Here is a 114,566-nt window from a genome sequence, read left to right as displayed (position 1 = left end):
CCCTACCACTGCTTCGCCACCGGCACGGTGCGCGGCTGGAACGGGCCCTGCGGCAGCGGGCAGGTCAACAAGACCCCGCAGCAGTGGGGCGACCTGGTGCGGGGCACCGCGTACCCCGGCTACACCGGCCCGCGGCCGCGCATGCAGCTGTGGCACGGGACCAACGACACCACCGTGAACTACAACAACCTCGCCGAAGAGATCAAGCAGTGGACGAACGTCCTCGGGGTGAGCCAGAACCCGTCGTCCACCGACACCCCGGCGGCCAACTGGACCCGCACCCGGTACAACAACGGCGCCGGCACCACCCAGGTCGAGGCGTACAGCATCTCCGGTGCCGGCCACGAACTGCCCGTCAAGGGCACCGCGATGGCCGCCACGGCCATCCACTTCATGGGCCTGGACGGCACCCCCTCCGGCGGCGGCAACACCGGCGCGCTGCACGCGGTGGGTGCGGGCAAGTGCCTGGACGACCCGAACTCGACCACCACGCTGGGCACGCAGCAGCAGATCTACGGGTGCAACGGCGGTGCGAACCAGACCTGGACCCACACCTCGTCGAACCAGCTGACCGTGACCGTGGGCGGCAGCACGCTGTGCCTGGACGCCAACGCGCACGGCACCACTCCCGGCACCAAGGCGATCGTCTGGTCCTGCAACGGCCAGTCCAACCAGCAGTGGCAGCTGAACCCGAACGGCACCGTCACCGGGGTGCAGTCGGGGCTCTGCCTGGATGTGAGCGGTCTTGCCACCGCCGACGGCACCCCGGTCCAGCTGTGGACCTGCAGCGGCGGCACGAACCAGCAGTGGACGTTGAGGTGACACCACCGGCCCGCAGAGAGGTGCGCCTCTCTGCGGGCCGACCGGGGGTCACTTCCTCCCGGAGCCCGGGCCGCCGTGGTGCGGAGCCGGTCGGCCGGTCGTGCTGCCCGCCGCACCTGATGGTGCGGCGGGCAGCACGACGTTGTGGTGGTCAGGCGCAGTCGGCGTCGAGCCTTCCTTCGCGGGGCACCCAAAGGACGGCAGGGCGATCGCCCTGCCGTCCTTTGGGTGCCCCGCAGGTCTTCCTGCCCGAGAGCTGCCGGGAGAGCGGCGCCGCCCCGTGCCGCCCCGTGCGGCCACGCGTCAACGCTTCCAGCCCCGTGGGCCGGTCGGGACCGCCTCGGGCCGCGCCTTCACTTCGGCGGCCCTGCGCGAGCTGGCCGGGCCCTCGCCTCGTCCCGGCTTGCTCAGCGGCGAACCGGGACCCCGGCCGTAGGCCGCTTCCGCTCCCGGCGGGAGCGGCCTTTCCGGTGCTCGGTCAGCCGGTCCACACGCACGTGGAACCCCAGCCGACGGACGGCTGGGGTTCCATGCGATCGCGGTGGACCTGACGGGTCAGTGCTGGAGGGTGAGGACGCCCGGTCGCCAGGGGAGTTGGTCGTAGGGGCCGCCGGCGTTGGGGGACTTGCCCTGGTAGAGGAGCTGGAGGTTGCAGGGGTCGATGGTCATGGTCTGGTCGGGGTTGTTGCGGACCAGGTCGCCGTGGCTGATGTCGTTGGTCCAGGTGGCGCCGCTGTTGGCCTTGCCCGCGAAGGGGTTGTTCTCGCTGGCGGCCTGCGGGGTCCAGGAGCCGTTGAGGCTGGAGGCGGTGAAGGAGCGGAAGTAGCGGCCGCCGGAGCCCTGTGCCTCGACGATCATGAGGTACTGGTTCTGGTCCTTGACCTTGTAGACCTGCGGTGCCTCGAACAGGTTGTTCACCGAGTCGCTCATGACGGTGGTGTAGGAGGAGCCGAAGCTGCTGGGGAAGTTCCCGATCGGCATGCTGGCCCGGTAGATGCTGCCGTTGTCACCGGCGAAGAACAGGTACATGTTCTGGCCGTCGGCGATGAGGGTCTGGTCGATCGGGCCGGTGCCGGAGTTGGGGATGCTGCCGGTGAACAGCGGCTGCGGTGCGGACCAGCCGTTGGGGTTGGTGGGGTCGCTGGAGGTACGGTAGATGAAGGGCCACTGGCCCCACTGGTAGGCCAGTACCCAGATGTTCTTGGGCGCGAAGTAGAACAGGGTGGGGGCCACTGTGGCCTGGCCCATGCCGGTCTGGCCGGCCGAGGCCATGTCCGACCAGTTGGTGAAGGGGCTGAACATCATCGAGCCGTACGAGGATCCCGACACGTTCGAGGCGTAGACGAGGTGCTTGCCGTTGTACACGACGTCGGTGAAGTCCTTGAGCGAGACCCAGCCGTTCGCCGGTTGGGCGAGCGAGCCGGTCGAGGACCAGCGGTAGGTCGAGGGCAGGGAGCAGTTGCCGGGCGGGGTCGTCCCGGACAGGCCGGTCCATTGTTGGTTGCTGTGGCCGTTGCAGGTCCAGATCTCGACCGCTGTGCCGTTGGCGGTGGCGGCGCCGGTGACGTCGAGGCACAGTCCGGACTCGACTCCGACGATGGTGCCGTCGGAGTTCACCCGCCACTGCTGGTTCGCTCCGCCGGTGCAGCTCCAGATCTGTACCCGGGTGCCGGCGGTGGTGGCGTGGTTCGGGACGTCCAGGCACTTGTTGCCGTAGACGGTCAGCTGGTTGGCGGACGTCGACGTCCACTGCTGGTTCGTCCCGTTCGAGCAGTCGTAGATCTGCAGGGACGCGCCGTCGGTCTGGCTGGCGTTCTGCACGTCGAGACACCGACCGGAACCCGTGCCGCGCAAGGCGCCGGTGGTGGCTGCCTGAGCGGGGTTGGCGACGAGCAGTGCCGCCAACGCCGCCACGGCCGCGACGACGGCAGTGAGCACTGCGGACAGCTGCCTACGACTGGAAGTTCGTCTGCGCATGGGGACCTTCCTCTAGGTATGGATGGTGCTGTTGACGCGACGGTGTTAGCGCTGCCATTTCTTGGTGGCCGTGAGCGCCGCGTCGCGATGGTGGCCGGCGGCTCAGGTCAACGGAACGTCCAGTGCTGGTTGGCGCCGCTGTTGGAGTCCCAGATCTGGACGGGAGTGCCGTTGGCGGTCTGGCTGCCGGGGGTTTCCAGGGCTCGGCCGCTGGCGGCGTTGGTCAGGGTGTAGGAGCCGTCGCTGTTCTGGGCGGCCTTCCAGTGCTGGTTGGCGCCGCCGTTGGAGTCCCAGACCTGCATCCTGGTCCCGTTGCCCGTCTGGTTGCCCGGCTCGTCCAGGGCCCGGCCGCTGGCGACGTTGGTCAGGGTGTAGGAGCCGTCGCTGTTCTGGGTGGCCCGCCACTGCTGGTTGGTGGCGCCGTTGGCGTCCCACACCTGGAGCTGGGTGCCGTTGCCGTTCTGGCCCGCCGGCTCGTCGAGAACGCGCCCGGCGGCCACGTCGGAGAGCGTGTAGACGGCGCCGGAGGTGATGCCGCCCGGAGGATTGCCGCCGCTGCCGCCGCCCAGGGTGGTGAGCACCGAGTTGTAGGCGGGCTTCTTGTTGCCGTTGTTGTCGAACAGCAGCGGGTTCTCGCCGGTGCGCCAGGAGTCGCTGTCGCGGATGCCCCACACCGTGATGCCCGTGCAGCGGGCGACGTTGAGGCAGGCCTTGACGGTGTTGCCGTACGCGGTGGGGGATGCCTGCGCGATGTCGAGCTCGGTGATCTGGACGTCCACGCCGAGCGCGGCGAAGTTGGACAGGGTGGTCTGGAAGGAGGCCGGCGGCCCGCCGGCGCCGAAGTGGCTCTGGAAGCCGACGCAGTCGATGGGCACGCCACGGGACTTGAAGTCCTTGACCATGGCGTAGACGCCCTGGGTCTTGGCGTCGGACCAGTTCTCGATGCTGTAGTCGTTGTAGCAGAGCTTGGCCGAGGAATCGACGTCCCGAGCGGTGCGGAAGGCCTCCTCGATGAAGCCGTTGCCCAGCACGTTCTGGAACACCGAGCTGCGGTGCCGGCCGCTGCCGTCGTCGGCGAAGGCCTCGTTGACCACGTCCCAGGCGTAGATCTTGCCCTTGTAGTGGGTCATCTCCTGGGTGATGTGGTTGTCCATCACGCTGCGCAGGGTGTTGGCGTCGCCGATGGAGCCGACCCAGCCGGGCAGTTGGGAGTGCCAGACCAGGGTGTGGCCGCGCATGCGCTGGCCGTGTGCGGTGGCGTGGCTGACGATCGAGTCGGCGGGGGCGAAGTTGAACGACCCGCGGGAGGGTTCGGTGGTGTCCCACTTCATCTCGTTTTCCGGGGTGATCATGTTGAATTCCCGGTCGAGAATGGTGGAGTACGTCGAGTCCCCGAGCCTGCCCGAGGCCGCTGCCGTGCCGAAGTAGCGGCCGCTGCCGGCCGCCGCCGCGCCGAGCGTGGTCGCCCCGGCGGCATGGGCTGCGGGAATCGCGGTGACGGCCGTGGCCGAGCTGACGACCAGGCAGGCGGCGGCCGTGAGGGCCTTGCGGAGAGGGGGCTTCTTGGTGAACCAAGGCATGACGGATCGTCCTTCGTGGGTGGGGGATGCCTTTCGCTGTGCTGTCGCTTGACGCGCTGCTCACGCCACCGGACGGTTCGACCGATCGGGGACCGGCCTGGCTGTCCGCGAACTGACCGTTAGCGCTAACACCGTTGGGGGTGGCGACGAGGGTCCGGGCGTGGGGGTAGGACGTGTTGACGTTCCAGGTCGAGCCGATCCTCTCCGGGGAGGGGACCTGCACGGTCACCTTCCAGGAGTTCGACCCGGCGACCGAGACCTTCAGGTTGCAGCGGTCGCTCCACGAGGCGCCGGCGGAGAGCGTCGCGGTGTAGCCGCCGCCCGTGTGGCCGCCGCCCCCGCCGGTGGGGGAGCCCAGGGTGATGTTGGAGCCGCCGCGAGGGCCGGTGCGAGGGCCTGCGCGAGTACGCGCGTCCTGCCGGCGATCCGCCGGAGGCGGCCGGCCCTGCGGCTCTTGGGGTGGAGGGAGTTCACTGGGGTGATCCGTCCTGCCGATGGGTGGGGGTGTGCGCAGCCCCACGCCACCGGTGACCGTGGGGGTCGGCCGGACGGTGTCGCGCGGCGGTGCACGAATCGACGTGTCATCAACCTCGCTGCGTCCACAGCAGGTTGGCGAATGCGACCCGGATCCAAGGCCACTCGGACTTGTCGACGGCGCCAGTGTTGGCCTGCGCTCGACAGGCTGTCAACACTTTCGACCGGGTTGCCGATAGATTCGCAGGTCGTGGAGCTCGCCCCTGCTCAGGAAGGCGCTGGTCAGGTGGCTGACGCCCGATGCAAACCCAAGGTCCTGGCCGACACCTCGTCAAAAGGCTGAAACTTACAGCCAGTAACCCGTCGAAAGTTTTGCCGCCGCAGCGGCCTACTCGGCTCTCGGTGCCGGCCGGCGCTTCGTGAAGCGGTTGCCGAACCTCCCGGCCGGACGGCGCGCGCGCCGAAGGTGAGGCTGCCCGCCCGGTTGGTCAACGGGCCGGTGGTCGTCATCGGTTCACGCCCAGGGTTTGGGGGGAGGACCTATTCATCATGCCGAGCAACAAATTAGTGTTCCGGGGTGGGTGCGACAAGGGGTGGGTCGGCTGGTCGAAAGTTTCGGGAGCAGCGGGGGGTGAGATGCAGCCGTGCACACTGGTGGCGGATCACGCTTCCGTAACCCTCGGTGCCAGGGGTTGACCCGCAACATGCTCGCAACCTAGCGTCCGGCGAACAGGGATTTCGACAATCAGACCGAAACTTTCAGGGGAGTTCTGATGGAGAGACGCTCTTTCGCCGTTGCGCTCGGCTTGACCGTGGCCATCGTGGGGATGACCGCCTGCGGCAGCGGCGGCTCCTCTTCCGCCGGTGGGGACTCCGGCACGATCCACGTGCTGGTCTACGGAGACGCCAGCAACAAGGTCGAGAAGCAACTGGTCGAGACCTTCAACAAGACCTCGAAGGTCAAGGCCGTCCTGGACACGATTCCCGGCGCGGACTACCAGGCCAAGCTCAACACCGTCATCAGCACCCCCCAGGCGCCGGACGTCTTCTTCAACTGGGGTGGCGGCAGCATCCAGCCCTACGTGAAGTCCGACCTGCTGCTCCCGCTGGACGACATGATCGCCGCAGACCCGAAACTGAAGAGCGACTTCCTGCCCTCGGTGTTCAACACCGCGGTGATCGACGGCAAGTCCTACGGCATCCCGATGCGCGGCACCCAGCCCGTGCTGCTGTTCGACAACAAGAAGGTGCTCGCCGCCGCCGGCCTGAGCGTCCCGAAGACCTGGGACGACCTGCTGGGCGCCGTCCAGGCGCTCAAGGCCAAGGGCATCACCCCGTTCGCCCTCGGCGGCGGCGACCAGTGGCCGACCCTGATGTGGTACGAGTACGTCTTCGACCGCGTGGCGGGCCCCGAGCTGTTCCAGAAGGCGCTGGCCGGCGACAAGAGCGCCTGGGAGAGCGCGGACGCCAAGAAGGCCCTGGGCATGCTCAAGCAACTGGTTGACGCCGGCGCGTTCGGCTCGAACTTCGACTCCGTCAAGTTCACCGACGGCGGCTCCCCGGCCCTGCTGGCCAAGGGCAAGGCGGCCTTCGAGCTGATGGGCTCCTGGGAGTACGCCACCCAGCAGGACGCCAGCCCCGACTTCGCCAAGAACGACCTCGGGTACAGCAACTTCCCCGGTATCGCCGGCGGCAAGGGCGACCCGGCCGACGTGGTCGGCAACACCAACAACTTCTACTCGGTGCTGAAGAAGACCAAGCACCCCGATGCGGCGGCCGCCTTCTTGAAGCTCATGTACTCCGACGAGTTCGTGAAGGCGCAACTGGCGATCGGCAACCTGCCGACCACCACCAACACCGAGCAGTTCCTCGACACCGCGGCCAACCCCGACTACTCGAAGTACCAGTACAACCTGGTCAAGGCCGCCCCGTCGTTCCAGCTGTCCTGGGACCAGGCGTTCCCGCCGGCCGCCAACACGCCGATCCACACCGCCGTCCAGCAGTTCTTCAACGGCAAGCTCGACGTGGACGGCTTCATCAGGGCCATGCAGGCCCTGCCCGCCTCCTGAGACGAATCGCCATGAGGACTTCCTCCTTCGCGTCCGAGTACGGCCACCGCCTGCGGGCGGGAGGCCGGACCGGCGTCGGGGTGACCCGCCCGGGCCTTGCCTGGGCGGTGCCCGCGACGGTGTTCTTCCTGATGTTCGCGATCGTGCCGCTGGTGCTGGTGGGGGTGCTCTCCTTCACCAGCTGGAACGGTGTCGACGCGCCCCGGTTCAACGGCCTCGCGAATTGGACCAAACTGCTGCACGACCCGGTGATGACGCAGAGCGTCTGGCTGACCCTGGTGCTGACGGTGGCCGGCGTGGTCGTGCAGACCCCGGTGAGCATCCTGCTGGGCGTGTGGGCGGCCGGTCACCAGCGCAACCGCGCCGTGCTGTCCGCGATCTTCTTCATCCCGTTGCTGCTGTCCGCGACCGCGATCTCGGTGGTCTGGCGCGCCATCCTCGACCCCAACTTCGGTGTGCCCTCCCAGCTGGAGTGGCTGTTCGGCGACGGCAACCTGATGGGCAGCCAGAGCAGCGCCGTCGCGGTGCTGACCTTCGTCGGCCTGTGGCAGTGGACGCCCATGCACGCGCTGCTCTACCAGGGCGGTGCCCGGGCCATCCCGCAGGTGCTCTACCAGGCGGCGTCGATCGACGGCGCGGGCAGGGTACGGCAGTTCTTCCACATCACCCTGCCGCAGCTGCGCAACACCATGATCACCTCGGTCATCCTGATGCTGGTCGGCGGCCTCACCACCTTCGACACCGTCCTCATCCTCACCCAGGGCGGCCCCGGCACCGACACCACCAACAGCGCCTTCTACATGTACCAACAAGCGTTCAAGCGCTTCGACTTCGGAGCGGGCTCGGCCATCGCCCTGGTCCTCGTGGTGGTCGCCACCCTGATCTCGCTCGCCGTCGTGCGCCTGTCCGGCTACGACAAGATGCGCAGCACCACGGAGGGACTCTGATGCGACGGCGTCCCAACCACCTCGCCGGGCTCGGCTCGCTGGTCTGGCTGGCCCTGGTCGGCTTCCCGCTGTACGTCCTGCTGATCTCGACGTTCCGGACCCGGGCCAACTACTCCTCGCAGGGGCCGCTCACCTTCCCCTCGCAGCTGACCCTGCAGAACTACCTGGACGACTTCTCCAACGGCTTCGGCCAGGACTTCCTGAACACGCTGCTCGTCACCGTGAGCGTGGTCGCGATCGTGCTGCTCGTCGTGCCACCGCTCGCCTACGCGATCGTGCGCGCCCGGGGCAGGACCATCGGCACGGTGTTCCGGATCTTCCTGCTGGGGCTGGCGATTCCGGCGCAGGCCGTGATCGTGCCGATGTTCTACGTCATCAGCAAGGCCGGCCTCTACGACAACCTGCTCGGCGTCATCCTGCCCACCGCGGCGTTCTGCCTGCCGGTGTGCACGCTGGTCCTCACCGGCGCCATGCGCGACATCACCAGCGAGCTCTACGAGGCCATGGCCGTGGACGGCGCCACCCCGTGGCGAGTGTTCTGGCAGCTGGTGCTGCCGCTGTCCAAGGGCGGCCTCTCGTCCGTCGTGGTCTTCGCCGCACTGCAGGCGTGGAACGGCTTCCTGTTCCCCCTGATCCTCACCCAGTCGGAGAGCACCAAGGTCATCACCCTCGGCCTGTACAACTTCCAGACCGAGCACGGCGTCGACGTGCCCGGCCTGCTCAGCGCCGTCGTGCTGTCGATGCTCCCCATCTTCATCGTCTACCTGTTCGCCCGACGTGCCCTGGTCCAGGGCCTCATGGGCGTCGGGGGAAAGTGACCGGCAACATGAACCAGGTCGCCCCGTCCGCTGACCCGACTGCCCGTTGGCGCGACCGCGCGCTCAGCCCCGAGGAGCGCGCGGACTCGCTGATCGCCGAGATGACGCTGCCGGAGAAGCTGGCCCAGCTCGTCGGCGTCTGGGTCGGCGCCTCCGACGAAGGCGGCGACGTGGCCCCGCACCAGCACGACATGGAGGAGCCGCCCGATCTCGACGAGCTGCTCCCGTCCGGGCTGGGCCAGCTCACCCGGTCCTTCGGCACGGTGCCGGTCGACCCGGCGCTGGGCGCGCTCTCGCTGGCCCGCGGCCAGCAACGCATCGCCGCCGCCAACCGGTTCGGCATTCCCGCCCTCGCGCACGAGGAGTGCCTGGCCGGCTTCGCCGCCTGGGGCGCCACCGTCTACCCGGTGCCGCTCTCCTGGGGTGCCACCTTCGACCCGGGCCTGATCCGGCGGATGGCCGAGGCCATCGGCCGCGACATGCGCGCGGTCGGCGTCCACCAGGGCCTCGCACCGGTCCTCGACGTCGTCCGCGACGCCCGCTGGGGGCGGGTGGAGGAGACCATCGGCGAAGACCCCTACCTGGTCGGCACGGTGGCCACCGCCTACGTGCAGGGCCTGGAGTCCGCGGGCATCGTCGCCACGCTCAAGCACTTCGCCGGCTACTCCGCCTCGCGCGCCGGACGCAACCTGGCCCCCGTCGGCATGGGCGGGCGCGAGCGAGCCGACGTGATCCTGCCGCCCTTCGAAATGGCGGTCCGCGAAGGCCGGCCCCGTTCGGTCATGCACGCCTACACCGACACCGACGGCATCCCCTCGGCCGCCGACGAGGCCCTGCTGACCGGGCTGCTGCGCGACACCTGGGGCTTCGAGGGGACGGTGGTGGCCGACTACTTCGGCATCGCCTTCCTCAAGGTGCTGCACGGTGTCGCAGGCGACTGGGCCGAGGCCGCCGCCCTCGCCCTGGCCAGCGGCGTGGACGTGGAGCTGCCGACGGTCAAGACCTTCGGGGAGCCGCTGCTGCGCGCCGTCGAGGACGGGACCGTGCCCGAGGCGCTGGTGGACCGGGCGCTGCGCCGGGTCTTGGCGCAGAAGGCCCAGCTCGGCCTGCTGGACCCGGACTGGGACGCCGTCCCGGCGGCACTCGCCGGCCGCCGCCTCGACGACCCGCGCGAGCTGCGCGGATCGGTCGACCTGGACCCCCCGGAGAACCGCGCCCTGGCCCGGGAGATCGCCGATCAGGCCGTGGTGCTGCTGCGCAACGACGGCACCCTGCCGCTGCGCGGCCCCCGCCGGATCGCGCTGATCGGCCCCAACGCCGACACCCCGACCTCGGTGCTGGGCTGCTATGCCTTCCCCGTGCACGTCGGCAGCCAGCACCCCGAGGTACCGGTCGGCATCGAACTGCCCACCCTGCGCCAGGCGCTGGCGGCCGAGTTCCCCCACAGCGAGATCCGGACCGCCACCGGGGCGAGCGTCGACGGGCTCGACGCGTCCGGCTTCCCCGAGGCCGTCGAGGAGGCTCGGCAGGCCGACGTCGTGATCGTCGCCCTCGGCGACCGGGCCGGCCTGTTCGGGCGCGGTACCAGCGGCGAGGGCTGCGATGTCGAGTCCCTCGAACTGCCCGGCGTGCAGAGACAGTTGCTCGACGCCCTGCTGGACACCGGCAAGCCTGTCGTCCCGGTACTACTGGCCGGCCGGCCCTACGCCCTGGGGCGCGCGGTGACCGAGGCGGCGGCCCTCGTGCAGACCTTCTTCCCCGGCGAGGCCGGGACGGAGGCCGTCGTCGCCGTGCTCAGCGGCCGGACCAACCCCTCGGGCCGACTGCCCGTCAGCATCCCGGCCCGGCCGGGCGTGCAGCCCTCCACCTACCTCGCCGCCCGCCTGGCCGGCCCCAGCGAGGTGTCCAGCACCGACCCCACCCCGGCGTTCGGATTCGGGCACGGCATCGGTTACACGACCTTCGCCTGGACCGACCTGGCGATGGAGCGGGCCGACGCCACGACCGCCGGGGCGGTCGACCTCGCGTTCACCCTGCGCAACACCGGTGACCGCAGCGGCAGCGAGACCGTCCAGCTCTACCTGCACGACCCCGTCGCCAGCGTGGTCCAGCCGGTGCAGCGGCTGATCGGCTACCGGCGGATCACCCTCGACGCGGGCGAGGAGACCCGCGTCCGGGTCAGCGTCCCGGCCGACCTCGCGTCCTTCACCGGGCGCGACGGCCGACGCATCGTGGAGCCGGGGGAGCTGGAGCTGCGCCTCGCCGCCTCCAGCACCGACCTCCGGCTCACCGCCACCGTCCGGCTGGACGGGCCGGTCCGCGTTCTGGACCACACCCGGCGCCTGCACGCGGACTTCCACTCCGCCTGACGGCCGTCCCCGTAGGCCACCGGCTCGGCGCCCTGGAGCCGGGATTGCATCCTTTCGCACCGCCACGGGGTGGGCGGCCGGCGCCACACCACGCCGGGGGCGGCTCCCCGGCGACCGCACCGCTCCGCACTCGGCCGGGGAGCCCGGGGCTCCGTCAGTCCCTTCGCGGCGGGGCGGTGCTGCCGCGCTCGACCAGGGTGGTGGCGAGGTCCACTCGTACGGTCCCGGGCTGCACCCCGCGGGCCAGGTCGATCACCAGGCGGGTCGCCACCTCGGCCATCTCGGTCAGTGGCTGACGGACGGTGGTCAGGGGTGGGCCCACCCAGCGGGCCGGCGGGAGGTCGTCGAAGCCCACCACGCTGAGGTCCTCCGGAATGCGCAGCCCCAGCTCGCGGGCGGCCTCGTACAGCCCGAACGCCTGCAGGTCGTTCCCGGCGAACACGGCGGTCGGCCGGTCGGCCAAGCCCAGCAGCTCCAGACCGATCCGCCGTCCGGACTCGTGCTGGAAGTCGCCCTCCTTGACCAGTTCGCTCGCGTACGGGATGCCCGCCATGTCGAGCGCCGCGCGGTAGCCGTCGGCCCTGGCGCGGCTGCACATCATCCGGGCGGGGCCGCCGATCAGGCCGATTCGCCGGTGGCCGAGGTCGAGCAGGTGCCGGGTGGCGGCCAGACCGCCGTCCCAGTTGGTGGTGCCGACAGCCGGTATCCCCTGGCCCGGGTCGCCGGCCGGGTCCAGCACCACGAACGGGATGTTCCGGCTGGTCAGCTGCTCGCCCAGTGCGCGGTCCAGATCGGACAGCACCAGCACCACGCCGGTCGGGCGGCGGGCGAGCACGCCGTCCATCCAGGACTGACCGGGGCTGAGGCGTCCGGCGGATTCGGAGAGCACGATGCTCAACCCCTCCTCGCGCACCGCGTTCTCGACGCCGCGGATCACCTCCATCGCCCACGCGCTCTCCAGCTGGTGGAAGACCAGCTCCAGCAGCGGGCTCACCTGGCGGCCCCCGCGCCGCCGGTAGCCGTGGCGCTGGAGAAGCTCCTCCACCCGCTCGCGGGTGGCGGGAGCGACATCGGCGCGCCCGTTCGGGACTTTCGAAACAGTCGGCGCGGAAACCCCTGCCTCCTGCGCGATCTCGGCGAGTGTCGCCGCTCTGGTCACGAGGTCCTCCTGGAATGCCCCTGCTGGGCGTGGATGGCAGTACGGCAGGGATGCGACCGCACCGTACGGACTGGATGCTAGACCGCCGACGGGCCGGAGCAGATCCCGCCCGGGCTCCCGACGGGTGGCGAGGGTTGCCCTTCGATCTGTTGTAGTCGGAATGCTACTCGAAAGATTCGAAATGACGGGGAGCTCTGCTCGCCCAGCTTCGAGTCGTCGGACATTCGATGCCGATTCGATGAATTTCGACGGAACTCACATGCGGGGATTATGAGTTGACACGAGATCAGCATGGCTGGGAGATTTGACCAATGTTCGAGTCGAAGCGCTTCGACAATGCCGTTCGCTCGAGGGCGGATCACCTGACCCTGCTACTGCGCCCGCTGCTGGACGCGCGGCCACCGCTCCTGGCCGCCCTGGTCGGGCTCCTTCTCGTTCAGGCGGCGCTGCCGGCTGCCACCGCGCTGGCCACCGCGGCCCTGGTGGCCAGGGTGCAGAGCCATCCAGGTGCGGACCTGTCCGACGCCGCCTTCGCGCCCCTCGTCGCCTTCGGTTCCGTCCTGTTGCTCGGGCACGTGATCGAGGCGCTGACGGCCCCGCTGGGTCAGCTCGCCGCCCTCCGCATCGACGGGGCGCACCGGGCGAGGGTCCTGGGGTTCACCACGGCGAGCCCCACGATCGAAGCGCTCGAGACGCCGCAGGTGCAGCAGCTGATCCGCCGCGCCCGCGCCCAACCGGCCAACTGGACCGAGCGCACCCCGGCCGACGGCGCCCTGGGACGCCTGCGCCGCCTCGCCTCGCTCCTCGGCCTGGCCGGCGCCTGTGCGGTGCTGGCGCAGTACGTGTGGTGGGCTGTGCCGGTCCTGCTGGTGCCCGGAGCGGTCAACCAGTACCTGCGCAACCGGCAGGCGAACGTCTTCACGGCGGTGTGGCGCAAGGGCGTCGAGCACGGACTGCGCGCCGCGGCCTGGGAGGAGGCGCTCACCGCCGTCGGCCCCAGCATGGAGGTGCGGGTCTTCGGCTTCGGCGAGTGGATGGTCGAGCGCATCCAGCGGCACCTGCGGGCGATGTTCGAGCCCACCTGGGAGATGTCCCGCAGACTGCTGCGCAACGAGTGGAGCCAGTTCCTGCTGGTCGGCGCTCCGCTGGTGGTGGTGTACCTCGCGGTGACCCGGGAGGCGGCCCACGGGGCGGTCGGTGTGTCGGCCCTCACCGCGGTGCTGACCGCTTCCTGGTCGCTCGTGCAGTCGCTGGGCTACAGCGAGGACGTCCGCAACATCCGCGCCGCTACCGAAGGCATGCTGGCCTACCGTGAGCTGGCGGAGGTCCTCGGCCCGGAGGCCGGCGGCGCCCTCCCGGCGCCCCGTGGGCAGCGGCGGGCCGAGCCGCCGCTGGTCGCTTTCGAGGACGTGTCCTTCACCTACCCGGGCACCGAGCGCACCGTGCTGGACGGCCTGGACCTGGAGATCAGGCCCGGCGAACTACTGGCGGTGGTGGGGCTCAACGGCGCGGGCAAGTCCACCGTGATCAAACTGCTGTCGGGCCTCTACCGGCCCACTCGGGGCCGGATCACGGCCGACGGGACCGACATCGCCCAACTGGGCGCCGCCGGCTGGCGCGAGCACGTCTCGGTCGTCTTCCAGGACTTCGTCAAGTACCAGCTGTCGGCGGCCGACAACGTCGCGCTCGGACACGCCACCGTCCCCGTCGACCGGGCCGCCCTGGACGCCGCTGCGAAGGAGTCGGGCTTCGACGCGGTGTTGGAGCGGCTGCCGGACGGCTGGGACACCCCGCTCGCTCGCACCCGGACCGGCGGGGTCGACCTCTCCGGAGGCCAGTGGCAGCAGGCGGTGCTGGCCCGTGCCCTGTACGCGGTGCACACCGGCGCCGACCTGCTGGTCCTCGACGAACCCACCGCCCACCTGGACGTGCGCACCGAGTTCGACGTCTTCAACCGGCTCGCGGAGCACCGCGGCCGGGCCAGCGTGGTGCTGATCTCGCACCGGCTCTCCACCGTCCGGCAGGCCGACCGCATCGTGCTCCTCGACGGCGGGCGGATCACCGAGTCCGGCACCCACGACGAACTCATCGCCCTCGGCGGCCGGTACGCCGACCTCTTCGCCATCCAGGCCGAGCGCTTCCGGCTCGGCTACGACGATCGTACGGACGAAAGCGAACTCCTGTGACCCCGCCCCAGCAGCAGACCGAGTACCGAGCGACCGCACGGGACTACCTGGGGCTGGCCCGCGAACTGCTGGCCGTCTCCTACCACCGCTCACGGGCGCTGACGCTCGCCGTCCTGTTCACCCAGGCGCTGTCCCTGGTGACGGTCCCCGCCACCGCGCTGACCCTGCGCGCCGCCATCAACGGCGCGATCAGCGGCGATGCCGGTGCCGCCGTCGCCGGGGCGGTCGGAGCCGCCCTCGTCCACGCAGTCACCACCGTCCTCACCGATCTCGGCTTCAACCTCAAGGGCCAACTCGTGGACAAGGTCGCGGTGTTGGACCTACCGGCTGCGATCAACCGGGACATCGTGCTGCTGGACGGTCTGGAGCACGTGGAGCGCAGCGACTACCTGGACCGGGTGAACATCGTCCTCACCGCCCCCTGGGCCATCGTCAACGGCTTCTGGTCGGCGGTTACCGCCGCCTTCGGCGTGCTCCAACTGGGCGCCTCCCTCCTGCTGCTGGGCACGGTGAGCCCTTGGCTGCTGCTGCTGGTCCTGTTCGCCGCTGCCCCGCTCTGGTTCGACCGGCAGGGCCAGCGCCGCGTCAGCCGGGTCGAGACCGAGACGGCGGAGGCGGTCCGCCTCCAGAAGCACCTGTTCGACATCGCGGCGGAGGCGGCGGCCGCCAAGGAGATCCGGGTCGCCGGCGCCGGCGGCGAACTGGCCCGCCGCCAGGCCGCCGTGTGGGAGGAGGCCGCCGACCGCCGGTTCCGGGCCCAACTCCGCGCTGCCGCTTGGCGGGTGAGCGGATGGGCGCTCTTCACGGCCGGCTTCGTGGCCGCGCTGGCCGTGGTCATCCAGCGCACCGCGCGGGGACACGGCTCACCGGGCGACGTCGTCCTCGCCATCACCGTCGCGTCGACCATGCGCGGCTCGGTGGAGGCCGCCGTCGGCCGCACGACCGACTCCGTCGCCGCCCAGCGGTTCGTCGAGCCCTACCTGTGGCTGCGGCGGTTCGTGGCGCAACGGCGCACCCACGGCTCCGGCGAGCTCGCGACGCCGCCCCGGCTCACCGAGGGCATCGCCTTCGACCGGGTCAGCTACCGGTACCCCGGGACCGACCGGTTCGCGCTGGACGACGTGAGTTTCACCGTCCCGGCCGGGACGGTCCTCGCCGTGGTCGGCGAGTACGGCTCCGGCAAGACCACCCTGGTCAAGCTGCTCAACCGGTTCTACCAGCCGGACTCGGGGCGCATCACCGTCGACGGGGTGGACCTCGCCCGTTTCGACAGCGCCGGCTGGCACGCGCGCACCAGCGCCGCGTTCCAGGACTTCGGCCGCTACCACACCGTGTTCTCCGAGACCGTCGGCCTGGGCGACCTGCCGCACCTCGACGACCAGGAGCGCATCTACGAGGCACTGCGCGAGGCCGAGGCCGCCGGCTTCGTCGACCGGCTGCCCCAGGGGGTGAACACCTGGCTCGGCCGGGCCCTGGGCGGCGTGGAACTGTCCGAGGGGCAGTGGCAGAAGACCGCCCTGGCCCGGGCGACCATGCGCCGCGAGCCGCTGCTGTTCGTCCTGGACGAGCCCACGGCCTCCCTGGACGCCCCCAGCGAACAGGAGATCTTCCAGCGCCAGATGGCCCGTGCCCGCGAACTCGCGGCCCGCACCGGGGCGATCACGGTCATCGTCTCGCATCGGTTCTCGACCGTCACCGGCGCCGACCTGATCCTGGTGCTCGACCGGGGGCGGCTCGAGGAGATCGGTTCGCACCAGGAACTCCTGGCTCGACAGGGGCGCTACGCCGAGCTCTACGGCATCCAGGCGACGGCCTACGCCGGATCATGAGCAGCCGGCCGTACCCGGGCCGCCGGATTTCCGGCGCCCCGGGTACGGCCAGGGGTTTGCAGGTCGCAGCAGGTCGCAGCAGATCTCAGCAGGTCTCAGCTGGTGTCAGCTGGTCTGCAGCGCCGTGTCGTCCAGCACGAAGCTGGTCTGCAGCGAGGAGTCCTCGGTGCCGGTGAACTTCACCGTCACGCTCTGCCCGGCGTACCCGGACAGGTCGACGGTGTGCTGGGCGTAGCCGGTGGCCGCGTTGACGTTGGAGTAGCTCGCCACCGTGGTGCCGTTGGCCGTGACGGTGAGCTTGTCGTAGGCCGTGCTGCCGGTCTCCGCGGTGTCGATGTGCAGCCAGTAGCTCAGCGTGGCCTTGCAGCCGGTCGGGATGGTGACGGTCTGCGCGAGGCTGTCGGTGTGGCTGCTGCCGTAGCCGTCCATCCATGCCTTCCAGGACCCGGCGCGGGCCGACTCGCTGCTGGAGTTGTCGATCACGCCGCTGCTCGCCGTCCACGGGGAGGCGGTGCCGGTCTCGAAGCCCGGGTTGCCGAGCAGTTGGGCCGGGGTGCAGCCGGTGCCGACCGCGGTGACGGTCCAGTTGAAGGTGGCGGAGTTGCTGGCGCCGGTGGCGTCGGTGGCGGTCACCGCGACCGTGGAGGTGCCGGCCGCGGTCGGGGCGCCGGTGATCAGGCCGGCGGAGCTGACGGTGAGTCCGGCGGGCAGGCCGGTCGCGGACCAGGTGAGCGGGGCGGTGCCGCCGGTCGCGGTGAGCTGCAGGCGGGTGGCGCTGCCGACCACGGTGCTCTGCGCGCCGGGGTTCGTGACCGTGACGGCGCTGGTGCCACCCGGCTTGGTGAGCAGGCAGCCGCTGACGCCGAGGTCGATGGTGCGGTTGGCGGTCAGGCAGGTGGTGAACCAGTAGGTCTCCTCGCCGTAGCTCTGGCCCTTGGTCTCCGTGGTCGAGCCGTCGGCGGCCACCTCGCACGGGTTGTTCAGGGTGCACATCTGGCCGTCGTCGTTGCCGGTGTTGTTGATGCCGACCACCTGGCGGCTGGTGGCGTCGACGATGGGGGAGCCGGACGTGCCGTGCGTGGTGTTGCAGCCGAGGTTGTAGCGGATCGAGTCGTGCCAGCTCCACTGGTCCTCGCGCAGGGTGGGCACGAAGCCGTTGACCGAGCAGTTCCACACCTGCTGCCAGTAGCCGGACGGGACGAACATCGCCGAGCCGTCCACCGGGTGGCTGCTGCTGAGGGTCAGCGCGGTCGCCCCGTACTTGCTGGTGATCGAGGCGAAGGTGTCGGTCAGCTCGTAGAGCGTCACGTCGGTGCCGGTCATGGTCGCATACAGCACCTTGTCGGCGTTGACCGTGCCGAGCGAGGCGCCGCTGGAGCTCAGCAGGGTGCCGCTGCGGCTGGCGGGGGCGTTCTGGATCACGTCGCCGTAGTTGGGCATGGTGGGCAGACAGTGACCGTTGGTGAGCATCATCGCCCGGTCGGTGTTCTGCGACGTGGGGAAACGCACCAGTGAGGCCGAGCAGTCGTCCAGCGCGATCGTCGAGGTCAGGTCACCGGCGGCGGCCGCGTGGGCGGGGGCGGCCGTGACCGTCAACGTGCCCGCGACTATTGCCGCGGCGCCGAGCACGGCGGCAAGTCCCTTTAACATGGCTCTCCTTGTGGGGGATGGCCGGGCACACGACCTGGTGTGCGCACCCGGGCCGCTCGAAGCTGCCATGCCTACGTCAATCGCGTCAACGGTGCCGTCGGAATTGGTGCACCGGTTGCCGTGGGCATCCAGGGGCGGAAGCGGGCCGAACGAGTGCCCAGGTGTTCTCCCTGAACGCTGGCACCGCCCACGCCGTCGCGGAGTTCCTCCGCGCGGCGGGCGTCCAGGTCGTGGAGCTGCCCAGGCACGGCCTGCGCGCCGACCACGGTCTCGCGTGCTGATCTGCCCGGGAGGGTCGGACTGGAAGCCCTCGGGCGGGCTCGTGGATTGCACGAGATGAGCGCGGCGCCATAGTGGCGCGCCGTTCAGGTCAACCGATAGCATCGGAAACGGCCTGGTGCAGCCGGCCGCTCGCGCCTTTCAAGGTTGGGTGAATGCACCGTGGGTCGCCTCGCCTCGGCTCACTGAACGCGGCACCGGCCGACAACGCGAGCATCGGCAGGACGGGCCGCGTGGAAAGCCGGGCGCGATGACGTCCCCCACCACAGACCAGGCCAAGAAGCTGGCCAAACTGCTACGCGAGGACCTTGCCACAGCAGGGATCGAGATCCCGCACAGCCTCGCGCTCGAACTGATCGCCCACCAACTCGGCACCAGGGACTGGAACGTGCTCGCCGCTCTGGCCCGCCGGGCTGGGAGTCCTGGCGCGCCGGACATCAGCCCGGGCGTGCCGGTCCTGCGCGTCATGTCCGTCGCAGAGGCACTGCCGTTCTACCTTGACTACCTGGGCTTCGCCCTGGACTGGGAGCACCGGTTCGAGCCTGGGCTGCCACTGTACGTGCAGGTATCGCGCTCGTCAGCAGTGCTGCACCTCTCCGAGCACCACGGCGATGGCAGCCCCAACGGCGCGGTCTGGCTCCCGGTGCGCGACGTGGCCGCGCTGCACAAGGAACTGCTCGCCCGACCGAACGCGCCGGTACGTCCCGGAATCTCTCCGGACGCGCCCGGAGGCCCGACGCTTCAAGTCATCGACCCGTACGGCAACATCCTGAGATTCGCGCAGCCGCCATCCGCGCAGTAGCCGACCCCGGCGGAGCGCGCCGCAGCACGCGGCGCGCTCCGCCGAAAGTGCCGTGGCGCCGATACTCGAAATCCTGCCGCGCGGGTTCACCAGGGCGTACGGGATGCCCGGGATGGCGGCGCGAGCGGGCGGCGATCGCGGTCTTCTCATCGATCGAGAGCACGACCGCCCCCTCGGGCGGATCCAGGTAGAGCGCGCACACCTCGGCGACTCGCTGCCAGAAGTCGGGGGTGTCCCGGCGGGTCAGCCAGCCACGGACCTTGTGCGGCTTCAGATCCAGGCCGGCCAGGATCCGGCCGACCTGGGAAGCGGAGACCGATGTGAAGCACGTCCCGGCCACCCGCTGGGCGATCGCCCGGTGGGACCAGGTCGACTCCGGATACGGCGGCATGCTGGTCGCGGTAGCCACGATCGCCACGCGAACCTCGGGCCCGTAGGCCCTCGGCCGGCCCGAGCGTTCGGCATCCCGCAGGCCGCCCAGGCCCAAGGCGGCAAGCGGCAGCGCCTGAACCGCCGCGCCCGCGAACGTTGGCCGTACGTGGACGCCATCACGGTCTGCTTCCGCGCCGGATTCGCCTACGTGGCAGCCGAGTTGCCCGGCGGGCGGAGCCTGCCGCTGTGCCGCCTGCGCTTCACCGGCGTGCTGCACACCTGGGGCTTCGCCCTCTACCTCGCCAGCAACGACGGCTACAAGGACAACATCCGGCCCAGCGGACTGCCGGCCGGCCCCCCTGAAGAGGCCCTCGACTGCGCAGGGGACCTCTACCTCGCCGGACCGTTCTCTGACACGAGGTTGGTGCCGCCGAAGAAGTCGTAGCGCCCAGGCCGCGCTACTGGGGCCGGCAGGCGGCAATGCCCAGGAGTGATTGGTCGTCGAGCGGCAGACTGTCGGCGCTGGCCACGATGGCATCAGCCCCGGAACGGCGGGCGATCTCGACCTGGCGAGGGGAGATGTCCACTCCCAGGACCTGCCATCCCAGGGCAGTCAGAGCGGGGATATGGGCTCCCCCTCCGCAGCCAAGGTCGAGACACGTCTGCCCGTCCCCGACGCCGAGTACCTGAGCGATCAACTGGTCAGCGGCTTCAGCGAACGGACGACCCACTCCGCTCTCAACGTAGGCGTCGTACCAGTCGGCGAACTCGTCATAGCGAGGGCGAAGTGACATGGCAGCACCCGACCAAACAACAGGCTGCTTCGCCAACTGATTTCGGCCTACGCGCGGCTTTGCACCGGCTGCGGGGGGGCGGACTTCTGGGCTCAACGCAGGTACGGATCAACACCCCTCAGCGAACTTCTGCGGAGCAGCACTAGGGCCGGACGGGCCCTAGCCGCCCATGGCCGTCGCGAAGGTCGCCGGATCGGCATCGAAGCCGTGGACGCCGGCGCGGAATCCCCAGGCCCCTGAGCCGTCCCGGACGAATTCCGCGACCCTCGCAGCCGTTGCCCCGCCGAGGTCGGTGAAGTCCACCGCCGCGAGTTCGCTGTGCCCGTTGCTCACCCGTACCTCGGGGTGGGCTATGCCTGCGAAGGTCAGCCGGCCGTTCTGCTGCTGGATGGCGACGCCCACGAGCACCCTGACGTAGCGGTGCGCCAGGCGGTCGAGCTCCAGGATCAGGCGCTCGTCGACACCGAGGCCCTTGCCGTCGCGGCTGTCCCTGCTGAGCGTGATGGTGCCGTCGGGAGAGCGGCTGTCGAAATGCACCAGGTAGGCGGGGGCGCCGGACGGGGCGTCCTCGGTGTACGTCGCTGCAATGAGGTCCAGGTCGTGGGGCGCCGAACCTGCGGGACTCGGATCCCACATCAGGCTCACCTCGACGCGTTCCAGACCCTTGTTGAGACTGCTCACCGGACTCTCCGTTCGTCAGCGCACCGACCCTCCATGGTGCCACTGCAGGCCGGCCAACGGTGGGCAATGATCCGATATCTACGGGTAATTGACATGGCATCGGGAGGAGCGGCACCGGGTAGCAGGTGGCGGCTCGGCGGTCGGCGTCAGGGCGCCGTCAAGATCCATGGCGGTGGGCCGGCTGAGCCCGACCGACGCGGCCGACGGGTTGATCCGCTGGCAGCGTTTCCTCGATCAACGGCTGAACCGCCGACACGACGTCACACGAAGCTGGCCGGACTTCCCGCCTGCGGGAGTCGAGGCGATGCTGACCGTTGAGCTGCCTCAGAAGTGGACCCTGCTCGATGACTGAGCAGTCCCGCCGATCCTGCGCAGGGCCGGGGCTTCGGCCGTTGGACAGGCGTTCCCCAACCCGGCTGCTAGTGATGCGTCAAGATCGCCCCCCGTCGCGCGAAGAACGCGTCAGGAACGCTGAGGGCCGGTTTCCGCTCGCCTAGCGTCACTTCTCGAACGGCCCGAGAACGCTCCGTGGGGGAGTCCGATCGGTGCCGTTGACCGGTGGCGACATCTGCGAGCGACCACTGGCAGCCAGGTACGGGGAGCGCGGCAATGACAGAGCGGGGAACGGCCGGCACGGTCGAACCAGGGAAGACGAACCCGTCGGGGGAGACGGGCTCCGGTTCGACCGAGCCACTGTCGATATCCGTGCGGCGCGCCCGAGGTACCTCGGTTCGAAGGGGAGGCGTGCGGGGCCCGGCATGGCGGCCGGGCCCCGCACGCTGGTCGGCGCCGCTGGCCCGGGGCTGGTGGACCACTCCGCGCCTGGTGCGCGGGCTCACCGCGCTCTGCGTGGCCGCGCTGTTGACCGCGGCGGCCGTCACCGCCACCGTGCTGAGCGGTGCCCGGCAGGGCATCGACGACCCAGTACCGGCTTGACGTCCAGTACGGGGGTGCCGTTCAGGGCCTCGAGGGTGCTGACCCGGATCCGTAGGCCTTCGACGGCCAGGATGGTGACCCGGTGCAGGCCGATGGGGTTGGGGCGGTCCGGCGAGCGGGTGGCGAAAACACCGGTGTCCGGGCGGGAGAGGTCCCCACGGGGGTGGACGGCGAGCACCTCGCGGTCGGCGCGGTCGAGCCAGGTGAGCAGCAGCACGTCCTGTCCCACCGCCAGGTCCCGCAGGCCGCGGGCCACCGAGGGATCGAAGACCAGCCAGACGTCCGGTCCGCCCTCGTCGCCCTGCTTGGGTGCCTCCGCCCGCTCCAGCAGTGGTGACTCCACCCAGCCGATCGGCCGCACCTGGTACTGCTCGTCCGCCATTGCTCTCCCCTCGCCGAGGCCGAGTCTAGGGGGGAGTCCGTGGGTCCGGCGGGAGTCTGTGGATCGTGGCCGGGCCGCGCGGGGCGGCCCGGCGCCGCGACCGGTTCGGGCGCGAGGTGCTACCCGAAGGTGAACCAGTTGAGGTTGGTGAAGTCGGCGGGCTGGCCGCTGTCGAAGGTGAGGTAGACGTCGTGGGTGCCGGTGGTCCGGGTGATGTCGGCCGGAACGGTGCGCCAGCTCTGCCAGCCGCCGGTGGCGGCGATGGCGATGCTGCCGACCGGCGCGGCGGTGGGGCTGCCGAGCCGGACCTGCACCAGGCCGCTCACCCCGGCGGCCGCGCCGGACGCGACGCGGGCGCTGAAGCGGGTGGCCCCGGTGGTGCCGAAGTCGACGGCCGTGTACTTGAGCCAGTCGCCGTTGGACAGCCATCCCACGTCGGAGCCGCCGCCGGAGTCCGAACAGGCCTCGACCTGCGCTCCGGACTGGGCGTTGAACGTCTCGGCCTGGATGGTGCTGAAGGCGCTGACCCCGCCGCCGGTGGCGGTGGCGGTCGGAGTGGGACTGCCGCTGCCACCGGGCCCGGGGTCGCCCGCCAGGCCGCCGACGGTGATGGTGAACCGGACCGGGCTCCCCGACTGCACCTTTCCCTCGAAGTCCACCCCGGCCGGGTGCACGTCGTCGTAGGGGAAGGCGTACCCGAGCCGGTCCGGGGTGGTGCTGTGCAGGATACGGGCGTAGTGGTTGGTCCGGGCGCGGGTGTAGAAGGCGGAAGGGTTCTCCGCGTCCGGCTGGTCGGGGTTGTCCAGCAGGGTGGTCCGGTTGAAGGCGGCGGCCAGCCGCGCGCTCAGGTTCCCCATGACGTCGTTGCCCGTGGTGAAGGGCGCGTCACTGCAGGAGAAGACGGCGAGGGTCGAGGGCCTGGCGAAGCCGCCGATCCCGGGGAAGGTCAGTGTGTCGCCGTTCACCCGGCCGGTGACGGTGCCCCAGCTGAACTGGGTGTCGATGCGCAGGTCGGTGGTGCGGTACTTGGTCCACACCTGGTCGACGTAGCTGTCGAAGTAGCCGCTGAACAGCGAACTGTCGCCGCGGATCGCCAGGTTGGGGCTGAGCACGCGCAGGTCGCCGCCGCCCTCGGTGACGATCAGCCGGCTCCAGTCACCGCCGTCGGCGGCGGTCTGGGCCCGCAGCGCGCCGGCGACCCGGGACAGCCCGTCCGAGGGCAGCCCGCGCACCGTCTGGACGCCCTGCCCGGTCTCCAACTGGAAGGCGATCGGAAGGCACACCATGTCGACGAAGGTGATGTTGGCGTACAACTGGTCGTTGTTGTACGTGAACTCGCAAAAGTCGTGCCGGACGTTCGCGTTGGGATCGGTCGGGTTGCTCACCGACGGAAGAGCCAGGCCGCCGCCACGGTTCAGCAGGAAGGTGAGCTTCTCGCCGACGGAGAAGTAGATGCGCCCGCTGTCGAGGTGCGGCAGTGTCACCCTGCGCGGGCCGGCGCCGGACGCGTTGAGTGCGATGGCGCAGTCGGCTCCCAGCGGGGTCTGGTCGTTGGCCGGGGACGGGGGGTGGTAGAGGGTGGATCCGTCGGCCTGGACGAAGGCCCAGGTGCCGCCCGCGGCGGGGTCACGGCCGAGGACGTAGGCGTAAACGGTGGCGCTTCCAGTGGTGTTGACCAGGTCCAGCGGGAGCGTGGCGGTCGTCGAGGCGCGGGCGCTCGCCTCGAGCCAGGTCGCCACGGCGGGCACGGCCAGGGCGGCGCCCGCCGTCGCGAAGAGGAGCTTCCGGCGGGATATCGGTCGTTGGTGACGCGGCGTCATGGTGTGGGGGTCCGTTCTCCGCGAGGTCTGGTGGGGGAGGAGGGGAGGGAGAGCTGCCGGTGCGGCCGCCGGATCAGCCCACCGTCCACTTCTGGTTGGCGCCGCCGCAGGTCCAGATCTGGAGCCTGGTGCCGTCGGACGAGGAGTTGCCCTTGGCATCCAGGCACTTGTCCGCACCGGTGTTGGTGAGATCGTGGGCGGCGGTGTACGTCCACTTGGCGGGGTCGGGGGCGGCGCCGGCGGGTCCGTCGAAGTCGTCGGACCAGGTCTGGGCGGTGACGGCGGCGCCCGCTCGTTCGGCACCGGAGCCGGTCGTCGACATGATCACGGCTGCCACCAGGGCGGTTGTGAGGATGAGGACGAGGCCTCCGAAGGACCAACGGCTTCCGCGATGAGCAGCTGCCATGGGCATGCACCCTTGTCTGGGAGAAGGGACGGGTCTCCGAGCCGGGCGCGCCACTGTGGGGCGCTTCAGAGAGCGCTCTCAGATCTGACGCGGCGTCGCCCTTGGGCCTGGATACTACGGAGGGGCAGCCGTCATGGCAATGTCAACCAACGCTGCTTACACGGGTTTGACCTGCGAGTTTGTGTCCGGGCTCGCGGCTTTACCTTCCCTTAAGCCTGGCTTGATGTCTGGCGCAGGGTCAGTGACCGGGGGTCCCGTCGGCCGCCGGGCTGGGACGTTCCGGCGAGCCGTTGACGCTCGGCGGCGCGCACTGTGCTCCGCCCCTGCCGGCTTCCTCCGGACGCAGCGGCACGCCGTTGGCCCGCAGGACGTCGCGGACGTCCAGGATCAACGGGAACACCTCGTGGTTCCGGTCCTCGCCCTGTTCGTCCCACGCCCGCTGCTCGGCCTCGACCGCCATCCGGTCCTGGGCGAACACCCGCTCGGTGAAGCGCCGGATCAGCGGCCACGCCAGCTGGAGCATCCCGGGGACCGGCGGCTTCGCGATCATCAGCAGGCCGTAGGCGTGGTTGGTGCGCTGCTCGGCATCCTCCGGCACGTAGGCCGCCCAGAGCGAGAAGGCCGGAAGTTCGGCACCGTCGGGAACGTCCTGAAGGGTCTGGTACGGGTACTCGGTGCGGATGGTGACGACATCGGGCGTGTCCCGGCCGCCGAGCCCCTCGGCGGACAGCAGACCGGCACCGCGGTCCTTCCTGCCCCCGGCGGGGACGAACAGGTAGCGGGCCTCGACGAACCGCGGACCGCTCTCGTACCCCAGCAGCTCCGGCTGGATCCTGCCCAGGACACCCCGGTGCAGGAACTGGTGGTTCATGTCCAGCAGGTTCTCGTGCATGAACGAGTAGTGGCACCGCACGGTGCGGGAGAACGTCATGGTCCGGTGCGTGGCCGCGTGGAACTCGGGCAGCACCGGAAACGGCGCCGCTTCGGCCTTCGCCGGGTCGCCGGGGAAGACGAACACCAGGCCGTAGGCCTCGCGGACGGGGTACGACCGCACGCCGCGCGGTGGCCGCTCGCACCCCTTGGGCAGGTACGGGATCTGCGAGATGTGGCCGTTTCCGCGGTAGGCCCAGGCGTGGTAGCAGCAGCGCAGCGCCTCCCCCTCCACGACGCCCAGGCTCAGCGGCACCTGACGGTGCGCACACCGGTCCTCCAGGGCGTAGACCTTGCCGCTGCGGCCGCGGTACAGCACGATCCGCTCACCGGCGAAGACGGCGGCGAAGGTGCGTCCCCTGGGTACCTTTCGGGCCACGGCCACCGGGTACCAGAAGTCCGGGTCGATTCCGATGCGCCGCAGGTCGGTGACGGCTTCGTGGCGGTCGTTCTGCGGCCGTGGGGGTAACCCCGCCGGTCCGTCGGCGGGGTACCGGTCCATTCCGGGGCGGGCCTCGGTCATAGGTGCTGCTTCCTTGCGCTCGGGCCGGGAGGACGCGGCCACCGAATCGCCAGGTGGCCGCTGCTGGACTCCACTTCCCTACGGTGGCCCGGGGCAGGGCCAACGGCAACCGCAGCGCTGCGCAGCTCCTCGGACTCGGCGCAGCCGAATCAGCGCAGTCCGGCGAAGAGGTCGTCCTCGGGCAGGGCCGCCCCCGTGGTGTCCTGCACCCGGACGAAGGTCTCCACGCCCATCAGCTGCGTGAACCTCTCCTCACCCATCTTCAGGAAGAAGATGTTCTCGCTCTGGCTGGCGTGCGTGCCCAGCGCGTTGAACTTCTGGCCGCCGAACTCGCTGGTGTCCACCCAGGTGGTGATCTCCTCGTCGGGCAGCCCGATCTCGGGCATGGCGTCGGCCTCCGCCGGATCCGGCTCCTCCCAGTCCGCCCCGAACTCGCGCATGACCTCGCCGAAGCGCTGCATCATCGAACGCGGCGCCGTCGTCCAGTACACCTTCGGAGTCATCCCGGTCATCGCCAGCGCCGCCGTCGTGATCCGGTTCGCCTGGATGTGATCGGGGTGGCCGTAGAACCCGTTCTCGTCGTAGGTCACGACCACATCGGGCTGGTAGCGCACCAGCAGCTCGGCGAGGCGGGCGGCCGCCTGGTCCACCGGCGTGCGCCAGAACGACCCGGGCGCGTCGTTGGCCGGCCAGCCCATCATCCCGGAGTCGCCGTACTCGAGCAGCTCGAGGTGACCGACCTTCAGGACCTCACAGCTCGCCTCGAGTTCCCGACGACGCATCGCGGCGACGGCCGCCGGATCGTGCCCGGGCTCGCCCGGCTTGACGCCTCCCGGACCGTCACCGCAAGCGCCGTCGGTACAGGTGACGAGGACCGTGCGGATGCCCTCCGCCGCGTACCGCGCCAGTACACCCCCCGTTCCGGTGGCCTCGTCGTCGGGGTGGGCGTGCACCGCCATGAACGTCAAGGGCCGGTCAGCCATGGAAACCATCCTCCGTCTGTCGAGTGTTCGGCCCCCAGTCTGCGGTATGCGCACTGGTGGTCGCCTCCGTCAGAAGGCCTGGGCCTGACGGTCGATGGGCTTACGCCTGGCGGTCGATCTCGTCCTCCCGGACCAGCCAGAGCGCGAGGCCGGCGCCGACCAGACTGACCAGACCGCCGAGCAGCAGCACGAGGTTGAGGCCGTCGAGGAAGCCGGCTCGGGCGGCGGTCGAGGCGGCCGCGCGGGCCGGCTCGGGCAGGGCGGCGAGCGCCTGCGGCAGGCTGCCGGAGGAGGAGGCTTCGATCAGTTCGCGCGGACGGGCTCCCTCCGCGAGCGGTGTGCCCGCCGTCAGGTCGCGGAAGGTCTGGGAGCCCCGGCCGACGAAGATCGCCCCCCAGACGGCGATGCCGACCGCGATGCCGACCTGCCGGAAAGTGTCGTTGATGCCGGCCGCCATGCCGCTGTTCTCCTTCGGCACCACGCTCACCGCGACATCGGCGATCACCGGGTTGATCAGACCGACGCCCGCACCGCCGACCAGGAAACCGGCCAGCAGGCCGGTCCAGGTGTCCTCGGGCTGGATGCCGCCCATCAGCAGCATGCCCGCGCCGACCGCGACCAGGCCGACGCAGAGCATCAGCCGGGCCTGCACCCGGGAGAGCAGCACACCGGCCAGCGGCGCCACGACGAAGCTGAGCACGGTGATCGGCAGGTAGCGCACGCCCGCTGCGAACGGCGAGAGGCCGAGGTAGTTCTGCAGATACAGCGTCAGATAGAGGAACAGGGCGAACAGCGAGCTGGAGACCGCGAACGCGGCCAGCTGCACTCCGGTGAACGCGTGCCGGCGGAACAGACCCAGCGGCAGCATCGGCTCCGGGACGCGGCGTTCGACGAGGACGAAGACGGTGAGTAGCACGGCCGCGCCGGCGAACAGCGACACGATCAGCGCACTGCCCCAGCCCTCGGCGTTGCCCCGCACCAGCGCCAGGACGAGCAGGAACAGTCCGCTGCTGAAGGCCGCGACCCCGGCCCAGTCGATCCGGGTGGCGTTCGGGTCGCGGCTCTCGGCCAGCTTGAGGTAGGTGACGACCAGGGCCGCCGCGCCGATCGGCACATTGAGGTAGAAGATCCACTGCCAGCCGAGCGAGTCCGTGATCGCCCCGCCGATCAGTGGCCCGACCGCGACGGCCATCCCGATCGTCGCCCCGTAGATGCCCATCGCGGTGCCGCGCTCGCGGCCGGGCGGGAACTCCTGCGCGACCAGGGCCAGCGAGACCGCGAACATCAGCGCGCCGCCGACTCCCTGCACCGCGCGGGAGATGTTGAGGAAGACCGGGTTCGGCGCCAGCCCGCAGAGCAGCGAGGCGGCGGAGAAGATCACCAGCCCGGCGGCGAAGGCCCGGCGCCGCCCGAGCCGGTCGGCGAGCGAACCGGCCGTCAGCACCAGAGCGGCCAGTGAGAGGGTGTAGGCGTCGAACACCCACTGCAGGTCGGTGAAGGTCGCGCCCAGGTCCTTGCGGATGGACGGCAGGGCGACGTTGACCACCGTGATGTCGAGCAGCAGCATGAACGTCGCGACCGAAACGGCGGTCAGCGTCCACCACTTGCGTTGCACGGCTTCGGTCTCCTTCGACGAGGTTCGCCTGGTCCGCGGAACGGGGTTCGGCGACACCGTCGACCGTACGCAACGCCGCCGCGCGAACCCGGTCAGACACGGCCGGGCGCGCCGCGCGGGCCCTGTCCGGCCGATCGCCCCGCCGCGGCTGGTGGCCCTGCTGCTGGAGCAGGCGGCCGGCGTCGGGCGACGGCGGATTGCCGGCGTCAGCCATCCGGGTGAACTCGCTTCTCGGACCGGCCCGGACCCATCCGCCGCACTCCGCGCGGCGAACAAGGATTCGCCATGTTCTTGTGTTGCCGGGCCATCCCCTGTGGGTGGTAACCGGCCGCGTCGCCCGATCGCCCGACCGCCCGACCGACCAGCGGTACCGACCAGCCCCGAGGCTCGCCGATGACCATCTCCGTCGCCCTGTTCACCCAGGACCTCCGCCTGCACGACAACCCCGTCCTGCACGCCGCCCGTGCCACCGCCGACCAGGTTGTCCCGCTGTTCGTGGTGGATCCTGCGGTCGAGGCCGCCGGCTTCGCCGCCGCCAACCGGCGCGCCTTCCTCGCCGACTGCCTCGCCGACCTGGACGCATCGCTGCGCCGGATCGGCTCCCGGCTGGTGGTGCGCCACGGCGATGCCGTCGAGCAGACCGCCCGGATCGCGCAGGAGACCGGCGCGACGAGCGTGCACCTCGCCGCCGGCGTCAGCGCGTTCGCCCAGCGCCGCGAGGCCCGCCTGCGCGAGCTGCTCGGCGACCGACTGCACGTCCACGACGCCGTGCTGACCGTCGTACCGGCCGGCCAGGTCACCCCGGTCGGGAAGGACCACTACGCGGTCTTCACCCCGTACCACCGGGCCTGGCAGCGCGTCCCCCGCCGGGCCGTGTTGCCCGCGCCCCGCGCGCTGCACACCCCGCAGACCGCGCACGGCGAGGAGCTGCCCACCGCACAGGGGGTCTCGCCCGCGCTGCCGCTCGGGGGCGAGACGGCCGGGCGCGCGCGGTGGCGGCGGTGGGACCTCGCGGCCTACGCGGACCTGCACGACGCTCTCGCCGCCGACGGCACCTCCCGACTCTCCCCGTACCTGCACTTCGGCTGCCTGTCCGCCGGCGAGCTGGCGGCGCGCGCGGCGAAACGCGGCGGCGAGGGCGCGGAGGCCTTCGTCCGTCAGCTCGCCTGGCGGGACTTCCACCACCAGGTGCTGGCGGCCCGGCCCGACGCCGCGCACCGGGACTACCGCACCCGGCACGACCGCTGGCACCACGACGAGCGCGAGGCTGAGGCCTGGCGGCAGGGCCGCACCGGCTACCCGATCATCGACGCCGGAATGCGCCAACTCGCCCACGAGGGTTGGATGCACAACCGGGCCAGGCTACTGACGGCCTGTTTCCTCGCCAAGTCGCTCCACCTGGACTGGCGGATCGGGGCCCGCCACTTCCTGGCCCTGCTGGTGGACGGAGACCTGGCGAACAACCAGCTCAACTGGCAGTGGGTGGCCGGCACCGGCACCGACACCCGCCCGAACCGGGTCCTCAACCCGCTGATCCAGGCCGACCGTTACGACCCGGACGGCGCGTACGTGCGCCGCTGGGTGCCGGAGCTCGCCCAGGTGCCGGGCCGGGCCGTGCACCGGCCCTGGCTGCTCGCCGACCGCTACGACTACCCGGCCCCGATCATCGCCCCGGGGGCGCTCACCGATCGGCTGCGGCGGGCCCGGGGCCTGGACTGAGCCCCGGGCCGAGAGCCCCCCGCCTCCTGCCTCCTACGCCCTGCCTCCTGTCCGTTGCCTCCTGCCCCTTGCTCAGCTGCGGGCGACCCGCAGGGCCCAGGCGACCAGCGGAATCTGCAGCGGCAGTCGGGCCACGGCAGCGGCGCGCAGCGGCGCCGGCCGGTGCCGCCAGTCGTACGCCATCTTGACGTTCGCGGGGAAGACGGCCGCGAACAGCCCGGCCGCCGCCAGCGCGCCGGCCCGGCGGGTCCGCGGGTAGGCGATCGCGGCGCCGACGGCGAGTTCCGCCACTCCGCTGAGCCTGGTCCAGGTGCGGGGCTCGCCGGGCAGGCTGCGCGGCACGATGTCGTCGAACGGGCGCGGCACGGCGAAGTGCGCCACGCCCGCGACGAGCAGCAGGCCGCTCAGCAGGCGGGCGGATCGGGTCGGGCTGGGCATGGTGCTCCTCGGCATACAAGGCGGTCGCGGTCGCTGGCTCCTACCGCGGGCCGCAGGCAGGGGATCGGCAGCGGGTCCCGAACCGATCGGCGGGGGACCGTGGTTACTGGAGGGTAGCCACTCGGGCCGCAGCACGGAAGGCATCCGCCCGGTTGTCGGCCCCGAGCACCGTGCGAGATCCTGGGTCCACCGAGCACCCGGAAACCGAACAGTGCCCGGCGGCTTGCCGCCACCGGGCGGAGGAGCCGGTATGCACCACCAGCCTTCCACCCCGCTTCGCTGCCTGGTGACCGGCGCCACCGGCTACATCGGCGGCCGCCTGGTCCCCGAACTGCTCGCGGCGGGCTACCCGGTGCGCTGCCTGGTCCGCGACGCCGGCCGGCTGCGCGACCAGCCGTGGCGGGCGAAGGTCGAGACCGCCACCGGTGACGTCACCCGGCCCGACACGCTCCCCGGCGCCTTCGAGGGGGTGGACGTGGCGTACTACCTGGTCCACTCGCTCGGCACCGGGCCCGGCTTCGAGGAGACCGACCGTGCAGCCGCCCGCGCGTTCGGTGCGGCCGCCGCCGCGGCCGGCGTGGGCCGCATCGTCTACCTGGGCGGGCTGATCCCCGGCGGGGTACCCGAACAGCAGCTCTCCCCCCACCTGCGCTCGCGCGCCGAGGTCGGCCGCACGCTGCGGCGCAGCGGTGTGCCCACCGCCGAACTGCGCGCCGCGGTGATCATCGGGTCCGGCAGCGCCTCGTTCGAGATGCTGCGCTACCTCGCCGAGCGGCTGCCGGTGATGGTCACCCCGAGCTGGGTGGCGAGCCGGATCCAGCCGATCGCCGTACGGGACGTGCTGCGCTACCTGGTCGGCGCGGCCCAGCTGCCGGCCGAGCTCAACCGGACCTTTGACCTCGGTGGGCCCGAGGTCCTCACCTACCGGGGCATGATGCAGCGCTACGCCCGGGTCGCCGGGCTGCACCGACGCGTCATCGTCCCGGTGCCGGTGCTCACCCCGCGGCTGTCCAGCCACTGGGTGGGCCTGGTCACCCCGGTGCCGAACGTCATCGCCCGGCCGCTGGTCGAGTCGCTGCGCCACGAGGTGGTGTGCGGCGAGCACGACATCGCCCGCTGGGTGCCCGACCCGACGGGCGGACTGACCGGCTTCGACCGGGCGGTGGAGCTCGCGCTGCGCCGGATCCGTCAAGCCGAGGTGGCCACCCGCTGGTCCTCGGCCTCCCTGCCCGGCGCGCCCAGCGACCCGCTGCCCACCGACCCCGACTGGGCGGGCGGCAGCCTCTACCAGGACGTCCGGGAACGCGCCGTCAAGGCAGCCCCGTCCGCCGTCTGGCAGATCGTCGAGGGCATCGGGGGCGAGCACGGCTGGTACTCCTTCCCGCTCGCCTGGGCGCTGCGCGGCTGGCTGGACCGGCTGGTCGGCGGTGTCGGCCTGCGCCGCGGACGGCGTGACCCGGCGCGGCTGCGGGTCGGCGACTCGCTGGACTTCTGGCGGGTCGAGGAGATCGAGCCGGGACGGCTGCTGCGGCTGCGCGCCGAGATGCGGCTGCCCGGCCTGGCCTGGTTGGAGCTGTCGGTCACCCCGGACGGCGAGGGCGGCACGCACTACCGGCAGCGAGCGCTGTTCCACCCGCACGGACTGGCCGGCCACGCCTACTGGTGGTCGGTCGCACCCTTCCACGCGGTCGTCTTCGGCGGGATGGCCCGCAACATCACCGAGCAGGCCCGGGCAGCCTCCTGAGGCTCGCACCTGAAGCCCGAGGCGCGATCGGCACGGCGGGCTACGCCGTCTCGGTGACCAACGGCGACGCCTGACAGGAAACGGTTCACCGCCATGGATACTGTTTTTTGATCGCAGGGCGATCGCCGCTCGGTGGTCACAGCAGTCCAACCCTTCGTCAACTATCGGCATTCGCAGGGCGCTTTCGCGGCCAGGTCCGCACGTCGCGCGCCAACTCCAGTTTTTTCTCCATGGTGGGTGAAAAACCCACCAGTCCAGGCTCAGTGGGGCCGGGCAGCTTCTCCGTGTCGATCCACAACTATCTGACACTATTTCGTGGACACCTAGAAGCGCGTGGTTCATCCATATAGATCGCATGCAAACCAAGATCCCCGAGTAATCCTGAGCCGGTTCGCCTCGAAGGCGTGCGAAACGCCGTATTTCCCAACAGAAATAGGCTTCCATATGACATCGAACTTCTCCACTGCACCACCCTGGCGCACCCTTTCCACCTGGATCGTGGGGGTGGTGCTGATCGCCGCCTTCGCGGTGGTGCTGACGCCGATCCGGGCCCAGGCCATCGCCACCGCCGTCCCGCTCGGGACGGCGGACAGCTTCGCGGTGCTGGGCGGCCAGTCGATCACCAACACCGGACCTTCCGTGATCACGGGAGACATTGGTGTGAGTCCGGGCTCGGCCATCAGCGGGTTTCCGCCCGGCCTGGTGAACGGGACCATCCACCAGATGGACGCCGTCGCCCTGCAGGCGCAGAACGACCTGACCACGGCGTACAACGACGCCGCCCAGAGCCCGGATGCCACCATTTCCGCGGACCTCGGTGGTCAGCGACTGGTTCCGGGCGTCTACAGCGGCCCAACGCTGGAGCTGACGGGCACCCTCACGCTGGACGCCGGGGGCGATCCCAACGCCGTCTGGGTCTTCCAGGCCGCCTCGACCCTGAAGACGGCCACCGCCAGCCGCGTGCTCCTCATCAACGGTGCCGCGCCGTGCAACGTCTTCTGGCAGGTCGGAAGCTCCGCGACGCTCGGCACCAACACCACCTTCGTGGGCAACATCCTCGCGCTGACGTCGATCACCGTGACCACCGGTTCGAGCATCGACGGCCGGGCGCTGGCGCGGAACGGTTCCGTGACGCTGGACAGCAACGTGATCACTCGTGAGACCTGCGCCACCGGCACCACCGGTGGAACCACGGGCGGGACGACGGGCGGCACCACCGGCACCACCACGGCCGGTGCCACGGGCGGCACCACCGGCACCACTACGGCCGGCGTCACGGGCGGCCTGGTCGCGGGCGCCACGACCGGCGGTACCACGGTCGGTCTCGTCGGCGGTGGCACTGGCGGAGTCCTGGGCGGTCTCGTCGCGGGTAACACCGGCGGGCTCCTCGGTGGAGTGGTGGCCGGCGCGACCACGGGCGGCGCCACGACGGGCGGCGCCACCGGCGCGACCACGGCGGGAACCACCGGCGGCTACACGGCCGGCACGACTGGCGGCAACACGGGCGGCCAGACCGGTGGTTACAACGGCGGCAACACGGGCGGCGAGACCGGTGGTTACAACGGCGGCTCGACCGGTGGCGAAACCGGTGGCGGTCACGACTGCGGCCCCTGCGACCAGTGGGGTGAGTGCGGTGACCACGGTGACCACGGCGACCACGGTGATCACTGCGGTGACCACTGCGACTCCAACAAGTGCTGTGAGCCTGCCAGCTCGTAGCTGATTCGGGGGTCTGCCGAGTGCGGCGACACGTGACGGATCGTCAGGATCGGCCACGTGCCGCCGCGCCGCCAAATCGGGGGGAAATGACGGCACTCGGGAGTGTCGCCCGACGGGAGTCGGATGCGCGCAAGAAGCTCAGGGGAAGCAGATTCGAGGGGAGCACCCAGGATGGGACGGACCGGAAGCAGCCGCGTGGGCGGCGGCAGTGAGTCGACGGACGTGGCTGAATCGAGCCCGACGGTCGAGGGCACGATCAGCACCGCAGTCGCGTCGGCCGGGCAACCCTCGACCAGCGATTCCGGACCACCGGCAGGACCCCCAGGACGGTCGCGAGTACTGCGAGCAGTAACGCGTGGCGCAGTAGCCCTCTTCCTGGCCGTCTCCCTCGTCCACGTCGTTATGGTATTCCTGTACGTGGCTCCGTCGAACCAGATCTCGCAGCGCTACAGCCAGCAGATCAATGCGTGGATCTATCCGTTGTTCGAGCAGAACTGGCGGCTCTTCGCTCCAGATCCGGAGTCGGTCTCCCGGCAGGTCTCGGTAAGGACCGAGAGCATCGCTGCGGACGGCACGCGCCAGACGAGCGACTGGTTCGACCTGACGGCTGTCGATGACGCCGATGTGCAGCACAACGCCTTCCCCAGTCATACCGCTCAGAACATGCTGCGCCGAGCGTGGACCAGTTATCTGGAATCGCATGGAAACGACGATCAAGCGCACTCGGCGCGTGCTCTGATGTTCCAGGAGTACCTGCGAAACATCGCGGTGGAGCGGCTCACCGCTCATCAGCGCGGCACCTTCCAAGCCATTCAGTTGAGGGTGGTCACTCGGCCGATCGAGCCCCCCGCGCAGCCGAGCCACCCTCGCCCGATCGCCAAGACCTCTGTCGACACCAGGTACCTGCCGTGGTGGAAGGTGGCACCGAATGGCAACTGACCAGGCATCACTGGCGGCTCCGCCGGTGCAGCGCACCGTCATGGGGCCCGCTCGCCGAGGTGCGCTCTTCGCCGCCGTGACCGAGCGGCCGGTGTCCCGCTACGCCGCCGCGACGCTGCGCATCGGCTACGGACTGCTCTACCTCGTCTTCCTGCTGAGGGAGTTCCCGCACCGCGAGGAGATCTGGGGTCCCGGTTCCCCGTGGACGCCCGCGCTGGCGATCCAGCTGTTCGACCAGACCGGCTGGGCCAGCTTCCTCACCCTGTCCGACAGTCGGACGTACTTCGAGGTCTGCTACGCCCTGGCTCTCGTCACGGCCGCACTGTTCATGATCGGCTGGCGGACCAGGGCTGTGTCCCTGCTCTTCGTGGTCGTGGTGGCCTCGTTCCACGCGAGGGCCATCTTCATGACGGACGGAGGAGACAACGTCATCCTCCTCATGGCCGTCTACCTCTGCTTCACCGCGTGTGGCCGACGCTGGTCCCTGGACGCACGCAGAGCCCGTCTCCGGGCTTCCGCCGACAGCGCCGCGACCTCGTCACCACCAGCGGGAGCGGCCGGCCTCTGGCATCAGCTCGGGTCCTGCCGACGAATGCTGGTTACGGCGTTCCACAACTGCGGCATGTTCGTCATCGCGGCTCAGGTCTGCTTCCTCTACGGCTCAGCCGGGTTGTACAAGGTGCAGGGGGGCCTGTGGCGAGACGGGACCGCCCTCCACTACGTCCTGAACCTCGAGCTGTTCCGGCCGTGGCCCGCGCTGTCGCACCTGCTGGACGGTCACCAGATGGTGGTCGCCGCCGCCAGCTACCTGACCGTGCTGCTCCAAGTGGCTTTTCCGTTCGTCCTGTTCGGCCGGTACAAGTACCCCGTTCTGGCCGTGCTGCTCGGGATGCACGTGGGTATCGCGGTGGTCCTCGGGCTCCCGCTCTTCTCCGGCGCGATGGTCATCGCAGATGCCGTGTTCCTGCCCGACCGGTTCTTCACCTCCCTTGGACAGGCCCGGCGCCGCGCGTTCCGCGGCAAGGCCGGCGCCGGTGCGGGGGCCCTGGCGGGTGCAGATGCCTCACTGGTACCGCCGCAGTCCGGGGCGGTCGGTTGAGGCAGCGGGTCAAAGCCGAGGAGGAGCAGGTGGAATGGACACGGGAACGATGAGCGGCGCGGAGCCAGTCCTGGCGTACGACGGGGACTGCGGCTTCTGCCAGGCCGCGATCGACCGGATCGGCCGACTGGCCGGTCCCCGGATGAGCGCCCTGCCCTGGCAGGCACTCCCGGAGCAGCTCACCACCCCGCACCTCGCGCGGCTCGACCGGGAAGTGCTGATCTTCCAGGACGGCATGGTTCGCGCGGGTGGAGCAGAGGCGCTGGCCCGGTACACCGGATCATCGCCGGCCCGCCGGTACCGGCTGGTCGCCGCCGCAGTCAGCTTCCCGGGCGTGCGATTCTGTGCCCGCCGGGTGTACTCGTTGGTGGCGCGGAACAGGCACCGTCTTCGCATCGGTCCGGCCATCTGTTCCGTGGCCCACTCATGATTCCCCGAGCGATTCCCCGAGGCTGGACCTCGCCCCGCGCAGCTCCCGCAGGCGGGTCTCCAGGAAGTCGCGCTCGGCTGCGTTGTGGGTGCGGGTGAGCGCGGCTTCGTAGGCCGCCGCCGCGTTGGCGTCTCGGCCCAGGCGGTGCGGCAGGTCGGCGCGGACGGCGTGGTAGAGGTGGTAGCCGTCGAGGGCCTACACGAACGGCCCGGGCCGGAATCGACACGATCGATACGGCCGGCACGATCGACACGAGAGCTCGTGCGTCGGGTAGGCGGCCCGCCCGGTGGCAGGTAGCGGCGGTGAGCCCGGCGGAATGCCAGACTGGTGACGAGTGAGGGAGGCTGCCATGGGGTTCTACGCCGAGCAGGTCGTCCCGCGGATGATCAACACGGCCTGCGGGATGAAGGAGGCCCAACAGCTTCGGCGCCGCGTCTGCGCGGGTCTGGCGGGCGAGGTCGTCGAGATCGGATTCGGATCGGGGCTGAACGTCCCGTTCTACCCCGCCGCGGTGACCAGGGTGGACGCGGTCGACCCCTCCGACGTCGGTTGGAAGCTGGCCGCCAAGCGGCTGGCGGCGGCCACCGTCCCCGTGCAGCGCGCGGGTCTGGACGGCCAGACCCTGCCCTTCGCGGACCACAGCCACGACGCCGCCCTGTCCACCTGGACCCTGTGCACCATCCCGGACGCAGCCGGCGCGCTGCGCGAGGTGCGGCGGGTCCTCAAGCCCGGGGGGACGCTGCACTTCATCGAGCACGGGCTGGCCCCGGACGAGAACGTCCGTCGCTGGCAACGCCGGCTCGACCCGCTGCAGCAACGGCTGTTCGACGGATGCCACCTGACTCGACCGATCGTCGACCTGCTGACCGATGCCGGCTTCACCATCACCGAACTCGACGTCTTCTACGAGAAGGGCGCCCCCAAGACCCTGGGCGCCGACTCGCTCGGAACTGCGGTGTCCCCGTAGGGGAGTAGCGTGGGAACAGGCCGCACGGCACGGCGGGAGCGCGTGATGGGCAAACCGACGATCGAAGATCTGACGAACCGCGTCCACGGAGGGGTGATCACCCCGAGTGACGAAGGCTATGACGAGGCCCGCCGGGTCTACAACGGCATGGTCGACCGCCGACCGGCGGCCGTGGTGCGCTGTGTGAACGCGGGCGACGTCCTCGCGGCAGTCGGCTTCGCCCGGGAGAACGGGCTCGACCTGGCGGTGCGCGGCGGCGGGCACAGCGTCCCCGGCTACGGCACCTGCGAGGGCGGCGTGGTCGCCGACCTGTCCGGCATGCGCGGAGTCCGGGTCGACCCGACCAGCCGGACGGCCCGGGTCGAGGGCGGGGCGACGCTGTCCGACCTGGACGCGGCGACCCATGCCTTCGGGCTGGCGGTGACCGGCGGCATCGTCTCCACCACCGGGGTGGGCGGCCTGACCCTGGGCGGCGGCTTCGGCCACCTGGCCCGGAGCCTCGGCCTGACCTGCGACAACCTGCTCTCGGCCGATGTGGTGACGGCCGACGGCCGACTGCTGGTGGTGAGCGAACGCGAGCACCCCGACCTCTTCTGGGCGCTGCGCGGCGGCTCCGGGAACTTCGGCGCGGTCACCTCCTTCGAGTACCGGCTCAGCCCGCTCGAGAACGTCTATGTCGGGCTGTTCTTCTACGAGTTGGAGCATGTCGAGGCGGTGCTGCGGCATTACCGCGAGCACATCGCGACGGCCCCGGAACAGCTCGGAGCCTTTCCCGCCTTCCAGATCGCACCGCCGCTGCCGTTCATTCCGCAGGACCGGCACGGCGACACCTTCATCCTCGAAGTGGTCTGCTGGTCCGGTCCGTTGGAGGAAGGCGAGCAGGCCGTGCAGCCGTTCCGCGAAGCGGCGCCGGTGTCCTTCGAACTCGTCACCCCGATGCCGTACCCGGCCCTGCAGGGCTTGTTCGACGCGCTGCTGCCGCCGGGACTCCAGCACTACTGGAAGGCCGCCTTCGCGACCGAGCTCACCGACGGGGCGATCGCCGCGCACGCGGTGCACGGCCCGACGGTGCCCGTAGTCACCTCGACCTGCCACATCTACCCGGTCAACGGCGCCTGCCACCGGGTGGCCCCGGAAGCGACCGCCTTCTCCTACCGCGACGCGAGCTTCGCGACGGTGATCGCCGGCATGTGGCCGGACCCGGCCGACGACGCGGCGAACACCGCCTGGGTCCGCGACTACTACGCGGCGGTCGCCCCGCACTCCTCGGCCGGCGGCTACGTCAACTTCATGGGCCCCGACGACCAGGACCGGGTCACGGACAACTACCGCGACAACTACGCCCGCCTGGTCGACACCAAGCGGGCCTACGACCCGGAGAACCTGTTCCACGTCAACCACAACATCCGGCCCTGAGACCGGGCTTCGGCTCAGTCGTGCAGCTGGGCCAGGAGTTCCCGGCCGGCCGGCCAGTCACCCAGTCCGGACGCCGAGTTGAGGTGGCCGTACGCCCCCGCCTCCACCAGGCGGGCACCCCAGGCGGCCGCGAACTGCTGCGAGCGCTTCGGCATGCACCACGGGTCGTCCGAGCTGGCGACCACGATGCTCGGGAACGGCAGCGGCTTCAGCGGAATCGGGCAGAACCCCGCCAGCTCGGCCACGCCCGCGCGCTCGATGTCCGGGGGCGCCACCAGGAGTGCCCCGGCCACCGCCGACGCGGACCGCTGCGCCGCCCAGTGGGCCACCAGAACGCAGCCGAGGCTGTGCGCGACCAGCACCACGGGGCCCGGCTGGGCGGCCACCGCCTCGTCCAGCACGTCCAGCCAGTCACTCAGCACCGGACGGTCCCAGTCAGCCTGCTCCACGCGCCGGAACGCCGGGTCGGCCGCCTCCCAGCGGCTCTGCCAGTGCTCGGGGCCGGAGCCCTCGTAGCCGGGCAGGACAAGGAAAATCGGCTGGGTGGTCATGGTCGGCGGTCCCTCCCGAGGTCGGCGAATGCAGTGGATCTTAGCCGTTTTCCACTGTTGGGGGCCGGGCCTGCTACAGTCTGAATAGTTGCAGTAGTGGTTCCCAAGAACTTTGTGTGCGCCTGCTGATGTGCCGCAGGCGCATTTTTTGTTTTCCGACTCCCTTGAAGGAGATTATTTTTATGGCTAATGGCACCGTGAAGTGGTTCAACGCGGAAAAGGGCTTCGGCTTCATCGAGCAGGAGGGTGGCGGTCCGGACGTGTTCGCCCACTACTCGAACATCAACGCCAACGGCTTCCGTGAGCTGCTCGAGGGCCAGAAGGTCGAGTTCGACGTCACGCAGGGCCAGAAGGGCCCGCAGGCGGAGAACATTCGCCCGCTGTAGTTTTTTCTGCCACGGCAACCGCCTGGCAGCGAGGGGCCCGCACCGCGTACACGCCCGGTGCGGGCCCCTCGGCATTGGCCCGTTCGTTGTGATCTCTGCCGGTGCCTGGCGCTGTGGAGCCTTCCTCGTGCGTGCCGCCTTGAGGAAGGTTTTCGCATGAACCGTTCCACTCGCCCCGCGTACCAGAACGCACCGGGGCTGCCCGCCGTCGACTCCTTCGAGGAGCTGGACATGCCGCGGGCCCTGCTCACCACCCTGGTCCGGCACGGGGTCAGCTCGCCGTTCCCGATCCAGGCCGCGACGCTGCCGAACTCGCTCGCCGGGCGCGACGTCCTCGGGCGGGGCCGGACGGGCTCCGGCAAGACCCTCGCCTTCGGCCTCGCCGTCCTCGCGCGAACCGCCGGCCGGACGGCCGAACCCCGTCGGCCGCTGGCCCTGGTCCTGGTGCCCACCCGGGAGTTGGCCCAGCAGGTCACCGAGGCGCTCACCCCGTACGCGCACGCGGTGCGACTGCGGCTGGCGACGGTGGTCGGCGGGATGTCGATCGGCCGTCAGGCGCAGGCGCTGAACCGTGGCGCGGAGGTCGTCGTCGCCACCCCCGGCAGGCTCAAGGACCTGATCCAGCGCGGCGACTGCCGGCTCGACGAGGTCGCCGTCACGGTGCTCGACGAGGCCGACCAGATGGCCGACCTGGGCTTCCTGCCGCAGGTGACCGGGCTGCTCGAGCAGGTTGCCGCCGGCGGCCAGACGATGCTGTTCTCCGCGACCCTGGACCGCAACGTCGACCGCCTGGTGCGCCGCTTCCTGAAGGACCCGGTCACCCACTCCGTGGACCCCACCACCGCCACCGTCAGCACCATGGAGCACCACGTCCTGCACGTGCAGAACGGTGACAAGAACGCCACGATCGCGCGCATCGCCTCCCGCGAGGGCGGCGTGATCATGTTCATCGACACCAAGCACGGCGCCGACCGCCTGGTGCAGGACCTGCTGGCCAACGGGGTGAAGGCCGCCGCGCTGCACGGCGGCAAGTCCCAGCCCCAGCGCACCCGTACCCTCGAGCAGTTCCGCAACGGCCAGGTGACCGCGCTGGTCGCGACCAACGTCGCCGCGCGGGGCATCCACGTCGACGGCCTCGACCTGGTCGTCAACCTGGACCCGCCGGGCGACCACAAGGACTACCTGCACCGGGGCGGGCGCACCGCCCGGGCCGGGGAGTCCGGCACCGTCGTCACCCTGGTGCTGCCCAACCAGCGTCGCGAGACGGCCCGGATGCTGGCCACCGCCGGCATCACCCCCGAATCCACCCGGATCCACTCCGGCGACGAGGAGTTGGCCCGGATCACCGGCGCCCGAGTGCCCACCGGCATCCCCGTCGTGGTCGCCGCCCCGGTGGTCGAACGCCCCCGTCGCAGCGCCTCCGCCAACCGCGGTCGCCGCCGCCCCACCGCCGCGGACCGGCACTCGCGGGCCGGCACGTCCGGCGAGCGGAGCGGAGCCACCCGGCGCGTCGCCCGCGCCGGGTAGCCACCGTGCGAGCACCCGCACCGCACCTGCCCCGTTTGCCACCGCCGGCATGGCCGCCGGCGCGGCCGCTGCCACGATGCGCTCGCGCGGCCTGGACGCCTGGCCCGTGGTGGACGAGGACGGTCACGTGATCGGCCTGCTCAGCCTGCCGTAGCGGCGATACAGTGTGGCTGATGGGTCGGGCTGTTTCCGGGGGAGAGCAGGACGTCATGGGCACGGACATCGGGTCAACTGGTGTGGGGCAGGCCAGGATCGCCGCGCTGTACGAGCGCGACCGGACCTGTCGGACGCTGGGGATCACCCTGGACGAGGTGGCCGCCGGGCGGGCGGTGATGCGCATGAGGGTGACCGAGAGCATGGTGAACGGGCACGGCATGGCGCACGGCGGCTACCTGTTCCTGCTGGCCGACGCGGCGTTCTCGTACGCCTGCAACAGCTACGGGCCGGTCACTGTGGCGCAGGCCGCGCAGGTCACCTTCCTGGCTCCGGCGGCGGTGGACGACGAGCTGGTCGCCGAGGCGGTGGAGCGGGCGCGCGCCGGGCGCAGCGGCATCTACGATGTGACGGTCCGTCAGGCAGCCGGCCAGGTGGTCGCGGAGTTCCGCGGCCAGAGCGTGATGCTCGCCGGAAAACCGCAGCAGGCAGCCGAGTAGCGGGACCTGCCCGGCTGCCCGGCTGCCTGCCGCGAGTCGGGTCAGGCCGGCGGGCGCTCGTCCACCACCTGGCGCAGCTTGCCGGTGAGCGGGTTGGTCAACAGCTCGGACCGCGGCACCCACTCGATGGTCAGCGGGTGGATGGACCCCAGCCGCATCTCCTCCACGTAGAGCGGGCGGTAGGCGTAGACGGCCGCCACCAGGTGCTCGGTCAGCTCGGCGGGCGGCTGTTCGAGGCACCCGAGCCGCAGGATGAGGCCGTCGCGTCCGTCCCAGCGGCGCTGCACCATCTGGATGCCGGAGATGAACTGGTCCCGGTCGGCGGCGAGCAGCGCCTCGCGGACCTCCTCGGCCGGCATGGCGACCGCCCCGACCCGGGCGCCCTCGTTCGACCGGCCGACCAGCCGGAACCGCTGACGCTCGGGGTCGACCCACTCGGCGCGGTCACCGGCCGGGTAGCGGATGGTCGGCATCAGGGTGCGGAACAGGTTGGTGACGAGCAGCCGGCCGGGCACACCGGCGGTGGTGATCGGCTCACCGGTCGCGTCGTCCACGATCTCCACGATCACCCGGTTCGGGAACGCCTCGTGCACCCGCACGTCGTCCCCCGGCACCGGCGAGCCGACCAGCCCCGCGTCGTTCGACGCATAGCCGAGCGAGGAGACGGCCGCCTTCGGGAAGGCTCGGGACAGCAGGGGGCGCAGGTCGGCGAAGAGCAGGTCGCCGGCGAAGAGCAGCAGTTCCACCGAGTCCGCGCTCTCGCCGCGCTTGACGAAGCTCTCGGCCACCGTACTCAGCCGCATCGGCTCACCCGCCAACACGTGCACGCCCAGCGTGGTGACCAGGTCGGCGACGTAGTCGGCGGACACGACGGCGCCGATCGCGAGGCGGACGTTCTCCACCGGCGCGAAGTGCAGGGCGTTCTCGATGTACAGGAAGCCGCCGTACAGCTCGCCGGCGTGGAACAGGTTGGCCACCCGGTGCCCCGGCTTGAGACCGGCCTGCACCATGCCCGCACCGAAGGCGGTCACCGAGTCGGCGTGCTCGGTGCGGGTCCAGGGGGAGAGCTTCGGGACGCCGCTGGTGCCGCCGGTCCGGTAGACCCCGGCGTCGGTCAGCGGTCCGGTCAACACCCCGTTTCCCGGCCAGGCGTTGGCAGCCCAGAAGGCATCCTGGTCGATGATCGGGAGCTGGGTGAGGTGCGAGATCGTCTGCGGCACATCGCGGTACAGCTCGGCGTAGAACGGCGAGCGGGTCCGGGCCAGGTCGACCAGTTCTTGAAGCGATTTCGCGGGCACTGCTGCTCCTAGTCGTCGAAGCCGATCCAGGTCCGGGCGAGCGTCTGAACGCCCGCGCCGTCCCGGTCGGCGAGTTTCTGGTCCAGGTACTCGGCGGCCCACGGGCCGGAGGGCACCCGGAACGGCGGGCGGTCGGCGCACAGGGTCCGCACCACGACCTCGGCGACCTCCGCCGAGGGCTGTCCCGCGCCCTCCCACCCCTGGGTGCTAATCCAGTCGATGTAGTCGGCGAAGGTGCCCGCGTACGGGCCGGAGTCGGCCTGGATGGTCTTGCGGTTGATGTCCGGGAAGCGTCCGAACTCGGTGTCGGGCACGAAGCCCGGCACCACCACGGACACCCGCACCCCGTGCGCCGCTGCGACCGGGGCCAGGCTCTCCATGAAGCCCTCGACGGCGAACTTGGCCGCGCAGTAGGCCTCGTTGAACGGCTGGCCGATGATGCCGTGCACGCTGCCGATGGTGATCAGGCGTCCTCGGGCGGCCCGAAGCAGTGGCATCGCGAGTCGGCTCACCGCAACGACGCCGAAGAAGTTCACCTCCAGGTTGGTCCGCAGCGCCGCCATGGTCGACATCTCCATGGTGGGGTCGAAGTTGGAGATGCCGGCGTTGTTGACCAGGGCGTCCAGCCGCCCGTGGTCGCGCGCCACGCCCTCGATGCAGGCGGCGACCGAGTCGGCGTCGGTCACGTCGAGTTGGCGCACGTCCACGGTGACGCCGGCGAGCCGTGCGGCGGCCAGCAGTGCCTCGGCCCGGGCGGGATCGCGCATGGTGGCCAGCGTGGTGAAGCCGGCCTGGGCGGCCCGGACGGCGGTGGCCAGGCCGATACCCGAGGAGGTCCCGGTGATCAGCACCGTCTTCTGATCGGTCGTCATGATGTGGTGTCCGCCAATTCGGGTTCGGTTCCCGCCACTTGTTCCTTCTGCCGGTCGGCGGCGTCCAGCAGCGGCTGGATCCGGACCGCGGACACGAAGGAGAACGCCGCCAGCAGGGTGCCGCCGGCCATCGCCACTCGTGCCGCGTCCCGGATGCCCAGCGGCCCGGTCAGCAGCGCCACGGCGACGCCACCGACCAGGGCCGCCAGCGGGATCACGCCCCAGGTGACGGACCGGTAGGCCGCGTGCATCACGCCCTGGTTCTCGGCGGACATCCGCAACTGCCGGGTGGGTGCGCTGCACACGTTGATGCAGGACATGAAGAAGCCGTAGCAGCCCATGGTCACCGCGATCACCGGCCCGGCCGGCAGGGCGGGCGCGGCCAGCACGCCGAGCCCGACCAGGCAGTGCAGCAGCAGCGCCCAGGCGAAGGTCCGTCCCAGACCCAGGCGTTCACTGATCTTCGGGGCGACCACGGCGCCGAGCAGGGCACCCGCCGCCGCGACCGACATCGCCGCGCCGTAGGTGGCGACCGACACGCCGAGTCCCCGGTAGGCGAGCACCGGTAGCACGGTGACGAAGATCGGGCCGCCGGAGTTGAGCGTCACCGCGGCCAGCACCACCCGCCGCAGCACCGGGTCGTCCCAGTTCAGCCGGAAGCCCAGGGTCAGTCGCTCCCAGACCGAGCCCTGAGCGACCGTCTTCTCGCCCCAGGGCCGCATGAAGCGGAAGCAGGCCGCCGAGACCAGGTAGCTCGCCGCGTCCACCAGCAGCGCGGCCACACCGAACGCGTTGTACAGGCCGGCCGCGATGGAGGGCCCGGCCACCTCGGCGACCGAGTTGCTGCCCTCCAGCCGCGAGTAGGCGCGGATCAGGTGCGGCTTCTCCACCACGGCGGGGACCGCGACCAGGTAGCCGACGTTGAAGAAGATCGTCGCGCCGCTGACCACCGCCACGCAGCCGAAGAGCAGTGGTGTGGAGAGGAATCCCTGCCAGTACGCCACCGGGATGACCGTCACCGCCGCCAGCCGGACCAGGTCGCAGCTCAGCATCGTCCAGCGCTTGTCCCACCGGTCGACCAGCACGCCGGCGACCGGCCCGAGCAGCGGGATGCCCAGGTACTGGGCCATCGCCACGACGCCCACCTGCAGGGCGGAGGCGTGCAGCTTGAAGATCATCAGGGTCGGCACCACGAAGATCGTGACCCGGTCGCCGACCGTGCTGACCAGCTGGCCGCCCCAGAACAGGTTGAACCCGCGGCCCAGGCTCTCCGGCAGTCGCAGCCTCACGATTCCTCCCGGACCACGAAGTTCGCGGTCTTGCCGGTCCGGTCATTGCTGACCAGCGCGTCGACGCCGCACACCCGGACCGATTCCGGATCGTGCTGGAAGGCGGTGCTGAGCGTGAAGGTCGAGGACATCAGGTCCTTGCGCAGCCGCTCCACGTCCACCGCGGCGTCCTGGTCGGTCAGCAGCAGGATGTCCACGCCGCAGACCCGGCCGCGCTGCTCGGTGATCAGGATCTGGGCCCGGGAGACGCCCGGCTCCCGCTCCAGCCGCGCGATGATGTCGTCCACGTGCAGGCCCAGACCGCGCACCTGCACCACACTGTCCCGACGGCCCAGCACCCGCATCGCCCGGCCCGGTCGGCCGCACGGGCAGGCCACCAACTCGCCCGCGTCGCCGGTCTGGTAGCGCAGTACCGGGTTCAGCATCTCGGGATTGAGGGTGGTGAAGTCCAGCAGCTGGTCGGGCCCGACGTGCACCAGCTGCTCGGGCAGGGTGTGGAAGGTGTCGGCCGGGCAGTCGGGGGTGTTGGTGCCGACCACCCAGGTCTCGGTGCTGCCGAACATGCCCCAGCGGCGCGCCTGCGGCGCGACCTCGGCCATGTCCTCGGCCAGCTGCGGCTGCCAGGCCTCGCCCAGCCAGAGCACCTTGCGCAGCGCGGGCAGCTTCAGCCCGGCGGCCCGCGCGTGCGCGAACCAGAGCCGCAGCACGCTCGGAGTCCCGCCGATCGCGGTCACCTCGCGGGCGGCGAAGAAGCCGAGCCAGTCGTCGTACTCGTCCTTGGTGACCGAGCCGAGCGCGATGACCTGGCACTGCGCCAGATCGGCCAGCGCGGCGACCAGGAAGTGCGCGCCCCACATCCGGCCCGCACCCCAGGCGTTGACGAAGACGTCCGCGCGGTCCAGCGGCTGCCAGTGCGCGTGGACACCGGCCATGTAGAAGCCGGTGGGCGCGTAGCCGACCTTGGGCGCGCCGGTGCTGCCGCCGCTCTGGAAGAGCCAGGTGGCGCCGTGCTCGGCCTTGGGCTCCAGGCGGGCCAGGGCGACATTGAGGTCGTCCTTCACCAGTGCCGGCAGCGCGGCGAGCTCCGCGAGCGAGGCCGGCTCACCGTGGCCCTGGTAGCGCGGCGCCAACTCGGGTACGGTCCGCAGCAGTTCGAGCGAGCGTCGGACGACGTGCAGCTGCGGCTCGACCGCGTCCGGGGGCAGCGAGAAATCCGTCACGGCGACACCGCCGTTGCGACGAACCGCGCGTGCGCATCCCGGTAGGCGGTGAAGCGCGCGCGGGTGATGTCCCGTTGGATGGAGCGGTGCGGATCGGCGAAGTCCGGCAGGATCACCCCGTCCGGCTCCAGTTCGGAGAACCAGAACCGTTCCCCGTCGAAGAGGAAGTCGACGCAGAAGAACGGGATCGGCAGCCGCTCGGCGAAGTAGGCGGTGGCCTTGGCCAGTTCGTCCGGGATCGAGGGGAACTCCATGGTGGCGCCCCGGCTGGCGTTGGCCACCAGCGAGCCGGTTTCCGGGACCCGCTTGATCACGGCGTAGGGCTTGCCGTCGATGACGTACACCCGGTAGTCGACCGTGCCGTCGCCCAGGTAGGGCTGGACCACCAGCGTGGTGTCGCCGCCCTGCGCCAGGCTGGCCAGGCCCCGGATGTCCTCGGAGCTGCGGGCCAGGTTGATCCCGCCGCCACCGCACCACCCGGCCGGCTTGACGATCGCCGGGTAGGTCAGGTTCTGCAGCGCCACCTCGTAGACGTGCCTGCTGATGTCCCGGCCGGTGCCGATCCGCAGCGACGGGATCGTGGGCACCGGGGAGTCGTCGAAGTAGAGCAGGGTGGCCATCTTGTCGTTGCCGATCATCGACACCTGCGGCGGGAACGGCAGGTAGAACCCGGCCTGTTCGAGCACCGCGTACAGCGCGTACTGGTTGAAGATGTCCATCGACTGGTACGGCAGCGAGTACAGCGCGGTGATGAACAGCGTGTCCTGCGGGGTGACCAACTCGTCGTCCACGTAGACCCGCAGGTTCCCGGGAACGGTGGCGTCCACGGTCACCGCGTCCGGCGCGTGCCTGGTCCAGCTCATTCCCAGGTCCTCGGCCACCTCCGCGTAGAGGTCCCAGAAGAAGTCCTGCCAGAACGCGGTCGCCCGGGTCGACTCCCGGTCCGGAAAGATCCAACACATGCGGCGCAGAGGGGGTTTGGTCATGGCATTCCTCGAAGAGATGCGGTCGACTGCTCGGACCACCAGCGGCGGCCGGGCTCCGGGAGGGTGTCCACCGGGTCGTAGTACGGGTGGCGCCGGTCCAGCACGGCGTCGAGGTCGGCGTCAGTGGCCTCACGGACCTCGAGTTCGGTGCGGTAGTTCTTCGTCCAGTAGGACAGGCCGCGTTCGCGGTCGTAGGCCACCGCCTGGTGCACCCAGCGTTTGCCGACGTTCGGCACGTCGCAGACGATCCGCGGCGTGGCGTAGCCGGGCAGGTAGCCCATGATCGCGTCCTGCAGCCGTTGGGCCTCGTGCACCGAGGTCCGCCAGTGCTCGGCGTTGGGGATCATGTCGCACAGGTAGAAGTAGTAGGGCAGGATGTTCGCCTCGTCCTGCAGGGCGAAGCAGAGGTCCAGCAGGTCGTCGGGGGTGGCGTTGACGCCGCGCATCAGCACGCCCTGGTTGCGGACGTCGCGGACCCCCGCGTCCAGCAGCGCCCGGGCCGCCTCGGCGACCAACGGCGTCACCGACTGGACGTGGTTGGCGTGCGTGTGCACGGCGAGGTTGACCGACCGCCGGGCCGCGACCGCCGCCACCCGGGCCAGCCCCTCGACCACCTGCGGCTGCAGCCAGTGCTGCGGTAGGCCGACCACCGCCTTGCTGGCGAGCCGGATGTCGCGCACCGAGCTCAGCTCCAGCAATCGCAGCAGGAACGACTCCAGTTGCGGCCAGGGCACGTTGGCGAGATCGCCGCCGGAGACCACCACATCGCGCACGCTCGGGGTCCGCTTGAGGTAGTCGAGCATCTGCTCCCGCCGCTCGGCGGGGCGCAGTACCAGCTTGGCCTTGGTGACCTGGGGGGTGGAGTTGCCGACCAGGTCCATCCGGGTGCAGTGGCCGCAGTACTGCGGGCAGGTGGCGACCAACTCGGCCAGCACCTTCGTGGGATAGCGGTGGGTGAGGCCCTCCACCACCCACATCTGGGCCTCGTGCAGGGAGTCGCGCTCGGCCTTCGGGTGGCTCGGCCAGTGCGGATGCCGGTCGCTGCGCACCGGCAGCATGTAGCGGCGGACCGGGTCGGCGAAGAAGGCCTCGGTGAACGAGTGCGGATCGGTCCGGGCGTGCGGCGCCATGGTGTTCAGCATCTGCGGCGGCAGCAGCATCGACATGGTGGCGAACCCGGCCTGGTCGGCGGCGAGGTCCCGGTAGAAGTGGTCGCTGAGCAGCTCGCCGACGACGGCCCGCAGCTGCCGTGGGTTCTTGACGCAGTGCGTCCGCTGCCACTGGGCGTCCCGCCACTGGGCCGCGGTGACGTCGCGCCAGCCCGGCAGCCGACGCCAGTCCGGCTCGGCCAGAGGGGTCCGTGCGTACTGGTACGGCTGCCGGATCACCTGAGGGTCCATCAGGTGCTACTGGCCCGTGAAGAGGGTGGCGAAGCGGGTCCGCAGCTCGCGCTTGAGCACCTTGCCGGTGGGCCCGAGCGGGAAGTCCTGCGGCGTCCGGGCGATGCTCACCGCGGCGAGCGCGGCCAGGCCCGCCTCGGCCAGTGCCTTGTTGGCGGCCTGCTGGATCTCCTCGGCACTGCTGTCCCCGGCCTCGGCCTGCAATCGGACCACGGCGATCGGCCGTTGGCCCTCGCCGGCCGGCCCGGGCACGCCGACCACCGAGCAGTCCTGCACCAGGTCGGCGCAGTCCGCCAGCAGCACCTCCTCGATCGGCAGGCTGTAGACCGGGCCGCTCACGGTGTCGATCACGTCCACCGTGCGGTCCAGGTGGTAGAAGGAGCCCTCGGCGTCGCGGCGGGCCACGTCACCGGTCAGCCAGTAGCCGGCCAGCTCGAAGCTGCCGGTCAGCTTGGGGTCGTTCCAGTAGCCGGGCGTCCGGGACGGGGTGACCACACCGAGCAACCCGACCGTGCCGTCCGGGAGTTCCTCGCCGCTCTCGTCCAGTACCGCCGCCTTGAGCACCACTTCGAGCGGCTTGCCGACACAGCGGTCGTTGCGGGTGCTCTCCGGCGTGGTCACCTGGCCGAACAGTGCCATGCCCATCTCGGACGAACCCAGGCCGTCGATGAACTGCGAACCGGGCAGGGCCGGTTGCTCGGCCGCTTCGCTGGGCAGCAGCCAGGGCTTGATCAGCCCGGCCGGCCGCTCGCCGAGCTGCACCAGCCGCCGGATGTGCCCGTAGTGCGCGCTGTCGCCGGTGTTGAACCAGGAGTGCACCTTCGCCGCGCCCTGGACCGGGAGTTCGCCGGTGGCCAACTCGACGAAGGTGCGCGGGAAGGAGGCGATCATGGTGGGCTGGAAGGCCTCCATCACCGGCTCGACGACCGCGCGCCGCCAGTCGGACATCACCACGGTCGGCAGGCCGAGCAGGGCGGCGGTGAGGAAGTAACTCAGGCCGCCCGCATGGGTGTGCGGCATCAGCGACATCAGCCGGTCGTACGGCTCGGCGGGGAAGCGCACCATCCGCGGCTGCTTGCCGTCCCAGAACTGACGGTGCGCCAGCATGGTGGACTTCGGCGTGCCGGTGGTGCCCGAGGAGTGGATCAGTGCGACCACCTCGTCCGCGGCGTGCCGGTGCGGGTAGGCCTCGGGCAGTTGGGCCGACTCGGCGTCGAAGGCCTGGATCTCGGCTGCCATGGCGATGAAGCGCGGGCGGCGCTGCGGGTCCTCGCGGTAGGCGGAGGCGAGCCGGGTGGGGTCGTCCGCGACCACGCCGACCACGCCCACGTGGTTGAGGTACCGGACCATGACGTCGTGCCGCATGGCGTCGTTGATCAGGGCGGGGACGGCGCCCAGCGCGGTGAGCGCGAGGAAGTGCAGCAGCGGTTCCAGGCCCTCGCCGACCACGATGCCGACCGGGTCGCCGGGGCGCACGCCGTTCGCCCAGTACCACTTGGCGTAGCGGTCGCGCAGGTCGGCCAGGTCGAGCAGGCTGTGGCCGCGCAGCACCACGGCACCGCGGTGGTCGAGGTGGTGGCTGTACGCGAACGGGACCGCGCGGTTCGGGTTGACCGCGATGGCGTGGTCCAGGAAGTTGCCGGCGCCGAGAGTGGGCTCGGTCATCAGCTGCTGCCTGGCGGCGAGTGGGGCGATGGAACTCTGGTCGCTCATGGCGGTCTCCCTGGCGGATTGCCTGGCACCGGTTCTCGTGAAACCGGTGCCAGCTGAACTGAATTGAAGAGGAACCAGTGGGTTCGGAGTCGGCACCGGGCTGGTTGAGGGCCGGTGCCGGCTCAGGGTTGGAGCCGGTTGGGGTCGGTACCGGCCGAGAGTTGGTGGCGGTTGAGGGTTGGAGCCGGTTGGGGTCGGTACCGGCTGAGAGTCGGTGCTGGTCGAGGTCAGTGCCGGTCGAGGATCTGCTCGACCACACGGTGGCCGGAGCGGATGGCGCCCTCCATGAGCCCGAAGTACTCGGTGCTGGTCTCGGTGCCGGCCCAGTACACCCGCTGGTGCGGCGTGGTGAGGGTCGGGCCGTGCCGGAGCCAGTCGCCCGGCCCGAACAGGGCGGCGTAACAGCCTTGGCTGTACTGCTCGTTGACCCAGTCCGTGACGTGGAAGCCGATCGGTTCGGGGAGCATCGGGAACAGCCGGGCGGCCTGTTCGACCGCCGAGTCGCGTTGCCGCTGCGGGTCGAGCGCGGCGAAGCGGTGCGCCTCGGCGCCGGTGACGAAGCCGGTCAGCACGCCGACTTCGGCCTCGGCGGGTGAGTCGTCCACGGTGGAGAGCAGCGGGCCCTCTGCGTTGACCGACCAGCCCGACAGCCCGTGCTCGCGCCAGATCGGCGCGGGGTAGACCAGGTGGACCTTGACCGCGCAGCCGCGGGCGGTCGCCCCGCTCGCCCGGGGTACCGGCAGCCCCGGCCGGTAGTCGACGGCGTTGGCCAGCAGCGGCGGCAACGCCATCACCGCGACCTGGGCCCGGTACTCGCCGCCCGCAGAGTGGACGGTGACCGAGCCGCCGTCCTGGTGGACGGCTCGGACGGTCTCGCCGAGCAGCACCCGCGCACCGAGCCGCTGCGTCAGCCGCTCGGCCAGCCGCTCGCACACCTGGTGGGCGCCGCCGGCGATCCGGTCCTGCTGGGCGCCGCCCTCGAAGGCGTTCAGGTAGCGGATGCCGCCGCCCGAGCGCAGGTAGCAGGCCATGTGCAGGACGGACACGGCGGCCGGGTCGGCGGCCATCATCTCGCCCAGGAAGAGCGGGAAGAACAGTCGGGCGTCCGGATGGGTCAGCTGCTGCTCGGCCCATTCGGCGGCGGTCAGGGCGTCCAGCCGCTCGGCGTCCGGGGTGAGCCAGGGCGCCTCGGGCCGCACGGCGGCGGTGAGTTCGTCCAGCAGCTCGAACAGGTCGCCGAGTGCCACCGCGTTGAGCGGCGGGAACCGCCCGTTTCGGGTGGCGTCCGCCCGGGCGGAGTCGGCGGTGCCGAGCGCGAAGCGGCTGGCGCCGAGCATCGTGGTCGGGGTGGTCTTGAGGTCCAACTCCGCCATCAGGGCGAGCAGTTCGGTGTGTCGATCGCCCAGGTAGGCGGCGCCGGCGTCGACCCAGCCGGTGGGTGCGACCTGCCGGCCGTGGGTGCGGCCGCCGACCCGCTCGCGCGCCTCCAGCACCGTGACCTCGACCCCGCGGGCCGCCAGCGCGGTCGCGGCGGTGAGACCGGCCAACCCGGCCCCGACCACCACGGCTGAGGTGGGGTGGCTGCTCATCGGGCAGCCGCGATCTTCTCGGCGAGCCCCTCGGGGGTGGGCGCGAGCAGGAAGTCCTCGAAGGAGAGCTCCACCTGGTAACCGCGGGCGATCGCGCTGAGCACCCGAGTGGCGATCAGCGAGTCGCCGCCGAGCAGGAAGAAGTCGGAGTCCGGGGCGATGTCGGCGTTCTCCAGCACCCGACGGAAGATCGCCACCACGCCCCCGACGTCGGCACCGCCCTGGACGTCGGAGGCGGAGCTGGTGGTGTCAACGCTCATCGAAGATCTCCTTTTACCTGTCCGGATTCGATCTGCTCAGGTGTGGCCCGCTGAGCTGCGGCCTGCCCAGCCGTGCCCTTCGGTCGGGCCGCGTGTCGCTGGTGCGAGCCCGCCCGGTCGACCTTGCCGCTCGCGGTGAGCACGAGCTCGGGGACGACCGTGATCCGGCTGGGCACGAGATGACCGGGCACGCGCTCGCGCAGGTAGGACAGGAGCTCGGTGTCCAATGTCCCGACCGTCGCGCAGTTCCTCGGCACCACGTAGGCGACCAGGACGGACCGGCCGGCGATGGTGGTTCCGGCCACCGCCACTGCGGTCACCCCGGGGTGGCCGGCGATGTGGGCCTCCACCTCGGCGGGGTCCACCCGGATGCCGCGCACCTTGATCTCGTGGTCCAGTCGGCCCTGGTGGGTCAGGACGCCGTCCGGCGCGCTGCTCACCCGGTCGCCGGTACGGAAGCAGCGCTCGCCGTCGACCAGGGTGAACCTGGCCTCGGTGGCCTCCGGCAACCCCAGGTAGCCCAGGGCGACGGACGGCCCGCCGATCAGCAGCTCGCCCTGCTCGCTGATCCGTTGCACGACGTGCGGCAGGGCCCGGCCGATCGGCGCCCGGGTACTGCCGTCCCACTCCCAGCCGGGGGCGGGGGCTTGGGGACCGTGCAGGTCGACGGCGTGGGTGATCAGCGTGGTCTCGGTGCAGCCGTAGGTGTTGACCAGCCGGATCCGCCCGGTGTCCAGGCTGCTCCAGTCGGCCAGGCGGGCCGGGCTCGCCGCCTCGCCGCCGATCACCAGCAGCCGGAGGCAGGCGGGCAACGGCAGTTGGTCCTCGGCGAGGTGCAGCACCAGCTCGTGCCAGAACGCGGTGGGCAGGTCGAGGACGGTGATCCGCTCGCGCTCGACCATCCGCAGGAACCGGGGGAACGACCCCGAATGCGCCTCGGCGTCGAAGACCAGCGTGGCTCCCGTGGTGAGCGTCGGCAGGATCTCCTCGAAGCAGGTGTCCCAGTTCAGCGAGGCGAACTGCAGGGTCCGGTCCTCGGGCGTCAGGTCGAAGAGCGAGCGCAGCGAGTGCACGACGGCGGAGATCGCCCGGCGGGGAGTGACCACGGGTTTCGGCTGGCCGGTGGAGCCCGAGGTGAAGAGCGTGTAGGCCGGATGCTCGGGGTCGACCCGGTCCCGGTCGCCCCGGTCCCGGGCGGCGTCGGCGGCCGGTAACTGGTGTGCCGTCGGTAACGGGTGTGCTGTCGGCAGCGGGTGTGCTGCCGGTAACTCCACCTGCTCCAGGCCGAGTCGGGAGGCCTGGCCGGGCTCGGCGGCGACCAGGGTGCGACAGTCGACCGCTGCCACCATCGCCTGTCGGCGGTGTAGCGGTAATGCCGGATCGAGGGGGCAGTAGACGCCCCCGGCCGCGAGTACGCCGAGCAGTCCGACGACCGTTTCCGGCGTATGGCTCGCCTGCACGGCGACCACACCGGGATTGGCCCCCAGCCGTGCGGCCAGAGTGTTCGCCAACTCGTTCAGTCGGCGATAACTCACGGCGTGTCCATGATGAACAATCGCCGGGCGATCCGGATACCTGAGAACAATTTCAGTGAACGCGTCAAGAAGGTCGGAAGTGACCTCATTGGTGTCGAGGTTTGTTGACATGCCCGCCCCAAATAATGCTTGCGAGCGCCCCTCCGTGCTCGGTGATCCGGGACTCTACCGTCGAACATGTGTTGTTACAACGGTTGTTGAGGACGCTGATTTCGGGGTCGAGCAGGAGGTGTGGAGGGGTTGGGAGGACCGCTTCTGGCTGGTCCTCATCCCGCTGTCCGGCCGGTCTGACGCTCTGTGACATCCCGCTCCGTCGAGCCGAGTTCGCCTCAGATCGGCCGCAGCGGCCGACCTGGATATCCCCGTTTAGCAGGCCGGAGAAATTTCCTTCCGGATGTTCGTCCGGAAACTCTGGGGGATGTCGTCAGGGAATTCCGGTACCCCGGATCCATCCGTCCGCGCGCCGGGTTGAACCGCTGTCGTTCCTGTTTTGCCTGGTGACGGAACCGACCCGACGGTCCGGACACGCCGCCGGGCGGTTGACGGAGGACGGCATTTAGGAATGGGGGCGGCAGCGCTTTCTCCGGCGGTCGTACACGGAGATCATCGGGATTTTCGAAGTGAGTTCGGCTACCAGCGGGCCTGCTCGGCGGTGCGGTGGCCGAGGGCCAGTTGCCGGACCTCGTCACGCACCCGCCGCAACGCGTTGCCGGGAGCGCCGATGCCGTTGATGCGCAGGCGGGCGGCCTCGATCCGGGCGTTGTCGCGCTGGCAGGTGAAGGCGAACTTGAGCGATTCGTTGATCATCCACAGGTGGTACGCCAGCAGTCGCGAGGCCCGATCGTGCAGCTCCAGAAGGTCGTTGTCGACCACGAGCCCGTGCAGCCGGGCGGCCAGCCGGTTGAAGGTGGCGAGCTGCCGGCGGCCGTCCTGGGCCACCGAGCCCGGGACCGGACCCGGCTCCCCGCAGGCCGCGACCACCTGGTCGGCCAGGGGCTGGGCCGCGACCGCCTCGTCCAGGACCTGGAGCAGGGCCTGCAGCTGGTCCTGGCGGCTCGGGCGCGCCGGTGCCGGGTGCCGGCCGGTCCGCCAGTGCAGCAGCGCGTGGCGCAGGCGGCGGAGCGCAGCGGACGGGTGCGGGGCGGACGGGTGCGGGGCGGTGGTGGCGGGCATGGCTCCTCCCGGCTGGGTCTTCCAGTGTGCACCGGATGTGCGCTGGAGGCGGCCATGGGCGGGCGGAGCGGCGGTGGAGTGAGGGTGGGGCGGAGTGGGTGGGCGCGGGGCATGGGTGGGGCGCGGGGCATGGGTGGGGGCGGCCTCGGCCGGTCCGGCCGGGGCCGCCTCCGCAGCGTGTTCGGATCAGCCGTCGATCCGGTGCTGGGTCCAGAAGGAGCTGAGATCGGTGCTGGTGGCGGCCTGGGCTGCGGCCTTGAACTCGGCTGTGGTCGAGACGCCGTACCAGTGGGACTGGGCGTAGTCGTGCAGCAGCTTACTCATCGCGGTGTCGCCGAGCAGTCGCTGCAGGTCGTGCAGCGCGCACTTGCCGTAGCCGTAGACGACGGTGGAGTAGCGGTCGGGGTTCGCGTCCCAGTACGCCATCGAGTTGGTGATCTTCTCGGCGGAGGAGGCCCAGGAGACGCTGTTCCAGCATCCCGAGCCGGTCTTGCCGAGGGCGAGGTCGGTGGCGTAGTCGGTGAACGCCTCGTCCAGCCAGGGGCCGTTGTACTCGTCGTCGCCGACGATGCCGTAGAACCACTGGTGGCCGAGTTCGTGGGTGAGCGCGGTGGTGCTGACGATGTCGAGGACGAAGCCTGGGTACTCCATGCCGCCGAACCAGAAGTTGTTGTCCAGCACGGCGTCCACCTCACCGTACGGGTAGGCGCCGAAGCGCTGGGCGTGGGCGTCGACCGCCGACTTGGCGGTGCTGAGCATGGACTGGGCGTTCGAGGAGCTGATTCCGCTGGTCGAGTAGACGTTGACCTTGACCCCGGCGGGGGAGGTGCCGGAGATCCTGCTGAACGGACCGGCAGCCCAGGCGAAGTCGCGGACCTTGCCGGCGGTGGCCGTGGTGACGGTCCGCCCGGCGGCTCCCGGGGTGTCCACCGAGGTGCCGGTGGCGGGGACCAGCAGGCTGCTGGGGTGGTCCAGGGTGACGGTGAAGTCGGACACCAGCGAGTAGAAGGACTCGCCGTTGTTGGTGTACGGATCCAGGTGCCAGCCGGCGGCGTCCCGGATCGCCAGCACCGGCAGGGCGTTGCCGATGAAGCTGTACGCACCGTCGCGCCCGAACCGGTCGGCGCCGTCGGGCACGCTGATGCCCAGGTCGAAGCCGACGGTGGCGCTCTGGCCCTGGGTCAGTGCGGTGGGCAGGGCTATGCGCAGCGCGGTGCAGTCGACCGACAGCGCGTCCGGGGTGCCGCCGGTCAGGTTGCTCACCGTGATCGGGGTGCTCGGGCAACTGCCGTGGGCGTTGTCCCAGAGCCGCAGGTACACCTCGCTCAGCGGCGTCGCCGAGGAGTTGGTGAAGCCGACGCTCTCGTGGCCGGTCCAGTTGGCGCCCGAGGCGTCGCTGGTCAGGTTGACGGTGTAACCGTTCGGGGTGGGCGTGCGGGCGCTGTCCGGTGGCGGCGTGGTGCCGCCCGAGGTGGCGAGCGCGACGTCGTCGAGGACGAAGCTGGTCTGCAGGCTGCTGTCCTCGCTGCCGCTGAACGAGAGCGCCACCGTCTGGCCGATGAACGCCGATACGTCGACGGTCCGTTGGACATAGCCGGTGGCGGCGTCCAGGTTGGAGTAGGTCGCCAGGGTGGTCGAACCGAGCTTGGCCGTCAGCTTGTCGTAGGCGACCGAGCGGGTGGTCTCCGCGGTGTCGATGTGCAGCCAGAAGGTCAGGCTCGCCGTGCTGCAGCCGGTGGGGATGGTGACGGTCTGCGACAGGGTGTCCGTGTGCGTCGAGCCGTGCCCGTCCAGCCGGGCGAACGAACTGCCCGAGTGGGCGCTCTCGCCGGCTGCGCCGCCGATCACCCCGGTGGACCCGGTCCAGGGCGAACTTCCGGTCTCGAAGCCGCCGTTGGCCACCACCTGGGTCGGGGTGCAGTCGGCGGCCCGGGCAGTCGCGGGGGTGGCGAGCCCGGTGCTCACGGCGGCCGCCAGCAGGGTGGCGGCGGTCATGAAGGGAAGGAGTCTGCTTCTCATCGGGTCCTCTGCAGTGGGGATGCGGTGGGGGTGAGGAGGTGCGGGCCCAGAGGAAGCGTGACAGTAAAAAGTCGGTATTGAAAGAGTCATGACATAACTGTGATGGTCCCGAAGCCCACTCATCTCCCCTACGGCCCATGAAGATTGACGCCGCGTGCAGCGGTGCGGAGGGCACCGGTGCACGCGGCGTGCGGGCTCGGGTTCAGGGCGGGTTCGAGGTCAGGGCAGGCCCGACGTCGGGGCAGCTTCGACGTCGGGGCAGCTTGGACGTCAGGACTGGGAGGCTTCGCTACGGGTCAGTTGCCGGCGCCGCTCGTCGGCCCAGGTCCGCAGCTCCTGGAGCCTGCCCGGGTCGGCGGCCGCCTCGGCGTGCACCATCGCGCTGGCGCCGTTGCCGAGGTCCACGATGTGGTGGTCCATGCTGCCGGTGGACAGGATGCCGAGAACGGCGAGGAACTCGTCCTTCACCTCGGGCGTCACATGACGCTCGTCCTCGTCCGGGATGTCGATGGTGATCGAGTCGTGGGTGGAGGTGAGCAGCGGGAGGGAGCTCTTGAGGAGCTCGCCGAGGGCCCGGAACTGGGCGGGTTCCATCCGGGCGCGCAGGGTGTCGAGGTAGAGCCTGATCTGGTCGGCGCGGGTGATCACAACGTCGTCGTCCATGGGGGCCATCCTGCCCCGGCTTGAGTACGGGTACTCAGGTGGTCGGGCTACCGGCGGAGGAGGATGGCGGGCAACGCACCGCCGCCGGGTTCGAAGGACCGACCATGCTCAGTCGTATCGCCAGCACCGTCCTGCCCGTCCTCGGGGGCCTGACGCTCAGTACCGACCCCCACGCCGACCTCGCCCCCGGGAGCATCCTCGCGGCCAACCACACCTCGCTGGTGGACCCCGTCATCGTGCTGGCGGCCCTGCACCGGCTCGGTGTGCGGCCGGTGGTCATGGCCACGGCGGGGCTCTGGCGGGTCCCGGTGCTCCGCCGTGCGCTCGAACGCGAGGGGCACATCGCCGTCCACCGCGGCAGCAGCCGGGCGAGCGAGGCGCTGACCGGCGCGGCCGCCGCACTGGCCGCCGGCCGGCTGGTCCTGATCTACGGCGAGGGCGGGCTGCCGCGCCGCCGCGATGCGGGGGAGGCGGTCCCCGGCGCCTTCCGCAGCGGGCTGTCCCGACTGGCCCAGGAGACCGGCGCCCCGGTGGTGCCGCTCGGGCAGGCCGGCGCCCGCCGGCTCAGCTCGGGCAGTACGGCCAAGCAACTCGCCGGTCTGGCCACCGCCCCGCTGCGCCGCCCCGGCTGCCACGTCCACGTGGGCGCGCCGGTCCGGCTCACCGGCGACGTGGCGGCCGCCACCGCCACCGCCCACCAGGCCGTCACCGACGCCTGGCGGACCGCCGCCGAGCGGCTCGGGGAGCGGCTCGGGGAATGGCACTGACCAGGGGCGGGCCCTACGCTGGCAACTGATCGCAGACGGTGGACCTCCGAGGCCGGGAGACCAGCATGGGCGAGGCGTTCTCCGGCGCTGCGGCGATCGTGGTCGGGTCCGGGCCCAACGGGCTGGCCGCGGCGGTCGCGCTGGCGCAGCAGGGGGTCGCGGTCACCGTGCTGGAAGGCGCGGAGACCATCGGCGGCGGGACCCGGAGCAGTGAGCTCACCCTGCCCGGGCTGCTGCACGACCACTGCTCCGCCATCCACCCGATGGCCGTGAGCTCACCGTTCCTGCGCACCCTAGGCCTCGAGCGCCACGGCCTGGAGTGGCGCTGGGCGCAGGTCGAACTCGCCCATCCGTTGCCCGACGGTCCGGCCGCCGTGCTGTACCGCTCGCTGGACCGGACCGCGCAGGAGCTCGGCAGGGACGGCGCGGCCTGGCGACGGGTCTTCGCGCCGCTGGTGGAGGGCTACGACGCCCTGGTCGAGGACCTGTTCCGGCCGACCCTGCGACTGCCCTCCCACGCTGTGGAGTTGACCAGATTCGCGGCCCGGGCGCCGTGGCCTGCCGGATGGCTCGCCCGGTGCTGGCGAACGCCGGCGGCCCGCGCCCTGTTCGCCGGGACCGCCGCCCACGCGCTGCGCCCGCTCGGCAGCTTGGGCAGTTCCGCGATCGGGCTGATGCTCGTCGCCGCCGGCCACCGGCACGGCTGGCCGGTCGCCCGGGGCGGCTCACGGAGCATCACCGACGCGCTGGCCGCCCGACTGCGCGAGCTCGGAGGTGCTGTCGAAACGGGGGTGGATGTCTCCTCACTCGCCGAACTGGCGCCAGCGGACGTGGTGTTGCTGGACGTCGCACCCCGCGACGCGGTGTCCATCTGCGGGCCGCGGCTGCCGGCGCGGGTAGCCCACGCCTACCGCCGCTGGCAGTACGGGCCCGCCGCGTTCAAGCTGGACCTAGCCGTCGAGGGCGGCATCCCGTGGCGGGACGAGGCCTGCCGCCGGGCCGGTACCGTGCACCTCGGCGGGACGATCGAGGAGATCGCCCACGCCGAGCGGGAGGTGGCGGCCGGTCGGATGCCGACGCGTCCGTTCGTCCTGGTCGGGCAGCAGTACCTCGCCGATCCGGGCCGCTCGGCCGGCAGCAGCCACCCGGTCTGGGCCTACGCCCACGTCCCCAGCGGCTGGCCGGGCGACGCCACCGGGACGGTCCTCGACCAGCTCGAACGGTTCGCCCAGGGCACCCGCGAGCGGATCCGCGCGTGCCGAGCGACGGGGGTCGCCGAGTCGGCCGGCCGGAACCCCAACTACGTGGCGGGCGACATCCTCACCGGTGCCAACACCGCCCGCCAGCTGGTGCTCCGCCCCCGCCTAGCCCTCGACCCCTACCGCACCGGGATCCCCGGCGTCTTCCTCTGCTCCGCGGCCACCCCGCCCGGAGCCGGCGTCCACGGCATGTGCGGCCACGGCGCGGCCCGCTCCGCGCTGCGCCACCTGGGACGGCTGTGAGCACGCGGAGCCTCCTCAGCTCAGCGCGTCCAGCACCCGTCCCGGGTCCGTGCGCGCGGCTGCGCCGTCCAGTGCCACGGTGACCCGTCCCGCGCTCAGCACGGTGACCTGGTCGGCGAGGGCCAGCACCTCCGCCGGGCGTGGTGCGGCCAGTAGCACCGCCAGCCCGTCGGCGGCCAACTGGGCTGCCAGCTCCAGGACATCGGCCGCGATCGTGGGGGCGAGCCCCTCGGTGGGTTCGTCGAGCAGCAGTACCCGGGGGCCGGTGAGCAGGGCGCGGGCGATGGCGAGCATCTGCTGTTCGCCGCCGGAGAGGCGGTCGGCGCGCTGCTGCAGCCGTTCGGCGAGCCGGGGGAGCAGCGCCAGGACCCGGGCGGGCGTCCAGGCGGCGGTCCGTCGGCGGTGGGCCAGTTTGAGGTGCTCGGCCACGGTCAGCGAGGCGAAGACCCGGCGGCCCTGCGGGACCAGGCCGATGCCGGCGCGGGCCCGGCGGTGGGCCGGTCGGCGGGTGAGGTCGGTGCCGTCCAGGGCGATCCGGCCGGAGCGGACCGGGAGTTGGCCGGCCAGCGTGTGCAGCAGGGTGGTCTTGCCGGCGCCGTTGTGCCCGAGCACGGCGTGCACCGATCCTTGACTGACCGTCAGGTCGACTCCCTGCAGCACCGTGCCGCCGTGGTAGCCGGACCGCAGGGCGTGCGCTTCCAGCATCGGCGTCACCCGGCTCGGGGGCCGAGGTAGGCCTGCTGGACGGCGGGGTCGGCGCTGATCTGTTCGGGCGTGCCGTCGGCGATGGACCGGCCCTCGTGCAGCACGGTGACCCGGGTGGCCAGCGCGTTGACGAAGGCGAGGTCGTGCTCGACCAGCAGCACCGCGACCTCGGTGGACACCTGCCGCAGCACCGTCACCAGCCGGTCGGTGTCCTCCTCGGCCAGACCGGCGGCCGGCTCGTCCAGCAGCAGCAGTCGGGGCTGCGCGGCGAGGGCGGCCGCGATCTCCACCAATCGCTTCTGCCCGTGCGAGAGTTGGTCGGCGGTCCGGGCGGCCAGGTGTCCGATGCCGACCTGCTCGAGGTGCTCGTGGCTGCGCCGGCCCAGCTCCCGGTAGCGGCGCGGGCGCCAGAGTCCGCGCAGTTCGCTGTGTCGCCAGGCGGCCAGCGAGACGTTGTCCAGGGCAGTCAAACTGCCGAGCACCGCGGGCTGTTGGAACGTGCGGGCGATGCCGAGACGGGACCGGCGGGCCGGGTCGGTGCCGGTGATGTCCTGCCGGTCGAGCAGGATCCGGCCCTGTGACGGGGTGACCGTGCCCGCGATCAGGCCGAGCAGAGTGGTCTTGCCGGCGCCGTTGGGCCCGATCAGGGCGTGCCGGGCGCCGCGAGCGACCGTCAGGTCGAGCCGGTCGACGGCGACCAGTGCGCCGTAGCGTCGGGTCAGCTCGCTGAGGGAGAGCAGGGCGTTCACGGGCCGACCTCCGGGGGTGTGGGCTTGGGCCGTGTTGGGCCTGAGCGGCGCGCGAAGCGGTGGGGGAGTCGTGGCAGTCGCAGGCCGGTGACGCCGCGCGGCAGCAGGTAGACGGCGGCGATGAACAGCGCGCCGAGCAGCAGCGGGCCGTGGCCGGGCCAGCGGGCGGCGAGTTGGTCCCGGGTGACCAGGACCAGCGCGGTGCCGACCAGCGCGCCGAGCGGCGAGGCGACGCCGCCGAGCACGGCCGCGAGCAGGCAGAGCGAGGAGGTGGTGAAACCGACGTCGGCGGGGGAGACGTAGCGCTGCGTGGTCACCAGCAGGTGCCCGCCCACCCCGGCCACCGCGGCAGCCCAGACGTAGGCGCCGAGGAACAGCCGGGTGACCGGGTGGCCGCTGGCCCGCATCCGCGCCTCGTGGTCGCGGCAGCCGGCCAGCAGCAGTCCGAGCGGCGAGCGCAGCGCCAGCGCCGTCGCGGTGACCGCGCAGGCGGCGACGGCCACCGCGTACCGGTAGACGGCCTGATCGTCGGTCAGCGGCGCGAGGCCCCAGAGCGCGCGGACCGGCGGGATCCCGGGCAGGCCGTCGGTGCCGCCGGTCACCGAGCGCCAGCGGGCGGCGGCGGTGGCGGTCAGCTCGCCCAGTGCCAGGGTGATCATCAGCGCCGTGACGCCGCGGGCCCGGGCCACGATCGGGCCGGTCAGCAGGGCGAACAGCGCGGCGGCCAGGGCGGCCGCGGCGAGCTGCACCGGTCCGCTGTCCACGCCCGCGCGGGCGAGCAGCGCGCCGGTGTAGGCGCCGACGGCGTACGGGGCGGCCTGGCCGAGGGTGGGCAGGCCGGCCCGGCCGGTGAGGACGGTGACGCCGACCGCGACCAGGCCGAGCGCGGGGATCGGGGCGAGCAGGCCGAGCATCGACTCGTCGACCACCGCCGGCACGGCGAACAGCGCCAGCGCGGTCAACAGCGCAGCCGTCGCGAGCAGTCGGAGCCTGCTCATCCGCGCCCGCCCGCCGTGGCGCCGCGACGCAGCACCAGGGCGGCGGCCATCGCCGCGAACAGCAGGTAGGGAGCCAAGTCCGGTACCAGGTCGACGCCCAGGGTCTGCAGCTCGCCCACCGCCACCGCTGCCACCAGCGCGCCGAGCACCGAGCCCAGGCCGCCGAGCACCACCACGATCAGCGAGAGCAGCAGCACGGTGTCGGCAGTGCGCGGGCCGGGGCCGATGATCGGCGCGCCGAGCACACCGGCGAGTCCCGCGAGCGCTCCCGCACCGGCCAGCACGGCGGCGTGCACCAGCCGCGGATCGGTGCCCAGGCCCGCGACCATGCCCGGGTCGTCCACCGTGGCCCGCAGCAGCGCGCCGGCCCTGGTGTGCCGGAGGAGGAGCTGCCCGGTCGCGGCCAGTACCGCCGCCACCAGGATGAAGGTCAGCCGGTAGACCGGGTAGCGGTGCCCGCCGAGGGTGGCGCTGCCGTCGAGGGCGGCCGGCAGGGCGATCGGCAGTTCGTCGGGTCCGGCGGCCGTGCTGAGCAGGTCGCCGCCGACCAGCGCCACCCCGACGGTCAACAGCGCCTGGGCGAGGTGGCCGCGTCGGCGCAGCGGCGCGGTCAGGGTGGCGAGCAGGCCGCCGCCCGCGCCCGCCGCCGCGCTGCCGACGGCCAGGGCGAGCAGCAGCCCGCCCCAGGAGCCGTCCGACAGGGCGGCGGCGGTGTACGCGCCGACGGCGTAGAGCGTGCCGTGGGCCAGATTGAGCACGTCACCGGTGCCGAACGCCAGCGTCAGGCCGGCTGCCACCACGTACAGCAGCAGTCCGTAGGCGACGCCGTCCACGGCGGGCACCAGATGCGCGTCGATCAGGCCCATCGGCCACTCCTGTCTGACGGATCGTCAGCCGCCGATGGTGGCCAGGTCCTGGACCATCTGGTTGGACAAGGCGCGGCCGTCGCTCTTGACCTCGCGCAGGTACCACTTCTGCACCGGGGAGTGCGAGTTCCTGCCGAACTGCCAGGTACCGCGGGGGCTGTCGATCTGGCCGAGGCCGGCGATCGCGGTGTTCAGCGTCTCCGGGTCGAGCTTGTCGCCCGCAGCGGCGATCGCCTTGTCGAGCACGGCGGCGGCGTCGTAGGAGGCCATCGCGTAGGTGGTGGGGGTGGACTGGTGTTTGGCCTGCCAGGCCGAGACGAACGCCCGGTTGGCCGCGTTGTCCAGGTCCGGGGCGTAGTTGAGGGCCGAGTGGATCCCCTTGGCGGCGTCGCCCTGGGCGTTCAGCACGCCGCCCTCGGTGAGGAAGCCGGCTGCGTACAGCGGCGTTCCGGCCAGGTCGGACTGGGCGTACTGCTTGACGAAGTCGACCGCCGCGCCGCCGGCGTAGAAGCAGTACACCGCCTTGGCCTTGGAGTTCTTGATCTTGTTGAAGTAGGGCGTGAAGTCGGTGGTGGCGGGGAACGGCGTGAAGCTCGCCTTGCCGTCCGGGTTGGCCAGTTGGCCGCCCGCCTTGGTGAACGCGTCGGTGAAGCCGCGCAGTTCGTCCCAGCCGCCCTGGTAGTCGGGGCCGATCGCGTACACCGGGCCGGCCACCGTGTCGTGCACGTACTGGGCGATCGCGGCGCCCGGCTCGTCCGACATGAAGCTGGTGCTCCACTGCCGGCTGACATCCTTGATCACCGGGCGGCCGTTGGAGCTCACCAGTGGGATCCTGGCCTCGGTCAGCAGCGGCGAGATCGCGGCGACCGAACCCGCGCCGACCACGCCGGTGACGGCGAGCACCTTGTCCTGCTTGACCAGCTTGGTGGCGGCGGGCAACGCGGTCGGCGCGCCGTCGCCCTCGTCGGCGGTCACCAGGTCGACCGGGTGACCGCCGAGCTTGCCGTCGTGGGTGTCCAGGTACAGCTGGAAGCCGTCCTGCAGGTCGGTGCCAACGGCCTTGTAGGTCCCGGAGAGCGAGGCCAGCAGTCCGATCTTCACCGTGCTCTGGCCGGCCTTGGCCGAGTCGCCGGCGCTGTGGCCGCCGGTGCAGCCGGTGGCGAGCAGCAGGGCGGCCGTGAGGAGAAGCGGGACGCCGGTCGCGCGGCGTCCGTGGATCGCAGACATTGTGTGCTCCTGGGGAGAGAGTGACCGTGCCTAAGGCCGTGCCTGGGACCGTGCTGTGCTGTGAAGGGAACTGACGATTCGTCAGGAGGTGGCGTCGAGCAGCTTGGCGCGAGCCGCGGGGGTGAGCTGCGGGCCGACCTGATTGATCAACTCGGCCATCTCGAAGGAGACCTGGCCGATGTCGCAGGCCTTGGAGGCCAGCACCAGCAGCGAGGCTCCGCTGCTGACGGCCATCGAGAACAGGAAGCCGCCCTGCAGCTCGGTGAGGTTGCTGATCACCGGTTCGGCCGTCAACAGCCGTGCTGCGCCGGCCAGTAGGCTGACCAGCCCCGAGGCGATCGCGGCGAGCTGGTCCGCGTGCTCCGTGTCGACCTCGCGGGTGGCCGCGATCAGCAGTCCGTCGGCCGAGACCGCCACCGCGTGGGTGATCTCCGGTACCCGGGCCGCGAAGTCGTTCAGCAGCCAGTCGAGATCGTGCGTCGAGGGCGAGGTCATGCGTCTTCCTTCTGGTTCGGATCGGCGAGCAGGGGCTTGGGGGCGGCGCGCCCGGCGCGGCTGGCGCCGATGCCGCGGGCGTAGGCGGCCATCGAGGCCGAGATCTGGGCCGGGTCGCGGCGCTCCAGGCCGTGCGAGGCGGGGTGGCTGCCGGGCTCGGGGGAGTCCGGGGCGCTCGACGCCGGCGCGTGCACGGGTGCGGGCTCGGCGGTGGGCTGCGCCGGCCGCCGCCGCACCGGCAGGCCGGTCACGGTGGTGCCGGCGGTCGCCGGGACGGCCTCGGGCGCCGGTGCCGGGCTCGGCCCAGCGGGCGTAGGCGGCTCGGCGGGCGCCCGGTCCATGGCCGGATCGACTGCCCCGACTGCCTCGGCCACGCTGAACACCGAGGCGGGCAGGGTGACTTCGGCGATGGTGCCGCCGCCGGGACGTGGCCGCAGCTCGACCCGGATGTCGTACCAGGAGGCGAGGTGGCCCACCACGGTCAGTCCCATCGCGCGGACCGTGGCCAGCTCGGCCGGCGGCGGTGCGGCCAACTTGGCGTTGAGGGACTCCCATTGCCCGTCGGCCAGCCCGAGGCCCTGGTCGCAGACCTGTACCACCACCCGGTCGGTCAACAGCCGGGCCTCGGCGGTCACCCGGGTCTCGGGCTTGGAGTAGGCGGTCGCGTTGTCGAGCAACTCGGCGAACAGGTGCACCAGATGGTCCACGGCCCGGCCCTGGATCAGCACACCCTGGTCGGTGGCCCCGACCTCGACCCTGGTGTAGCGCTCGATCTGGCCGGCCGCCGCCCGCAGCACGTCCTCCATCGGCGCGTCGGTGGACCGCACCCGGGCTGTCGCCTCGCCGCCGAGGACCAGCAGGCTGTGGTTGTTGCGCCGCATCCGGCTGGCCAGGTGGTCGAGGGCGAACAGCCGGGCCAGCCGCTCGGGGTCGTGCTCGTCCCGCTCGGCCGCGTCAAGTGCCCCGACCAGCGCACCGGTCAGCCGCTCGGCCCGGCGGGCCAGGCCGACGAAGACGGTGCCGACCCGGTCGCGCATGGCCGCCTGCTCGGCGGCGATCCGCACTGCCTCCCGGCTGACGGTGTTGAAGGCGGTGCCGACCTCGGCGATCTCGTCCCGGCCCCGGACCTTGATCGGGTCGCCCGCCGCGGCCGCGAACTCCTCGGGCGTCGACCCGCCGAGCGCGCCGCCGGTGGACAGCGCGGCGACGGCGGCCGGCAGCCGCTCGTGGGCGACCGCGTGCGCGGCGTCGCGCAGCCTGCGCAACTCCCGGATCATCGGCCGACCGAGTCGCAGCGCCAGCACGATCACCGAAACCACCGCGAACAGCACCGCCAGGCTCTCGCCCAGGGCCCACCAGCGCTGGGTGTCCCGGTAGTGGGTCACACTCGCCAGCACCGAGTCGTCGACCTGCCGCTCGACGCGCTGCAGCCGGTCGGTCCGGTCGTCCATCACGGACGTCCAACTGGCTTCCAGCGGCAGCGGCTTGCCCACCGTGGCGCGGGCGACGGCGTCCTCGAGCCGGCCGGCCGCGATGACCTCCGGACCGGCCAGCGACCGGTCGAGCCAGGTCTGCCACTCGGGCGGTGCGGTCCGGGCGAACTCCAGGACCGCATCGGTGTATCCGGTCCGGGTGGCGGTGATCGCCTGCTGCGCGGCCGGGTTGAGCGTGCCGGAGGCCTGCGAGCGCAGCACCGCGACCTCCTGCTGGCTCACCGCCTCCTCGGCCCGCGCGAGTGCCACGGCGCTGTTGATCCGGTCGGCGAGGTCGGCGGCGGCGCGCCCGGCCTCGGCCACATCGCCCCGGTAGGCCAGCAGTTCGGCGACCAGGACCCGGTACTGGAAGGTGGTCGCGGACAGCGCGGCGCTCGGGCCCGACTGGACCTGCTTGCGCAGCGCGGGCAGGTCCGCCAGGCCCTGGTCCACCTGGGCGAGGAGTTCCCGGGTGTCGCCCACGGGCGTGTGCACCCGCACGCGCAGCCGCCGGTACTCCCCGAGGCTGGCGTCGGTGGCGCGAGTCTGCTGCAGGTAGGCGTTGGTCCGGTCGGGATTCGCCTCGCCCGCCAACAGGGCTGCGGCGCACGTGCGTTCGCGCTGAAGCTGGTACATCAGGTCGCCGGACTGTCCGCTCAGGGCCACCAGTGAGCGCAGCTGGGCGGCGCCGAAGGCCTGGCCGGCGGTGGTGCGCAGGGCGAGCGTCGCGAAGGCGAGGACCGCGATCAGCGGCACGGTGGCGAGCAGCGCGAGTTTGCGGGTGATTCTCACCGGGCCGGTCCTCCGGCGGTCTGCGGGAGGTGGATCAGGCCGTGCTGGTGAGCGGTCATGGTGCGCCTTGGGGGTCCGGGGAGGGGCGGGCGGAGGAGGTGGCGGTGTGCGTCAGCCGCTGCGGGAAGACCTCCATGGGGCGCGTACCTGACAGGATGTTCCGCCGAGCATAGTGGCGGCCATCGATCATGTCTTCGAAACCGGCGGAAGCCTAGCCAACTGACGGAACGTCAGAAAGCCCGAGGGGGCGGCTTCCGGCCGGCTTCGCGCCCGGCAACTCCCTGACCGGGAACGATTACTGTGTGCGCAGTGCCCGCAGCTGATCGGCCGTCATGCTGCCGGGGGCTCGCCGCTCGTACGCGAACCGGACGACGAGTCGCTGCAGCAGGTCGTTCAACGGTGTCGGCACCCCGTGCACGCGGCCCAGCAGGGCGATCTCGCCGTTCAACTGGTCGGCCTCGATCGAGCCGGTGGCCCGGGCCAGGCTCTGCCAGCTGGAGCCTCCCGCCCGCGCGACGCCGGCGATCGGCTGGACGTCCATCCGGTCGCGCTGCACGGCGGCCCGCTCGTCCTCGGTGCTGTACGCGATCCCGGCGGCCTCCAGGACCAGTTCGCCCTCGGCGCGCACCCCGCGCCAGAGGTCCTCGGCGGAGAGCAACTCCTCCCGGCCCAGCAGCGCATCGAGGGCGTTGGCCAGGTTGTTGAGGAGCTTGCCGTACTTCCAGCGCATCACGTCCTCGACCACCGGGGCGTCGAACAGGCTCTGCGACAGGTCCTCGCCGATCTGCTTCACCGTCAGGTCGCAGCCGCCCGGGTGGTAGCGCCCCAACGGGCCGCCCGGGTAGCGCCCCAAGGTCAGGATGCCGCTCAGCGGCGCGGTGTGCGCGACCACCCGGCCGGGCTCCAGATGGGTGGCCGGCAGCCAGACGCACATCCCGTACACGGTACGGAAGATGCGCTGCGCGACCCGCTCGTTCTCCACCCCGTTCTGCGCGCAGACCACCGGCAGCCGGTCCGCCGCCACGCCCCCGCCGGCCACCGGGCACAGCGCCCAGTCGCCCAGTACACCCGCGGTGTCCTGCGACTTCACGGCGAGCACCAGGACGTCGTCGGCCCGCAGTTCGCCGAGCTCCTCGGGACCGCCGACCACTGGAACGCCCAACGTGTACTCGCCCTGCGGGGTGGCGAGCCGCAGCCCGCCCGCGCACAGCGCCGCCAGATGCGCACCACGCGCGACCAGCACCACCTCGTGCCCGTGCTGGAAGAGCCGCCCACCAATCGTGCCGCCGACGGCACCCGCCCCAATGATGATGTAGCGCATGGACCGATCGTACGAGATGGGAATCCGTCCGCTACGCCCAGGTGAGTGTGGCCGGCGTCGGGCCGTCGGGGCGGACGGTGATGCTGTACGCGGCCTTGCCGGGAGTGGAACGGAAGGTGACGGTGTGGGTCGGCAGCAGGCATTCCAGCAGAATGCCCATCTCGCGCAGCGCGAACTGCAGGCCGAGGCAGGCGCGGGCACCGATTCCGAACGGCAGGTAGGCGCCCGGATGGTTGGGGCGCCCGCCCGGCGTGGTGAAGCGCCGCGGGTCGAAGCGCTCGGGGTCCGGCCACAGCTCGGCATCACGGTGCGTCAGGTACGGACAGACCAGCAGGTCGGTGTCCGCCTCGATCCGGTGGCCGAGCAGCGTGTCCACCTCGGCGGTCCAGCGGGGGAGCAGCCAGGCCGACGGGTACAGCCGCAGGGTCTCGCTGACCAGCGCCGCGATGGCCGCCGCGCGTTCCGATGAGCCCTCGCCACCGGCCGCGAGCGCCTGCGTGCGGGCCTCGGGATGGCGGTCGAGGAGCAGGTAGAGCCAGGTCAGGGTGGTCGCGGTGGTCTCGTGCCCGGCGACCAGCAGGGTGACCAGCTCGTCGCGGATCAGCCGGTCGGTGTACTCGGGGCGCTCGGCGGAGGCGTCGAGCAGGACGTGCAGCAGGCCGGGACCTTCGGGGCCGGCCGGTCCGCGCCGGGCGGCCTCGATGGCGTGCCGGGCCACGGCGTCGATCCTGGCGAGGTCGGCGGCGACGGCCCGCTCGGCGTCGACGGCGTCGGCGGGCAGGGTGGGCAGCGCGGCCACCACGGTGCCGACGGCGGTCAGCTCCTGCTCGGTGGCGGCGTCGAGCGGGTGGCCGGTGAGGGAACGCCAGATGGTGTCCAGCGCGAAGCGGCGCATCTCCTCGCCGAGGTCGAAGACCGCACCGCTGCGGGCGAAGCCGGCCCAGCGCTCGGCGGTGACCCGGGCGGCGGCGCCGATCCGCTGCTCGTACCGGCGCATCCCGGTGCCGGTGAACTGTGACTGCAGCAGTCGGCGCTGCCGCTTCCAGGCCTCGCCGGTGGCGGCTAGCACCCCGTCGCCGACCAGGATCCGGGCGCGGTGCGAGCGCTTCACGTACCGGTCCGGGTGCTGGGCCAGCACATGCTGGACCGCGCGCGGGTCGGTGACCAGGACGGTCGGGCGCGGCCCGAGGCGGAACGCGGCGATGCCGCCGAGACCGGCCCGCGCCTGGGCCAGCAGGTCGACCAGTTCGGCCGAGCTCGCGCGCCACCGCTCGACGGCGGCGGCATCCAGCTCGGGGACGGGGGCGGTGACGGGGGCGGTGACGGGGGCGGTGACGAGCTCGGGAGCGGGCTCGGGCTCCGGCTCGGGGGAGGGCTCGGGGACGAGGTGGGCTTCCGTGACCACGGGGATTCTCCTCTTCGCGACGACTGACACCCTCTCAGAGACTCCCCTCTGCTGTCCGCCCCTACCGCTCCCTACCGCTCCCTACCTCTCCCGCCCTACCGCTCCGCTGCCCACCCGCTTGGGCTCTCCCTGAGGCAGTGCGGCATTTGTGATGGTATGTCTGTTTTAGATGCTTGTTTGCCTGGACAAGCAGATCCGCGGGAGTGAACGGTGAACAATTACCCCCTGCTCAACCTCTTCTGGACCATGCTGGAGTTCTTCCTCTGGATCCTCTGGTTCTTCCTGCTCTTCAAGGTCCTGACCGACCTCTTCCGAGACCACAGCCTCAGCGGCTGGGCCAAGGCAGGCTGGATCGTCCTGGTCATCCTGCTGCCGCTGCTCGGCGTGCTGCTCTACGTGATCTTCCGTGGCAAGTCGATGGCCGAACGCGACCAGGAGCAGGTCAAGCAGGCCGACGCGGCCATGAAGCAGTACATCCGCGAGTCGGCCGGAACCACCGAGGGCGGCGGCGGCCAGGCCGAGGAACTCAAGAAGCTCAGCGAGCTCAAGGCCAGCGGCGCGCTGACCGAGGAGGAGTTCCAGCGGGCGAAGACCAAGCTGCTCGCCTGACCGTCCGCAAGGCCAGAACCCACCTCACCCAGGGAGGCCGTCATGTCCACCCCGACCCGATCGCGCAACACCGGCCTGGTCACCGGGCTGGTGCTGTTCGCCGGTGTGATGATGCTGATCAACGGGTTGCTCGATGTGTTCCAGGGCATCGTCGCAGTCGCCAAGGACCAGCTGATCGTCAGCACGCCGCGCTATGTCTTCCGCTTCTCCGTCACCAGCTGGGGCTGGATCCACATCGTGCTCGGCGCCTTGGTGGCGGTGGCCGGCTTCGGCGTGCTGACGGGCGCCGCCTGGGCGCGGATCGTGGGCATCCTGCTCACCGCGATCAGCGCGATCGGCGCCTTCCTCTGGCTGCCGTACTACCCGCTGTGGAACCTCGTGGTGATCGCACTGGACGTCTTCGTCATCTGGGCGCTCTGCGTCTACCGGGAGGACGAGGAGGCCTGAGCCCCCGGCACCAGTCCAGACGGCGCGGGGAGGTCGGCAACGGCCTCCCCGCGCCGCCTGACGTTGGCTCACTGTTTCCTGTCGCCACGCTGTGCAGACCGCCTACCAGTCGGTAACGTGCTCCCTCGGCCTGGCGTCGGCGGGGAGTCGGCGGGTCCGGCCACCGAGCCGGGCCAACTGGGTCCCTGCCGGAGCGTCAGGAGGGGATCCCCCATGTCTGTGAGTCGACGCGTCTTCCTCGGCGGTATGTCCGCCGGAGCCACTCTCTCGGTGCTGGGCGGCACCGCCTGGGCGACCCAGCGCGAGCTCGCCCTCGCCACCACCGCCGCCCGCGCGGTCAAGGTCACCGGCACCACGCTGGAGCAGGTCGCCACCCCCGCCGCCGGCACCGGGTACCGCCGACTGCTCTCCGGGCCCGGCTGGCCGCTGGTGGTGCGCGGCGAACTCGCCGCCGCCGACCCGGCCCGCGACGACCGCCGCACCGGGCTCGCCAGCTTCGTCCAGTTCACCGACCTGCACCTGTGCGACTCCGAGTCGCCGCTGCGCTTCGAGTACCTGGCCCGCTGGAACGACGCCGCCCACCGCCCGCAGGAGGCGCTCACCGCGCGCGGCGCCTCCGCGCTGGTGGAACGCGTCAACGCGCTGGCCGCCGGCCCGTACACCGGCCTGCCGTTCAGCCTGGTGATGGCCACCGGCGACAACACCGACAACCACGAGAAGCTCGAACTCGACTGGTACCTCACGGTGATGAGCGGCGGCCAGGTGACCCCGAACAGCGGTGACCCGAACCGCTACGAGGGCGTGCAGAACTCCGGCAGCACCGGCTACTGGAACCCCGAGAGCTCCTTCCGGGACACCTACAAGCAGGCCGGCTTCCCGCAGGTCCCCGGCTACCTCGCCGGCGCCGGCCGCACCTTCAGCGCCCCCGGCCTGAAGACGCCCTGGTACACCACGGTCGGCAACCACGACGACAGCATCGAGGGCACCCTGCCCGACCTCGGCCTGCTCAACTCCATCTACACCGGCGACCGCAAGCTCGAGGGCTGCAACGACGCGGACGCGGCCAAGCTGGCCGACCTGCTGAAGACCAACCCCGCTGCCGCCGTCCTCCAGCTCGGCCGACTGCTCGCCGACGGCAACGCGGTGCGCGAGATCACCCCCGACGGCCGCCGCCAGCCGTTCACCACCAAGGAGTTCGCGCAGGCCCACCTCAACCCCGCGCACACCGGCGCGGGCCCCTACGGCCACGGCTTCAGCTCCGACGCCGCGGCCAGCGGCAACCTCTACTACACCTTCCGGATCGCCGACGGCGTGCTCGGCATCAGCCTGGACACCACCAACGCGGCCGGCTTCGCCGACGGCTCGATCGGCACCGCCCAGCTGAGCTGGCTCGAGCAGCAGCTCAAGGCGCACAGCGGCCACTGGTACGACACCAACGGCCATGCCGTGCGCGGCGGTTCGGGCGGCGACCTGATCGTCATCTTCAGCCACCACACCAGCACCACCATGGGCAACCTGCTGCAGGACCCGCGCCACTTCTTCGAGCGCCGCCACGACGGCAACGAGCTGGTCGCCCTGCTACAGCGCTACCCGAACGTGGTCGCCTGGGTAAACGGGCACAGCCACGAGAACAAGATCACCGCACACGGCCACGCCGTCCCCGAGCGCGCCTTCTGGGAGATCAACACCGCCTCCCACATCGACTTCCCGCAGCACGCCCGGATCATCGAGCTCACCGACAACGGCGACGGCACGGTCTCCCTCTTCACCACCCTGATCGAGTCCGCAGCCCCCTACGCCACCGACTTCACCGACACCTCGGACGCCGGCCTCGCCTCCCTCTACCGCGAGCTCTCCTTCAACGACCCCTACGCCACCCCGGGCGCGAAGCTCGGCACACCGCTGGACCACAACACGGAGCTGCTGCTGGTGAAGCCGTCGCGCTGACGTGACGTCAGTTCCGCTGCTCCGGCCCCGCTGACCTCAGCCGGCTGCCTCGCCCGAGGCAGCCGGCGCGCTGTTTCCCGAGCTTACCGGCGCGCTGCTGCCCAGCGCGGTGAAGAGGAGGGTGCCGAGGTAGTCGGCTTCCGGAATCAGCGCGGCTTCGATCCATGCGCTCGGACGGGCTGGTCTCCGTGCCCGGCACCGAGGGCACCCGCGTCCTGGCCTGGGCGCAGTAGCGGCCCGGTGCAGGAGAGCGGGGCGGCGGCGGAATCGGCTGGGGATTAGGTGCGGCGTGCTACACCTGAGGTAACCAAAGGGGCACTTTGCACCAACTCAGGCTCGGAATCATGGCGCAGTCACGCAAGGAAAACGAGCACAGACTGCCGATCCATCCCGCGCACTTCGAGCGGATCGACCTCGACCTCCGCGGACGCATCCACCTTGAGCAGGGCTACGGAGAGCGCTTCGGTGTCTCCGACGAGCAACTCGCCCCCCTCGTAGCCGGGTTGCTCTCACGGGCGGAGCTCATTGCACAGTGCGACATCGTCCTGCTGGCCAAGCCAACGGCGGCGGACGTCGCCGAGTTGCGTGAGGAGCAGGTCCTGTGGGGCTGGCCGCACTGCGTCCAGGACGCGAGGGTCACCCAGACGGCCATCGACCGTCGGCTGACGCTGATCGCCTTCGAGGCGATGAACCACTGGACCAGCGACGGCTCGTTCAACCTGCACGTCTTCCACAAGAACAACGAACTGGCCGGGTACTCCTCGGTCCTGCACGCCATGCAACTGCGGGGATCGACCGGTGACTACGGCCGACGGTTGCGCGCGGTCGTGATCGGCTTCGGTGCAACCGCCCGAGGAGCCGTGACGGCACTGAACTCGCTGGGCGTGCACAACGTCGACGTGCTCACCGCGCGTGGCGTCACCGCAGTCAGCTCACCGATCCACTCCGCTCGGATCGTCCAGTTCGACCACGACGAGGTGGACGGTTCCGCCGACCCCCGCCGCAGCCACGCGCTCACCGAGGAAGGCCGGGTGCCGGTGGCGGAGTTCCTCTCCGGACACGACATCATCGTCAACTGCGTGCTGCAGGACACCGGGTCCCCGCTGACCTTCCTGATCGACGAGGACCTCGACACGCTGGCGCCGGGCACCCTCGTCATCGACGTGTCCTGCGACGAGGGCATGGGATTCAGTTGGGCACGGCCGACCACCTTCACCGAGCCGATGTTCACCGTCGGCGACAACGTGCACTACTACGGCGTGGACCACAGCCCCTCCTACCTGTGGAACTCCGCCACCTGGGAGAACAGCGAGGCGCTGATCCCGCACCTGCGCGCGGTCCTCGACGGCCCTCGCAGTTGGGAGTCCGACGAGACCATCCGGCGCGCCATCGAGATCCGCGAAGGCGTCATCCAGAACCCGGCCGTGCTGGCCTTCCAGCACCGGTCCCCGAGCTACCCCCACCCCACCGGGTAGCCGGTTCCGGTCGCCCTCGGTTCGTCACGGACGTACGCCCTGGGGCGTGCGGCCGAGACGTACTCTCGCTCACCGCGGCAGGCATAGCCCCGACCGACTTCGGCCGCGCCCACCAGTGCGCATTCTGGAGCGCCGGCCACTGAGGATTGCGGGGCCCCGGTTCGCAGGTCGTAGCGAACGGCCTCGGTCGGCCGGCCTGTTCACCGGCCGGCCTTGGCCTTCGAGGCGGCGACGTAGCGGATCGTGAACACCATCGGGACGGCGAACCCGGCGACCTGGACGAGCAGGGCGGACGTCGAGTGGGCGTTGCCGGCGTGGGCGATGACCGCGAGCACGGCGGCCGTCACCGCGAAGGCCGCGGTCCACACGGCGGTGATGACGACGTTGGCCCGGATGAACGGCTTGAGCCCCCAGAACTCGCGGGGCGTGCTGCGCTTGGCGATGCCCAGGGTGAACGGCTTGCCGATGAGGAGCGAGATCCCGGCGATGGCCGCCAGAGTGGCCGAGGCCAGGGCCGCCGAGTAGTCGTGCACGCCCGAGTGCGGGTCGGCGAAGGCGATCGCCGTCAGGGCCGCGAAGAAGACCGCAGAGCCCAGCTCGATGATCAACGCGTCGAAGCCGACCCCGGCCGCGCGCTGCTGGGCGGTCACCGCCAACGCCACCACCAGACCGGCCAGCGCGGCCCACTGCCACTGGCCGGACGGGAGCGCCGCGAAGACGATCCACGGGAGGAAGGTGCGCAGGTACGACATCGGAGCTCTCCGCTCGCTCGACATTCCTGTTCTGACATGTCGAAGCTAGAAGCTGCACTAGTGACATGTCAAGACTGGAAGGTAGAGTGTCGCCATGAGCCTTCGACACGCCCTCCTCGGACTCCTGACCGAACACCCGGCCAGCGGATACGACCTGCTCAAGAGCTTCGACACTTCGCTGGCCAACGTCTGGCCCGCCACGCAGAGCCAGATCTACACAGAACTGACCAAGCTCGCCGATTCCGGCATGATCAGCGTCACGGCCGAGGGCCCGCGCGGCCGCAAGGAGTACACCCTCACCGAAGCCGGGCTGGCCGAACTGCGGCACTGGCTGACCGAGACCAAGCCGCAGCGGAACACCCGCAGCGAGCTCCTGCTGAGGGTGTTCTTCCTCGGCGTGCTCACACCCGAGCAGGCGAGGGGATATCTCACCGAGCTGATCGAGATGTCCGCGCAGGAGTACGAAGGCCTGCGCCGACTGGACGAGTCCATCGACTGGAGCGACGACAACCTCTCCGCCTACGGCAGGATCACCCTGGAGTACGGCCTGCGGTTCAACGCGATGCGCCGGGAGTGGGCCGAGTGGGCGGTCGGCCAGATCCGGTAGCGGCTGCTCGCGGCGGAGCGTTCGTGAGTACGGCGCCGTCGTCCACGGAGAGGACGTCGGGAACCGCCCGGATGTCGGGGCCCTCGCGCCTGTCCCGGCCGAGCAGCAGCAGCTCAGATGCCGGTGCCCGCAGCCCTGGCGAGCGTTCGAGCGACTCGGCTCACGAGCGTTGCCGGCTTCAAGTCCCGCTCCACCCTGAGCAGGTAGCCGACGGGAGAGTCGGCGAGCTTGGCACTGCGCGCCTCGGTTGTGGCCTGACGCAGCGTCGCTCCAGCGACGGCGATGCTCCCCAGCGCGACGGGGACGTTGCCGGCCCAGCCGCTGGCCGCACCGACGAGAGCCGGAAGCTCGAACTTGTAGTTCACGGCGCTGTAGAAGGTCCTGAGGTTGAGCCCGCTCATTGCCTTGCGCAGGTCCTCCAGGGGGAGGGCGAGGCTCTCCTCGAACTTCAGTCGGAGGTATTGCTCGAACGCATGGCGGTCCTCGATGCCCGCGGTCTGCTCCCGCAGGTCTTCCGCGGCCCTCTCGGCGGCAGCGGTGAAGGCGTTGAACTCCGCATGGTAGTCCCGGCGCAGTCTGATGATCTTCTCTACCGGCACCGTGCGCAGGCCGTCAGGCAGGACGCACTGCACGGCCATGAGCCCGAGGCGCGCCGCCGAATCAGGCTCTGCCGGTCGAGGCGGCTGTCCCAGCAGGGCCGCGGTGATCCGATCGACGTCCCAGACCTCCGCAGCGGTGTGGGCGGCCACTTGGTCAGTGGTCGGCGTGAACCGGGTTCGGCGGGCGAGTTCCTCGGTGAGCGCGCACTTGTAGACCCAGGCCACGATGGGGTCGGTTGCGAACCACCGCACGAACGGCGAGCTCGACAGGTCCGAGGAAGGCGTTTCCACCGCAAGGCCCGCATCCATCAGCGCATCGCGCAACCGGGGGTCGACCTCGTGTCGGTGCAGTCCGACGAGCAGACGAAGATGGGGCGGCCGAGCGAGATGGTCTTCATCGTTGCTCGGCTCGCCGGCGGCCACCGGTACGTAACTGCCCGTCGTGGTGGGCGCATACGAGTTCAGCAGCTCGCGGGCGTACGACCTGGCCGGGAACCGCCGCTCCAGTTCGACCCCGTGGTCCTCGACGACCTTGAGGAACGCCGGCGCGACGGCTTCGGCCGCTTCGCGCGGATCGACGTCGACTACGAAGTCCAGCTCGCTGCGCAGCACTTTGATCAGGCGTGGATCGGAAATCGGGAAACCCGGGGGCACCACCCGGGCCAGGCGCGGCCAGTAGAGGGCGGCAGCCTTGATCCACTCCTCGTCGCGGAAGTGGACGTAGGGGTAGTAGAGCCCGATCCGCTGCACCACTGCCCCCTTGTGACAACCCGTCGGCTCCCGACATCCGAGAGTCGACAGGATGCTATGCCAACGACGACTGGCAGCAGCCGCGTGGTGCAGACCGTCAGCAGTCGTGGCGCCTCTTGGCATCTCGTGGCACTTCGTGGCACCAGCAACCCTGGGTAGGTGGTCAGTGCGGGCATGGCCGGGCCGGCTGCGGATGAATCTGGCTCCACTCATCGGGCCCCCTAGGAGTCAATCGTCTAGGCTGGCGCGGTGACTGATGAGCAGGAGCGGGTGCAGCCGTCGGGAGTGTGGGCCACGGCGGTGGGGGTGGCCAAGGTGCGGGCGCTGGAGACCGAGCGGGAGAACGCACTGTTCCACGACCCACTGGCCCGGGCCTTCGCCACCGCCGGCGGCCTGTGGCCCTCCTCGCCGCCGCTGCCCGAGGCCGAGGACGAGGAGGAGGCCGCGCGAGGCCGCCGGCTGGCCGTGTCGTTCTCCATCGTCATCAGGACGAAGTTCCTCGACGACCTGTTGCAGCAGGCCTGCGCGTCCGGGATCAGGCAGGTCGTGCTGCTCGGCGCCGGCATGGACAGCCGGGCCTTCCGGATGGACTGGCCCGAAGGCACCCGGCTGTTCGAGGTCGACACCACCGTGCCACTGGACTTCAAGGCCTCGGTGCTGCGCCAGGAGCGGGCCGTCGCACGCTGCGAGCGGATCACCGTCGCGGTGGATCTGCGTGAGGACTGGCCGGGCGCGCTGACCGCCGCAGGGCACGACCCGACGGTGCCGACCGTGTGGATCGCCGAAGGACTGCTGATCTATCTGCCCGAGGACGCGGTGGAGCTGCTGCTCGCCCGGATCAGCGCACGGTCGGCGGCAGGCAGTCGGATGGGGCTGACGTTGGGCTCGCGCGGCGTGATCGAGCGCTTCGGCGCCGACGCGGCGCCGGGATCGGCGGCGTCCATGTGGGTCTCGGAGATGCCCGACGACCCGGTGGGTTGGCTGGCCGGGCACGGCTGGGAGGCCGGCAGCCACACCCTGCGCGAGCGCGCTGCCGCCTACGGCCGCCCGATCAGCACCCCGCCGCAGCGCGAGGAGCGGCCCGGCGGACTGATCTCGGCGGTCCGCCGGTAGAACGCCTCCCGGTTCCCTGGATTCCAAGGGGTGGCGAGGAAATGGGTCGCCCCGGCGTGCAGAGGACCGTACCGTCGTTGGGATGAACCTGCTTTCCGTCAACATCGGCAAGCCTCGGCCCAACCCGTGGAAGGGCCTCCGCGCGACGGGCATCGACAAGCGGCCAGTTGACGGCCCGGTCGCCGTGACCGCTCCCGGTCCCAAGGGCACCGGCGCAGTCGGTCTCGCCGGCGACCGCGTCTACGACGTGCAGCACCACGGCGGATCCGACCAGGCCGTCTACGCCTACGCCCGCGAGGACCTCGACCGGTGGGAGCGCGAGCTGGGCCGGCCACTTGCCAACGGCGTCTTCGGGGAGAACCTCACGACCCTCGGCCTGGACGTCAACGGCGCCCTGATCGGCGAGCGTTGGCGCATCGGGCCGGACGTGGTTCTGGAGGTGTCGTGCTCGCGGATCCCGTGCGGGACGTTTCAGGGATGGCTCGGGCGGGAGGGCTGGATCAAGCGGTTCACCCAGGCCGCAGTGCCGGGTGCCTATCTGCGCGTGATCGCCCCAGGAGACATCCGTGCTGCCGACCCCGTCGAGATCGTGCACCGGCCGGACCACGACGTGACCGTAGCGCTGGTCTTCCGCGCGATGACACTCGAACCGGACCTGCTGCCACGACTGCTCGTCGCCGACGCACTGCCGCAGGAGGGCAGGGACCTGGCGCGCAGGCGCACGACCGGGTAGCTGGTCTCTCTTCAGGAGATCGCCTGCGCGGATCTGAGCCCCTTGGAATCGATCAGTTGGGGCTGCGCGAACCAGGTGACGTCCGGTACCAGCATGAGCGGCGGATGTGGCAGGGTGGGTGGCGTTGCTGAGGCTTCGGGCCGGTTCCTGGCGATCCAGGCGAGTGTGTCCTGGTCCATGACCTGATGGGCGGGAAGGCTCCGGTTCTCGGCGAGTTCTCTGAGCGACGCGGTGCTGTGATCCGGCGTTCGTGAGGTCATCTCTGGTTCCTCGAAGGGAAGAGGTTCGGTGGGCGTCAAGCTGGGCGTGGCGGTGCTGACCATGGGCACGCGGCCGAAGGAGCTGGCTGAGCTGCTGGCCTCGGTGGAGATGCAGACGGTCAAGGCCGCGAAGGTCGTGGTGGTCGGCAACGGGTGCGCGCTGCCGGAACTGCCCGCCTGGGCGGAGAGTGTCGAGCTGGCGGACAACCTCGGGGTGACCGGCGGGCGGAACGCCGCGCTGGAGCACCTGCGCGACGTGGACGTGGTGATCGACCTGGACGACGACGGCCTGCTGGTCGCGGACGACGTCCTCGCCCGGATCACCGCCCTGTACGAGGCCGACCCGCAGCTGGGCATCGTGAGCTTCCGGATCGCCGACGAGACCGGCCTCACCCAGCGGCGCCACGTCCCCAGGCTGCGGGCCGGCGACCCGATGCGCGGCGGTGAGGTGACCAGCTTCCTCGGCGGCGGCCACGCACTGTCCTCGAAGATGCTGGAGCAGGTCGGGGACTGGCCGGACGCCTTCTTCTTCGCGCACGAGGAGACCGACATGGCTTGGCGGGCGCTGGACGCCGGCTGGCGGGTGCTGTACGTCCCCGAGTTGCTGCTCCAACACCCGCGCACCAGCCCGACCCGGCACTCCTTCTTCTACCGGGTGAACGCCCGCAACCGGGTCTACCTGGCGCGCCGTCACCTCCCCGCGCTGCTGGTGCCGGTCTACCTCGGGGTGTGGATGGCGCTCACCGTCGCCCGGACCCGGGATGCGGCCGGGCTGAAGGCCTGGTTCGCGGGCTTCGCCGAGGGCTGGCGCACACCGTGCGGCCGGCGCAAGCCGATGCGCTGGCGCACCGTGTGGACCATGACCCGGCTGGGTCGGCCGCCGATCATCTAGGCCGCTGCCGCCTGGCGCATCCAGTCGGGGAGTCGGACCTAAGCCTGGCCGTTCCAGTCGGGGGAGCCGAGCGAGGTGACCTGCGCGGGCCCGGCGGTCGAGTGCTCGTCGGCCTCATGCAGTGGTGACAACGGGTCCCCCACCGTGGTCGCCGGCCGCACGCTTCGATCTGGTGTGCGACAGTCGTGGTGATGGTAGCGGAGACGTGGAGTCCCGAGGTTCCGAGGAGATTGACGAACAAGCCCAGAGCAGGCCGGCCCGGGCAGGTTGGACGGGAGCCCGTCAGGCCCGGGGACGGCCGGTCACGTTCCTGACGCCGCCAGGAACCTCAGCACCGCGAGGACGCGGCGGTGGTCCGCGTCGGCGGTGGGGAGGTCGAGTTTGGCGAAGATGTTGTTGATGTGCTTGGCCACCGCGCTCTCGCTGACCACCAGTGCCTGCGCGATGCCGGCGTTGGAGCGGCCTTCGGCCATGACGCCGAGGACGTCGCGTTCGCGCGGGGTGAGCCGTTTCAGTGGGTCGAGGTCGAGGTCGCGGCGCAGCAGGAGCTGTGAGACGACCTGCGGATCCAGTGCCGTGCCGCCTTCCGCCACCCGCCGCACCGCCGCCACGAACTCCGCGACATCGGCGACGCGTTGCTTGAGCAGGTAGCCGACGCCGCCGGTGTTGGTGGAGAGCAGCTCGGCCGCGTACCGCTCCTCCACGTACTGCGACAGCAGCACCACCGCCGTCCCCGGCCAGCGCCGACGGATCTCCACCGCGGCGCGCACCCCCTCGTCGGTGAACCCCGGCGGCATCCGGACGTCGACCAGCGCGAGTTCGGGCCGGTGCTCCGCCACCGCCGCCAACAGTGCCTCGCCGTCCCCGGCTTCGGTGGCGACCTGGAACCCGCCCATCTCCAGCACCTTGACCAGGCCGACCCGCAACAGCACCGAGTCCTCGGCGATCACCGCTCGCACGGCAACTCCGCCGTCACTGTGGTCGGTCCGCCGATGGGACTGCTGACCTGCAGGGTGCCGTCGATGGAGCCGACCCGCTTGGCCAGCCCGCTCAGTCCCGTGCCGGCGCAGGCGTCGGCCCCGCCCAGCCCGTCGTCGGTGATGTTCACCCGCAGCACCTTACCGACCCGCCGGACGGTCACTTCGGCACGCGTCGCGCGGGCGTGCTTGGTCACGTTGGTCAGCGCCTCCGAGACCACGAAGTACGCGACCGACTCCACGGCGGGCGCCGCCCGCTGCTCCAGGTCGACCCGCAGGCGCACCGGCAGGGGCGCCCGGGCGGCCAGGCCGGACAGCGCCGCGTCCAGGCCCCGGTCTTCGAGCACGGCCGGATGCAAGCCCCGTACCAGGTCGTTGAGTTCCTCGATCGCCTGCTTGGCCTCCAGGTGTGCCCCGGCGAGCGCTTCGCGGGCTCCGGCCGGCAGGTCGGGCTGGGTGGCCATCGCCAGGCCCAGGTTGACCGCGAGCGAGACCAACCGCTGCTGGGTGCCGTCGTGCAGATCGCGCTCGATGCGGCGACGCTCGGCGTCGACGGCTTCGATCAGGCCGGTGCGGCTCTGGTCCAACTCGTCGACCCGCTCGCGGAGTTGCTGGGCCGAGCTGGGCCCGAGCAGAGCCATCGCCGCACGCGACTCGCCGCGGGCCGCGGCCCCCGCCGCCCACGGTATGGCGCAGAGCAGGACGAGTCCGCCCAGCGTGTAGCACGGCAGTTGCGTCGTGTCGCCGAACCACTCCTCGCGCACCTCCACCGGCAGCTCCCACGCCCAGGCGGAGCAGGTGGCGCCCGCCAGGCCCACGGGCAGCGCCATGAGCACCAGCAGTTCCGACACCGCCAGGACCGGGCCCAGCAGGAGGTGGTAGCCGAGCTGCCCCCAGGTGCGCGGTGCGCGGAGCCAACGGGCGGCCGCTGCCCACGACCGCTGCTGCTCCGGCGCGGGCGTCGGCCGGGGGAGGACCACGCCGAGCAGCGCCCGGTGCCGGGCCCGCTGAACAGCCGTCAGCACCGGCACACCGAGCAGGATCACGGCGACCGAGGTGGGCAGCGCGAGCGGCCAGTTCCCGGTCCTGGCAGTGGTCGCCACGCCCCAGCTCCACACCGGGATCAGCCCCAGGTGCGGCAGGACACCGGCAGCCAGGAAACCGGCGTCCCGCCGCGTCCGAAGGACCGAGCGCCGCAGCCCGGGAGAAATCATCACGGCTCGAACCTAGAGCACCACGACCAGTGCGTGCCATGCGCCCAGGACCCGGTCCGATGGTGAAACCAGTACCACCAAGGAGCTGACTCACCGTCGCTTCAGGTCCTAGGTTCCGTCCGGTCGATCATGTGCGGAGCCAGATGGTGAGGGCTGCTGCGGTAGCGGTGCCGAGGTTCAGCTCGCCGCACTTGACGCTCCAGGACACCACTTCCACCTCCACGGGGATGCCGCCCTGGTCCCGCACCAGCGGGCCGCCGCTGTCGCCGTTGCACACGCCGGTGCCGTTCCCGCCCGCGCACACCATGGTCTTGGCGAGCGGGTTGATGTCCTTGTACTGGGCCTCACAGGTGGACCGGTCGACGACCGACAGGTCGACGTACTGCTGCTGTTGCGGAATCGACTCGCTCTGCCAGGCCGTCTTTCCTAGACCGGTCTAGTGGCGGTGGTGGTTGTCCGGTTGGGCCGGGTCGCCGGGGTGTTCCAGACCGGGGACGAGGGTGAGGCGGGTGGCGCGGGCGTGCTCCAGCCAGCGGGTGAAGGCCAGGCGGCGGGCGCAGGCGAGGAGGTGGGGGGTGGGGTCGGGGGTGGGGTCGGGGGTGGGGTGGTCGGGGAGGCGGGTGGCGGTCCAGCCGGCGATTGCGGTCGGGGTGGTGCGCAGGAGAGCGGCCAGGGCGGTGGGCAGGGTGTCCGGGGTCGCCTCGAACTCGCCGTCGGGGGTGGTGATGTGCCAGCGTTCGGTGGTGGTGGCAGTGGTGGCCGCCAGGTAGCTGGTGACTTCGTCGGGGGAGACGGTGACCTGGGCCGTGACGGCCTCGAAGACCGCGCGGACTGCTGCGCTGCCCTCGTAGGCGGCTGCCGTGATGGAGCCGAGCTCCACGGCCGCACGCTGGTCGAGGTGAGCCGTGGAGACAGCGTCGAGATCCAGTCCCCGGGCGGCGGCCTCGGCTGCGCACAGCTCCTCGGTGAGGAGGACTTGGGCCACCCAGCGGGTGAGTTGGCGGTCCTCGGGGCTGCCGGGGGCGGGTAGCGCCGAGGCGCGGGGGCCGGTTCGGAGGGCGGCGAGGCGGTGGTCCAGCGGGGCGCGGGAGAGGGGGCGTCCGTCGAGTAGGCCGAGCAGGGTCACGGCGCCATCACCCCCAGTTCGACCGTCGGCGCGTACTGGCAGCGGCCGAACCACATCACCTTGGCCACCGCCCACGCGGTGCCGGGTTCGGCGTCCGGCGGCGGGGTGACCTCGAAGCTGACGGTGAGGTGCTCGCCGGGAGCGATGACAACTCCGCGTACTGGTGTGTCGATCCACTCCCAGCTGCCCCACGGGGAGACGAGCTGTAGCTCGCCTCGGATCTCACCTCGGGTGCGGTTGTGGAGCAGGAGGGTGAGTTGAGAAGAAGCACCAGGGGTCAGGGAAAGGGAAGTTGAGGCGACGTCAACGGAGAGGCCGGTGTCCCGCCCGGTGTCCGCCCTGGTGCCCTGGGCCTGGGTCCAGCCCTCGGGGAGCTCGCCCGCAACGGGCAGTAGTGCGGGCAGCTCGCCCACCGCGATGGTCGCCACGTCCTCCACCCGCTGCCCGTCGTGCTCGGTGCGCACGGCGAGGAAGTACAGCCCGGGCGCCGCGTCGGGGGCGGGCGTGACGGTGACCGGGAAGCGCAGGTGGCCGCCCGGCTCCAGTCGGTACGGGCGGCGCCGCAGGCTCGCCTGCCAGCCCTCGGGTGGGAGCACCTCGGCGGTCCCCTCCACCGCCGCGTCCCGCAACTGCGAGGCGAGCACGGCGGACACCTCCACGGGCGCGCCGTCGGTGGTCAGCAGACCGGGGCTGACCCCGACCGACACCGGCAGGTAGCCCATTGGCGCGGGCCCCCGGTTGTGCAGCCAGTACCGCGCGTGTACGGGTTGCGCGAACTCGGCGACGGGGCCGAGCGGTTCGCGAGGTCCAAGCGCGTCGGCGACGGCCGTGTCCGGCGCGGCGGTCAGCGTGACGATCTCGCTGCCGCCCAGCGCAAGTGGCTCGCCCAGCGCCGTCCCGGGTCGTTCCAGCAGGTCGCTCGTGCACATCTGACTGAGCGTCAGAGCGCCCGAGAGCTGCGCCGTTCGGCCCAACCCGGTCGCCTCCACCAGCCGTACCGTCACGGAGCGCGCCGGGTCCGACTGCTCGGCCGAGCCGTGGGCGATCGGGTTGCCGGTCGGCTTCAGTGCGCTCAGCCGCACCTCCCGCTCCGGCTCGACGCGCAGCCACTCCTGCCTCGCGGGCAGCGTTCCGGCGCGCGCCTCGACCACCCTCGGGTAGAGCGGGTGATTGAACTCCTGCCCCTGGGAAGGGAGTTGCAGGTCCCGCCAGTCGCCCGCGCCGGACACCAGGGCGTAGCTGAACTCATGGGTCCAGTGCTGCAGTTGGAAGGAGGACCCGTCCGGGGCGGTCCGGCGCGGCGGGTCGATCCACACCCCGGAGGGCCACCCGGTGCAGGAACGCAGCAGCGACAGGTGCAGTGCGCCGGTCGGGTCGACGGCGAAGCCCGGCAGTCCGCAGGTGAGCAGCGCGGCCGTGTGGTCGGTGAGCAGTTCCGAGGCGGGCACGGCTCCCGGGCAGACGGCGGTGATCCGCGCGTCCGCGAGGTCTGCCGTCAAGTCCTCGACATCGCGCACCACCAGGACCGGGAGGGCGCGCAGGTCTCGCAGGTCGGCGTTCGGCTGCCAGACCTCGGTCAGCGGCTTCTCGGCCGGCACCCAGACCCGTCCGTGTGCCGCCAGTACGGTCGCGTATTCGGCGTCGGCTCGCTCCAGCACCTCGCGGGCGGCCTCGTTGGCCTCGGACCCGCCGAGGACCATGCGGAAGTCCGGCAGGTTGGAGTCCACGTCCAGCCAGCCGTACCGGGCCCGGTCGGCACTCGCGGTGGTGGCTGTCACGCCCACCCGGGCCAGTGCGACCACCAGTTGACGGGCGTCGGCGGCACGGTCCGGATCGGGCACGATCACCTCGGCGACGCCGAGCGCCCGCTCGCCGATCGCGGCACCGTCAGGGTCGGTGAGGGTGACCCGGGCCGTGGAGCCGAGCCCGAACCAGGTGTTCGCCGGGTTGTCGAGCGTCCACGGGGCCTCGGCGACGTCCACGTCGGGCAGTGCGAAGCCACGGCCCACCACGGCGTCGGCGACCTCGCTCACGGGCAGCGTGCCGGGCAGGTCGAGCGGGAAGCGGACCCGCACCAGGCGGTCGGCCGAGGTGTGGTCGACGATCCTGGTCCGGCAGTCCAGCCGGTCGACGTCGTGCCAGAGCGTCACGGTCTGCTGGTAGGCGATGCCGTCGACGGTGCCGCTGATGAGCAAGCGCTCACCCAGCGGGCCGGTCTCCCGGCGCACCGTGGCCTCGCTTTCAGCAGCGCCCGTGACCGGTCCCTTCGGGAGCAGGTGCCACGGGCCCTCGCCGAAGTCCGGGTGCTGGGGGTACTCCTGGTACACCCGCAGCTCGTTGCCGACCCGCCCGGCGCGGATCAACTCTCGTCCGTGCAGCTTGTCGTAGACGCTGACCAGCCCACCGCCCTGGCGCGGCGAGGCGGTCACCCGGTACCGCTGGTTCTCGGCCAGAAGGCCAACGGCATCGCACCACAGTGCCTCTGACGGGCCGTCAACCAGGCGCCAGGTACGCCACCCCAGCGCCGGCACGTCCGCCGCGTGGAAAAGCAGCACCCCGCGCTCCACCGCACAGGCCACCGGCGCCCCACTGTCGTCCAGCACCCGCACCTGCGCCGGACAGTCCTCGGGCAGCCGCACGGTCACCACTCCCGAGCGCGTGAAGGACAGCGTGTTGGTGATCACCACTGCGCACCCGGACCCACGGGTGTCGATCCGGCCCACCAGCGCGTCCAGCGAACGGTCCCGCACCTCGGCGGCCAGATCGTGCGCCTCCCGCCAGCCGCCCAGCAGGTCCAGGTAGACCTGGTCGGACTCCGAGCCGGTGATCGCGTCATGGTGGGCGCCGTAGGCGAGGTGGCGCCAGGCCTTGTCCAGGGCGGCCTGCGGGTACCGGCCGAGCCCCTGCAGCGCGGCCAGGGTGGCGAGCTTCTCCGCGTCCAACGCCGCTACCTCGCCTGCTCGTTGGGCCTGCTTGGTGTCGATGTAGGAGACGTCCTTGCCGGTGTAGACCGGGTTCATGTCCCGGGTCTGCGGGCTGGGCCGGCGACCGCTCGCGGTCAACTCCGCCCGCACCGCGTCGAGGAAGTCACGCGGGGTGCCGCAGACGAACCGCGGCCAGAGGTACTTCGCCGCCCAGGAGCGGTGGATCTCGGTCACCCACTTGTTGGGTGGGGTGTAGTCGGTGCCGACCGGCAGCAGCAGGTTCCTGGTGGCGCCGACCGGCTTGAGCTTGCGGTACAGCTCGTAGACGGCCTGTTCGGCGGCGGCCAGGTCGGGGGAGGAGTCCATCCACCAGCCGGCCGAGTAGTGGTGCGGCATGTAGTGGGTGAGCACGCCGCGTCCGGACGGCGAGAGCCACTCGAACTCGCTGGGGAACTGCATGACCGTGGCGTCCTCTTTGGCCGCCCGGAAGTTCTTCTGGATCGGGCCCCACTGGTGGAACGGGCCGCGGGCCCAGGCGCTGCCGGTCAGTCCGGCGGCGGCCAGGTGGCCGGGGAACTGCGGGTCGTGACCGAACACGTCGAGCTGCCAGGCGGTCTGCGGGTCGCCGCCGAGGATGTCGCGCTGGTAGCCGATGCCGTAGACCAGGTTGCGGATGGTGGTCTCGGCGCCGGTGAGGTTGGTGTTGGGCTCGTTGTAGGTGCCGCCGACCAGCTCCACCCGGCCCTCGGCGAGCAGTCGGCACAGGTCGGCGCGGCGTTCGGGGTGCTGGTCGAAGTACGGCTTCAGGTAGTCGATCTCCGCCAGCACGAAGGCGTAGTCGGGGTCGCGCAGGGCCAGGTCGAGGTGCGCGTCGACCAGCGCGAAGCCGTTGCGCTCCCACAGCGGCCGGGTGGTGGCGTCGCCGGAGAGCAGTTCCCAGGGGGAGGTGTAGGCGGCCTGGGTGTTCCACCAGACGGGGTCGTAGTGGAAGTGCGAGACCAGGTACATGGTCCAGCCGGGTTCGGCCACGACCAGGGTCCCGGCGGCTCGGCCGCTCCCGGCGGTGACGGTGACCGGGAGTGAAGTGCCGGGCTCGGCCGGGACGGTGAGAGCGAGCGGGACGTCGACCGCCCCCGTGCCGGTCGCCTCGCCGTGGACGCCGGGACCGGTGACGGTGATCCGGGACGGCGGACCGTCCAGGGTCACCCGGAGCACCTGGCGCGGAGCCTCCTCGGTGCCGACGAACAGGTCGGTGCTCTGCACGGCGGTGATGCTGACCGGCACGGGGTCGATCCTCTCTCTGGGTGAAGCCCGTCGAGGCTCGTCGAGCTGGAGGCGGTGGCCGCTCAGCCCATCGCCTTCTTGGCCGCGGCGTACCAGCTCGCCGGACCGGTGCCGTTCACGGGGACGGCGTTGAAGTACTCCCAACCCGCGACCCCGCCGAAACCGGGGTACTTCGCGGCCAGCGACCTGAGCGTCGAGCCCAGCCGGTTCGGGCGGACGTAGCCGGAGCAGTTGGCGGAGTTGGTCACGGTGCCGGCGACCACCCGGGACGGGGCGAAGCCGTTGGCCACCACGTCGTCGTAGTCGTAGCCGGCCGAGAGTGATCCCCAGCCGCAGTAGAACTGGGCGTTGTACCAGGAGATCCGGCTGCCCAGATCGGCTTCCAGCTGGGCGTAGTCGAACCCGCCGGAGAAGGTGGAGCCGCCGGACAGGTCGCTCGCCACGGGTGCCAGGTTGATCACGAAGCCGCTGCCGAAGTCGGTGCGCAACTGGGTGATCAGGTGCTCGGTGTCGGCGAGCGAGAAGGTCTCCTCGATGTCGAGGTCGACGCCGTCGAAGTGGTAGGTGCGCAGGGTGTCGCGCAGCAGCGGGTAGAAGGTGTTGAAGTCGTTGGCCAGGTTGGCGAAGCTGCCCTGGGCGGCGCCGCCGACCATCGCCTCGGTTCTGATGCCGGAGGCCTGCAGGGCGGCCAGGTCGGCCCACATCCGGGTGAACTTGGCGGCGGACGGCGGGTCGTCGTTGAGGTGGACGGTGTGGTCGCTGTTGAGGTGGACGGCGGCCACGTCGATGTCGGTGGCGGTACCGCGCAGTGGCAGCGGGGAGACGTAACTCCCGTTGCTGTACTGGGTCTGGTAGTAGGCCACCACGTGGTGGGCGGGGGTGGCGGCGTGCGCCGGCCCGGCGGCGGTGGCCGTGGTGGTGCCGAGTGCCAGGGCGCCGACGGCGAGCAGGGCCGAACAGGTCGAGGTGAGGTGACGGGGCATCGGGTACCTCCGTGCTGGGGGAGCGCCCGAGGGTCGACGGGCGCCTCGCCTCCGGGACGCTAAAACGATTTAGCGGGCGCGTCAATGCTCTGGTCCTGGTGTGGACCAAAGGGGTGATGGTGGGAGCCGCAGCGGCCCTGCTCAGTGCCCCGGTGCGCCCGTGCTCTCCCGCACCGTCAGTCGCGGCGTGGCCGTCTTGCGGTCCTGGGCGGCGGCCGGGTCCGCGATCGCGGCGAGCAGCGCCCGGGCCACCTGCTCGCCGAGCGCGAAGGTGTCGCGGGAGAGCGCGGTGAGCGGCGGGTGGACGATCCGGGTCAGCACCGAGTCGTCGAAGGAGACCACCGAGAGCTGCTGCGGCACGGCCACGCCCATCTCGGTGGCCACCCCGAGCCCGGCCACCGCCATCACGTCGCTGTCGTAGATGATCGCGGTCGGCCGCTCCCGGCGGGAGAGCAGCGTACGGGTGGCGGCGGCCCCCTCGGCGTCGCTGAAGTCGGTGGGCACCGAGACCGCCTCGTCCAGCCCGAGCCGCTTGGCCGAGTCGCGCAGTGCGCGGATCCGCCGCTGGGTGTGCTGGAAGGCGGGCAGGCCGGCCAGGTGCGCGATCCGGCGGTGCCCGAGCGCCGCCAGGTAGTCGACGATCGAGAGCATCGCCTCCCGGTCGTCGGCCCAGACGCTGGGCAGCGTGCCGTGCCGGCCGGGCCCGCCGAGCACCACCGTCGGCACCGCGAGCTCCTCCAGCACCGGCACCCGAGGGTCGCGCACCTGCAGGTCTATCAGGACGAAGCCGTCCACCCGGTGTTCGGAGGCCCAGCGCCGGTAGACCTCGATCTCGGCGGCGGTGTCCTCCACCACCAGCAGCTGCAGCGCCGTGGACTGGACCGAGAGGCCGGCCTGCAGGCCGGAGAGCAGCTGGGCGAAGAAGGGCTCGACCCCGACGGTGCGGGCCGGGCGGGCCAGCACCAGGCCGACCGCCCCGGCGCGGGCTCCGCCGAGGGCGCGGGCGGCGCTGTGCGGGCGCCAGTTCATCTCCTCCGCGACCTGCAGGATCCGCCGACGGGTCTGCTCGCTGACACCCGGCCGGCCGTTGAGCGCGAACGAGACCGCGCCCTTGGAGACCCCGGCCTGCCGGGCGATGTCAGCGATCGTCGGTCTGCCCATGTGGTCCGGTTTCCTCTCTTGACACCCGATTCAGGGCAGGAGCATAGTCCACGGGCAGCACTGGACCGGTTTAGTAAATGGCCCCGCCCCAACCGCAGGATCGGGAGACTCCATGCGAAGAATCCGGACAGGTTCTCGTGCGACGGGCACGCTCACGAATGCCGCGCTCGCCGCCGTCACCACCCTCGTCGCTGTCACCGGCTGCGGCGTCGGCGGCAGCAACGGCGCCGCCGCCCAGCAGAGCGTGGCCACCGACGCCCCGCTCAAGGGCGAGATCACCTTCCAGACCTGGTCGTTGAAGAACGACAAGTTCACCCCCTACTTCACCGCGCTGATCAAGGACTTCGAGAGTCAGCACCCCGGCACCACCGTCAACTGGATCGACCAGCCGGGCGACGGCTACCCCGACAAGGTGACCAGCCAGGTGACCAGCGGATCACTGCCCGACGTGATCAACCTGCCGCCCGACATCGCCCACGCGGTCGCCAAGGTCGGCGGGCTGCTCGACCTGACGAAGAACGTCCCCACCCTGGCCCGGGACTACGTGGCCAGCGGCCTGCACGCCTACACCTACGCCGACCTCGGCGACACCGCCAAGGACTCCTACGGCTTCCCCTGGTACCTCGGCACCGACGTCAGCTTCTGGAACAAGGCCATGCTCCAGCGCGACGGCCTCGACCCCGCGAACCTCCCGAAGACCTTCGACGAGCTGCTCAGCCAGGCCAGGACCATGCACGACCGGTCCGGCGGCAAGGACTACCTGATGAGCCGTCCGCCGGGCCTGTCCGACATCGTCAACTCCGGTACCACGCTGATGAGTCCGGACGGAAAGAAGTTCGTCTTCAACACCCCCGCGGCGGCCGCCGTGCTGGACAAGTACACCGCCGCCTTCGCGGCCGGCTACCTGCCCTCCGACGTGCTCACCAGCACCTACGAGGGCAACTCCACGCTCTTCACCAAGCAGGTGGTGGCCTGGACCACCGGTGGCGGCAACTACATCCAGAGCACCCAGCAGTCCAACCCGACACTGGCCCCGCAGATCATCCCCTCGCCCGCGCTGGACACCGCCCCGCTCTACGTCCAGGGCATCTCGGTGGCCGCCAGGAGCAAGAACCTGCCGCTCGCCCTCGCCTTCGGCAGGTTCGTCACCGACAACGCCAACCAGGTGGCGTTCATCAAGCTGGCCCCGGGCTTCCTGCCCGGCAGCGCGGCCTCGGCCGGCGACCCGGCCTACAGCAGGAGCGACGGCACCCCGCAGGGCGACGCCTCGGTGATCGCCTACAAGGACATGCAGACCGCGGTGAACTTCACCCCGCCGGTCTGGACCGACGCCATGAACACCAACCTCAACCAGCAGATCGCGCTGGCCATGACCGGAAAGGAGTCGGCGAAGCAGGCGCTGGACAACGCCGTCGACCAGGCCAACCAGCTCCTCGGCCAGTAGCCGTCCGCCACCGACCCGGCGAGGAGCCGATGAGATCCCACCGCCCGTACACACCTTGGCTGCTGGTCGCCCCCGCGCTGCTCTGGCTGGCCGTCTTCAGCCTCTGGCCCGCGCTCAACACCGGCGTGCTCTCCTTCACCAACGTGCACACCCTCAGCGGCGGGCAGTTCATCGGCCTTCGCAACTACTCCCTGATGTGGCACGACCCGCACCTGCGCGACGCGATCCTCAACACCCTGGTCTTCATGGCGGTCTGCGTCCCGCTGCTGACCTTCCTGCCGCTGCTGCTCGCCCTGCTGGTCCAGCGCACGCTGCCGTTCATGGGCTTCTTCCGGACCGTCTTCTACTTCCCGGTGATCGCCTCCGCCGTGGTGGTGGCGCTGATCTGGCAGTGGCTGCTGGACGACCGCGGCCTGGTCAACGGCCTGGCCGAGCAGTTCGGCCTGATCCACGCGGCACTGCCCTTCCTGACCGACCGCTGGCTGCTGCTGTTCAGCGCGATCGCCCTGACGGTCTGGAAGGGCCTGGGCTACTACATGGTGCTCTACCTCTCCGCGCTCGGAAACGTCCGCCGCGAGCTGCACGAGGCCGCCGCGGTGGACGGCGCCGGCGCGGCGCGGCGGTTCTGGGCGGTCACCGTGCCGGGGGTGCGCGGGACCATGGCGCTGGTCGCGGTACTGATCGCGGTCAACGCGATGCGGGTCTTCTCCGAGCTGTACATCCTGGGCGGGCGCACCGGCGGCATCGGCGGGCAGGACGTCTCGCTGGTGATGCTGATCCAGCAGGCCGCCTCGGGCAGCGACGGGCGGCTCGGCTACGCCTCGGCGCTCAGCGTGCTGCTCTTCCTGCTCACCGTCGGGCCGCTGGTGCTGCTCGCCCGCTGGAACCGGAGGGTCGATCAGTGACCAAGTCCCGGCCGACGAGGCGGCGTTCCCCGGTCTTCGACGCCGTCACGCCGCTCGGCCTGACGGCCCGCTACCTGACCCTGCTCGCGGTGCTCGCCATCACCGTCGGCCCGATGCTCTGGGAGCTGGCCACCTCGCTGAAGAGCGTCATCGAGGACGTCTACCCCGTCACGCCCCGACTGCTGCCCGAGCACCCGACCTTCGCCAACTACGGTCAGGTCGCCCGGACCGTCCCGATCGCGCACTTCGCGCTCAACTCGGTGATCGTCGCGGTGCTCTGTGTGGGCGGCAACCTGGTTGGCGCCACCGCCGCCGGCTACGCGCTGGCCCGACTGCGGTTCCGCGGCCGCCGGCTGGTGCTCGGCCTCTTCCTGTCCACTCTGGTGCTGCCCGGCGAGGTCACGCTGATCTCCCAGTACCAGACGGTGACCAGGCTCGGCCTCGGCAACTCGCTGCTCGGGGTGGCGCTGCCCGCCATGATCGGCGCGCTGAACGTGCTGCTGATGCGCAACGCCTTCCTGGCGATCCCCGCCGACGTGGAGGAGGCCGCCGTGATCGACGGCGCCGACGTCTGGCAGCGGCTGCGCTGGATCGCGCTGCCCAGCGCCAAGGGCACGCTCAGCGTGATCGCGATCCTGACCTTCATCGGTGCCTGGGACGACTTCCTGTGGCCACTGCTGGTGCTGCAGAGCCCGGACAAGCTGACCCTCACCGTTGGACTCTCCTACCTGCACAGCGTCTTCTCGGCCGACCCGCGGATCATCGCCGCGGGTGCCATGATCGCGCTGCTGCCGATTCTGGCGCTCTTCGTCGCACTGCAGCGGTACTTCTTCCGCGGCGTCGGCGAGGGCGCGGTGAAGGGCTGATGCGCAAATGCCGCGGTTCGGTGTCAACTACACGCCCAGCAAAGGCTGGTTCCACCACTGGCTGGACTTCGAGCTGGACGAGGTGCGGGCCGATCTGGACTCGGTCGCGGCGCTCGGCCTGGACCACATCCGGGCCTTCCCGCTCTGGCCGCTGTTCCAGCCCAACCGCACGCTGATCCGCCCGCGCGCCGTCGAGCAGCTGGTCGCGCTGGTGGACGCGGCCGCCGAACGGGGGCTGGACGTCGCGGTCGACGGCCTGCAGGGCCACCTGTCCAGTTTCGACTTCCTGCCCGCGTGGACCAGCACCTGGCACCGGCGGAACCTGTTCACCGATCCCGAGGTGATCGAGGGGCAGCTGGTCTATCTGCGCACCCTGGCCGGGGCGTTGGCCGAGCGGCCCAACTTCCTCGGCATGACCGTCGGCAACGAGATCAACCAGTTCTCCGGCGATCCGCACCCCGACCCGGACCGGATCACCACGGAGCAGGCGGCCGCCTGGCTCGGCCGGGTGCTGGCCGCCTGCGAGCAGGGCGCTCCGGGCCGGCTGCACCTGCACGCGGAGTACGACGCGGCCTGGTACCAGGACGACCACCCGTTCACCCCCGCGCACGCGGCCCGGATCGGCGCCGCGACCGCCGTCCACTCCTGGGTCTTCAACGGCACCGCCCAGCGCTACGGCCCGCACTCCACGGCCACCGCCCAGCACGCCGCCTACCTGGTCGAACTCGCCAAGGCCTGGGCCGAGGACCCGCACCGCCCGGTGTGGCTGCAGGAGGTCGGGGCACCGGCCCCGCACATCCCGCCCGCACTGGCCGCCCGGTTCACCGAGGCCACGGTGGCCGCCGCGCTGGACTGCCCCGACCTGTGGGGTGTCACCTGGTGGTGCTCGCACGACGTGGACCGCTCGCTGGCCGACTTCCCCGAACTCGAGTACAGCCTCGGCCTGTTGACCAACGACCGGCAGGTCAAGCCGGCCGGACGCAGCCTGGCCCGACTGGTCGCCGAGGCCCGCGCCAACGGACGTCCGGCCCGGCCCAGGACCACCGCGCTGGTCCTCGACCTGCCCGAGCAGGTGACCAAGCGCTCGCTCTGCGCCCCCGGCGGAGCCTTCTTCGAGGCCTTCATGCGGCTGGCCGAATCGGGCGCGCGCCCGACCGTCGTGCTCGCCGCCCGCGCGTCGGACCAGCAGCACCTGGCCGCGCGCGGTATCACCGAAGTCGTGACGGTCGACCAGATCTCCTGACCATCCGTCAGCGCATCCGCTGTTGCAATACCCGGCCAGCACCCGACCCCTCTTGGAGCCCGAGCCATGCATGACGACCGCAGCCTGGTCGAGTCCCGCCTCAAGCGCGTACTGGAGGAGCGGATCCGGCCCGCCGTCCACCCCGAGTCGGTGCCGCTCCAGGTCTCCGTCTGGACGGCGCCCGACGAGCCGGTCCCGGTCGCCGAGGGCCTGGCTGCGCCGCGCACCCCGATCGCCGTCGGGCAGCGGTGGGGCGCGCCCTGGGGCACCAGCTGGTTCACCGTCGCCGGCACCGTGCCCAGCACCTGGGCCGGCCGCACCGTCGAGGCACTGCTCGACCTCGGCTTCGACGAGAACATGCCCGGCTTCCAGTGCGAGGGCCTGGTCTACCGGCCGGACGGATCGCCGGTGAAGGGCCTCAACCCGCGCAACCAGTGGGTGCGGATCGCGGCCCCCGCCGCCGGTGGCGAGCAGGTCCTGCTGCACGTCGAGGCCGCGTCCAACCCGGTGATCCTGGACTACCACCCTTTCCTGCCGACCGCGTTGGGCGACAAGGCGACCGCCGGGAGCCGACCGCAGTACCGGTTGGCCCGGATGGACCTGGCGGTCTTCGACGAGACGGTCTGGCAGCTGGTCCAGGACCTCGAGGTGCTGGGCGAGTTGATGGCCGAACTGCCGGTGGACGGCGCCCGGCGCTGGGAGATCCTGCGGGCGGTCGAGCGGGCCCTGGACGCGATCGACCTGCAGGACGTCAACGCCACGGCCGCCGGGGCCCGTTCGCGGCTCACCGAGGTGCTCGCCGCGCCCGCCGTGCCGTCCGCGCACCGGATCAGCGCGGTCGGGCACGCGCACATCGACTCCGCCTGGCTGTGGCCGCTGCGCGAAACGGTCCGCAAGGTGGCCCGCACCACCGCCAACATGACCGCCCTGCTGGAGGACGAGGCGGAGTTCGTCTACACCATGTCCCAGGCCCAGCAGTACGCCTGGATCAAGGAGCACCGCCCCGAGGTCTACGCCAAGGTCAAGCAGGCGGTGGCCGAGGGCCGGTTCGTGCCGGCCGGCGGGATGTGGGTGGAGTCGGACACCAACATGCCGGGCTCGGAGGCGATGGCCCGCCAGTTCGTGCACGGCAAACGGTTCTTCCTGGAGGAGTTCGGCATCGAGAACGAGGAAGCCTGGCTGCCGGACACCTTCGGCTTCGCCGCCGGGCTGCCCCAGATCATCAAGGCGGCCGGCGCCAAGTGGCTGCTCACCCAGAAGATCTCCTGGAGCCAGGTCAACACCTTCCCGCACCACACCTTCTGGTGGGAGGGCATCGACGGCACCCGGATCTTCACCCACTTCCCGCCGATCGACACCTACAACTGCTCCATGAATGGCAAGGAGATCGCCCACGCCGCCCGCAACTTCAAGGACAAGGGCCGGGCTCGCCACTCGCTCGCCCCGACCGGCTGGGGCGACGGCGGCGGGGGCACGACGCGCGAGATGGTGGCGAAGGCGGCCCGGCTGCGCAACCTCGAAGGCTCGGCCACGGTGCGCTGGGAGACGCCGGCCGAGTTCTTCGCCAAGGCGCAGGCCGAGTACCCGAACCCGCCGGTCTGGGCCGGCGAGCTCTACCTCGAACTGCACCGCGCCACCCTGACCAGTCAGGCGAAGACCAAGCAGGGCAACCGGGCCAGCGAGAACCTGCTGCGCGAAGCCGAACTCTGGTCCGCCACCGCGGCCGTTCAGGCAGGCGTGCCGTACCCCTACCAGGAGTTGGACCGGATCTGGAAGACCGTGCTGCTGCACCAGTTCCACGACATCCTGCCCGGCTCCTCGATCGCCTGGGTGCACCGCGAGGCCGAGCACAGCTATGCCGCCGTCGCCGAGGAGCTGACCGGGATCATCGCAACTGCCCAGCACGCACTGGCTGGTGAGGGAACCTCGGAGATCGTCTTCAACGCCGCCCCGCACCGGCGCGCGGGCATCCCGGCCGGCGGCGCCCGCCCGGCCCCGCCGGCCGCCGGCGGCTGCACCGTCCAACCCCGGCCCGGCGGCGGCTTCCTGCTCGCCAACGACCTGCTGCGGGTCGAGGTGGACGAGCGCGGACTGGTGGTCTCGGTCCACGACCTGGCCGCCGAACGCGAGACCGTCGCCCCCGGCGCGGCGGCCAACCTACTGCAACTCCACCCGGACTTCCCGAACATGTGGGACGCCTGGGACGTCGACCAGTTCTACCGCAACACCGTCACCGACCTGACCGCCGTCGACGCGATCACCGTCACCGCCGCCGGCCCGGAGTCCGCAGCCGTCCAAGTCACCCGCTCCTTCGGCGAGTCGAGGGTGACCCAGACCCTCACCCTGACCGCCGGGGCCAAGCGCCTGGACCTCGACACCGAGGTGGACTGGCACGAGACCGAGAAGTTCCTCAAGGCCGCCTTCCCGCTCGACCTGCACACCGACCGCTACGCCGCCGAAACGCAGTTCGGCCACCTGCACCGGCCGACCCACACCAACACCAGTTGGGAGGCGGCCAAGTTCGAGGCCTGCAACCACCGCTTCGTCCACCTCGCCGAGCCCGGCTGGGGCGTCGCCCTGGTCACCTCCTCCACCTACGGCCACGACCTCACCCGCACCGTCCGCCCCGCCGACCAGGGCACCACCACCACGGTCCGGGTCTCGCTGCTGCGCGCACCGCGCTTCCCCGACCCGCACACCGACCAGGGCACCCACCGCTTCCGGCACGCCCTGGTCCCCGGCGCCGACATCGCCGCCGCCGTCTCGGAGGGCCACTACATCAACCTGCCCGAACGCCGGGTGGCGGGCAGCGCCGAGGTCGTCCCACTGGTCGCTCTGGACCATCAGGCCGTGGTGGTCAGCGCCGTCAAACTCGCCGACGACCAGAGCGGCGACGTCATCGTGCGCCTGTACGAGGCCCACGGTGGCCGCGCCACGGCCCGGCTGCGCACCTCCTTCCCGTTGGCCGGCGCGCTCGCCTGCGACCTGCTGGAGCGGCCGCTCGACCAGCACCCCGCGATGGCCGAGGACACCGTCGAACTGCGGCTGCGGCCCTTCCAGTTGGTCACGCTCCGGCTGGCCCGCGGGTGACCCTGTTCGCCGCTCTCGACATCGGGGACACGGAGACCGCCCGCACGCCGAGAGCACGCACCGGACGCCGGGCCTGGACGGGCAGATGTTGCCTGACGTGGCACTGGTCGCTGTGTGGCTCGCTGTTATGGGCGGGGGAGTGCGCCCAGGTCCCGGCCGTCCGCCGCGCCGCGCTCGGTCCCGAGGCGGGCCTGATCGGGGCGGCGGCCCTCACGGCGGGAGACGAGCGCACGCACCGGGCGGGGGTGAGCACGGCGCCGCGGTGCGCCCTTCGTACGCCCACCAGGCTCGCCCGAGGTGCGCCCGGGCCGCACCTGGGATGGGCTGGACCGTATGGCCGACGAGACGACGCTCCCGCTGCCCCCGCTGCCCCCGCTGTCCCCGCTGCCTTCGCTGAACGGCCTGCCGGCGACGCCGGTGCCGAACCTCGGCGAACAGTTGCTGGACGACTTCCTGACCACCGGCTGCGCCCTCGACCCGGCCAAGGTCCCGCTGATGGCGCAGCAGTACACCCAGGCGCTCGGGATCGGGGCCGGCACCGTCTACCTGGCCGACCTCCCGCAGGGCCGGCTGCGCCCGATCACCGGCGACGCCGAGCTGCCGATCGACGGCACCCTGGCCGGCTCGGCCCTGCTGACCGGCGCGGTGCAGACCACCGAGGCGGACGCCCAGGGCACGGTGTTCGCCTGGTTCCCGCTGCTGCACGGCGAGGAACGGCTCGGCGTGTTCGGGGTGCGCACCGCCGCCCTGGACCGCACCGGGCTGCGCCGCTGCCAGCTGGTCGCCGCGCTGCTCGCCATGGTGCTCGCCGCCGGGCGCGACACCCTGGCGCTGCCCGCCGAGCTGCTGCGCGCCCTGCTGCCCCCCGGCACCGTCTACAACTCCCAGGTGCTGTCCACCGCCGTCCTGGAGCCGGCCCAGGAGCTCGGCGGCGATGCCTTCGAGCACTCGGTGGCCGCCGAGGTGCTGCACGCGGCCGTCCTCGACGCGATGGGGCACGACCTGACCGCCGGCCTGACCGCCGCCGTCGCCCTGGCGGCCTGCCGCAACGCCCGGCGCAACGGCGCCGAGCTGCCCGAGCTGGTCCGCACCACCGACCTGGCGCTGACCCGCTGGTTCCCGGACCGGTTCGCGACCGGCGTCTTCCTCCGGCTGGACCTGCCGAGCGGCCTGCTGCACTGGTCGAACTGCGGGCACCCGCCGCCGCTGCTGATCCGGCGGCAGCAGCTGGTCGCCGACGCACTGAGTCGCCCCGCCGAGCCGCCACTCGGGGTGACCGGGCTGACCGAGCTGACCCGGGCGGTGCACGCGATCTCGCTCGACCCCGGGGACCGGCTGCTGATCCACACCGACGGGGTGGTCGAGGCGGCGGGCGCCGGGCGGTCGCGGTTCGGCGAGGACCGCCTGGCCGAGTCGGTGATCCGGGCGACGGCCGACGGCGCCGCGCCCGCCCAGGCCCTGCGGGCCCTGGTCGGTGAGCTGCTGACGCACCGGGGCGGCCCACTGGCCGACGACGCGACGATCATGCTGGTCGAGTGGCAGCCGGCCGCCTTCCGCACCGCCGCCACCACCGCCTTCGGCGGTGCTCGTCGATTCGAACGGAGCACACGATGATCGGGATCAGGGACATCCGCGAATGGCGGATGCAGACCGTGGTGGACTCGGCGGGACGCAAGATCGGCACCCTGGAGGCGATCTACGTCGACACCGCCACCGACCAGCCGAGCATGGCCACCGTGCAGATCGGCCTGCCGGGCCGCCGGCGGCTGGTCTTCGTGCCGCTGGACGGCGCGACGGTGGGCCCCGGGTACGTCAAGGTGGCGTACCGGAAGTCGCAGGTGAAGAGCGGCCCCGCGATCGGCACCGACGACATCCTGCCGGCCGAGAACGAGGCGGCCATCTTCCAGCACTACGACCTGCCCTACACACCCGGTGCCGGAGGCGAACGCCGGCTGGCCAGGCCGTGAGCGGTCACCCGCTTGCCGCACCACCCGAACGGCGGATCCAGGTCGATCGTGGAAATACCTACCGCGATGCTGCTGTTGCGTGCCTGATGAAGCTACTGATCGTCAGCACCTCGGAGGGAACAGCACCATGAAGATCGGCATCATCGGCGCGGGCAACATCGGTGGCAACCTGACCCGGCGCCTCACCGCGCTCGGCCACCAGGTGTCGGTGGCCAACTCGCGCGGCCCGCAGACCCTCACCGCGCTCGCCGAGGAGACCGGCGCCACGCCCGTCACGGTGGCCGAGGCGGCCAACGGCGCGGAGATCGTGGTCGTCACCGTCCCGCTGAAGAACGTCCCCGACCTGCCGTCCGGCCTGTTCGACGGCGCCGCCGAGGGCCTCGCCGTGATCGACACCGGCAACTACTACCCCAAGGAGCGCGACGGCCGGATCGCCGCGATCGAGGAGGGGCTGACCGAGAGCGCCTGGACCGAGCAGCAGATCGGCCACCAGGTGGTGAAGGCCTTCAACGGCACCTACGCCCAGGACATCCTCGACCGCCCGCTCCCGGCCGGCGACCCCGACCGGATGGCCCTCCCGGTCTCCGGCGACGACGCGGCGGCCAAGCAGAAGGTCCGCGCCCTGATCGAGGAGCTCGGCTTCGACACCGTGGACGCCGGATCCATCGCCAACTCCTGGCGCCAGGAGCCCGGCACCCCGGTCTACGGCCTGCGGGCCGGCGTCGAGGCCGTCACCAAGGCCCTCGCCGAGGCCGGCCCGGAGCACGGAGCGGCCCACCGCGACTGAGTCACCGACCCGCCGGGCTGCCGGGCCGCCGGACCGGGCCGGGTCCACGCTCCGTGGACCCGGTCCGTACAAACCCTGGTCCGTGCGGATCCCGGTCCGTGCGGATCCCGGCCCGTGCGGATCCCGGTCCATGCGAACCCCTGTTCGTGGTGGCCCCGCGCGGGGATACTGGCCGCTCACGCACCCGGCCCACCGGCGCCGGGGCCCTGACGAGGGCGGCAGCATGAGCGGTAGCACCGGCAGACCGAGACCGAACCAGGGACGACCTAAGCAGCGACACCGGCAGGCCCCGCCCGCCCAGCGCTACTGGTTCGCGCTGCTCACCTGCGGCGTTCTGCTCGCGCTCGCGCTGCCGCTGTACCGGACCACCGGCCGTTCCTGCTCGCCTCCGGTGACCAGCATCGACGGCATGTCCTCCTGCTCGGTGGAGATCGGCTCGCCCCAGGGGGTCCTCGGCGCCTACGACCTCGCCCACCCGGCCTGGCTCCGCCTGTACTGGCTGCTCGCCCTGGCCGTGGGGACCGGTGCGCTGCTCTGGTGGTACCGCCGAGCCGCCGCCACGGTACGGATCCTCGCGCCGCTGGCCGTGGCCCTCGGCCTCGCGGCCATCACCGTGCTGCTCACCCGGTCGCACTGGAGCGGCTTCCACTCGCCGACGGCCTGGGCCGAGTCCGCCTACCTGCTGGTCTTCAACGGCGCCACCCCGCTGATCGTCATCGCGGCGACCCTGCTCGCCCTGGCCGTGGCCGAACGCAGCCTGCCGCTGGGCGTCTTCGCCCTCGCCAACGCCGCGCTCGGCTACCTCTTCGCCACCTACGACTCGCTGCACCTGCTGCACCAACTCGGCCTGCCGATCAGCGAGATCAACGACCCGGCCGGCATCCGCCAGCTGCTCAACCTGGCCATCCCCGCCGTGTTCCTGCTGCTGGCCGCCCGCCTGGCCCACCTGGCCGGCCGCCGCGCGCCCCGCAGCTGAGCCCGAGGGGCTGAGTCCGAGGGGCTGAGTCCGAGGGGGCTCGGACACCCCGGAGAAGGCCCTACCCGCCGAACTCCGCCCGCACCGCCGCCGTGTGCTCGCCCAGGGCGGGGACGGCGCCCATCCGGGCCTCGCGGCCGTGCACCGTCACCGGGGGGAGCAGGCCGTCGAGTGGGCCGGCGGGGGAGTCGAAGGTGCGCCAGCGGTCGCGGGCCGCCAGCTGCGGGTGCTCGGCGAACTCGCCGACGCTGCGCAGCCGGGCGTTGGCGATCCCGGCGGCGTCCAGCAGGGCGATCAGTTCGTCGCCGGTGGCGGAGGCGAAGTGCTGTTCCAGGATCACCGTCAGCTCGGCGTCGTTGCGGTGGCGCAGCGGGTTGTCGGCGAATCGCGGGTCCCGGGTCAACTCCGGCCGCTGGAGCACCTTCTCGCAGAGCGCGACCCAGTCCCGGTCGCTCTGTACGCAGAGGAACACCTCGGCCCCGTCGTCGGCCCGGTAGTGGCCGTAGGGCGCGATCGAGGGGTGCCGGGCGCCGCTGCGGCTGAGCGGCGCCGCGGCGTAGCGGTCGTGGTACAGCGGCTGGCCCAGCCACTCGCCGAGCGCGTCCAGCATCGCCACGTCGAAGGCGTTGCCCAGGCCGGTCCGTTCCCGTTCGTACAGGGCGGTCAGTACGCCGGTGTACGCGTACATCGCGGCGGCCACGTCCGCGATCGACACGCCGGCCCGGGCGGGGGTCTGCGGGGTTCCGGTGAGCGAGACGAGCCCGGTCTCGCACTGCACCAGCAGGTCGAAGGCCTTCTTGTCGCGGTACGGCCCGGCCTCGCCGTACCCGGAGATGCCGCAGACGATCAGCCGCGGGTACCGCTCCCGCAGGGCGTCCGCCCCGAGCCCGAGCCGCTCCGCCGCGCCCGGCGCCAGGTTCTGCACGAAGACGTCGGCGGTCGCCAGGATCCGCTCGAAGAGCGCCCGGTCGCCTTCCTCCTTGAGGTCGAGGACCACGCTCTCCTTCCCCCGGTTGCACCAGACGAAGTACGCCGACTGGCCCTTCACGGCCCGGTCGTACTCCCGCGCGAAGTCACCTCCGGGACGTTCGATCTTGATCACCCGTGCCCCGAGGTCCGCCAACTGCCGGGTGGCGAACGGTGCGGCGACCGCCTGCTCGAGCGAGACGACGGTGACGCCGTCGAGCGGCAGCGGGGTGGTCGAGTTCACGCGTGGCTCCGATCAGGTGCGGGTGCAGCTGTAAGCGTGCAGTGCGGCGGGCCGATATGAAAAGGTCGGGGCATGGAACAGCGCGTACTGGGTCGGACCGGTCAACCGGTCTCCGTCGTCGGCTTGGGCACCTGGCAGCTCGGTGCGGACTGGGGCGAGGTCCGGGAGGAGGACGCCTTCGCCGTGCTGGACGCGGCGGTCGAGGCGGGCGTCAGCTTCCTGGACACGGCCGACGTCTACGGCGACGGCCGCAGCGAGCAGCTGATCGGCCGGTTCCTGCGGGAACGAGCCGACCAACTGCCCGGCCTGACCGTGGCGACCAAGTTCGGCCGCCGGGTGGAGCAGCTCCCGGAGCACTACAGCCTGGCGAACTTCCGCGCCTGGGCCGACCGCTCCCGCAGCAACCTGGGCACGGAGCGGCTCGACCTGGTGCAGCTGCACTGCCCGCCGACCGCGGTCTTCGCGGACGACGAGGTCTTCGACGGCCTCGACACCCTGGTCTCGGAGGGCCGGATCGCCGCCTACGGGGTCAGCGTGGAGACCTGCGCGCAGGCGCTGACGGCGATCGCCCGGCCGGGCGTGGCCAGCGTGCAGATCATCCTCAATCCGTTCCGGCTGAAGCCGCTGGACGAGGTGCTGCCGGCGGCCCGGGCCGCGGGCGTCGGGGTGATCGCCAGGGTGCCGCTCGCCTCCGGCCTGCTCTCCGGCCGCTACACCAAGGACACCGTCTTCCCGCAGAGCGATCATCGGACCTACAACCGGGACGGCTCCGCCTTCGACCAGGGCGAGACCTTCTCCGGCGTGGACTTCGCCACGGGAGTGGACGCGGCGGTCGAGTTCGGCGAGCTGGCGCCGGCCGGCGCGACACCCGCCCAGACGGCGCTGCGCTGGATCATCCAGCAGCCCGGGGTGAGCACCGTGATCCCCGGTGCCCGCTCGCCCGAGCAGGCCCGCGCCAACGCGGCCGCCGCCGGGCTGCCGCCGCTGCCGGACACGACCCTGGCTGCCGTCCGCGAGCTGTACGACCGCCGGCTGCGCGACCAGGTGCACACGCGCTGGTGACGCGACCAGGTGCACACGCGCTGGTGAGGCACCTGTGATCAGTTGTGCAGTGGAAGTGTGAGCTGGGCAACAGGATCGGGCCACAGCTTGTCAGGTCCACTCGGGTTGCCTAGCCTCAACGAGCCGTCCGCCGGGTGCGGGCGGCCGCTGCCGGGACGCCGAGTCCCGTCCACCCGTCGGCGGTCGATCGAGCACTGTCACGGACGGGAGCGGGGGAACCAGGTAAGCGCCTTGACTCCCGCATGCGCACCGTGCGGCAGCCAGGGCTTGGGGTGAAGCCGCTCCCACAGGCGGCCGGGCGTACCTCCGCCCGAACCCGACAGCTCACCTCGCAGGCGTCGCAGAGGGACTCCTCCATGCGCATTTCTGCCACAACTGTCCGGATGGGCGCAGCGGTCGCGGTCACCGCCGCCACGCTCGCCGTCACCGTCTTCGGCAACGCCGAGGCCGCCAGCACGCGGGTGGTGCAGGACCGCCTCTCGCCGACCGCGATGGCCGCCGACGTCGCCGCTGCCGCCTCACTGACCGTTCACTCGGGGAGCTGCTTCACCGCCAAGAGCCTCGGCGTGGGCGTCCGGGACGCCGCGGGCAACAACCTCGACTTCCCGGGCCCGGCTACCAACGCCCGGATCTGCCCGAGCGGGCTCACCATCACCACCGGCACCCGCACGCTGCCGGCGGGCACGTACACGGAGTTCGGCTACTGGCAGGATTCCAGGGGCGGCTGGCACAACCTCCCGTCCAAGACGCTGACGGTCAGCAGAGCGGCCAGCCCGTCGCCGACTCCCACGCCGACCCCCACTCCTACGTCGACGTCGACCCCGACGCCGACCCCCACCCCTACGTCGACCCCGACCCCGACCCCGACGTCGACGCCGATCCCGAGCGCCACGCCCACCGCGTCGCCGTCGCCGACCCCGAGCGCCACCCAGACGCCCACCGCCTCGCCGACCCCGACCGCGTCGCCCACGCCCACCAACAGCCCGTTCGCCACGCCCACGCCCACCCCGTCGCCCACCGCCACGCCGACCGGCGCCGGCACCGCCCCGACCTGGTCGGACGACTTCAGCGGCGAGAGCGTCCCGCTCGGCAGCTGGACCGGCTGCGACTCCGACGGCACCCCCCAGGGGCATCACTGCAGCGGGGTCCCGGCCAACGTGGACTCGAAGTGGTGGGCCTACCCGGACGGCTGGCAGGACACCACCAAGAACGGCACCTACAGCCCCGCCAAGACGATGTCCATCGCCAACGGCCAGCTGAACCTGCACCTCAACCGCGACAGCGCGGGCACCTGGGTGGCGGCGCCGATCCCCAAGCTCCCCGGCGCGGTCGGCCAGGACGGCGGCGTGCTGTACGGCAAGTTCGAGGTGACCTGGAAGGCGACCTCGGCGGCCGGCTTCAAGACCGCCTGGCTGCTCTGGCCGGACGGCGACATCTGGCCGCAGAACGGCGAGATCGACTTCCCCGAGGGCTCCCTCGACAGCACGATCGGCGCCTACATGCACCGCCAGGGCGGCACCTCCGGCTCCGACCAGGACGCCTACGAGACCAACGTCGCCGAGGCGGGTGCCTGGCACACCACCACCATCGACTGGCAGAAGGACAGCCTGACCTTCTACCTGGACGGCAAGGTCATCGGCCACTCCACGTCCAACGTCCCGGCGCACCCGATGCACTGGGTGCTGCAGTCCGAGACGAGCACCAGCGGCACCGTGCCGGCCGTCGGCTCCTCGGCGGACATCGCCATCTCCTCCGTGAAGTACTGGCAGGCCGGCTGACGGACGTGCCCGCCCGGAGCGCCCTCAGTCGGGCGCTCCGGGCGGACGTGTAGGAAACTGACTGACCGTCAGGAGACGTTGAGAGCAGTTCCGTTGCTGCTGTCACCGGTGAGCAGCGTGTACTGCCCAGGGGAGACGGACGGACGACCGTCACCGTCCACGTCCCCCTGGGTGTGCGCCAGCAGGGAGAGCGGGACCTTGACGCTGACGCTGGTCCGCGCGCCCGCCTCCAGGTGCACCCGGGTGAAGCCGACCAGCCACTTCGGCGGCGTGAGCACCTGGCTGACACCTTGCGAGACGTACACCGGCACCACCGCATCGCCCGCCGTGCCACCGGTGTTGGCCACCGGGACGGTCACCTGCAGCGAGCCGCCGCGCTCGGCGGTGGTGCGGTCCACGGTGCTGCGGTCCACGGTGGCCGCGCCGATCTGCCAGTCGGTGTAGGACAGGCCCGCGCCGAAGGCGAACAGCGGGCTGTAGCCGGAGTCGGTGCCGCCGTTGGTGCCCGGGAGCTGGGTGTAGAACTCCGGCTCGTTGCCGATCGCCTTGGGCCAGGAGACCGGGAGCCGGCCGCTGGGGTTGGCCTTCCCGTACAGCAGGTCGGCGACGGCGTTGCCGCCCTCGGTGCCGGGCAGCCAGGCCATCAGCAGGCCGGCGGTCTGGGCGGCGCTGCCGAGCACCAGTGGACGGTCGGCGATCACCACCACGACCACCGGCTTTCCGGTGGCCTGCAGTGCGGCCACCTCTGCCTGCTGGTCCGCGGCGAGCGAGGGGTTGGGCTGGTCGTTGAGCCCTTCCGCGCCCGGCGTGTTGCCGACCACGACCACGGCCGCGTCCGCCGAGCGGAGGTCGGCGGCCGCCGCCGCACCGTCGGCCTGGTAGTCGACGGTGGTCCCGGCCGGGGCGCCGCCGCGCAGCCCGGCGAGCACCGTGGTGCCCGGTACCGAGACGCCGTTCGGCACGCCCTGCCAGCCGATGCTCCAGCCGCCCAACTGGTTGTTGATGCTGTCCGCGTTCGGGCCGGTGACGACGATCTTGTGCACGCCGGAGCCGAAGGGCAGCACGTTCTTCTCGTTGCGCAGCAGCACCGAGGACTCGGTGGCCGCCTGCCTGGCCAGGCCGAGGTCCGCGCCGTTGACCACCGAGTCGGCCTTGCCGGCGTCGACGTAGGGGTGCTCGAAGAGGCCGAGCCGGAACTTCATGGTCAGGATCCGGGAGACCGCCTGGTCGATCCGCTCCGGCTTGATCAGGCCGCGCTGGACGGCGGCGAGCGCCGAGGTGGTGAAGTCGGCGGCGCTGGTCGGCTCCATCGCCATGTCCACCCCCGCGTTGACCGCCTTGGCGATCGCCTCGGGGTAGTCGGCGGCGATGTGGTAGGCCGTCTGCAGGCTGCGGACGTCGCTCCAGTCGCTGACCACCACGCCGTCGAAGTGGTACTGGTCCCGCAGCACGCTGGTGAGCAGGTAGTGCGAGGCGGTGACGGGGACGCCGTTGACCGCCCCGGAGTCCGCCATCACGCTGAGCGCGCCGGCCTGCACGGCCTGGCGGTAGGCGGGCAGGACGGTGTCCTGCAGATAGCGGGCGGAGTAGTCGGCGGGCACTCGGTCATGGCCGTTCAGCGGCTGCGAGTAGCCGGCGAAGTGCTTGACGGAGGCGGCGAGTTTGGTGCCGCTGGAGCCGTCCTGCAGGGCGTCCACCGCGCTGGCGGCCATGGTGCCGGTGAGCACCGGGTCCTCGGAGAAGGCCTCGTAGTAGCGGCCCCAGCGCTGGTCCCGGGCGATCTCGGCGACCGGTCCGAACACCCAGTTGATGCCGGTGGCGGCCACCGCACGCTGGGTGGAGTGCTCGACGCCGGCCTCCAGCGCCGGGTCCCAGGTGGCGCCCATGCCGATCTGCTGCGGGAACATGGTGGCACCGAGCACGTTGTTGTGGCCGTGCACGGCGTCGATGCCGTACAGGACCGGGATGTGCAGGCGTGAGTTGGCGATCGCGTACTGCTGCACCTGGTTGGTCAACTCCGCCCAGTCCTTGGGGGAGTTGACGGTGGGCGGCATCCCGCCGCCGGAGAGGATGGAGCCGGCCGCGTTGTCGACCAGCACGTCGTGCAGGCAGGACTCGTTGAGCGCGCCGCCGCTCCAGTTGCACGTGCCCTGGACGGTGACCAGGGCCAACTGGTCCATCTGGCCGAGCTTCTCCTTGAGCGTCATCCGGCGCAGCAGGTCGGCGACCCGGTCCTTGGTGGCGGCCTTGGCGTTCAGATAGGTCGGCACGCTGGTGGCGGCGGGTGCGGGGGCCGCCGTCAGGCCGGTGAGAGCGGTGCACAGCAGGGTCAGGCCGGTCAGGCCGGTGAGCGGGCGGCGGATGCGGTGCACGGGTGGGGTGAGTCGCATGGGACAGGTCCGTTCGGAGTCGACGGGCTACCTGGGCATTACCTGGGCTTGGCGACAAGAACTGGGAGAGGAGTTAACACTGCAGGGGTCTGGGAATCAATGAGTTGAACGAAGAAAGCGCTCTCATTCTTCTTGACGCCTTGGTGTTTACAGGAGTTGAATCCGGGTCAGTCGATTCAGGGAGCCACAAATGCCTCTCCGAACTACCCCCCGCACCGCGCTGCGCAGCCTCCGCCGGCCCGTCCGGCGCTGGATCGCCGCCGACTCGGTCGTCGTCGCCTCGGTCCTCGCACTGCTGGCCGCGCTCGCCCTCGTCCTCGCACCCGCCGGCGCCCAGGCCGTCACGGTGCCGCCCGCACCGTCCGGCTGGACCACGGTCTTCAGCGACAACTTCGCCGGGCCCGCCGGTAGTGCACCGTCAAGCGCCAACTGGACGTACGACACCGGTCCGGGATCGAACTTCGGCACCGGCGAGATCGAGACCATGACCAACTCGACCAGCAACGTGCGCCTCGACGGCAACGGGCACCTCAACATCACCGCCCTGAACAACGGCGGCAGTTGGACCTCCGGCCGGATCCACACCCCCAGCGCCTCGGTCGGCGCGCCGGCCGGCGGGAAGCTCCAGGTGACCGCCTCCATCCAGCAGCCGAACCCGTCCGGCGGCCTCGGCTACTGGCCCGCGTTCTGGATGCTGGGCCCCGGCCAGTGGCCGGAGAACGGCGAGATCGACATCATGGAGGACGTCAACGCGCTCTCCCAGGTGGCCGGCACCATCCACTGCGGCACCTACCCCGGCGGTGTCTGCAACGAGGGCGACGGCATCGGCAGCGGACTGCGCGCCTGTCCCGGCTGCCAGAGCGGCTTCCACACCTACTCGATGATCCTCGACCGCACCAACACCTCGGCCGAGACCATCACTTGGTACCTGGACGGTGCCGCCTACTTCAGCGTGAACGAGAGCCAGGTCGGCGCCGCCACCTGGCAGCAGGCCTTCGACCACAACCTGACCATCATCTTCGACCTGGCGATCGGCGGCGGCTTCCCGAACGGCGCCTGCGGCTGCACCACGCCGACCGCGGCCACCAGTTCGGGCGCCACCATGAGCGTGGGCTACGTCGCGGCCTACACCACCACCGGATCGGGCGGCGGCGGGACCGGCGGCCCGGTGGTCGGCTACGGCGGACTCTGCCTGGACGACCGCTCCGCGAGCACCGCCGACTTCAACCCGATCCAGGTCTACACCTGCAACGGCACCCCCGCCCAGCAGTGGACCGTCGTCCAGGCGGGCAGCACCCTGCACGTGCTCGGCAAGTGCCTGGACATCAACGGCGGCGGCACCGCGAACGGCACCACCGTCGACCTCTACACCTGCAACAACACCGGTGCCCAGGTCTGGATCCCGCGGTCCAACGGCTCGCTCTACAACCCGCAGTCCAACAAGTGCCTCGACGACACCGGCTGGTCCACCACCCCCGGCACCCAGGCCGAGATCTGGGACTGCACCGGGTCGGCCAACCAGCAGTGGCGGCTGCCTTCCTGACGAACAATCAGTCATTGCCCACCCTGGACCGACCGGCACTTGGACGCCCCCCAAGTGCCGGTCGGCCTCAGTCGCACCACAGGAGAACCGGGGTGCAGGTGGGCTTGGGCTTCTCGGTCGGGCTGGGCTGGGAGGAACTCGGCTGCGGCGCCGGCGGCGAGGAGGGCGCGGGTGCCGGCGTGCTGGGGCGCGCGGTGGGGGCGCTGCTCGCCGGGGCGGTGGCCGAGGGCTGGCCGGACGGCTTGGCGGGGTCGGAGGCGCCGGGCGAGCCGGTGGGGCTGGACGTGGCGCTGGTGGTGGCGGACGGGGAGGAGCTCAGGCGGGCGGTGCCGCTCTGTTGCGGCCCCGCCGTCCCCTGGCCGCCCGGCCGGGTCGTCGAGGCCCCCGGGGCACCTGAGGAACTGTTGACGCCGGACCCCGGCTTCTCCGTGTCCGAGGAGGAGGCCGTCGGAGTCGTCGCACTCTCCGAATGCCCGCTGGCGAGCACCATCGCGCCCAGACCCCCGACCACCAGCCCGATCGCCGTCAGGGCGAGCGGGGCCCGCCGGCGCTTCGGCCGCCGTCTGGCGCGGCGCTGCACCGGGGCTCTGTCGGGGGGCGTGACGGCGGCTCTGTCCAGCGGCGTGACAGGGGCTCTGTCCACGGGCGTGCTGCTGGGCGCGGGCGAGTAGTCCACCGGGCTCGGCTGATGGTGCCCAGCGCCGTGCGGCTCAGCCGGCTCGGCGGGAGCCGGTGCCGCCGGCGCACCGCAGCCCGGGCAGGAGAGGGCGCCATTGAGGTGACGCCGGCAGGACGCGCAGTAACCCATGTGATCTTTCCGTACGTTCCGCGCACTACCGGAACCGATCCGGCAGCACCGTGCGGGTGCACACGCCAACGTGCGCGAGCGGAGCGTAAGCAGGAGAGGGGTCTCAGCAACAGACGTTCCTTGTGAGACTTGTGGGGAGATCGAACGACCGTACGTGGGGGCGGCGGGACCGTGACGGAGGGTCGGCTACGCCCCCAGCGAGGTCAACGTCCATGTGCGTACGGTCCGGGGATCTCCCCCGAGCCACGGGTGATCAGCTCGGTGGGCATCACGATGGTGCGGGGCGGAGAGCTGTCGCCGTGGAGCCGGGCGAACAGCAGGTGCGCGGCGGTCGTCCCGATGGCGACGGGGTCCTGGGCGATGACGGTGACCGCCGGGGTCAGCCGCTCGGCGAGGGTGAAGTCGTCGAAGCTGACGAACGCGATGTGGGCGGGCAGCACGGCCAGGACCCCGATGGCGACGATGTCGTTGCTGGCGAACATCGCGGTGGGGGGTTCGGGAGCGGAGAGAATCCCGGTGACGGCCGCGGCGGCGTCCGGCCCGGACCTCAGTCCGTGCCGCACGATGGCCGGATCGGCGTCGATGCCGGCCTCCGCCAGCGCTGCCAGGTAGGCCCGGTAGCGCTCGTCGACGGACCGGATCTCCTGCTTGTCCCCGAGGTAGCCGATGCGCCGGTGGCCGTGGGCGACCAGGTGCCGCACCGCGTTGTGCACGGCGTCGAAGTTGTCCACCACCACCGTGTCCACGTCCAGGCCGGGCGCGGCCCGGTCCACGCACACGAGTTTGGTGCCCTGGGCCAGCACCGGCCGCAGGAAACGGTGACTGCCGGCGACCGGGGCGAGGATCAGCCCGTCGACCCGGCGAGCGGTGAAGGCCGCGACGACTTCGCGCTCCCGCCGCAGGTCGTCCCGAGTGGATCCGATCAGCACCACGCTTCCGTGCTGGCGGGCGACGTCCTCGGCCGCCGAGGCGATGGCCGCCATGAAAGGGTCGCTGACATGATCGACCATCAGCCCGATGGTCTGGCTCAGCTGATCGGCGCGGCGCAGCTGACGGGCCACGTCGTCGCGCTGGTAGCCCAGTTTCCGGATCGCGATTTCCACCCGTGCCGCGGTACCCGGCGCGACGCCCGGGTCACCGTTGACGACCCGGGACACCGTCATCACGCCGACGCCGGCCTCCGCGGCGACGTCCTTCATGGTTGGCCGCGTAGCCACGTCTCCAACCTCTTCCCTGCTTTCGATTCGATCTCGGCTCGGTAACGTTACCACGGCGCTTTTGCCGGTAACGTTACCGGTTTCACTGCGGAGTGTTGCCGCTGCGGAGGGTAGCGCAGGCCGGACTCGGCGTCGATGGCCGCATTACGCGTACCTGCCGCCAAATAGGGTGCGAGATCGTGTGTTTAACCGTTTCCACGGTGTTTCGGGAAAGCTGCGAACCAGCCGGTTCTTTCCCTTGACAGCCCCTCAGGGCGAACTCACAATCAAGCCCGCTGATAACGTTCCCAAACCGGGAGGGCGTGACATGGCCTCTGCGAGGGAGCCGCTGCTGGCGGCGTACGGCGTGCTGAAACGCTTCGGCCACGTGCAGGCGCTCCAGGGCGCCGACTTCACCGCCCACGCCGGTGAGGTGGTCGCTCTGATCGGCGACAACGGCGCCGGCAAGTCCACGCTGGTCAACGTCCTGTCGGGGGTGATCGCCCCGGACGGCGGCGAGGTCCGCCTCGACGGAGTGCCGGTACGGTTCGCCGGACCGCAGGACGCGCAGCGCCGGGGCGTGGAGACGGTCTATCAGGACCTGTCGATGGCACCGGATCTGGACGCGCCGAGCAATCTGTACCTGGGCCGGGAGCTCCTGCGCGGCGGCCTGCTCGGGCGCCTGGGCGTCCTCGACCGGCCCGCGATGCGGCGCGAGGCGGTCAAGGCCTTTGCCGAACTGGGCATCACACTGAAGGACTTGACGGCACCCGTGGCGACACTGTCGGGCGGGCAGCGCCAGTCCGTGGCGGTGGCGAGGGCGGTCGCCTTCGCCAACCGGGTCATCTTCATGGACGAGCCGACCGCCGCCCTGGGCGTGGTGCAGCGCGCCCGCGTCCTGGAGACGGTCCGCCGGGTCGCGGACCGGGGGATCTGCGTGGTGCTGATCAGTCACAACATGCCCGAGGTGCTGTCGGTGGCCGACCGGGTGGAGGTGCTGCGGCTGGGCAAGCGGGTCGCCCACTTCGACGCGGCCGACACGACCATCGAGGAACTGGTCGGCGCCATGACCGGCTCGCTCGACCATCTCGCCCAGCAGGACGCAGGCCCGGACTCCACCGCGGAACGGCCTTCGGAGGAGGAACGATGACCGCCACGACCCGGGACAGCCGGCAGACGCCCGAAGCGGGGGACTCCGTCCGCTCCGGCGGTGTGCCGCAGGCGCTGAGCCGCATCGCGGGCATCAGCGAACTGTGGACCTTCGTGATCCTCGCGGCGCTGGTCGCCTTCTTCACCATCGCCGCACCCGGCAAGTTCTTCACCGCCTACGACCTCACCCAGATCGCCGTCAACGCCGCCATCTACCTGGTGCTCGGCGTCGGAATGACCTACGTGATCATCACCGCGGGCATCGACCTGTCGATCGGCTCGGTCGTCGTCCTGGCCGCCGTCGCTGCCGGCGAGTACAACATCCACCACGGCGGGCCCGACGCGGGCTGGACGACCGTGGCGATCTGCGTGCTGATCGCCCTCGCTCTCGGCGCGGCGTGGGGCGCGCTGCAGGGCGCGCTGGTCGCGACCGGAAAAGTACCCCCGTTGATCGTGACGCTCGGCGGGCTGGGCACGGCCCTCGGTCTGGCCGAACTCGCCACCGGCGGGCAGGATCCGGCCGGTGCCGCCGCCGCCAACCTGCAGAACACCCTGGGCTACGGGAAGTTGCTGGGCGTCCCGTGGCTGGTGGTCCTCGCCGCCGTGGTGACCGTCGTGTTCGGCCTGGTGCTGGGCGGCACGCGGTTCGGCAACTACACCCTGGCGATCGGCTCCAACCAGGCCGCCGCCCAGCGCGCGGGCATCAACGTCGGCCGGCACCTGGTGAAGGTGTACGGGCTGATGGGGCTGCTGGCCGGGCTGGGCGCGGTGATGTGGCTCGCCTCGTACGGCACCACCTCGATCGCCGGCCACTCCACCGACAACCTCAAGGTGATCACCGCCGTGGTGCTGGGCGGCACCAGCCTGTTCGGCGGCCGCGGCTCGGTGCTCGGCACCGTGATCGGCGTGTTCATCCCCGCGGTTCTGACGACCGGTCTGATCGTCATCGGAGTCCAGCAGTACTGGCAGGACGTGGCCGTCGGCGTGGTGCTGGTCGCCGCCGTCTACATCGACCAGGTGCGGCGCAAGACCCGCGAGCGGGCCTGAGCGCCGGCCGCCGGCCGGCAGCTCTCTAGGACAACTCGCCAGCTCTGCGGACCAACTCACCGGTTCCCCGGGCCAACTCACCGGTTTCCCGGACCGACTCGCAGGCTCTGCAGACCAACTCACCGGCTCTCCGGGCCAACTCACCGATTCCCCGGACCGACTCACCGGCTCTTCGGACCAACTCGCCAACCCCCTGGTGAGACCGCTCCCGCAGTCAGGGCGGGAGGACCACACGGCGCCACGCGGCGCACGACGAAGGAGGACACCGTCATGTCGAGTCTCCGTAGAAAGCGCGCGCTGCTCGTGGCCGCCGGCGCCGCCCTGGCCCTGGCCACCACCGCCGCCTGCAGCTCGTCCGGCTCCGGTGGCACATCCGGCACCGCCGGCGGCGCCCACAAGAAGGTCACGCTGATCACCGGCGTGAAGAGCGACCCCTTCTACATCACCATGACCTGCGCCGCGCAGGCCGAGGCCAAGGCCAAGGGGCTGGACTTCACCGCCGACGGCTCCGCGCAGTGGGACGTGTCGGTCCAGCGCCCGCTGATCGACTCCGTCGCCGCGGCCAGGCCCGACGGCCTGATGGTCTCCCCGGTCGACACCAGCGCACTCACCCCCTCCCTCAAGCAGATCCAGTCCTCCGGCACCAAGGTCGCCCTCGTCGACACCTCGGTCACCGACACCTCGATCGGCATCACCCGGATCTCCTCCGACAACGAGGAGGGCGGCAAGGTCGCGGCCAAGGCGCTCGCCCAGCAGATGGGCGAGAAGGGCTCGGCCATCGTGATCAGCGTCAAGCCCGGCGTCTCGACCACCGACGCCCGGATCAAGGGCTTCACCGCGGAGATGGCCAACCACCCCGGCATCACCGTCCTGCCGACCCTCTACGACAACGACCTGCCCGCCACCGCCGCCTCACAGATCCAGTCCACCCTGGCCGCCCACCCC

General features: G+C 71.3%; 93 protein-coding genes, 6 pseudogenes and 1 riboswitch (2 of these 100 running past the window's edge). Of the genes and pseudogenes, 48 read left to right on the top strand and 51 right to left on the bottom strand.

The window, feature by feature from the left end:
• On the top strand, nt 1–822 hold the 3' portion of the coding sequence (locus tag BR98_RS04820) for an extracellular catalytic domain type 1 short-chain-length polyhydroxyalkanoate depolymerase (protein WP_051969306.1). 531 nt of this gene lie to the left of the window's left edge; the window shows 822 of its 1,353 coding nt (coding positions 532–1,353); its start codon lies beyond the left edge, outside the window; it ends in the stop codon at nt 820–822.
• A 555-nt stretch (nt 823–1,377) separates the two neighbouring features.
• On the opposite strand, the gene BR98_RS04815 is transcribed toward BR98_RS04820, so the two are convergent.
• The gene (locus tag BR98_RS04815; protein ID WP_051969305.1) at nt 1,378–2,799 is read right to left on the bottom strand and encodes a non-reducing end alpha-L-arabinofuranosidase family hydrolase; all 1,422 of its coding nucleotides are present in this window, start codon (nt 2,797–2,799) and stop codon (nt 1,378–1,380) included.
• Between the two features lie 116 nt (nt 2,800–2,915).
• Nucleotides 2,916–4,379, bottom strand: a pseudogene (locus tag BR98_RS04810) (endo-1,4-beta-xylanase); the annotation flags it as partial.
• A gap of 173 nt (nt 4,380–4,552) precedes the next feature.
• On the opposite strand from BR98_RS04810, the gene BR98_RS42255 reads away from it, so the two are divergent.
• The 5 genes from BR98_RS42255 (at nt 4,553) to BR98_RS04790 (ending at nt 11,056) form a co-directional block, all read left to right on the top strand.
• Complete coding sequence (locus BR98_RS42255) at nt 4,553–4,693, top strand: hypothetical protein (RefSeq protein ID WP_157537401.1); 141 nt, start codon at nt 4,553–4,555, stop codon at nt 4,691–4,693.
• Between the two features lie 933 nt (nt 4,694–5,626).
• The gene (locus BR98_RS04805; RefSeq protein ID WP_035840432.1) at nt 5,627–6,922 is read left to right on the top strand and encodes an ABC transporter substrate-binding protein; all 1,296 of its coding nucleotides are present in this window, start codon (nt 5,627–5,629) and stop codon (nt 6,920–6,922) included.
• Between the two features lie 131 nt (nt 6,923–7,053).
• Entirely contained in the window at nt 7,054–7,869 is an 816-nt protein-coding gene (locus BR98_RS04800) for a carbohydrate ABC transporter permease (RefSeq protein ID WP_407639438.1), read from the top strand.
• Nucleotides 7,869–8,687, top strand: coding sequence for a carbohydrate ABC transporter permease (locus BR98_RS04795; protein ID WP_035840429.1), 819 nt, complete (start codon nt 7,869–7,871; stop codon nt 8,685–8,687). The genes BR98_RS04800 and BR98_RS04795 overlap by 1 nt, the downstream gene beginning before the upstream one ends.
• Nucleotides 8,688–8,695: 8 nt before the next feature.
• Entirely contained in the window at nt 8,696–11,056 is a 2,361-nt protein-coding gene (locus tag BR98_RS04790; RefSeq protein ID WP_035842972.1) for a beta-xylosidase/alpha-l-arabinosidase, read from the top strand.
• A gap of 154 nt (nt 11,057–11,210) precedes the next feature.
• Here the strand turns inward: BR98_RS04790 and BR98_RS04785 are convergent, their stop codons facing one another.
• Nucleotides 11,211–12,215, bottom strand: a complete 1,005-nt coding sequence (locus BR98_RS04785) for a LacI family DNA-binding transcriptional regulator (RefSeq protein ID WP_035840426.1) — start codon at nt 12,213–12,215, stop codon at nt 11,211–11,213.
• Nucleotides 12,216–12,526: 311 nt separating this feature from the next.
• On the opposite strand from BR98_RS04785, the gene BR98_RS04780 reads away from it, so the two are divergent.
• Nucleotides 12,527–14,401, top strand: coding sequence for an ABC transporter ATP-binding protein (locus tag BR98_RS04780; RefSeq protein WP_035840423.1), 1,875 nt, complete (start codon nt 12,527–12,529; stop codon nt 14,399–14,401).
• Complete coding sequence (locus BR98_RS04775) at nt 14,398–16,230, top strand: ABC transporter ATP-binding protein (protein ID WP_083975983.1); 1,833 nt, start codon at nt 14,398–14,400, stop codon at nt 16,228–16,230. Before BR98_RS04780 ends, BR98_RS04775 begins: the two co-directional genes overlap by 4 nt.
• A gap of 105 nt (nt 16,231–16,335) precedes the next feature.
• Here BR98_RS04775 and BR98_RS42765 read toward each other — a convergent pair.
• Both BR98_RS42765 and BR98_RS42760 read right to left on the bottom strand, forming a co-directional pair.
• Nucleotides 16,336–17,064: pseudogene (locus tag BR98_RS42765) on the bottom strand (putative Ig domain-containing protein); the annotation flags it as partial.
• A 198-nt stretch (nt 17,065–17,262) separates the two neighbouring features.
• Nucleotides 17,263–17,700, bottom strand: a pseudogene (locus BR98_RS42760) (trypsin-like peptidase domain-containing protein); the annotation flags it as partial.
• A gap of 709 nt (nt 17,701–18,409) precedes the next feature.
• Here BR98_RS42760 and BR98_RS40080 point away from each other — a divergent pair.
• Entirely contained in the window at nt 18,410–18,961 is a 552-nt protein-coding gene (locus BR98_RS40080; protein ID WP_035840418.1) for a glyoxalase superfamily protein, read from the top strand.
• Here BR98_RS40080 and BR98_RS42460 read toward each other — a convergent pair.
• Nucleotides 18,906–19,610, bottom strand: coding sequence for a helix-turn-helix domain-containing protein (locus BR98_RS42460; RefSeq protein ID WP_407639415.1), 705 nt, complete (start codon nt 19,608–19,610; stop codon nt 18,906–18,908). The two genes, BR98_RS40080 and BR98_RS42460, sit on opposite strands and share 56 nt — an antisense overlap.
• Here BR98_RS42460 and BR98_RS04760 point away from each other — a divergent pair.
• Complete coding sequence (locus BR98_RS04760) at nt 19,500–19,778, top strand: hypothetical protein (protein ID WP_232247243.1); 279 nt, start codon at nt 19,500–19,502, stop codon at nt 19,776–19,778. The two genes, BR98_RS42460 and BR98_RS04760, sit on opposite strands and share 111 nt — an antisense overlap.
• 13 nt (nt 19,779–19,791) lie before the next feature.
• On the opposite strand, the gene BR98_RS42455 is transcribed toward BR98_RS04760, so the two are convergent.
• Together BR98_RS42455 and BR98_RS04750 are read right to left on the bottom strand one after the other, a co-directional pair.
• On the bottom strand, nt 19,792–20,127 hold the full coding sequence (locus BR98_RS42455) for a class I SAM-dependent methyltransferase (RefSeq protein ID WP_051969304.1): 336 nt from the start codon (nt 20,125–20,127) through the stop codon (nt 19,792–19,794).
• Nucleotides 20,128–20,286: 159 nt separating this feature from the next.
• Nucleotides 20,287–20,808 (bottom strand): TerD family protein, encoded by a 522-nt coding sequence (locus BR98_RS04750; protein ID WP_035840414.1) that lies wholly within the window; start codon nt 20,806–20,808, stop codon nt 20,287–20,289.
• A gap of 172 nt (nt 20,809–20,980) precedes the next feature.
• On the opposite strand from BR98_RS04750, the gene BR98_RS04745 reads away from it, so the two are divergent.
• Nucleotides 20,981–21,160: a hypothetical protein gene (locus BR98_RS04745; RefSeq protein ID WP_198042125.1), complete on the top strand. Its 180-nt coding sequence runs from the start codon at nt 20,981–20,983 to the stop codon at nt 21,158–21,160.
• A gap of 525 nt (nt 21,161–21,685) precedes the next feature.
• On the opposite strand, the gene tsaA is transcribed toward BR98_RS04745, so the two are convergent.
• From tsaA to BR98_RS04715, 6 genes and pseudogenes are all read right to left on the bottom strand, one after another.
• Nucleotides 21,686–22,126, bottom strand: a complete 441-nt coding sequence (gene tsaA / locus BR98_RS04740; RefSeq protein ID WP_051969303.1) for a tRNA (N6-threonylcarbamoyladenosine(37)-N6)-methyltransferase TrmO — start codon at nt 22,124–22,126, stop codon at nt 21,686–21,688.
• Between the two features lie 119 nt (nt 22,127–22,245).
• The gene (locus tag BR98_RS04735) at nt 22,246–23,946 is read right to left on the bottom strand and encodes a beta-1,3-glucanase family protein (protein WP_035840408.1); all 1,701 of its coding nucleotides are present in this window, start codon (nt 23,944–23,946) and stop codon (nt 22,246–22,248) included.
• A gap of 73 nt (nt 23,947–24,019) precedes the next feature.
• Nucleotides 24,020–24,163, bottom strand: a pseudogene (locus BR98_RS37475) (ricin-type beta-trefoil lectin domain protein); the annotation flags it as partial.
• A 427-nt stretch (nt 24,164–24,590) separates the two neighbouring features.
• On the bottom strand, nt 24,591–25,805 hold the full coding sequence (locus BR98_RS04725; protein ID WP_035840404.1) for an aromatic ring-hydroxylating oxygenase subunit alpha: 1,215 nt from the start codon (nt 25,803–25,805) through the stop codon (nt 24,591–24,593).
• A 149-nt stretch (nt 25,806–25,954) separates the two neighbouring features.
• Nucleotides 25,955–26,788 carry a PIG-L family deacetylase gene (locus BR98_RS04720; protein ID WP_035840401.1) on the bottom strand — a complete coding sequence of 278 codons (834 nt, stop codon included), beginning with the start codon at nt 26,786–26,788 and terminating at the stop codon, nt 25,955–25,957.
• A 100-nt stretch (nt 26,789–26,888) separates the two neighbouring features.
• Nucleotides 26,889–28,403, bottom strand: a complete 1,515-nt coding sequence (locus tag BR98_RS04715; protein ID WP_035840398.1) for an MFS transporter — start codon at nt 28,401–28,403, stop codon at nt 26,889–26,891.
• Between the two features lie 393 nt (nt 28,404–28,796).
• Between BR98_RS04715 and BR98_RS04710 the strand changes: the two genes are divergently transcribed.
• A complete protein-coding gene (locus BR98_RS04710) occupies nt 28,797–30,122 on the top strand; it encodes a cryptochrome/photolyase family protein (protein WP_035840396.1) in 1,326 nt (441 codons plus the stop codon).
• Between the two features lie 72 nt (nt 30,123–30,194).
• On the opposite strand, the gene BR98_RS04705 is transcribed toward BR98_RS04710, so the two are convergent.
• Nucleotides 30,195–30,560, bottom strand: a complete 366-nt coding sequence (locus BR98_RS04705) for a DoxX family protein (protein ID WP_035840393.1) — start codon at nt 30,558–30,560, stop codon at nt 30,195–30,197.
• A gap of 250 nt (nt 30,561–30,810) precedes the next feature.
• On the opposite strand from BR98_RS04705, the gene BR98_RS04700 reads away from it, so the two are divergent.
• From BR98_RS04700 to BR98_RS04670, 7 genes are all read left to right on the top strand, one after another.
• Nucleotides 30,811–32,304 (top strand): SDR family oxidoreductase, encoded by a 1,494-nt coding sequence (locus tag BR98_RS04700; RefSeq protein ID WP_035840390.1) that lies wholly within the window; start codon nt 30,811–30,813, stop codon nt 32,302–32,304.
• Between the two features lie 333 nt (nt 32,305–32,637).
• A complete protein-coding gene (locus BR98_RS04695) occupies nt 32,638–34,023 on the top strand; it encodes an ice-binding family protein (protein ID WP_232247241.1) in 1,386 nt (461 codons plus the stop codon).
• A gap of 417 nt (nt 34,024–34,440) precedes the next feature.
• A complete protein-coding gene (locus tag BR98_RS04690; RefSeq protein WP_232247240.1) occupies nt 34,441–34,962 on the top strand; it encodes a DUF5819 family protein in 522 nt (173 codons plus the stop codon).
• Nucleotides 34,952–36,061, top strand: a complete 1,110-nt coding sequence (locus tag BR98_RS04685) for an HTTM domain-containing protein (protein ID WP_198042124.1) — start codon at nt 34,952–34,954, stop codon at nt 36,059–36,061. The genes BR98_RS04690 and BR98_RS04685 overlap by 11 nt, the downstream gene beginning before the upstream one ends.
• A gap of 34 nt (nt 36,062–36,095) precedes the next feature.
• Nucleotides 36,096–36,491 carry a thiol-disulfide oxidoreductase DCC family protein gene (locus BR98_RS38975; protein WP_035840387.1) on the top strand — a complete coding sequence of 132 codons (396 nt, stop codon included), beginning with the start codon at nt 36,096–36,098 and terminating at the stop codon, nt 36,489–36,491.
• Between the two features lie 349 nt (nt 36,492–36,840).
• A complete protein-coding gene (locus BR98_RS04675; protein ID WP_035840386.1) occupies nt 36,841–37,458 on the top strand; it encodes a class I SAM-dependent methyltransferase in 618 nt (205 codons plus the stop codon).
• Nucleotides 37,459–37,503: 45 nt separating this feature from the next.
• Nucleotides 37,504–38,874, top strand: coding sequence for an FAD-binding oxidoreductase (locus BR98_RS04670; protein ID WP_035840385.1), 1,371 nt, complete (start codon nt 37,504–37,506; stop codon nt 38,872–38,874).
• Between the two features lie 14 nt (nt 38,875–38,888).
• Here the strand turns inward: BR98_RS04670 and BR98_RS04665 are convergent, their stop codons facing one another.
• Nucleotides 38,889–39,425 carry an RBBP9/YdeN family alpha/beta hydrolase gene (locus BR98_RS04665; RefSeq protein WP_035840382.1) on the bottom strand — a complete coding sequence of 179 codons (537 nt, stop codon included), beginning with the start codon at nt 39,423–39,425 and terminating at the stop codon, nt 38,889–38,891.
• 182 nt (nt 39,426–39,607) lie between these two features.
• Here BR98_RS04665 and BR98_RS04660 point away from each other — a divergent pair, with 182 nt between their 5' ends.
• The 4 genes from BR98_RS04660 to paaI all read left to right on the top strand — a co-directional run bounded on the left by BR98_RS04660 (nt 39,608) and on the right by paaI (nt 41,991).
• Nucleotides 39,608–39,811, top strand: a complete 204-nt coding sequence (locus tag BR98_RS04660) for a cold-shock protein (RefSeq protein ID WP_030918248.1) — start codon at nt 39,608–39,610, stop codon at nt 39,809–39,811.
• A gap of 105 nt (nt 39,812–39,916) precedes the next feature.
• The gene (locus tag BR98_RS04655) at nt 39,917–41,338 is read left to right on the top strand and encodes a DEAD/DEAH box helicase (protein ID WP_407639437.1); all 1,422 of its coding nucleotides are present in this window, start codon (nt 39,917–39,919) and stop codon (nt 41,336–41,338) included.
• A gap of 49 nt (nt 41,339–41,387) precedes the next feature.
• Nucleotides 41,388–41,492 carry a CBS domain-containing protein gene (locus tag BR98_RS42250; RefSeq protein ID WP_324606656.1) on the top strand — a complete coding sequence of 35 codons (105 nt, stop codon included), beginning with the start codon at nt 41,388–41,390 and terminating at the stop codon, nt 41,490–41,492.
• Between the two features lie 19 nt (nt 41,493–41,511).
• Nucleotides 41,512–41,991, top strand: a complete 480-nt coding sequence (paaI, locus tag BR98_RS04650) for a hydroxyphenylacetyl-CoA thioesterase PaaI (RefSeq protein WP_083976352.1) — start codon at nt 41,512–41,514, stop codon at nt 41,989–41,991.
• A gap of 41 nt (nt 41,992–42,032) precedes the next feature.
• Here the strand turns inward: paaI and BR98_RS04645 are convergent, their stop codons facing one another.
• The 13 genes from BR98_RS04645 to BR98_RS04585 all read right to left on the bottom strand — a co-directional run bounded on the left by BR98_RS04645 (nt 42,033) and on the right by BR98_RS04585 (nt 58,008).
• Entirely contained in the window at nt 42,033–43,289 is a 1,257-nt protein-coding gene (locus BR98_RS04645; protein ID WP_035840376.1) for a phenylacetate--CoA ligase family protein, read from the bottom strand.
• Nucleotides 43,290–43,297: 8 nt separating this feature from the next.
• Nucleotides 43,298–44,161 carry an SDR family NAD(P)-dependent oxidoreductase gene (locus BR98_RS04640; RefSeq protein ID WP_035840373.1) on the bottom strand — a complete coding sequence of 288 codons (864 nt, stop codon included), beginning with the start codon at nt 44,159–44,161 and terminating at the stop codon, nt 43,298–43,300.
• Complete coding sequence (locus tag BR98_RS04635; RefSeq protein WP_035840370.1) at nt 44,158–45,450, bottom strand: MFS transporter; 1,293 nt, start codon at nt 45,448–45,450, stop codon at nt 44,158–44,160. The genes BR98_RS04640 and BR98_RS04635 overlap by 4 nt, the downstream gene beginning before the upstream one ends.
• Nucleotides 45,447–46,670 carry an AMP-binding protein gene (locus BR98_RS04630; RefSeq protein ID WP_035840367.1) on the bottom strand — a complete coding sequence of 408 codons (1,224 nt, stop codon included), beginning with the start codon at nt 46,668–46,670 and terminating at the stop codon, nt 45,447–45,449. Before BR98_RS04630 ends, BR98_RS04635 begins: the two co-directional genes overlap by 4 nt.
• On the bottom strand, nt 46,667–47,656 hold the full coding sequence (locus tag BR98_RS04625; protein ID WP_083975975.1) for an ATP-grasp domain-containing protein: 990 nt from the start codon (nt 47,654–47,656) through the stop codon (nt 46,667–46,669). The genes BR98_RS04630 and BR98_RS04625 overlap by 4 nt, the downstream gene beginning before the upstream one ends.
• A complete protein-coding gene (locus BR98_RS04620; protein ID WP_035840363.1) occupies nt 47,653–49,056 on the bottom strand; it encodes a KamA family radical SAM protein in 1,404 nt (467 codons plus the stop codon). Before BR98_RS04620 ends, BR98_RS04625 begins: the two co-directional genes overlap by 4 nt.
• Before the next feature lie 6 nt (nt 49,057–49,062).
• On the bottom strand, nt 49,063–50,769 hold the full coding sequence (locus BR98_RS04615) for a class I adenylate-forming enzyme family protein (RefSeq protein ID WP_035840360.1): 1,707 nt from the start codon (nt 50,767–50,769) through the stop codon (nt 49,063–49,065).
• 227 nt (nt 50,770–50,996) lie between these two features.
• Nucleotides 50,997–52,358, bottom strand: coding sequence for a flavin monoamine oxidase family protein (locus BR98_RS04610; protein WP_035840357.1), 1,362 nt, complete (start codon nt 52,356–52,358; stop codon nt 50,997–50,999).
• Nucleotides 52,355–52,618: an acyl carrier protein gene (locus BR98_RS04605; RefSeq protein ID WP_051969301.1), complete on the bottom strand. Its 264-nt coding sequence runs from the start codon at nt 52,616–52,618 to the stop codon at nt 52,355–52,357. Before BR98_RS04605 ends, BR98_RS04610 begins: the two co-directional genes overlap by 4 nt.
• Nucleotides 52,615–54,264: an amino acid adenylation domain-containing protein gene (locus BR98_RS04600; protein WP_083975974.1), complete on the bottom strand. Its 1,650-nt coding sequence runs from the start codon at nt 54,262–54,264 to the stop codon at nt 52,615–52,617. The genes BR98_RS04605 and BR98_RS04600 overlap by 4 nt, the downstream gene beginning before the upstream one ends.
• A 519-nt stretch (nt 54,265–54,783) precedes the next feature.
• Nucleotides 54,784–55,326, bottom strand: a complete 543-nt coding sequence (locus BR98_RS04595; protein ID WP_157537396.1) for a hypothetical protein — start codon at nt 55,324–55,326, stop codon at nt 54,784–54,786.
• Between the two features lie 186 nt (nt 55,327–55,512).
• Nucleotides 55,513–57,321 (bottom strand): M1 family aminopeptidase, encoded by a 1,809-nt coding sequence (locus BR98_RS04590; RefSeq protein ID WP_232247238.1) that lies wholly within the window; start codon nt 57,319–57,321, stop codon nt 55,513–55,515.
• A 294-nt stretch (nt 57,322–57,615) separates the two neighbouring features.
• Nucleotides 57,616–58,008 carry a hypothetical protein gene (locus tag BR98_RS04585; protein WP_035840351.1) on the bottom strand — a complete coding sequence of 131 codons (393 nt, stop codon included), beginning with the start codon at nt 58,006–58,008 and terminating at the stop codon, nt 57,616–57,618.
• 104 nt (nt 58,009–58,112) lie between these two features.
• Here BR98_RS04585 and BR98_RS04580 point away from each other — a divergent pair, with 104 nt between their 5' ends.
• Nucleotides 58,113–58,775 carry a lysophospholipid acyltransferase family protein gene (locus BR98_RS04580; RefSeq protein WP_035840348.1) on the top strand — a complete coding sequence of 221 codons (663 nt, stop codon included), beginning with the start codon at nt 58,113–58,115 and terminating at the stop codon, nt 58,773–58,775.
• A gap of 65 nt (nt 58,776–58,840) precedes the next feature.
• Entirely contained in the window at nt 58,841–60,277 is a 1,437-nt protein-coding gene (locus BR98_RS04575) for a phytoene desaturase family protein (RefSeq protein WP_035840346.1), read from the top strand.
• Nucleotides 60,278–60,292: 15 nt separating this feature from the next.
• Here the strand turns inward: BR98_RS04575 and BR98_RS04570 are convergent, their stop codons facing one another.
• The 8 genes and pseudogenes from BR98_RS04570 to BR98_RS04535 all read right to left on the bottom strand — a co-directional run bounded on the left by BR98_RS04570 (nt 60,293) and on the right by BR98_RS04535 (nt 70,193).
• Nucleotides 60,293–60,982 (bottom strand): ABC transporter ATP-binding protein, encoded by a 690-nt coding sequence (locus BR98_RS04570; RefSeq protein ID WP_035840344.1) that lies wholly within the window; start codon nt 60,980–60,982, stop codon nt 60,293–60,295.
• Nucleotides 60,983–60,987: 5 nt separating this feature from the next.
• Nucleotides 60,988–61,731, bottom strand: a complete 744-nt coding sequence (locus BR98_RS04565) for an ABC transporter ATP-binding protein (protein ID WP_035840342.1) — start codon at nt 61,729–61,731, stop codon at nt 60,988–60,990.
• A pseudogene (locus BR98_RS37470) lies at nt 61,728–63,595 on the bottom strand (branched-chain amino acid ABC transporter permease). The gene BR98_RS04565 and the pseudogene BR98_RS37470 overlap by 4 nt, the downstream one beginning before the upstream one ends.
• A gap of 24 nt (nt 63,596–63,619) precedes the next feature.
• Nucleotides 63,620–64,822 (bottom strand): ABC transporter substrate-binding protein, encoded by a 1,203-nt coding sequence (locus tag BR98_RS04555; RefSeq protein WP_051969299.1) that lies wholly within the window; start codon nt 64,820–64,822, stop codon nt 63,620–63,622.
• Nucleotides 64,823–64,903: 81 nt separating this feature from the next.
• Entirely contained in the window at nt 64,904–65,317 is a 414-nt protein-coding gene (locus BR98_RS04550; RefSeq protein ID WP_035840340.1) for a roadblock/LC7 domain-containing protein, read from the bottom strand.
• Nucleotides 65,314–67,581 carry a sensor histidine kinase gene (locus BR98_RS04545; protein WP_051969298.1) on the bottom strand — a complete coding sequence of 756 codons (2,268 nt, stop codon included), beginning with the start codon at nt 67,579–67,581 and terminating at the stop codon, nt 65,314–65,316. Before BR98_RS04545 ends, BR98_RS04550 begins: the two co-directional genes overlap by 4 nt.
• 295 nt (nt 67,582–67,876) lie before the next feature.
• On the bottom strand, nt 67,877–68,902 hold the full coding sequence (locus BR98_RS04540; RefSeq protein ID WP_035840337.1) for a ketopantoate reductase family protein: 1,026 nt from the start codon (nt 68,900–68,902) through the stop codon (nt 67,877–67,879).
• 31 nt (nt 68,903–68,933) lie between these two features.
• Complete coding sequence (locus BR98_RS04535; protein ID WP_035842930.1) at nt 68,934–70,193, bottom strand: cytochrome P450; 1,260 nt, start codon at nt 70,191–70,193, stop codon at nt 68,934–68,936.
• A 324-nt stretch (nt 70,194–70,517) separates the two neighbouring features.
• Here BR98_RS04535 and BR98_RS04530 point away from each other — a divergent pair, with 324 nt between their 5' ends.
• The 4 genes from BR98_RS04530 to BR98_RS04515 all read left to right on the top strand — a co-directional run bounded on the left by BR98_RS04530 (nt 70,518) and on the right by BR98_RS04515 (nt 74,785).
• Entirely contained in the window at nt 70,518–70,916 is a 399-nt protein-coding gene (locus BR98_RS04530; RefSeq protein WP_035840334.1) for an SHOCT domain-containing protein, read from the top strand.
• Nucleotides 70,917–70,958: 42 nt separating this feature from the next.
• Nucleotides 70,959–71,363, top strand: coding sequence for a DUF7144 family membrane protein (locus BR98_RS04525; protein WP_035840331.1), 405 nt, complete (start codon nt 70,959–70,961; stop codon nt 71,361–71,363).
• A 213-nt stretch (nt 71,364–71,576) separates the two neighbouring features.
• Nucleotides 71,577–73,310 (top strand): TIGR03767 family metallophosphoesterase, encoded by a 1,734-nt coding sequence (locus tag BR98_RS04520; RefSeq protein WP_035840328.1) that lies wholly within the window; start codon nt 71,577–71,579, stop codon nt 73,308–73,310.
• Between the two features lie 320 nt (nt 73,311–73,630).
• A complete protein-coding gene (locus BR98_RS04515; RefSeq protein WP_035840326.1) occupies nt 73,631–74,785 on the top strand; it encodes a N(5)-(carboxyethyl)ornithine synthase in 1,155 nt (384 codons plus the stop codon).
• Between the two features lie 200 nt (nt 74,786–74,985).
• On the opposite strand, the gene BR98_RS04510 is transcribed toward BR98_RS04515, so the two are convergent.
• Nucleotides 74,986–75,537: a hypothetical protein gene (locus BR98_RS04510; RefSeq protein ID WP_035840324.1), complete on the bottom strand. Its 552-nt coding sequence runs from the start codon at nt 75,535–75,537 to the stop codon at nt 74,986–74,988.
• A 94-nt stretch (nt 75,538–75,631) separates the two neighbouring features.
• Here BR98_RS04510 and BR98_RS04505 point away from each other — a divergent pair, with 94 nt between their 5' ends.
• Nucleotides 75,632–76,144: a PadR family transcriptional regulator gene (locus BR98_RS04505; RefSeq protein WP_035840322.1), complete on the top strand. Its 513-nt coding sequence runs from the start codon at nt 75,632–75,634 to the stop codon at nt 76,142–76,144.
• Nucleotides 76,145–76,257: 113 nt separating this feature from the next.
• Here BR98_RS04505 and BR98_RS04500 read toward each other — a convergent pair whose 3' ends face one another.
• Nucleotides 76,258–77,493 (bottom strand): DUF6236 family protein, encoded by a 1,236-nt coding sequence (locus BR98_RS04500; RefSeq protein ID WP_157537394.1) that lies wholly within the window; start codon nt 77,491–77,493, stop codon nt 76,258–76,260.
• A 249-nt stretch (nt 77,494–77,742) separates the two neighbouring features.
• On the opposite strand from BR98_RS04500, the gene BR98_RS04495 reads away from it, so the two are divergent.
• Entirely contained in the window at nt 77,743–78,606 is an 864-nt protein-coding gene (locus BR98_RS04495; protein WP_157537392.1) for a class I SAM-dependent methyltransferase, read from the top strand.
• A gap of 82 nt (nt 78,607–78,688) precedes the next feature.
• Nucleotides 78,689–79,339, top strand: a complete 651-nt coding sequence (locus BR98_RS04490) for an MOSC domain-containing protein (RefSeq protein WP_035840316.1) — start codon at nt 78,689–78,691, stop codon at nt 79,337–79,339.
• 11 nt (nt 79,340–79,350) lie between these two features.
• On the opposite strand, the gene BR98_RS04485 is transcribed toward BR98_RS04490, so the two are convergent.
• Nucleotides 79,351–79,599 (bottom strand): hypothetical protein, encoded by a 249-nt coding sequence (locus tag BR98_RS04485; protein WP_035840314.1) that lies wholly within the window; start codon nt 79,597–79,599, stop codon nt 79,351–79,353.
• Nucleotides 79,600–79,660: 61 nt separating this feature from the next.
• Here BR98_RS04485 and BR98_RS04480 point away from each other — a divergent pair, with 61 nt between their 5' ends.
• Nucleotides 79,661–80,491, top strand: a complete 831-nt coding sequence (locus tag BR98_RS04480) for a glycosyltransferase family 2 protein (protein WP_051969595.1) — start codon at nt 79,661–79,663, stop codon at nt 80,489–80,491.
• 302 nt (nt 80,492–80,793) lie between these two features.
• Here the strand turns inward: BR98_RS04480 and BR98_RS04475 are convergent, their stop codons facing one another.
• From BR98_RS04475 to BR98_RS04445, 7 genes and pseudogenes are all read right to left on the bottom strand, one after another.
• A complete protein-coding gene (locus tag BR98_RS04475) occupies nt 80,794–81,450 on the bottom strand; it encodes a response regulator transcription factor (protein WP_035840305.1) in 657 nt (218 codons plus the stop codon).
• On the bottom strand, nt 81,438–82,682 hold the full coding sequence (locus BR98_RS04470) for a sensor histidine kinase (RefSeq protein WP_051969297.1): 1,245 nt from the start codon (nt 82,680–82,682) through the stop codon (nt 81,438–81,440). The genes BR98_RS04475 and BR98_RS04470 overlap by 13 nt, the downstream gene beginning before the upstream one ends.
• A 127-nt stretch (nt 82,683–82,809) precedes the next feature.
• Nucleotides 82,810–83,103: pseudogene (locus BR98_RS04465) on the bottom strand (trypsin-like serine protease); the annotation flags it as partial.
• Between the two features lie 15 nt (nt 83,104–83,118).
• A complete protein-coding gene (locus BR98_RS04460) occupies nt 83,119–83,808 on the bottom strand; it encodes a DUF7158 domain-containing protein (protein WP_035840300.1) in 690 nt (229 codons plus the stop codon).
• Nucleotides 83,805–88,016: a glycoside hydrolase family 38 N-terminal domain-containing protein gene (locus tag BR98_RS04455; RefSeq protein WP_035840298.1), complete on the bottom strand. Its 4,212-nt coding sequence runs from the start codon at nt 88,014–88,016 to the stop codon at nt 83,805–83,807. The genes BR98_RS04460 and BR98_RS04455 overlap by 4 nt, the downstream gene beginning before the upstream one ends.
• Before the next feature lie 62 nt (nt 88,017–88,078).
• Nucleotides 88,079–88,999: a glycosyl hydrolase family 18 protein gene (locus BR98_RS04450; protein ID WP_051969296.1), complete on the bottom strand. Its 921-nt coding sequence runs from the start codon at nt 88,997–88,999 to the stop codon at nt 88,079–88,081.
• Between the two features lie 141 nt (nt 89,000–89,140).
• Nucleotides 89,141–90,160, bottom strand: coding sequence for a LacI family DNA-binding transcriptional regulator (locus tag BR98_RS04445; protein WP_035840295.1), 1,020 nt, complete (start codon nt 90,158–90,160; stop codon nt 89,141–89,143).
• Nucleotides 90,161–90,272: 112 nt separating this feature from the next.
• Between BR98_RS04445 and BR98_RS04440 the strand changes: the two genes are divergently transcribed.
• The 9 genes from BR98_RS04440 to BR98_RS04400 all read left to right on the top strand — a co-directional run bounded on the left by BR98_RS04440 (nt 90,273) and on the right by BR98_RS04400 (nt 101,438).
• Nucleotides 90,273–91,604, top strand: coding sequence for an ABC transporter substrate-binding protein (locus tag BR98_RS04440; protein ID WP_051969295.1), 1,332 nt, complete (start codon nt 90,273–90,275; stop codon nt 91,602–91,604).
• A gap of 29 nt (nt 91,605–91,633) precedes the next feature.
• A complete protein-coding gene (locus tag BR98_RS04435) occupies nt 91,634–92,509 on the top strand; it encodes a carbohydrate ABC transporter permease (RefSeq protein ID WP_035840293.1) in 876 nt (291 codons plus the stop codon).
• Nucleotides 92,506–93,375: a carbohydrate ABC transporter permease gene (locus tag BR98_RS04430; protein ID WP_035840282.1), complete on the top strand. Its 870-nt coding sequence runs from the start codon at nt 92,506–92,508 to the stop codon at nt 93,373–93,375. Before BR98_RS04435 ends, BR98_RS04430 begins: the two co-directional genes overlap by 4 nt.
• Nucleotides 93,376–93,382: 7 nt before the next feature.
• Nucleotides 93,383–94,618: a glycoside hydrolase 5 family protein gene (locus BR98_RS04425; RefSeq protein ID WP_035840280.1), complete on the top strand. Its 1,236-nt coding sequence runs from the start codon at nt 93,383–93,385 to the stop codon at nt 94,616–94,618.
• A 66-nt stretch (nt 94,619–94,684) separates the two neighbouring features.
• Nucleotides 94,685–97,708: an alpha-mannosidase gene (locus tag BR98_RS04420; protein WP_035840278.1), complete on the top strand. Its 3,024-nt coding sequence runs from the start codon at nt 94,685–94,687 to the stop codon at nt 97,706–97,708.
• 333 nt (nt 97,709–98,041) lie between these two features.
• On the top strand, nt 98,042–99,322 hold the full coding sequence (locus tag BR98_RS04415; protein WP_083975968.1) for a PP2C family protein-serine/threonine phosphatase: 1,281 nt from the start codon (nt 98,042–98,044) through the stop codon (nt 99,320–99,322).
• Nucleotides 99,319–99,675: a PRC-barrel domain-containing protein gene (locus tag BR98_RS04410; RefSeq protein WP_035840276.1), complete on the top strand. Its 357-nt coding sequence runs from the start codon at nt 99,319–99,321 to the stop codon at nt 99,673–99,675. The genes BR98_RS04415 and BR98_RS04410 overlap by 4 nt, the downstream gene beginning before the upstream one ends.
• 127 nt (nt 99,676–99,802) lie before the next feature.
• Nucleotides 99,803–100,462 (top strand): NADPH-dependent F420 reductase, encoded by a 660-nt coding sequence (locus tag BR98_RS04405; RefSeq protein WP_035840273.1) that lies wholly within the window; start codon nt 99,803–99,805, stop codon nt 100,460–100,462.
• Between the two features lie 223 nt (nt 100,463–100,685).
• The gene (locus BR98_RS04400; RefSeq protein WP_035840270.1) at nt 100,686–101,438 is read left to right on the top strand and encodes a hypothetical protein; all 753 of its coding nucleotides are present in this window, start codon (nt 100,686–100,688) and stop codon (nt 101,436–101,438) included.
• A gap of 61 nt (nt 101,439–101,499) precedes the next feature.
• Here the strand turns inward: BR98_RS04400 and BR98_RS04395 are convergent, their stop codons facing one another.
• Nucleotides 101,500–102,648 (bottom strand): CaiB/BaiF CoA transferase family protein, encoded by a 1,149-nt coding sequence (locus BR98_RS04395; protein WP_051969294.1) that lies wholly within the window; start codon nt 102,646–102,648, stop codon nt 101,500–101,502.
• 72 nt (nt 102,649–102,720) lie between these two features.
• Here BR98_RS04395 and BR98_RS04390 point away from each other — a divergent pair, with 72 nt between their 5' ends.
• Both BR98_RS04390 and BR98_RS04385 read left to right on the top strand, forming a co-directional pair.
• The gene (locus BR98_RS04390; RefSeq protein WP_035840267.1) at nt 102,721–103,710 is read left to right on the top strand and encodes an aldo/keto reductase; all 990 of its coding nucleotides are present in this window, start codon (nt 102,721–102,723) and stop codon (nt 103,708–103,710) included.
• A 182-nt stretch (nt 103,711–103,892) separates the two neighbouring features.
• A riboswitch (cyclic di-AMP (ydaO/yuaA leader) is annotated at nt 103,893–104,063 on the top strand.
• Between the two features lie 3 nt (nt 104,064–104,066).
• Complete coding sequence (locus BR98_RS04385) at nt 104,067–105,488, top strand: glycoside hydrolase family 16 protein (RefSeq protein WP_157537390.1); 1,422 nt, start codon at nt 104,067–104,069, stop codon at nt 105,486–105,488.
• Between the two features lie 68 nt (nt 105,489–105,556).
• On the opposite strand, the gene BR98_RS04380 is transcribed toward BR98_RS04385, so the two are convergent.
• Complete coding sequence (locus BR98_RS04380) at nt 105,557–107,878, bottom strand: beta-glucosidase (protein ID WP_051969293.1); 2,322 nt, start codon at nt 107,876–107,878, stop codon at nt 105,557–105,559.
• A gap of 190 nt (nt 107,879–108,068) precedes the next feature.
• On the opposite strand from BR98_RS04380, the gene BR98_RS04375 reads away from it, so the two are divergent.
• Entirely contained in the window at nt 108,069–109,421 is a 1,353-nt protein-coding gene (locus BR98_RS04375; RefSeq protein ID WP_035840256.1) for a ricin-type beta-trefoil lectin domain protein, read from the top strand.
• 67 nt (nt 109,422–109,488) lie between these two features.
• Here the strand turns inward: BR98_RS04375 and BR98_RS42755 are convergent, their stop codons facing one another.
• A complete protein-coding gene (locus tag BR98_RS42755; RefSeq protein WP_456152111.1) occupies nt 109,489–110,229 on the bottom strand; it encodes an SCO2400 family protein in 741 nt (246 codons plus the stop codon).
• Nucleotides 110,230–110,432: 203 nt separating this feature from the next.
• Nucleotides 110,433–111,428, bottom strand: a complete 996-nt coding sequence (locus tag BR98_RS04365; RefSeq protein WP_035840246.1) for a LacI family DNA-binding transcriptional regulator — start codon at nt 111,426–111,428, stop codon at nt 110,433–110,435.
• Nucleotides 111,429–111,753: 325 nt separating this feature from the next.
• On the opposite strand from BR98_RS04365, the gene BR98_RS04360 reads away from it, so the two are divergent.
• From BR98_RS04360 to BR98_RS04350, 3 genes are all read left to right on the top strand, one after another.
• Complete coding sequence (locus BR98_RS04360; protein WP_051969292.1) at nt 111,754–112,575, top strand: ATP-binding cassette domain-containing protein; 822 nt, start codon at nt 111,754–111,756, stop codon at nt 112,573–112,575.
• The gene (locus BR98_RS04355; protein WP_035840244.1) at nt 112,572–113,621 is read left to right on the top strand and encodes an ABC transporter permease; all 1,050 of its coding nucleotides are present in this window, start codon (nt 112,572–112,574) and stop codon (nt 113,619–113,621) included. The genes BR98_RS04360 and BR98_RS04355 overlap by 4 nt, the downstream gene beginning before the upstream one ends.
• A 270-nt stretch (nt 113,622–113,891) precedes the next feature.
• Nucleotides 113,892–114,566 carry the 5' portion of an ABC transporter substrate-binding protein gene (locus tag BR98_RS04350; protein ID WP_035840243.1) on the top strand. Its footprint extends 324 nt past the window's final position, so the window shows 675 of its 999 coding nt (coding positions 1–675); it begins with the start codon at nt 113,892–113,894; its stop codon lies beyond the right edge, outside the window.

It is taken from the genome of Kitasatospora azatica KCTC 9699 (genome assembly GCF_000744785.1).
Taxonomy (GTDB): Bacteria; Actinomycetota; Actinomycetes; order Streptomycetales; family Streptomycetaceae; genus Kitasatospora; species Kitasatospora azatica.
The sequence above is the reverse complement of the archived record's forward strand: the minus strand, read 5'-3'. Positions and strand labels throughout refer to the sequence as shown.

What these genes read in the sequence shown, in the direction of transcription:
- BR98_RS04620 (WP_035840363.1), bottom strand. Translation starts at nt 49,056, where the DNA reads ATGGACCCTCAGGTGATCCGGCAGCCGTACCAGTACGCACGGACCCCT.
- BR98_RS04505 (WP_035840322.1), top strand. Translation starts at nt 75,632, where the DNA reads ATGAGCCTTCGACACGCCCTCCTCGGACTCCTGACCGAACACCCGGCC.
- BR98_RS04380 (WP_051969293.1), bottom strand. Translation starts at nt 107,878, where the DNA reads ATGCGACTCACCCCACCCGTGCACCGCATCCGCCGCCCGCTCACCGGC.
- BR98_RS04675 (WP_035840386.1), top strand. Translation starts at nt 36,841, where the DNA reads ATGGGGTTCTACGCCGAGCAGGTCGTCCCGCGGATGATCAACACGGCC.
- BR98_RS04800 (WP_407639438.1), top strand. Translation starts at nt 7,054, where the DNA reads ATGTTCGCGATCGTGCCGCTGGTGCTGGTGGGGGTGCTCTCCTTCACC.
- BR98_RS04590 (WP_232247238.1), bottom strand. Translation starts at nt 57,321, where the DNA reads ATGACCGCCGCCACCCTGCTGGCGGCCGCCGTGAGCACCGGGCTCGCC.
- BR98_RS04540 (WP_035840337.1), bottom strand. Translation starts at nt 68,902, where the DNA reads ATGCGCTACATCATCATTGGGGCGGGTGCCGTCGGCGGCACGATTGGT.
- BR98_RS04605 (WP_051969301.1), bottom strand. Translation starts at nt 52,618, where the DNA reads ATGAGCGTTGACACCACCAGCTCCGCCTCCGACGTCCAGGGCGGTGCC.
- BR98_RS04685 (WP_198042124.1), top strand. Translation starts at nt 34,952, where the DNA reads ATGGCAACTGACCAGGCATCACTGGCGGCTCCGCCGGTGCAGCGCACC.
- BR98_RS04665 (WP_035840382.1), bottom strand. Translation starts at nt 39,425, where the DNA reads ATGACCACCCAGCCGATTTTCCTTGTCCTGCCCGGCTACGAGGGCTCC.
- BR98_RS04490 (WP_035840316.1), top strand. Translation starts at nt 78,689, where the DNA reads ATGAACCTGCTTTCCGTCAACATCGGCAAGCCTCGGCCCAACCCGTGG.
- BR98_RS04420 (WP_035840278.1), top strand. Translation starts at nt 94,685, where the DNA reads ATGCATGACGACCGCAGCCTGGTCGAGTCCCGCCTCAAGCGCGTACTG.
- BR98_RS04365 (WP_035840246.1), bottom strand. Translation starts at nt 111,428, where the DNA reads ATGAAGGACGTCGCCGCGGAGGCCGGCGTCGGCGTGATGACGGTGTCC.
- BR98_RS04550 (WP_035840340.1), bottom strand. Translation starts at nt 65,317, where the DNA reads ATGACCTCGCCCTCGACGCACGATCTCGACTGGCTGCTGAACGACTTC.
- BR98_RS04575 (WP_035840346.1), top strand. Translation starts at nt 58,841, where the DNA reads ATGGGCGAGGCGTTCTCCGGCGCTGCGGCGATCGTGGTCGGGTCCGGG.
- BR98_RS04610 (WP_035840357.1), bottom strand. Translation starts at nt 52,358, where the DNA reads ATGAGCAGCCACCCCACCTCAGCCGTGGTGGTCGGGGCCGGGTTGGCC.
- BR98_RS04570 (WP_035840344.1), bottom strand. Translation starts at nt 60,982, where the DNA reads ATGCTGGAAGCGCACGCCCTGCGGTCCGGCTACCACGGCGGCACGGTG.
- BR98_RS04725 (WP_035840404.1), bottom strand. Translation starts at nt 25,805, where the DNA reads ATGACCGAGGCCCGCCCCGGAATGGACCGGTACCCCGCCGACGGACCG.
- BR98_RS04400 (WP_035840270.1), top strand. Translation starts at nt 100,686, where the DNA reads ATGAGCGGTAGCACCGGCAGACCGAGACCGAACCAGGGACGACCTAAG.
- BR98_RS04360 (WP_051969292.1), top strand. Translation starts at nt 111,754, where the DNA reads ATGGCCTCTGCGAGGGAGCCGCTGCTGGCGGCGTACGGCGTGCTGAAA.
- BR98_RS42250 (WP_324606656.1), top strand. Translation starts at nt 41,388, where the DNA reads ATGGCCGCCGGCGCGGCCGCTGCCACGATGCGCTCGCGCGGCCTGGAC.
- BR98_RS04815 (WP_051969305.1), bottom strand. Translation starts at nt 2,799, where the DNA reads ATGCGCAGACGAACTTCCAGTCGTAGGCAGCTGTCCGCAGTGCTCACT.
- BR98_RS04355 (WP_035840244.1), top strand. Translation starts at nt 112,572, where the DNA reads ATGACCGCCACGACCCGGGACAGCCGGCAGACGCCCGAAGCGGGGGAC.
- BR98_RS04470 (WP_051969297.1), bottom strand. Translation starts at nt 82,682, where the DNA reads ATGATTTCTCCCGGGCTGCGGCGCTCGGTCCTTCGGACGCGGCGGGAC.
- BR98_RS04720 (WP_035840401.1), bottom strand. Translation starts at nt 26,788, where the DNA reads ATGGCTGACCGGCCCTTGACGTTCATGGCGGTGCACGCCCACCCCGAC.
- BR98_RS42455 (WP_051969304.1), bottom strand. Translation starts at nt 20,127, where the DNA reads ATGTCACTTCGCCCTCGCTATGACGAGTTCGCCGACTGGTACGACGCC.
- BR98_RS04410 (WP_035840276.1), top strand. Translation starts at nt 99,319, where the DNA reads ATGATCGGGATCAGGGACATCCGCGAATGGCGGATGCAGACCGTGGTG.
- paaI (WP_083976352.1), top strand. Translation starts at nt 41,512, where the DNA reads ATGGGTCGGGCTGTTTCCGGGGGAGAGCAGGACGTCATGGGCACGGAC.
- BR98_RS04485 (WP_035840314.1), bottom strand. Translation starts at nt 79,599, where the DNA reads ATGACCTCACGAACGCCGGATCACAGCACCGCGTCGCTCAGAGAACTC.
- BR98_RS04580 (WP_035840348.1), top strand. Translation starts at nt 58,113, where the DNA reads ATGCTCAGTCGTATCGCCAGCACCGTCCTGCCCGTCCTCGGGGGCCTG.
- BR98_RS04480 (WP_051969595.1), top strand. Translation starts at nt 79,661, where the DNA reads ATGGGCACGCGGCCGAAGGAGCTGGCTGAGCTGCTGGCCTCGGTGGAG.
- BR98_RS04625 (WP_083975975.1), bottom strand. Translation starts at nt 47,656, where the DNA reads ATGACCAAACCCCCTCTGCGCCGCATGTGTTGGATCTTTCCGGACCGG.
- BR98_RS38975 (WP_035840387.1), top strand. Translation starts at nt 36,096, where the DNA reads ATGGACACGGGAACGATGAGCGGCGCGGAGCCAGTCCTGGCGTACGAC.
- BR98_RS40080 (WP_035840418.1), top strand. Translation starts at nt 18,410, where the DNA reads ATGACGTCCCCCACCACAGACCAGGCCAAGAAGCTGGCCAAACTGCTA.
- BR98_RS42755 (WP_456152111.1), bottom strand. Translation starts at nt 110,229, where the DNA reads ATGGGTTACTGCGCGTCCTGCCGGCGTCACCTCAATGGCGCCCTCTCC.
- BR98_RS04415 (WP_083975968.1), top strand. Translation starts at nt 98,042, where the DNA reads ATGGCCGACGAGACGACGCTCCCGCTGCCCCCGCTGCCCCCGCTGTCC.
- BR98_RS04450 (WP_051969296.1), bottom strand. Translation starts at nt 88,999, where the DNA reads ATGCCCCGTCACCTCACCTCGACCTGTTCGGCCCTGCTCGCCGTCGGC.
- BR98_RS04525 (WP_035840331.1), top strand. Translation starts at nt 70,959, where the DNA reads ATGTCCACCCCGACCCGATCGCGCAACACCGGCCTGGTCACCGGGCTG.
- BR98_RS04445 (WP_035840295.1), bottom strand. Translation starts at nt 90,160, where the DNA reads ATGGGCAGACCGACGATCGCTGACATCGCCCGGCAGGCCGGGGTCTCC.
- BR98_RS04390 (WP_035840267.1), top strand. Translation starts at nt 102,721, where the DNA reads ATGGAACAGCGCGTACTGGGTCGGACCGGTCAACCGGTCTCCGTCGTC.
- tsaA (WP_051969303.1), bottom strand. Translation starts at nt 22,126, where the DNA reads ATGGCGGACGAGCAGTACCAGGTGCGGCCGATCGGCTGGGTGGAGTCA.
- BR98_RS04435 (WP_035840293.1), top strand. Translation starts at nt 91,634, where the DNA reads ATGAGATCCCACCGCCCGTACACACCTTGGCTGCTGGTCGCCCCCGCG.
- BR98_RS04795 (WP_035840429.1), top strand. Translation starts at nt 7,869, where the DNA reads ATGCGACGGCGTCCCAACCACCTCGCCGGGCTCGGCTCGCTGGTCTGG.
- BR98_RS04735 (WP_035840408.1), bottom strand. Translation starts at nt 23,946, where the DNA reads ATGACGCCGCGTCACCAACGACCGATATCCCGCCGGAAGCTCCTCTTC.
- BR98_RS04555 (WP_051969299.1), bottom strand. Translation starts at nt 64,822, where the DNA reads ATGTCTGCGATCCACGGACGCCGCGCGACCGGCGTCCCGCTTCTCCTC.
- BR98_RS04595 (WP_157537396.1), bottom strand. Translation starts at nt 55,326, where the DNA reads ATGCCCGCCACCACCGCCCCGCACCCGTCCGCCCCGCACCCGTCCGCT.
- BR98_RS04705 (WP_035840393.1), bottom strand. Translation starts at nt 30,560, where the DNA reads ATGCCCAGCCCGACCCGATCCGCCCGCCTGCTGAGCGGCCTGCTGCTC.
- BR98_RS04615 (WP_035840360.1), bottom strand. Translation starts at nt 50,769, where the DNA reads ATGAGCGACCAGAGTTCCATCGCCCCACTCGCCGCCAGGCAGCAGCTG.
- BR98_RS04440 (WP_051969295.1), top strand. Translation starts at nt 90,273, where the DNA reads ATGCGAAGAATCCGGACAGGTTCTCGTGCGACGGGCACGCTCACGAAT.
- BR98_RS04375 (WP_035840256.1), top strand. Translation starts at nt 108,069, where the DNA reads ATGCCTCTCCGAACTACCCCCCGCACCGCGCTGCGCAGCCTCCGCCGG.
- BR98_RS04790 (WP_035842972.1), top strand. Translation starts at nt 8,696, where the DNA reads ATGAACCAGGTCGCCCCGTCCGCTGACCCGACTGCCCGTTGGCGCGAC.
- BR98_RS04670 (WP_035840385.1), top strand. Translation starts at nt 37,504, where the DNA reads ATGGGCAAACCGACGATCGAAGATCTGACGAACCGCGTCCACGGAGGG.
- BR98_RS04510 (WP_035840324.1), bottom strand. Translation starts at nt 75,537, where the DNA reads ATGTCGTACCTGCGCACCTTCCTCCCGTGGATCGTCTTCGCGGCGCTC.
- BR98_RS04600 (WP_083975974.1), bottom strand. Translation starts at nt 54,264, where the DNA reads ATGTCAACAAACCTCGACACCAATGAGGTCACTTCCGACCTTCTTGAC.
- BR98_RS04385 (WP_157537390.1), top strand. Translation starts at nt 104,067, where the DNA reads ATGCGCATTTCTGCCACAACTGTCCGGATGGGCGCAGCGGTCGCGGTC.
- BR98_RS04710 (WP_035840396.1), top strand. Translation starts at nt 28,797, where the DNA reads ATGACCATCTCCGTCGCCCTGTTCACCCAGGACCTCCGCCTGCACGAC.
- BR98_RS04780 (WP_035840423.1), top strand. Translation starts at nt 12,527, where the DNA reads ATGTTCGAGTCGAAGCGCTTCGACAATGCCGTTCGCTCGAGGGCGGAT.
- BR98_RS04805 (WP_035840432.1), top strand. Translation starts at nt 5,627, where the DNA reads ATGGAGAGACGCTCTTTCGCCGTTGCGCTCGGCTTGACCGTGGCCATC.
- BR98_RS04640 (WP_035840373.1), bottom strand. Translation starts at nt 44,161, where the DNA reads ATGACGACCGATCAGAAGACGGTGCTGATCACCGGGACCTCCTCGGGT.
- BR98_RS04405 (WP_035840273.1), top strand. Translation starts at nt 99,803, where the DNA reads ATGAAGATCGGCATCATCGGCGCGGGCAACATCGGTGGCAACCTGACC.
- BR98_RS04660 (WP_030918248.1), top strand. Translation starts at nt 39,608, where the DNA reads ATGGCTAATGGCACCGTGAAGTGGTTCAACGCGGAAAAGGGCTTCGGC.
- BR98_RS04425 (WP_035840280.1), top strand. Translation starts at nt 93,383, where the DNA reads ATGCCGCGGTTCGGTGTCAACTACACGCCCAGCAAAGGCTGGTTCCAC.
- BR98_RS04520 (WP_035840328.1), top strand. Translation starts at nt 71,577, where the DNA reads ATGTCTGTGAGTCGACGCGTCTTCCTCGGCGGTATGTCCGCCGGAGCC.
- BR98_RS04585 (WP_035840351.1), bottom strand. Translation starts at nt 58,008, where the DNA reads ATGGACGACGACGTTGTGATCACCCGCGCCGACCAGATCAGGCTCTAC.
- BR98_RS04700 (WP_035840390.1), top strand. Translation starts at nt 30,811, where the DNA reads ATGCACCACCAGCCTTCCACCCCGCTTCGCTGCCTGGTGACCGGCGCC.